This window comes from Aestuariibaculum lutulentum (genome assembly GCF_032926325.1).
In the GTDB taxonomy this organism is placed as follows: domain Bacteria; phylum Bacteroidota; class Bacteroidia; order Flavobacteriales; family Flavobacteriaceae; genus Aestuariibaculum; species Aestuariibaculum lutulentum.
Genome location: NZ_CP136709.1, coordinates 1932843 through 2048185, shown reverse-complemented (window position 1 = coordinate 2048185; position 115343 = coordinate 1932843). Strand labels below are relative to the sequence as shown.

Annotated in this window: 98 protein-coding genes, 1 tRNA gene and 2 riboswitches (2 of these 101 cut by a window edge); of the genes, 33 read left to right on the top strand and 66 right to left on the bottom strand. The window is 34.4% G+C overall.

Annotated features, from left to right (window positions below; translation table 11 throughout):
• A protein-coding gene (locus tag R1X58_RS08770) for a FecR family protein (protein WP_240573556.1) crosses the window boundary here: on the bottom strand, positions 1-652 show its 5' portion. The gene continues 512 nt to the left of window position 1, outside the view; the window shows 652 of its 1164 coding nt (coding positions 1-652); its start codon is at positions 650-652; its stop codon lies beyond the left edge, outside the window.
• Between the two features lie 126 nt (positions 653-778).
• Here R1X58_RS08770 and R1X58_RS08765 point away from each other — a divergent pair, with 126 nt between their 5' ends.
• Both R1X58_RS08765 and R1X58_RS08760 read left to right on the top strand, forming a co-directional pair.
• Positions 779-1372, top strand: a complete 594-nt coding sequence (locus R1X58_RS08765; protein WP_240573557.1) for an RNA polymerase sigma-70 factor — start codon at positions 779-781, stop codon at positions 1370-1372.
• Positions 1373-1567: 195 nt separating this feature from the next.
• Positions 1568-2554 (top strand): phosphotransferase, encoded by a 987-nt coding sequence (locus tag R1X58_RS08760; protein ID WP_240573558.1) that lies wholly within the window; start codon positions 1568-1570, stop codon positions 2552-2554.
• A gap of 171 nt (positions 2555-2725) precedes the next feature.
• Here the strand turns inward: R1X58_RS08760 and R1X58_RS08755 are convergent, their stop codons facing one another.
• The 5 genes from R1X58_RS08755 to R1X58_RS08735 form a co-directional block, all read right to left on the bottom strand.
• Complete coding sequence (locus R1X58_RS08755; protein WP_240573559.1) at positions 2726-4741, bottom strand: DUF2264 domain-containing protein; 2016 nt, start codon at positions 4739-4741, stop codon at positions 2726-2728.
• 62 nt (positions 4742-4803) lie between these two features.
• Positions 4804-6102 carry a BNR repeat-containing protein gene (locus R1X58_RS08750; protein WP_240573560.1) on the bottom strand — a complete coding sequence of 433 codons (1299 nt, stop codon included), beginning with the start codon at positions 6100-6102 and terminating at the stop codon, positions 4804-4806.
• Positions 6103-6305: 203 nt separating this feature from the next.
• The gene (locus R1X58_RS08745) at positions 6306-7982 is read right to left on the bottom strand and encodes a RagB/SusD family nutrient uptake outer membrane protein (RefSeq protein ID WP_240573561.1); all 1677 of its coding nucleotides are present in this window, start codon (positions 7980-7982) and stop codon (positions 6306-6308) included.
• A gap of 17 nt (positions 7983-7999) precedes the next feature.
• Positions 8000-11026: a SusC/RagA family TonB-linked outer membrane protein gene (locus tag R1X58_RS08740; RefSeq protein WP_317292965.1), complete on the bottom strand. Its 3027-nt coding sequence runs from the start codon at positions 11024-11026 to the stop codon at positions 8000-8002.
• Between the two features lie 100 nt (positions 11027-11126).
• Entirely contained in the window at positions 11127-12323 is a 1197-nt protein-coding gene (locus R1X58_RS08735) for a glycoside hydrolase family 88 protein (protein ID WP_240573563.1), read from the bottom strand.
• Positions 12324-12588: 265 nt separating this feature from the next.
• On the opposite strand from R1X58_RS08735, the gene R1X58_RS08730 reads away from it, so the two are divergent.
• Positions 12589-16701, top strand: a complete 4113-nt coding sequence (locus R1X58_RS08730) for a two-component regulator propeller domain-containing protein (RefSeq protein WP_240573564.1) — start codon at positions 12589-12591, stop codon at positions 16699-16701.
• A gap of 286 nt (positions 16702-16987) precedes the next feature.
• Here the strand turns inward: R1X58_RS08730 and R1X58_RS08725 are convergent, their stop codons facing one another.
• The 7 genes from R1X58_RS08725 to R1X58_RS08695 all read right to left on the bottom strand — a co-directional run bounded on the left by R1X58_RS08725 (position 16988) and on the right by R1X58_RS08695 (position 22840).
• Positions 16988-17524: a hypothetical protein gene (locus R1X58_RS08725; protein WP_240573565.1), complete on the bottom strand. Its 537-nt coding sequence runs from the start codon at positions 17522-17524 to the stop codon at positions 16988-16990.
• 27 nt (positions 17525-17551) lie between these two features.
• A complete protein-coding gene (locus R1X58_RS08720; RefSeq protein ID WP_240573566.1) occupies positions 17552-18229 on the bottom strand; it encodes a hypothetical protein in 678 nt (225 codons plus the stop codon).
• A complete protein-coding gene (locus tag R1X58_RS08715; protein WP_240573567.1) occupies positions 18226-19566 on the bottom strand; it encodes a tyrosine-type recombinase/integrase in 1341 nt (446 codons plus the stop codon). Before R1X58_RS08715 ends, R1X58_RS08720 begins: the two co-directional genes overlap by 4 nt.
• 55 nt (positions 19567-19621) lie before the next feature.
• Positions 19622-19694, bottom strand: a tRNA-Met gene (locus tag R1X58_RS08710).
• 65 nt (positions 19695-19759) lie between these two features.
• Positions 19760-19936 carry a CPXCG motif-containing cysteine-rich protein gene (locus R1X58_RS08705; protein WP_240573568.1) on the bottom strand — a complete coding sequence of 59 codons (177 nt, stop codon included), beginning with the start codon at positions 19934-19936 and terminating at the stop codon, positions 19760-19762.
• Between the two features lie 72 nt (positions 19937-20008).
• Complete coding sequence (locus R1X58_RS08700; protein ID WP_240573569.1) at positions 20009-20833, bottom strand: leucine-rich repeat domain-containing protein; 825 nt, start codon at positions 20831-20833, stop codon at positions 20009-20011.
• Between the two features lie 99 nt (positions 20834-20932).
• Positions 20933-22840 carry an ABC-F family ATP-binding cassette domain-containing protein gene (locus R1X58_RS08695; protein WP_240573570.1) on the bottom strand — a complete coding sequence of 636 codons (1908 nt, stop codon included), beginning with the start codon at positions 22838-22840 and terminating at the stop codon, positions 20933-20935.
• An 88-nt stretch (positions 22841-22928) separates the two neighbouring features.
• Between R1X58_RS08695 and R1X58_RS08690 the strand changes: the two genes are divergently transcribed.
• Positions 22929-23318, top strand: a complete 390-nt coding sequence (locus tag R1X58_RS08690) for a DUF983 domain-containing protein (RefSeq protein ID WP_240573571.1) — start codon at positions 22929-22931, stop codon at positions 23316-23318.
• Here R1X58_RS08690 and R1X58_RS08685 read toward each other — a convergent pair whose 3' ends face one another.
• The 10 genes from R1X58_RS08685 to R1X58_RS08640 all read right to left on the bottom strand — a co-directional run bounded on the left by R1X58_RS08685 (position 23319) and on the right by R1X58_RS08640 (position 35410).
• Entirely contained in the window at positions 23319-24362 is a 1044-nt protein-coding gene (locus tag R1X58_RS08685) for an NAD(P)/FAD-dependent oxidoreductase (protein WP_240573572.1), read from the bottom strand.
• A 70-nt stretch (positions 24363-24432) separates the two neighbouring features.
• Positions 24433-25323 (bottom strand): type IX secretion system ring subunit PorN/GldN, encoded by an 891-nt coding sequence (gene porN, locus R1X58_RS08680; protein WP_240573573.1) that lies wholly within the window; start codon positions 25321-25323, stop codon positions 24433-24435.
• A 101-nt stretch (positions 25324-25424) separates the two neighbouring features.
• Positions 25425-26987: a type IX secretion system motor protein PorM/GldM gene (gene porM, locus R1X58_RS08675; protein ID WP_240573574.1), complete on the bottom strand. Its 1563-nt coding sequence runs from the start codon at positions 26985-26987 to the stop codon at positions 25425-25427.
• 42 nt (positions 26988-27029) lie between these two features.
• Positions 27030-27674: a type IX secretion system motor protein PorL/GldL gene (gene porL / locus R1X58_RS08670; protein WP_240573575.1), complete on the bottom strand. Its 645-nt coding sequence runs from the start codon at positions 27672-27674 to the stop codon at positions 27030-27032.
• Positions 27675-27778: 104 nt separating this feature from the next.
• Positions 27779-29131, bottom strand: a complete 1353-nt coding sequence (gene porK, locus R1X58_RS08665; protein ID WP_240573576.1) for a T9SS ring complex lipoprotein PorK/GldK — start codon at positions 29129-29131, stop codon at positions 27779-27781.
• A gap of 162 nt (positions 29132-29293) precedes the next feature.
• Positions 29294-30460 carry a formimidoylglutamase gene (locus R1X58_RS08660; protein WP_240573577.1) on the bottom strand — a complete coding sequence of 389 codons (1167 nt, stop codon included), beginning with the start codon at positions 30458-30460 and terminating at the stop codon, positions 29294-29296.
• Positions 30461-30607: 147 nt separating this feature from the next.
• Positions 30608-33109, bottom strand: a complete 2502-nt coding sequence (gene topA, locus R1X58_RS08655) for a type I DNA topoisomerase (protein WP_240573578.1) — start codon at positions 33107-33109, stop codon at positions 30608-30610.
• A 137-nt stretch (positions 33110-33246) separates the two neighbouring features.
• Positions 33247-34029 carry a hypothetical protein gene (locus R1X58_RS08650; protein WP_240573579.1) on the bottom strand — a complete coding sequence of 261 codons (783 nt, stop codon included), beginning with the start codon at positions 34027-34029 and terminating at the stop codon, positions 33247-33249.
• A gap of 146 nt (positions 34030-34175) precedes the next feature.
• A complete protein-coding gene (locus R1X58_RS08645; protein ID WP_240573580.1) occupies positions 34176-35045 on the bottom strand; it encodes an LVIVD repeat-containing protein in 870 nt (289 codons plus the stop codon).
• A gap of 98 nt (positions 35046-35143) precedes the next feature.
• Positions 35144-35410: a hypothetical protein gene (locus R1X58_RS08640; RefSeq protein WP_240573581.1), complete on the bottom strand. Its 267-nt coding sequence runs from the start codon at positions 35408-35410 to the stop codon at positions 35144-35146.
• A gap of 167 nt (positions 35411-35577) precedes the next feature.
• Here R1X58_RS08640 and miaB point away from each other — a divergent pair, with 167 nt between their 5' ends.
• The 7 genes from miaB (at position 35578) to groL (ending at position 42329) form a co-directional block, all read left to right on the top strand.
• Complete coding sequence (gene miaB / locus R1X58_RS08635) at positions 35578-37026, top strand: tRNA (N6-isopentenyl adenosine(37)-C2)-methylthiotransferase MiaB (RefSeq protein WP_240573582.1); 1449 nt, start codon at positions 35578-35580, stop codon at positions 37024-37026.
• Between the two features lie 8 nt (positions 37027-37034).
• On the top strand, positions 37035-38309 hold the full coding sequence (locus R1X58_RS08630) for a sigma-54 interaction domain-containing protein (RefSeq protein WP_240573583.1): 1275 nt from the start codon (positions 37035-37037) through the stop codon (positions 38307-38309).
• A 69-nt stretch (positions 38310-38378) separates the two neighbouring features.
• Positions 38379-38888 carry an LptE family protein gene (locus R1X58_RS08625; RefSeq protein ID WP_240573584.1) on the top strand — a complete coding sequence of 170 codons (510 nt, stop codon included), beginning with the start codon at positions 38379-38381 and terminating at the stop codon, positions 38886-38888.
• 39 nt (positions 38889-38927) lie between these two features.
• Positions 38928-39896: a hypothetical protein gene (locus tag R1X58_RS08620; protein WP_240573585.1), complete on the top strand. Its 969-nt coding sequence runs from the start codon at positions 38928-38930 to the stop codon at positions 39894-39896.
• Positions 39896-40246 (top strand): preprotein translocase subunit SecG, encoded by a 351-nt coding sequence (gene secG / locus R1X58_RS08615; RefSeq protein ID WP_240573586.1) that lies wholly within the window; start codon positions 39896-39898, stop codon positions 40244-40246. Before R1X58_RS08620 ends, secG begins: the two co-directional genes overlap by 1 nt.
• 150 nt (positions 40247-40396) lie before the next feature.
• Positions 40397-40672: a co-chaperone GroES gene (locus R1X58_RS08610; RefSeq protein WP_188216614.1), complete on the top strand. Its 276-nt coding sequence runs from the start codon at positions 40397-40399 to the stop codon at positions 40670-40672.
• Positions 40673-40703: 31 nt separating this feature from the next.
• On the top strand, positions 40704-42329 hold the full coding sequence (gene groL / locus R1X58_RS08605) for a chaperonin GroEL (RefSeq protein WP_240573587.1): 1626 nt from the start codon (positions 40704-40706) through the stop codon (positions 42327-42329).
• Between the two features lie 72 nt (positions 42330-42401).
• Here the strand turns inward: groL and R1X58_RS08600 are convergent, their stop codons facing one another.
• Positions 42402-42830, bottom strand: a complete 429-nt coding sequence (locus R1X58_RS08600) for an exosortase F system-associated membrane protein (RefSeq protein WP_240573588.1) — start codon at positions 42828-42830, stop codon at positions 42402-42404.
• Complete coding sequence (gene xrtF, locus R1X58_RS08595) at positions 42823-43374, bottom strand: exosortase family protein XrtF (RefSeq protein WP_255802908.1); 552 nt, start codon at positions 43372-43374, stop codon at positions 42823-42825. The genes R1X58_RS08600 and xrtF overlap by 8 nt, the downstream gene beginning before the upstream one ends.
• 77 nt (positions 43375-43451) lie before the next feature.
• Here xrtF and R1X58_RS08590 point away from each other — a divergent pair, with 77 nt between their 5' ends.
• The 8 genes from R1X58_RS08590 to def all read left to right on the top strand — a co-directional run bounded on the left by R1X58_RS08590 (position 43452) and on the right by def (position 52001).
• On the top strand, positions 43452-43907 hold the full coding sequence (locus R1X58_RS08590; protein WP_240573590.1) for a GAF domain-containing protein: 456 nt from the start codon (positions 43452-43454) through the stop codon (positions 43905-43907).
• Between the two features lie 157 nt (positions 43908-44064).
• Entirely contained in the window at positions 44065-45597 is a 1533-nt protein-coding gene (gene purH, locus R1X58_RS08585; protein ID WP_240573591.1) for a bifunctional phosphoribosylaminoimidazolecarboxamide formyltransferase/IMP cyclohydrolase, read from the top strand.
• A gap of 168 nt (positions 45598-45765) precedes the next feature.
• Positions 45766-46794: a rod shape-determining protein gene (locus R1X58_RS08580; RefSeq protein ID WP_240573592.1), complete on the top strand. Its 1029-nt coding sequence runs from the start codon at positions 45766-45768 to the stop codon at positions 46792-46794.
• Between the two features lie 11 nt (positions 46795-46805).
• Positions 46806-47630: a rod shape-determining protein MreC gene (mreC, locus tag R1X58_RS08575; protein WP_240573593.1), complete on the top strand. Its 825-nt coding sequence runs from the start codon at positions 46806-46808 to the stop codon at positions 47628-47630.
• Entirely contained in the window at positions 47623-48126 is a 504-nt protein-coding gene (locus R1X58_RS08570; RefSeq protein WP_240573594.1) for a rod shape-determining protein MreD, read from the top strand. The genes mreC and R1X58_RS08570 overlap by 8 nt, the downstream gene beginning before the upstream one ends.
• Complete coding sequence (gene mrdA / locus R1X58_RS08565; protein WP_240573595.1) at positions 48127-50070, top strand: penicillin-binding protein 2; 1944 nt, start codon at positions 48127-48129, stop codon at positions 50068-50070.
• Positions 50063-51340 (top strand): rod shape-determining protein RodA, encoded by a 1278-nt coding sequence (rodA, locus tag R1X58_RS08560; protein ID WP_240573596.1) that lies wholly within the window; start codon positions 50063-50065, stop codon positions 51338-51340. Before mrdA ends, rodA begins: the two co-directional genes overlap by 8 nt.
• A gap of 31 nt (positions 51341-51371) precedes the next feature.
• A complete protein-coding gene (gene def, locus R1X58_RS08555) occupies positions 51372-52001 on the top strand; it encodes a peptide deformylase (RefSeq protein WP_240573597.1) in 630 nt (209 codons plus the stop codon).
• 1 nt (position 52002) lies between these two features.
• Here def and gldC read toward each other — a convergent pair whose 3' ends face one another.
• On the bottom strand, positions 52003-52341 hold the full coding sequence (gene gldC, locus R1X58_RS08550; RefSeq protein WP_240573598.1) for a gliding motility protein GldC: 339 nt from the start codon (positions 52339-52341) through the stop codon (positions 52003-52005).
• Positions 52342-53304 carry a gliding motility lipoprotein GldB gene (gldB, locus tag R1X58_RS08545; protein WP_240573599.1) on the bottom strand — a complete coding sequence of 321 codons (963 nt, stop codon included), beginning with the start codon at positions 53302-53304 and terminating at the stop codon, positions 52342-52344.
• 92 nt (positions 53305-53396) lie between these two features.
• Here gldB and nadE point away from each other — a divergent pair, with 92 nt between their 5' ends.
• Both nadE and R1X58_RS08535 read left to right on the top strand, forming a co-directional pair.
• Entirely contained in the window at positions 53397-54185 is a 789-nt protein-coding gene (gene nadE, locus R1X58_RS08540; protein WP_240573600.1) for an NAD(+) synthase, read from the top strand.
• Between the two features lie 97 nt (positions 54186-54282).
• Positions 54283-54912: a response regulator gene (locus tag R1X58_RS08535; RefSeq protein WP_240573601.1), complete on the top strand. Its 630-nt coding sequence runs from the start codon at positions 54283-54285 to the stop codon at positions 54910-54912.
• On the opposite strand, the gene dnaG is transcribed toward R1X58_RS08535, so the two are convergent.
• The gene (gene dnaG, locus R1X58_RS08530) at positions 54907-56874 is read right to left on the bottom strand and encodes a DNA primase (RefSeq protein ID WP_240573602.1); all 1968 of its coding nucleotides are present in this window, start codon (positions 56872-56874) and stop codon (positions 54907-54909) included. The two genes, R1X58_RS08535 and dnaG, sit on opposite strands and share 6 nt — an antisense overlap.
• Before the next feature lie 192 nt (positions 56875-57066).
• On the opposite strand from dnaG, the gene R1X58_RS08525 reads away from it, so the two are divergent.
• Positions 57067-57684, top strand: a complete 618-nt coding sequence (locus R1X58_RS08525) for a DUF4386 domain-containing protein (protein WP_240573603.1) — start codon at positions 57067-57069, stop codon at positions 57682-57684.
• Positions 57685-57718: 34 nt separating this feature from the next.
• Here R1X58_RS08525 and R1X58_RS08520 read toward each other — a convergent pair whose 3' ends face one another.
• From R1X58_RS08520 to R1X58_RS08510, 3 genes are read right to left on the bottom strand one after another with little or no spacing between them, the layout of a single operon-like run.
• A complete protein-coding gene (locus tag R1X58_RS08520) occupies positions 57719-58801 on the bottom strand; it encodes a hypothetical protein (protein ID WP_240573604.1) in 1083 nt (360 codons plus the stop codon).
• Between the two features lie 60 nt (positions 58802-58861).
• Positions 58862-59602, bottom strand: a complete 741-nt coding sequence (locus R1X58_RS08515; protein WP_240573605.1) for a hypothetical protein — start codon at positions 59600-59602, stop codon at positions 58862-58864.
• Positions 59589-60164, bottom strand: a complete 576-nt coding sequence (locus R1X58_RS08510) for an RNA polymerase sigma factor (protein ID WP_240573606.1) — start codon at positions 60162-60164, stop codon at positions 59589-59591. Before R1X58_RS08510 ends, R1X58_RS08515 begins: the two co-directional genes overlap by 14 nt.
• Before the next feature lie 383 nt (positions 60165-60547).
• Here R1X58_RS08510 and R1X58_RS08505 point away from each other — a divergent pair, with 383 nt between their 5' ends.
• Genes R1X58_RS08505 through R1X58_RS08495 form a run of 3 tightly spaced genes read left to right on the top strand, consistent with a single transcriptional unit; the run spans position 60548 to position 63940 of the window.
• Complete coding sequence (locus R1X58_RS08505; protein WP_240573607.1) at positions 60548-61990, top strand: circularly permuted type 2 ATP-grasp protein; 1443 nt, start codon at positions 60548-60550, stop codon at positions 61988-61990.
• Between the two features lie 22 nt (positions 61991-62012).
• A complete protein-coding gene (locus tag R1X58_RS08500; protein WP_240573608.1) occupies positions 62013-62939 on the top strand; it encodes an alpha-E domain-containing protein in 927 nt (308 codons plus the stop codon).
• 8 nt (positions 62940-62947) lie between these two features.
• Positions 62948-63940 (top strand): transglutaminase family protein, encoded by a 993-nt coding sequence (locus R1X58_RS08495; RefSeq protein ID WP_240573609.1) that lies wholly within the window; start codon positions 62948-62950, stop codon positions 63938-63940.
• A gap of 6 nt (positions 63941-63946) precedes the next feature.
• Here R1X58_RS08495 and R1X58_RS08490 read toward each other — a convergent pair whose 3' ends face one another.
• The 9 genes from R1X58_RS08490 to rsgA all read right to left on the bottom strand — a co-directional run bounded on the left by R1X58_RS08490 (position 63947) and on the right by rsgA (position 74541).
• The gene (locus R1X58_RS08490; RefSeq protein WP_240573610.1) at positions 63947-64924 is read right to left on the bottom strand and encodes a polyprenyl synthetase family protein; all 978 of its coding nucleotides are present in this window, start codon (positions 64922-64924) and stop codon (positions 63947-63949) included.
• A gap of 47 nt (positions 64925-64971) precedes the next feature.
• Positions 64972-66012 carry a 23S rRNA (adenine(2503)-C(2))-methyltransferase RlmN gene (gene rlmN / locus R1X58_RS08485; RefSeq protein WP_240573611.1) on the bottom strand — a complete coding sequence of 347 codons (1041 nt, stop codon included), beginning with the start codon at positions 66010-66012 and terminating at the stop codon, positions 64972-64974.
• A 272-nt stretch (positions 66013-66284) separates the two neighbouring features.
• A complete protein-coding gene (gene queA, locus R1X58_RS08480) occupies positions 66285-67334 on the bottom strand; it encodes a tRNA preQ1(34) S-adenosylmethionine ribosyltransferase-isomerase QueA (protein ID WP_240573612.1) in 1050 nt (349 codons plus the stop codon).
• 95 nt (positions 67335-67429) lie between these two features.
• Positions 67430-68653: a 3-phosphoshikimate 1-carboxyvinyltransferase gene (locus R1X58_RS08475; protein WP_240573613.1), complete on the bottom strand. Its 1224-nt coding sequence runs from the start codon at positions 68651-68653 to the stop codon at positions 67430-67432.
• Between the two features lie 34 nt (positions 68654-68687).
• A complete protein-coding gene (locus R1X58_RS08470) occupies positions 68688-69014 on the bottom strand; it encodes a nucleotide pyrophosphohydrolase (RefSeq protein WP_240573614.1) in 327 nt (108 codons plus the stop codon).
• Positions 69015-70964, bottom strand: a complete 1950-nt coding sequence (locus R1X58_RS08465) for a DUF3857 domain-containing protein (protein ID WP_240573615.1) — start codon at positions 70962-70964, stop codon at positions 69015-69017.
• Positions 70965-70969: 5 nt separating this feature from the next.
• Positions 70970-72886 (bottom strand): DUF3857 domain-containing protein, encoded by a 1917-nt coding sequence (locus R1X58_RS08460; RefSeq protein WP_240573616.1) that lies wholly within the window; start codon positions 72884-72886, stop codon positions 70970-70972.
• 248 nt (positions 72887-73134) lie between these two features.
• The gene (gene dtd / locus R1X58_RS08455; RefSeq protein WP_240573617.1) at positions 73135-73587 is read right to left on the bottom strand and encodes a D-aminoacyl-tRNA deacylase; all 453 of its coding nucleotides are present in this window, start codon (positions 73585-73587) and stop codon (positions 73135-73137) included.
• A gap of 3 nt (positions 73588-73590) precedes the next feature.
• Positions 73591-74541 carry a ribosome small subunit-dependent GTPase A gene (rsgA, locus tag R1X58_RS08450; RefSeq protein WP_240573618.1) on the bottom strand — a complete coding sequence of 317 codons (951 nt, stop codon included), beginning with the start codon at positions 74539-74541 and terminating at the stop codon, positions 73591-73593.
• 88 nt (positions 74542-74629) lie between these two features.
• On the opposite strand from rsgA, the gene R1X58_RS08445 reads away from it, so the two are divergent.
• Together R1X58_RS08445 and R1X58_RS08440 are read left to right on the top strand one after the other, a co-directional pair.
• The gene (locus tag R1X58_RS08445) at positions 74630-75079 is read left to right on the top strand and encodes a hypothetical protein (RefSeq protein WP_240573619.1); all 450 of its coding nucleotides are present in this window, start codon (positions 74630-74632) and stop codon (positions 75077-75079) included.
• A 61-nt stretch (positions 75080-75140) separates the two neighbouring features.
• The gene (locus R1X58_RS08440; RefSeq protein WP_240573620.1) at positions 75141-75812 is read left to right on the top strand and encodes a hypothetical protein; all 672 of its coding nucleotides are present in this window, start codon (positions 75141-75143) and stop codon (positions 75810-75812) included.
• Between the two features lie 61 nt (positions 75813-75873).
• On the opposite strand, the gene R1X58_RS08435 is transcribed toward R1X58_RS08440, so the two are convergent.
• From R1X58_RS08435 to R1X58_RS08410, 6 genes are all read right to left on the bottom strand, one after another.
• Entirely contained in the window at positions 75874-77409 is a 1536-nt protein-coding gene (locus tag R1X58_RS08435; protein ID WP_240573621.1) for a DUF6770 family protein, read from the bottom strand.
• Positions 77406-78758 (bottom strand): M48 family metalloprotease, encoded by a 1353-nt coding sequence (locus tag R1X58_RS08430; protein ID WP_240573622.1) that lies wholly within the window; start codon positions 78756-78758, stop codon positions 77406-77408. Before R1X58_RS08430 ends, R1X58_RS08435 begins: the two co-directional genes overlap by 4 nt.
• A 125-nt stretch (positions 78759-78883) precedes the next feature.
• The gene (locus tag R1X58_RS08425; protein WP_240573623.1) at positions 78884-79966 is read right to left on the bottom strand and encodes a bifunctional 3-deoxy-7-phosphoheptulonate synthase/chorismate mutase type II; all 1083 of its coding nucleotides are present in this window, start codon (positions 79964-79966) and stop codon (positions 78884-78886) included.
• Positions 79967-80054: 88 nt separating this feature from the next.
• On the bottom strand, positions 80055-80906 hold the full coding sequence (locus R1X58_RS08420) for a prephenate dehydrogenase (RefSeq protein WP_240573624.1): 852 nt from the start codon (positions 80904-80906) through the stop codon (positions 80055-80057).
• 3 nt (positions 80907-80909) lie between these two features.
• Entirely contained in the window at positions 80910-82055 is a 1146-nt protein-coding gene (locus tag R1X58_RS08415; RefSeq protein WP_240573625.1) for a pyridoxal phosphate-dependent aminotransferase, read from the bottom strand.
• Entirely contained in the window at positions 82052-82879 is an 828-nt protein-coding gene (locus tag R1X58_RS08410) for a prephenate dehydratase (protein WP_240573626.1), read from the bottom strand. The genes R1X58_RS08415 and R1X58_RS08410 overlap by 4 nt, the downstream gene beginning before the upstream one ends.
• A 286-nt stretch (positions 82880-83165) precedes the next feature.
• Between R1X58_RS08410 and gldA the strand changes: the two genes are divergently transcribed.
• From gldA to R1X58_RS08395, 3 genes are all read left to right on the top strand, one after another.
• On the top strand, positions 83166-84059 hold the full coding sequence (gldA, locus tag R1X58_RS08405; protein WP_240573627.1) for a gliding motility-associated ABC transporter ATP-binding subunit GldA: 894 nt from the start codon (positions 83166-83168) through the stop codon (positions 84057-84059).
• A gap of 170 nt (positions 84060-84229) precedes the next feature.
• Positions 84230-86320, top strand: coding sequence for a phosphate acetyltransferase (gene pta / locus R1X58_RS08400; RefSeq protein WP_240573628.1), 2091 nt, complete (start codon positions 84230-84232; stop codon positions 86318-86320).
• A 4-nt stretch (positions 86321-86324) separates the two neighbouring features.
• Positions 86325-87512, top strand: a complete 1188-nt coding sequence (locus tag R1X58_RS08395; protein ID WP_240573629.1) for an acetate/propionate family kinase — start codon at positions 86325-86327, stop codon at positions 87510-87512.
• On the opposite strand, the gene R1X58_RS08390 is transcribed toward R1X58_RS08395, so the two are convergent.
• The 17 genes from R1X58_RS08390 to R1X58_RS08310 form a co-directional block, all read right to left on the bottom strand.
• On the bottom strand, positions 87498-88244 hold the full coding sequence (locus R1X58_RS08390) for a head GIN domain-containing protein (protein ID WP_240573630.1): 747 nt from the start codon (positions 88242-88244) through the stop codon (positions 87498-87500). The genes R1X58_RS08395 and R1X58_RS08390 overlap by 15 nt on opposite strands.
• 3 nt (positions 88245-88247) lie before the next feature.
• Positions 88248-89345: an acyloxyacyl hydrolase gene (locus R1X58_RS08385; protein ID WP_240573631.1), complete on the bottom strand. Its 1098-nt coding sequence runs from the start codon at positions 89343-89345 to the stop codon at positions 88248-88250.
• Positions 89346-89472: 127 nt separating this feature from the next.
• Complete coding sequence (gene metF / locus R1X58_RS08380) at positions 89473-90429, bottom strand: methylenetetrahydrofolate reductase [NAD(P)H] (protein ID WP_240573632.1); 957 nt, start codon at positions 90427-90429, stop codon at positions 89473-89475.
• Positions 90430-90718: 289 nt separating this feature from the next.
• Positions 90719-90967, bottom strand: a complete 249-nt coding sequence (locus tag R1X58_RS08375) for a hypothetical protein (RefSeq protein ID WP_240573633.1) — start codon at positions 90965-90967, stop codon at positions 90719-90721.
• Positions 90968-90980: 13 nt separating this feature from the next.
• Positions 90981-93653 (bottom strand): methionine synthase, encoded by a 2673-nt coding sequence (metH, locus tag R1X58_RS08370; protein WP_240573634.1) that lies wholly within the window; start codon positions 93651-93653, stop codon positions 90981-90983.
• 3 nt (positions 93654-93656) lie between these two features.
• On the bottom strand, positions 93657-94664 hold the full coding sequence (locus R1X58_RS08365; RefSeq protein ID WP_240573635.1) for a homocysteine S-methyltransferase family protein: 1008 nt from the start codon (positions 94662-94664) through the stop codon (positions 93657-93659).
• 47 nt (positions 94665-94711) lie between these two features.
• A riboswitch (SAM riboswitch) is annotated at positions 94712-94839 on the bottom strand.
• Positions 94840-94927: 88 nt separating this feature from the next.
• Positions 94928-95818: a cysteine synthase CysM gene (cysM, locus tag R1X58_RS08360; protein WP_240573636.1), complete on the bottom strand. Its 891-nt coding sequence runs from the start codon at positions 95816-95818 to the stop codon at positions 94928-94930.
• Positions 95805-96575, bottom strand: coding sequence for a serine O-acetyltransferase EpsC (gene epsC, locus R1X58_RS08355; RefSeq protein WP_240573637.1), 771 nt, complete (start codon positions 96573-96575; stop codon positions 95805-95807). Before epsC ends, cysM begins: the two co-directional genes overlap by 14 nt.
• Positions 96576-96734: 159 nt before the next feature.
• Positions 96735-97787: an NAD(P)/FAD-dependent oxidoreductase gene (locus R1X58_RS08350; RefSeq protein WP_240573638.1), complete on the bottom strand. Its 1053-nt coding sequence runs from the start codon at positions 97785-97787 to the stop codon at positions 96735-96737.
• Positions 97788-97857: 70 nt separating this feature from the next.
• Positions 97858-98460: a precorrin-2 dehydrogenase/sirohydrochlorin ferrochelatase family protein gene (locus R1X58_RS08345; protein ID WP_240573639.1), complete on the bottom strand. Its 603-nt coding sequence runs from the start codon at positions 98458-98460 to the stop codon at positions 97858-97860.
• A gap of 9 nt (positions 98461-98469) precedes the next feature.
• Entirely contained in the window at positions 98470-99234 is a 765-nt protein-coding gene (cobA, locus tag R1X58_RS08340) for a uroporphyrinogen-III C-methyltransferase (RefSeq protein ID WP_240573640.1), read from the bottom strand.
• Between the two features lie 20 nt (positions 99235-99254).
• The gene (locus tag R1X58_RS08335) at positions 99255-101348 is read right to left on the bottom strand and encodes a HEPN domain-containing protein (protein ID WP_240573641.1); all 2094 of its coding nucleotides are present in this window, start codon (positions 101346-101348) and stop codon (positions 99255-99257) included.
• Between the two features lie 67 nt (positions 101349-101415).
• Positions 101416-102663 (bottom strand): sulfate adenylyltransferase subunit 1, encoded by a 1248-nt coding sequence (locus tag R1X58_RS08330; protein WP_240573642.1) that lies wholly within the window; start codon positions 102661-102663, stop codon positions 101416-101418.
• Positions 102664-102754: 91 nt separating this feature from the next.
• The gene (gene cysD / locus R1X58_RS08325; protein WP_240573643.1) at positions 102755-103660 is read right to left on the bottom strand and encodes a sulfate adenylyltransferase subunit CysD; all 906 of its coding nucleotides are present in this window, start codon (positions 103658-103660) and stop codon (positions 102755-102757) included.
• 21 nt (positions 103661-103681) lie between these two features.
• The gene (locus R1X58_RS08320; protein WP_240573644.1) at positions 103682-104302 is read right to left on the bottom strand and encodes a phosphoadenosine phosphosulfate reductase domain-containing protein; all 621 of its coding nucleotides are present in this window, start codon (positions 104300-104302) and stop codon (positions 103682-103684) included.
• An 8-nt stretch (positions 104303-104310) separates the two neighbouring features.
• Complete coding sequence (locus R1X58_RS08315) at positions 104311-104574, bottom strand: DUF2061 domain-containing protein (protein WP_240573645.1); 264 nt, start codon at positions 104572-104574, stop codon at positions 104311-104313.
• A 166-nt stretch (positions 104575-104740) separates the two neighbouring features.
• Positions 104741-105157: an RrF2 family transcriptional regulator gene (locus R1X58_RS08310; protein ID WP_240573646.1), complete on the bottom strand. Its 417-nt coding sequence runs from the start codon at positions 105155-105157 to the stop codon at positions 104741-104743.
• A 151-nt stretch (positions 105158-105308) separates the two neighbouring features.
• On the opposite strand from R1X58_RS08310, the gene R1X58_RS08305 reads away from it, so the two are divergent.
• Both R1X58_RS08305 and R1X58_RS08300 read left to right on the top strand, forming a co-directional pair.
• Positions 105309-106511 (top strand): glycoside hydrolase family 88 protein, encoded by a 1203-nt coding sequence (locus R1X58_RS08305; protein ID WP_240573647.1) that lies wholly within the window; start codon positions 105309-105311, stop codon positions 106509-106511.
• Positions 106512-106514: 3 nt separating this feature from the next.
• Positions 106515-107723 carry a DUF2264 domain-containing protein gene (locus tag R1X58_RS08300; protein WP_240573648.1) on the top strand — a complete coding sequence of 403 codons (1209 nt, stop codon included), beginning with the start codon at positions 106515-106517 and terminating at the stop codon, positions 107721-107723.
• 76 nt (positions 107724-107799) lie between these two features.
• Here R1X58_RS08300 and R1X58_RS08295 read toward each other — a convergent pair whose 3' ends face one another.
• The 3 genes from R1X58_RS08295 to R1X58_RS08285 all read right to left on the bottom strand — a co-directional run bounded on the left by R1X58_RS08295 (position 107800) and on the right by R1X58_RS08285 (position 114361).
• The gene (locus R1X58_RS08295; RefSeq protein ID WP_240573649.1) at positions 107800-108969 is read right to left on the bottom strand and encodes a trans-sulfuration enzyme family protein; all 1170 of its coding nucleotides are present in this window, start codon (positions 108967-108969) and stop codon (positions 107800-107802) included.
• 92 nt (positions 108970-109061) lie between these two features.
• Positions 109062-112463, bottom strand: coding sequence for a bifunctional aspartate kinase/homoserine dehydrogenase I (gene thrA / locus R1X58_RS08290; protein WP_240573650.1), 3402 nt, complete (start codon positions 112461-112463; stop codon positions 109062-109064).
• A 107-nt stretch (positions 112464-112570) separates the two neighbouring features.
• Positions 112571-112695, bottom strand: a riboswitch (SAM riboswitch).
• Between the two features lie 106 nt (positions 112696-112801).
• Positions 112802-114361, bottom strand: a complete 1560-nt coding sequence (locus R1X58_RS08285; protein WP_240573651.1) for a hypothetical protein — start codon at positions 114359-114361, stop codon at positions 112802-112804.
• Positions 114362-114509: 148 nt separating this feature from the next.
• Between R1X58_RS08285 and R1X58_RS08280 the strand changes: the two genes are divergently transcribed.
• Positions 114510-115343: the 5' portion of a 2-isopropylmalate synthase gene (locus tag R1X58_RS08280; protein ID WP_240573652.1), read on the top strand. The gene runs 342 nt beyond the window's last position; the window shows 834 of its 1176 coding nt (coding positions 1-834); its start codon is at positions 114510-114512; its stop codon lies off the right edge, out of view.

The following is a 115343-nucleotide window of genomic DNA, read 5'->3' as shown; positions in this document are numbered from 1 at the left end:
CCAATTCAACCTTACGAGACTCTCCTTCAGTAAAATTTACAGGATATTTTAATTGGGATTCAGAATTTAACCAAACTTGAGTTCCATCAGAAAGTTTCACAAAAAACTGACCGCCTCTAGGTATAGTTAATGTATTATAGGCTAATGCTTGCCCCTTATGAGCTTCGTAAATTATTTTTTCACCATTACTGGTTGCATTATTGGTTTGCAAACTTGCTCCTTTTTCAAAAACGATTTCTTTACCATCTTCTAGTGTTAAAATAGCTTTGTTAGCTCCTGGCTTAATAGCATTATTAACAATTACAGGAGTTACCATATCATCACTACCGAAAATTGAATCTTGTTTAAAAAGGTACGCAGTTAACAAAACACCAACTAAAACAGCCGCCGCTGCATATTTATAGATATTTAATCTGAATACTTTACTCCTGTTTTGCTTTGCATTGATTATTGCTTCAGTTTTTCTATAAGCCTGCATAGCATCGAAAACCTGTCTTTTATCCAGTGTGTGATAAATATTCAAATACTCTTTAAAAGCCACATCATTGGAAGGGTTCTCTTCAATCCAATGTGACAACTGATTTAACTCAGCTACAGAGGCTTCATTATTTAAAAACTTAACTGTAATTATTCTGGCTTCTTTCGGACTCATTCTTTAGAATATGATATTAATTCTTTGTGTTATATTTATTAGACGAACACATATTAAAAAACCATTATTTTTTTTTTAAATTATTTTATCTTTTTTTTGCGTTCTTTTGTTAACCAACTGTTTTCTTTGAAAAATATTCCAATAAATAGCGAACTTTTAAACGATTTGAAAAAAGACTCTAAAGAAGCCTTTAGAGAAATCTATATGCTATTTTATGAAGATTTATGTGTTTTTACTTTTGCATACACCAAAGACCACGAATTAAGTGAAGACCTGGTACAGAGTGCTTTTTTAAAACTTTGGGAACAAAGAAAATCTCTGGAAATAAAAGATAATATTAAAGGCTATCTCTACCGAGTCATCTATAATTCGTTTTTAGATAAAGTACGGCGAGATCAAACTTTTAACAAAAAAATTGAAGACCTAAGATACAATCAAATTATTGAAGCTATTGAAGAAGATACCGAATTGAAATCAAAACGTATTAAAATTCTTCAAGAAGCGATTGAAACCTTACCTAAAAAATGCAAAGAGATATTTATTTTAAGTAAATATGAAGGTCTTAAATACCAGCAAATTGCAGATCAACTAGGAATTTCTAAAAACACTGTTGAAGTTCAGGTAGGAAAGGCGTATAAAATCCTAAGAAAAAGCCTAATCAGTAAAGATAAACTAAACCTCTTTATTAGCTTAATATATAAAAAACTACAGTTTAAATAGATTTGTAATCTATCTATTCTAATAATTCCTTTTGATTAGCAAGGTAATTTGGTATTTCTATTGTTTTGCAATCCAAAAACATCCATATTATTGATAATTCAATATAGTCTAATTTTAATTGACATAGAGACAATCTACCAAAAGTTAAGTATTTAAAATTTAATATATTTGAATTACTTAATTAAATTTCATTAAATGTCACATTTCCCTGTTTTATCTTCAATCCTATCAGACAATAAATTAGGTGAATTCATGGCAGCTAAGTATGGCCTGAACGGACCATTTGAATGTGATTTATTCAGAACTGGGGTAAATCATACCTATTTTTTTCATAATTCAAAAAGTAAATATATTGTTCGAGTTTATTCACACAGTTGGAGGACTAAAATTGAAATCGAAGAGGAATTAAAATTATTACAATTCCTAAAAGAAAATAATCTACCTGTTTCTTATCCCATTTTGGATAAACAAAACAAAATGATTCATGAAATAAATGCACCTGAAGGCCTTCGTTATATTGTTCTTTTCTCTTTTGCGGAAGGGAAAAAAATGAGATTTTTAAACATTGAAATGTGTTTTAAAATTGGATCTACCATCGCTAATCTCCATAAAACAACTGTAAATAAAACCATTAATAGAATAACCTACGATTCAGAAATTCTTTTAAATCGTTCCTATAATAAATTAAAACATTTTTTTTCTGAGGATTTATTAGAAATGAAATATTTAAAAAAACTTGGCATAGAAATATCTAAAAGATTTGAAAATGTGAATCAAACCGAATTTCAACAAGGAATTGTTCATCTTGATATTTGGTATGATAACTTTAGTGTAAATAGTAATGATGAAATAACAATCTTTGATTTTGACAATTGTGGGAATGGCTTACTAATTTATGACATTGGGTATTTTTGTATGCAACTTTTTTTTATCGAATCTGATAAAAAGATTTACGAATCAAAAATTGAGACATTTTTTAAAGGCTACAGCAATATTCGAAACCTTACACAAAATGAAATCCGCCTTATACCTGAAGCAGGGGCATCCATTTATATATTTTATCTTGGGGTTCAAGCACAACGATTTGATTGGTCTAATATTTTCCTGACAGAAAATTATTTAAAAATGATGATTGAAAGAATAAAATTATGGTTGGAATATCATAATTTCAATAATAAATAATGTGATATATTAAACCTATATAAGCCTTATTTTTTTTAACACTTCATTTACAAAAAAACATATTATCTATCAAACATCTATAAATGGATTTTTTGAAATCCTGGATGTATTCTTTTTATTGTTTATTGAAAACATTAAACCAATCAGAATTTATATTATCAAAACCACTGATTAAAAACGAACCTTTTTTGCCCCCTGTTGTTTAATCTCAAGATAAACAACTCCATTTTCTATGACTTTAATTTTCTTAACCGGTGTTAGCTCATTTTCAGTCCATTGCTCTCCAGATCGCTTCCAAAGCATCAGAGTGACAAATTCCTTAGAATCTTTACCCGTTATTTGTTCCGTTTCAACCACATTAATAATTGTACTTTTTTGGCTTTCAGGATGTAAATCAGTTGTAAAAAGCACCTCCGTTTTATCCCACCCCATTAGCGGAATTAACGCTAATTGATACATTCCGTTATCTATAATGGTAGCTTCCTTCCCCTCTATTTTCTTCCTTGTTACTATAATTTCTGAATTCAATCGAGGTAATGCATAGTGACCTAAACGCATGTTTATAGGTTGGTTGCCTTGGTATTTATCGACCCTTAAAATACCATTAGCTAAAGGAATATCGGCCAAATTGAATTTTATATTTTCATCACTTTCTAAAACAACATCACGGTAATAAACACCGTCTTCAAACTTCTTAAAAGTATACAATCTGAATGGTTCCCAATCCTTATTCTTATTTTTTATTACATAATTCATTGCTACCTCTCCCTGCTTACCATCTGCTTGCCAAGGAAATGCACTGTTATAGGACAGGCGGTTGTAATTTTCGGTAGAACGGAATTTTTGCCAATCGTCCTTTACCTTTTCATGACACCACGCACGAATTTCTGAAGCTCCAATATTTGGGTAATCGGTAATTAGAATTTCCGAAGCCTTCTGAAAGTTATTGTAAACCTCATCTTTTTTAAAGGTCTCATCCCATGCTCCATTATTTTCAGTCGCTGTCCAAAACGGATTGTCATCCGGTACTAACAATCCTAAAAAGGCCTTCCCCATCCAATACACACTTCCGCGACAGCTGTAAACCTGTACCGCTGGTTCAAAGGCACCATAAAACCCAAGTGTTGGTACTTGGTCTTTCATAAAATCGGGATGTGTAAAAAATTGTTTGATGACTCCAGACGAAATGCGACGCATCCACCCGAAATTAATATCCTGCATATTATCCTCTAAACCCATCAACGGAAACGGAATAATAGCTCCAATCCGATAACTAATACTTCTTCCGTACATAATCATTTTTCCATCTTCACTGAACAAATAGGGATAATTGTATTTTAAATCTTTAAAATTGGTAATGAATTTATCAGCTATTTCCGGGTAATGCTGCTTTCCGAAATATTCTGACCAGATCATGCCATACATCTGAAACGCCCACATGCTGTAATAATCGTACGCCGGACTATCGTTATACCAACCTTGCCCACGATAATGAGCTAGGGATTTCTCTAAGTATTCAACCAGTAATTTTTCATTAACGGAATAGCCTTGTTCTTTAAAAAAACTTAAAACAAAAATGTTGAAAAACTTCCAGTTCGAGTCTACCGTAGGTCCATCACCGTAACTCAACATGGTTTTTGCCAAAGCGTCTTTAGTTTCATAGGGTAATGGTTCCCAAAGCACATCCGGACTGATAAGCATCGATAATGCCAAGGCTCCAAATTCTACCAGATTCTGACTTGCCCCTCCATTTTTTGGTCTAGGTACAATATAGGATTCGCTGCTCGAATCTGTTAATTTACCTATTTGATAACGGTAGTAATCTGCTACATTTATGTTGTTAACCTTTAAATCGGGATTATCCTTAAGCAATGGTGCAGCCACAAATAAAGTTCTACATAAGCCCTCCAGTTTTTCGGTTGGCACACGATCTTCATCATGCGGATAACTTTTTCCAGGTTGTTTTGGAAATTTCATGGGGTCATCAAGAGTTTCTATATAACTGAAAGCACCTTCCAATAAATACAACGCTGCATCTTTCCAGTGCTGTTTAGTCATTCCAGTGTACGGGCTTAATTTATAATCAGGATTGTCAATCTCAAAAACATTGGTAGTGGTTTGTGAAAAACCTTTAAAAAAAAACGACAACACTAACAATATTCCTATTTGAATCTTATTTAATTTCATTCTACTTTATTTAAATTTTACAAGATTTATTAACTTGGCACTACCACTTATTATTTATTAGCTTAATTTAAATTCTTAACTTCTAATATTTTCACTGCAGAAGCACTGGTATTAGCAATACCCTCTCCATCAATTTGAGTTACATCTTGATAAAAGATATGCAGCTTCTGTTCGGTTTTCCATAAATTGATATCGTAATTGGGTTCCCATTGGCCAACAGAGGTGTTACTTAGATCTATAACTTCCCATGAGGTTTTACTTTCTAAATTATCAGAATAGGCCAATGACACTTTATTCCCTCTAGATTCATCTCTAAAAAGAACAGCGACTACATCATCTTTTATTAAAATATCGGGCCGAGAGATAGGAATACTTTTAGTACCTCCTCCTCCTAAAAGAAAGGATTCAGTTCTAAAACCTGTGTTTACTTTTTTCCAGCTATTATCCTTTAAATACACTATTTGATATTGAGGAATATTATTTGAATTCCAATACGATACCATATAGGGATTACACTCTTCATCTGCAGTCATTGCTGTTTGATTTATTAAATTACTATTTTGAGGAATTTTCCAGGCATACTCTGCTGATGCCTCTGTAATTGGCAGACTATAAGCTTTGGAAGTAGACTTCTGCCAGGTTTTACCTCCATCTAAAGAACGGGCATAACATAAATCGTGGTTGGTTTCAACATCCCAGGTTTCTCGCCAAACCCAAGATAAATGAATCACTCCTTTGGAATCTACTGTGCTCTGCCAATAGGCGCTACGCTGATCTTCCCCATCTATAAGATTACTTTGTATTTGTGACCAGGTCTTAGTTTTTAAATCATACGAATTGATCACTAAATTTCCACGTCCAGATTCCCCAGAGCGATAGAAAAAAAGCACATTCCCATTGGGCAAATTGTAAAATTCAGGATAGGTGACTTTGTCTTCCTGAATACCTGTCATGGATAGTTCTTCTCCTAAATCTAAACCTAAAGGAGCATTGCTTCTAGAATATCTCAATTTTGTATTATGATGGTCCCAACTTACGTGTAAATACCCATCTCCATCAACCACTATACTAATATCGTTATGAGCATCTTTAGTATTGCCTTGATATTGAGTTTGACTAATCTCCCAGATCGTGTTATTAACGCGTCGCTTACCTAAAACCAAATAACTTTCTTGGTTATAATAGGCAATAAACTGGTAACCTGAATGTGTAGTAATTGCATTTTTTCTAAACTTAACTGTATTTACCGAGTTTTTACTCCAGCCCTCTCCCACATAAGAATATGTTACATTTTGAGAACAGGATTCTAAAAAAATAGAACAGTAAATTATTAAGAAGTATTTAAAAAATTTTAAAAACATTTATTTCTATAAACATGGTTTCAATATTCACTACCGAGTATAAAATTATGTTGACAACTGGGTCTTTATAATATCTGGATTCATTTAAAATAATCTTAATAAATTTCTATTGTTTCTAAAAAAGTAAAGGAGATGTTTAACCTCCTTTACTTCAACCAAACTAAAACTCTGAACTAACCAATATTATTTTGTTTTAAATAATATTAATACCCTGGGTTTTGTTCCAAAACAGCATCTTTATTAAGATCAATTTCACTTTGCGGAATTGGTAACAACATATTATAATTCTGAATACCGTTAGTGGTTTCAATATTTCCACTTGCAATTGGACCAGTACCATTTAAATTTTGAGCTCTTTCTACCAATTTCCCTGTTCTAACCAATGTCATCCTTCTATTTTCCTCACCCAATAACTCTCTTACTCTTTCATCTAAAATAAAATCTAGAGTTATATCTCCTGCACTAACCAGAGGTGCATTAGCTCTATCTCTAAGCACATTTATATCACTGGCAGCTCCATCAAAATTATCTTGTTTTAATCTTGCTTCTGCCCTAAGTAAATATGTCTCTCCTAAGCGCATAATCATGAAATCTTTAACCATGTTATAACCAAACACGTTTCGACTATCAAACTGCCCCCATTTTAAAGTATAAGGAGCGTATTTATAAATAGTGTCAGCTGCAAATATTTTAACCTCACTTCCATCCGACAGTGTGAATGTTGCATCTTCTCCATATGGCACTTCTGTTCCTCGAATTGCATCATATTTAGCATCAGGATTATTGAAATAATGCTTACGATGGATAGAATATTTAGAATTACGCATATCATCATCTTCATAAAGATCATATAAAACCCAGTTGTTTAATCTAATTCTAGCCAACCCTCTACCTCCTAAAGTGTCTGTTGGTACCATACCTGGTAAATCATGGTATGATCCTCCCCATACTCTTCGAAATTGAGAATTACCAGTACTTCCTCCAGTCACATCTGTTGGGTTTTCTTGCTCTAACACCCAAATAGCTTCAGTGTTTCCTTGATTTCTACGTTGGTTACCATATAAAAACATATCTGAAAAAGCATCTCCATCACCTCCCGAGCGTACTCCATACCTATTTTTAACCAAAGTATACTTACCTCCACCAATAATATCATCACACTGATCTTCAGCCAAATCCGGCTTGCCATTTCTTAAATAAACTTCGGCCAAAAGCTGACGAGCCATATTTTTATTTGCACGCCCTTGACGAACAGCCTGATCAACTTCAGGTAAGTTAGACACAGCCATAATTAAATCTGCCTCAATAACATCATTAACTTCTTGTAAAGTAGCTCTAACAAAATCTGTCTTTGCATCATCAATGGGCTCTGTAACCAAAGGAACTCCTCCATAAAGTGTTGCTAGCATATTATAAGCATAAGCTCTAAAAAATCGCCCCTCAGCATTGTACGCGTCTATTTCATTTTGAGACATTCCAACGGCTGTACCTGATTCTGCATTAGATATTAGAATATTTGCATTATTAATAATTCTGTAAAGACTAGACCAAATCCTCCAGGAACCAAAATCATCAGAAATCAATTGAGTGTAATCAAAAAAGGGTCTTGCCGCACCATTTGATCGACCAGAAGGCGCCCAAACTATATCTGTCCCTAGATGAAAAATTCCTGGAAAAGTTTGATCCCAATCTGTTGTATAGAAATCTTGGCTTAAATTATGATAAAGTCCAATCGCTGCGGCCTCATAACCAAGCTTGTCATTCAAAGTTTCTGGAGCGAGCGCATCCAATACCTCTTCATCTAAAAAAGAATCTTGACAAGAATTTGCTCCTACAAACAACGCACAAATCCCCATTAAATATATTATATGTTTTTTCATTTTCGTAAGTTTTAATGTTAAAGTGACACGTTTAATCCAAAAGAAATAGTTCTTACTTGAGGATAATTATTGGTCCAATTTCCAGCTCCCCTAGAGTCATAACTAATTTCTGGGTCCCATCCATACCATTTGGTAAATGTGTGTAAATTTCTTCCTGCCGCATAAACTGTTAAAGAATTAACCCCTATTTTATCTAGTATTTCTGAAGGAAAAACATAACTTAGTCTTACGTCTTTAATTCTAACATAGCTAAAATCTTCAGGAAAACCGTAACCTTTATAATTTTTATAAGCAGATAACGACGGCCAGTAATTATCTTTATTTTCTGGGGTCCAATATCTAAAATCAGCAGGCAGATTCCTTCTTCCAGCCTCATCAGCATAGGTTAGATCTCTATTACTTCTCAGCCCTCCTTGTGACGTTTGAATAAAAATACTTAAATTAATGTTTTTGTATCTAAACGTATTTGTAAATCCTCCTGTCCATTCTGGAGTTGTTCTTCCCAAAATAATTTTATCATCTGAATCAATTTTTCCATCTCCATTTTGATCCTTAAATTTAATATCTCCTGGTTGAGCAATAGGATCTACTGAAGCTATATCCTCTCCTTCTTGCCAGATACCTTCCTTTTCATAATCAAAAAACACCCCTAAAGGTTCCCCTATAAACCATCTATTACCTATATCATCCTGGCCATCACCATATAATTCCAAAATTTCATTTCTAAAGGTTGAAAAGTTAATTGTTGATTTCCATGAAAAATCCTTTGTTTCAATATTTGTTGTATTTAAAGTAACCTCCAAACCTTCATTTTGCATGCTACCTAGGTTACTCCAAATATTTGCATACCCAGTAATATTAGGGATATTTCTTCTCAATAAAATATCTTCTGTTTTAGATTTATATACTTCAACTGTTCCAGAAATCCTATTGTTAAGGAATCCAAAGTCGACCCCTATGTTTGAAGATGTTGTTGATTCCCAATTTAAATTAGCATTTCCTATTGAGTTGTACCTTACACCTGTAAGTGCAGTCCCGTCAAAAGGAAACCTTACACTAGAAGCAATTGTTGCCGTTTGATTAACACCTATTGCCTGATTACCCGTTTTCCCATAGGAAAATCTCAATTTTAAAGCGTTAACAGCATCCGAATTTTCTAAAAAACTTTCATTTTTAATATTCCAACCTAAAGCAACTGAAGGAAAAACGCCATATTTATCGGTATTAGCTCCAAATGCAGAATAGCCATCCCTTCTAGCTGTAAATGTTAAAAGATAACGACTATCATAAGAATAATTAATTCTTCCCATTTGAGAAACCAAAGAATATGAGTTTCCTCTAGAATTTACAGACTGTGTTGTACCCGAAGCTAAATCATAATAGGATAATCCATCATTAACAAAACCCACAGCTCTGGATTCGGATTGAAAATAATCAACCTCTTGAGCACTATAAAGAGCGGTTAAATCAAAATGATGCTTATCAAAATCTTTTGAATAGGTTAATATATTTTCAATTACCCAGTTTCCTGTTTCTGCATTAGAAACGTAACCGGTTCCACTATTATCATCTGCAGCCCTACCTGAATAGCTTTTATAATTACCCCAATTAAAAGTATAAGAAGCATTTAGTCTATATTTTAATCCTTCAATTGGATTTATTTCTAAAAATCCTGTACCTGTTAAATTACGAGTAATATCTTTTCTATCTGTTGTTAATCCTATCAATGGGTTTCTAAAAAGTAATTCTGGACTCATTGGATAAATAATATAATCACCATTATCATCCTTAGGAACAGAATATGGACTCATTGCTGTAGCTTCAAGAAAATTCGCTCTACCTCCACTATAGTTATTTTCAGAAAAGAAAGCCGAGGTTCCAATTTTCAACCAATCTACTATTTCAGAATCTGCATTAAACCTAAACGTATTCTTTTTAAAGTTGTAGCCTTTCACTACACCTTTTTGATCAAGATGTGATGCAGAAAAATAATATTGAGATTTCTCATTTCCACTAGACAAGCTAATATTATGTTCTTGTATTAGCCCCGATTGAGTAGCCTCATCCAACCAATTTGTTGTAATTCCTGCATCGTAATTTTCTACCTCAGATGAATTTGGTAAAACAGCAGTTTGACTTAATCCATTAGCACTTAAAAAATCAGCATATTTTTGAACATAAGCATCAGGCCCCATTGGAGTAAGTGGATTTGCTATTTCTTCTACTCCCACATAGCCACTATATTTTACTGTTGGTTTTCCATCTGATTTTCTACCACGCTTAGTTGTAATAAGAATTACCCCATTACTACCTCTAGTTCCATAAATCGCTACAGCTGAGGCATCTTTAAGCACCTCAATAGACTCTATATCATTTGGATTTATGTCATTTGAAACTCCGAAAAAAGGAATTCCATCAAGAATAATTAAAGGTGAATTACCTGCGTTAATAGAGTTTACACCCCTTACCTGTACAGAGGCAGAACTACCCGGCACTGATGAGTTTTGAGTTATATTTAAACCTGCAGTAGTACCTTGTATTGCTTGTAACACATTTGAAACGGGCAAATTGGATAAACGCTCTTTGGGTACAGAAACCACAGACCCTGTAATATCAGATCTTTTTTGTGTTCCATAACCAACAACGACAACTTCATCCAATGCTGAGGCATCCTCCACTAAAGAGATGTTAATTGTAGACTGTCCATTTAACTGAACTTCTTGTGTTTTAAAACCTACATAGGAAACAATTAAAGTAGAATTTAAATCTGAAATCTCTAATTGAAAATTTCCATCAAAATCTGACTGAGTTCCATTTACTGTACCTTTTTCGATAATATTTGCACCCGGTAAAGGTTGGCCATTTGAGTCAAAGATAGTTCCTTTTAATTGGTTTTGTTGATCTTGTTTCACTTCATATAACAGGTTGGTTTCACTTGTCTCAAGTGCCTGCGTTTGAAAAATGAAGCTACAAACTAATAATATGGATAAATTACATTTAAACCCATAAAAACATAGTCTTCTGTTTCTAATCATTTCTTTCATTTTTTAGTTTAATTATTTAGAGTTTGTTGATAAATTGATTTCCTAAATAAGAAAATCATGAGTTGGTTTTGCTTTAATTGTCACATCATATTTATTTATTTTAAATGTTTTTTAATTTTTTATATCTCACCATAGCCTCTATAAAATAGTAATCACCATAGGTCAAGGGCACATCTATCTCTGTTTTATTAGGCATATTACCCAACCCATGTTTTAATAAAAACCCTCCTTGAGATTCATCCTGTACCAAATATTGGGGAGTTAGTAAACTGTTTAAAATTTTTGTGGCAGCTTTATAAAATTGCTTCTGTTTCTCTCCAGTAAAGAAAGTCGATAGTTCAAATAATGCAGAAGCGTTTATAGAAGCTGCTGAAGAATCTCTTAGTTCATTTGGAATATTCGGGGCATTAAAATCCCAATAAGGCACCATATCTAAAGGTAAATTAGGGTGATTCAGAATGTAATTAGCAATTTGTTCTGCTTGTTTTAAATATTTTGGATTTTTTGTTTCCCTATACATAACAGTAAAACCATACAAACCCCAAGATTGACCTCTAGCCCATGAAGAATTATCTGCCGCTCCTTGATTAGTAATTTGTTCTTTTACTTCTCCAGTAGATTCATCATATATAACTTCATGATATGAACTAAAATCATCTCTGAAATGATTTTTCATCGTTTTATTAGCATGCTCAACTGCTATATCATAGTATAAACTGTCCCCACTATGCTTGGTAGCCCAAAATAAAAGTTCTAAGTTCATCATATTATCTATGATAACTACAAGATCATTTTCATCTGCCTTATTCCAAGGAGCACTATCCCATGACCGAATACATTTTACATTTTTATCATACCTCGTAATCAAAGATTTCGCACTATTCATTAAAATTTGTTCATACTTTGGATTTGGATTCAAACGTTGTGCATTACCAAAACTGCAAAACATCATAAAACCAAGATCGTGCGTGGAAGTATTGTATTGCTCAACTTTCAAATCATTAAGCACCCTTTCTATTTCTGATTGAAAAGTTTTATTTTCATTAATTTCGTCTAAATACAACAGTATACCCGGGTAAAATCCACTACACCACCAACCAGAACCACTAGTTTCTAAAGCATTATTTTCAAATGTTTTGGGATACCTACCTTTTGGAAGGTTTTGGGACATAAATTTGTATTGCTTTGAGGAAAGCTCTAAAGTTTCATATATCTTAGTATCTATTGAAACATTACTTTTTCCACATGAATAGATTACAAATAATAAGACTAGATAAAAAGGAGTACTTTTTCTCATTTATTAGTTTTATGTATATTTAATTTGGTTTAATTGGTCAAAGCTATTTTTAAAAGTACTTTTAACACTTATAAAAGCTTTGGTTCAAAAATGTAACAACTATAACAAATAGAAGGTCCACGATTGATTAAAATTTGGGGTACAAATGATCCAATCCGGAAAACAACACAAACCCACACAAGTATAAATCACTAAAAAACAAACAAATAACCTATTAAACAAAACCTCCATTGAATAACCCATTTACTTTGAAGAAAAATAACAAATGATATCAAAAAACAACATTATTATATTAGTGTTTCTCATTATTGAAGTAGTTTGTTACTCTCAAAACTCCGTACACAATAATTTATTTTCTGAGAAGAAAAATTTAAAATTTGAACACTTTAATGTTGAGTCAGGACTTTCAAATAATCTTATTACGGATTTAGCCCAAGACTCTCTAGGATACATCTGGGTTTCAACTTTCGATGGTTTAAATAGGTATAATGGGAAAAATTTTTATCAGTACAAAAAGGAAAACAACACTGAAAACAGCCTAAATTATAATTTCATTCAACAATCAAAATTCGACGCAAAAGGCAATCTCTTTATTGCTACTGGAGAAGGTATAAACATATATAATCCTAAAGATGAATCTTTCAATTTAATCGATGAGAAAAACGGATTAATAAGAGAAAGTTTGAGTTGCATTGAATTTGGGAGAAATTCAGAAATTATTTTAGGTATTTATGGAGAAGGGGTTCAATTTTTCCCCCCTTATAATGCAGAAAACAGTGAAATTTTAACTCATGACCCTGATAAAGAAAACAGTCTTTCTTCAAACAACATTTCATGTTTACTACTTAACAAAAACACTCTATGGGTAGGCACTTTTAACAATGGTTTAAATAAAATTAACTATGACACCAAGTCGGTTCAACGTATCTCACTTGGAAATAATGAACTAAATAAAATAAACTGCTTATTCTTGGATAATGAAGAGAATTTATGGATTGGAACAAGAAACGGAATTATAATAATCACTGAAGACCAAGAAAGAATACATATTAATATTGGCGATTCGGAACATCAAGGCTTAAGCGACAAAGAAATTCTATCTTTCGAACAGGATTATCAAGGAAATATGTGGGTTGGCACCCAAAATGGTGGTATTAATATCATTAACTTAAATACTTATCAAAACGGTAATAAGTTTATAAAATGGTATTTACCCAACCAAAACGGTAATAATTTTCAAGGTAGAGGAATCTCTTCAATATTAAGAGACAAAGACGATTGTATGTGGATTGGAACTAGCTTTGGTTTATACTTTGTAAACCCCAAAGACACACCTATAGAACATTACAAAGAAAAATTCACAAATTCACCTATCTCTATAAATTGTAATTATATAAGAAACATCTTTGAAGGTTCCAATGGAGATATTTGGATTGCAACAGATGGAGGTGGTGTCAATTTACTTAATCCAAAAACAGGAAAATTTAAATACTTTACCCATGATACTTCCAACCCCAAAAGTCTATCGAGCAATTATATTTATTCTGTTTTAGAAGACAGTAAAAGAAGAATATGGATTGGAACTTACAGAGGAGGCCTTAATCTTCTTGATACCTTATCTGGCAATGCAAAAAAGTATCTTCAAGGATCCGTAGAAAATGGATATAAAGTAAATACAATCTATGAAGATCATCAAAAAAGTATTTGGATTGGCACGAACAGAGGCGGACTTTACTGGTACAACGAAGCCAAAGATGAATTTGATTATATTTCTGAATTAGGCAAAATTGATATTCGAGATTTTACCGAAGACAAAAATGGCAATATTTGGATGGCTACTTATGGAGATGGTGTTATAAAATTTAACCCTAAGACAAAATCTAAAGAAATTTTCAAAGCTGATAACACCGAGGGGCTCAATGGAAACATCATATTCTCTATTGAACTTTTACCTGATAATACAATTTTAATGGGTTCTGCTTACGAAGGGCTTTTTAAACTCTATCCGAAGAGCAGAAAAGTTAAAAATTATTCATTTAAGGATGGCTTAAGTAATAACACCATAAATAATATGGTCTACAGAAACGATAATGAAATATGGTTAGGTACTTTCAATGGACTAAGTTATTTCAATCTTTCTACAGAATCAATAAATAATTTAAACTCGTTTGACAACATTCCCCAAAGCGATTTTAATGTTGGTGCTGCCTGTAAAACTAAAAATGGTTTACTGTATTTTGGTAGTAATAACGGTCTATATATTATTAATCCTGACAAATTATTCAACTCAACAATAGAAACACCACTAATTTTTGAAACTATAAAAGTATTTAATGAAAAAATTGAAATATCTCCAAAAAAGATTAAAGATCAATTAAATCAATCCCTTCCATATTTAAAACACGTCATCTTCAACCACAAACAGACTTTGATTACCATTGATTTTAGTGTTCTTAAGTACCCACATTCTCAAAACATAAAATACTCCTACCTACTTAATGGCTATCAAAATCAATGGATTAATATTGAGAATAATAATTCTATTAATTTAAGTAAACTCCCTCCTGGGAATTATGATCTTATTGTAAAAGGAGAAATAAATCCAGAAAAAACTGTTACAAACAACCTGTTAATTACAATTACGCCTCCCTTTTGGCGCACCCCTACAGCATACTTTATGCTTTTAACTTTAATGATTATTTTAATTTGGTTTGGAACCAAATATTATGCAGAACGTATCAAATTAAAAAATTCATTAATTTTTGAAAAAAAGCAGCGTCAGTTAGAAAACGATTTAAATCAAGAACGCGCAAGATTTTTTACTAGTTTCTCACATGAATTAAAAACGCCCTTAAGTTTAATTATAGCTCCAATTGAAGATTTAATAGAGAAAGTTGAAAAAAAGAAACAAAAAGAACAACTTAAAATGGTTCTTTCAAACTCAAACTACCTCCTAAATAACATTCAAAAACTTTTAGAATTTAGAAAATCAGAAATTGGGCTTAATCAACTTTCCATCGATCAAGCTAATTTAACAAGTCATATCTCTGTAATTCTAAACAAATATAAATCGCTAGCGAAATCCAGGGGCATCATACTTAATTTTGAAAAACCTAAAGAAGATATTTATATCTGGTGTGATATAGAAAAAATAGAGATAATCCTATATAATTTACTCTCTAATGCCTTCAAATATTCGGAAAGGAACGGAACGGTCATTGTAATATTACGTTCAATTGATAAACATGTACAAATTTCCGTATCAGATTCTGGAAAAGGTATTTTAAAACAAGACCTACCACATATATTTGATTGGTACTATCAATCCAATTCTAACAATAGAAAAAAAGGGTCAGGCATTGGTTTAGCTTTATCAAAGCAATTTGCTGAATTACATTTAGGAACTTTAAAAGTTAATAGCAAATATAATCATGGAGCGACTTTTACTCTTGATATTCCATTCGATGCCTTTACCGAAAAAACCCAAAAGGATAGTTATAAACCAATATTAGAAGAAGAAAATACCAATGTATTAAATGAAACCTCAGAAATCTGGGCTATTAGAGATCAAGATTTAGAGGAAATATCATTAAAATCGAAAATAAATACAGATAAAAACAGAAGTTTAATACTTATTGTAGATGACAACAAGAATATTCTTTTGTTTTTGTCTAATATTTTAAACGATAATTATGATTTAATTTTTGCCGAGAACGGTGCTGAAGGAATAAAAAAAGCCATAAAATACGTTCCTGACCTAGTTATTTCAGATGTTATGATGCCTCTAAAAGATGGATTCGATTTATGCAAAACACTGAAAAAAGAACAAACAACATCCCACATCCCTATTGTGCTGTTAACAGCCATTGGAAACACTGAAGGAATTAACGAAGGTTATAAAGAAGGGGCTGATGACTACATAACCAAACCTTTCAATTCCAAAATTTTAAAAACACGAATAGAGAACCTAATCAAAAATCGATTAAAACTTAAAGATTATTTTAGCAACAACACAGATAAACCCATCTTAGGTTTAGAAAATGAGAGCCTCCTCGATACGGAAAAAGCTTTTTTAGATAGATTTAATCAAGTTATTTTAGAACATGTTATTCAAAACAAATCTAATATAAACGACATCTACCATGAAATTGGAATGAGTAAAACTTCTTTATATAGAAAAATAAAAGCCCTTACAGGAAAAACTGTAAATGAATTAATTCAAGACATTAAATTAGAAAAAGCTTATAATTTAATAAAACATAGTAATCTAAACGTTTCTCAAGCTTCTTTTGAAGTTGGATTTAATAGTGTAAAATATTTTAGAAAACTATTTAAGGAAAAGTATGGAATTCTACCGTCAAAAATTGATGAGTCCTAATATTTAATTTATATGACAGCATCCTATTCCTACTTCGAAATTTATAAAAATTTCTTCGAAACAAAATCCTAAATAAAAAAAACCATTTGTATCACACAAATAAAAAACACCCAATAATGGGTGCAACTACCTAATACCGCGTAAAACCTATTAAAAATAGTGTTTTTCGACTACAATTGTCATCAACACCAGACTACTTTTATTTTTGTGATAATTTTTTATCACAAATTTATCACATAAAATATCACAAGTTTTTTAGTTGTAATTTTGATTGGTTTTCGATGTTTTATCCCAATTTATTAGTCTCTGCTAACACAAATTCTCTTAATGCTTCGTCATCTAGAAGAAACTGTTCTAACAGCTTTAAATCAAACCTGTCCTTTTCTAAACTAGTTTCTAAAAACCGAAAACTTTGATATGAATATTCACTTTCTTCATACCTTACTTTCATAACATCTTGTAGTACTTTGTCAAACTCTCTAACAAGATAATCCGGAACATGAGTATGAACTTGTTTTAAGGTGGCGATATACCTATCAAGATCTTCATTGGATTCTGTTTTTTCTCTTTTATAGCGTTTGCTATAAATCCAGACAACAAGCTGTATGAAGTCTTTGGAAAACAAAAAGTTTTCAACCTTATCTTTTAGCGTTTCATATCTGCAATAATCACCACTATAAATATTCTCAAGTAATTCTCTTAAGTACTTTGAAACAGTTGTATTCCTTTTAGCTGCTTCCGCTTGTATGGTATCTTTTAATTCTTGCGACAGACGTAAATTTACTGATGGATCAGTATTTTTTACTGGGTATTTTTTGCTCATGATATCTCTGGGTTGCTATGTGGGATTTTATTCCTTGAAATTGACATTAAATACGGTTTCTAACAGATAAACATCAATATCTTGTTCACTAGGTAAATTTGCCTTTTTTGTCTTTTTTGCTTTGGAGGCTTTATCTTTCGATAAGTTCTCTATCTTTAAAATATTGTTATAGACTTTGTTATTGAAAACAGATGCAGGTAGTTCTGTTAATTCTTCTGGAGTTTCTTCTATTTGTTTTCTATCTAAACGGAAAACAGCCTGAACTTTATCAATATGAATACTAATCCAATCCAGTTGTAGTTTAAACAAGCTTAATTCTTCCTTTGTAACTTCGTTAATCGCTTCATTGGTATTGTTTAATAACCAATCATAAACATACTTGCAGGTAAGTATATGTTTTTGATATTCCCCAAGCAAATAATCAAATGTCTCTTTTGAAAGTTCGTCTCTTAGCTTCTGTAACTGATATACATTATTTTCAAGCTGGGTTGGCTTGCTTAACAGCTCAACCGTTGGTGAGCATTTATTAGCATAGGTGGTATCACCATTAGCTTTTAAAACCCCTACAGCATTTATTACTCTATAGTCGTTAAATTCCTTTTCCTGTTCCGGGGTTAAATCCGGAAATATATTATTTGGAATATAAAACAGGCTTGGTCGGTATATACCTAGTACCAACACTTCTAAATCATTGCCTTGGGTCATGCTTTAGTATTTAACAATTGTGAATAATCTTCTGGTAGTTCGGCATCAATATCTCGCAAATACTTTTCCAATGCGTTCATATTGGTGTGTCCTGTAATTTGCATCAGTTTACTCTTAGCTGCAAATGGTGACGACTCCTTTACGAGTGCTCTGTACACTTTAGTGATGTAGGTATGTCTAAAGCTATATAAACCATAATCCTGATTAAAGCCAAAATGATCTTTAACGACAGCTTTAAATCGTTTACTGAAATAATCTCGTCTAGCCTCTAAAGAAGCTTCCCATTTTCCTCCAAATGTTTTCGGTGTAAACAAATAGGTATCCTTATCTAATCCCTTTAAAACCTTCTCTAATTCCTTAAGCAATATTTCAGGAACAATTTTAGTTTTTAATGTTTTGGTTTTAACTTTTATCTTCAGAATATTTTCATCTAAATCAATATCACCAACTTTAAGTCTACAGACTTCTTTAGGTCTTAAAAAAACATAGGCTATAAACTTGATAAAAAGTAATAGCACTGGGTCCTTATCCTCTAAAAGCTCAAAAATGTCATTTTCCTGTTTTTGAGTAAAGGTTTTATGTCGCTCTGGATTGGACTGTAATTTCGGAATATTTTTAACGAAGTTCTTATCGATGATTTCATTCCCCTCTAAAGTTTGGAATATGGTACTTAAACAGGTTCTGTAATTGTTTCTATTCCGTGGAGAAGTATTGAGTTGCACGTCGTTTAGAAACGCTACAACCATCATTTTAGATACCTGATCAATTCCTTTAATATCTGCATGATGTTCGTTTACCCAAGTTTCAAAGAGTTTGCAACGGTTAGTGTAATCAACTAAAGTACGCTCACTCACCAAATTCTTTTTAAGCTTTAAAGCATAGTCTAAGGCCTCTTTTAAACTCATTGAAGGTTCTTGTACTTCCTTAGGTTCTTCTTCCTTTAAAACCGCTTTATTTTCGATTGGCTTTGCAGGAGCTTTAACTTTATTGACTTCTTGTTCCTTTTGCTGTTGGGCTTTATAATGTTCCGTATTATCAACAAAAGGATTATAGCCTTCCTTTAATAATTTTAATAAACGCTTTTTATAAAGTGCTAACAATGCATAACGTGCCTCCTTTGTTTTATGACGATTAACTTGACCATAGATGTTTTTCTGACGTTTCATCTTTCCTGTTTTAGGATCTAAATAGGAAAAATAAACATACCATCGTTTCGTTAAATCGCCATCGGCATCGTAAATTTTTGGGATTGAAAATGGGGCTTTGTGTTCCAAATCGTGTTCTAAATCGTGTTCAGTTTTAGAACCAAATGTAAGTAATTCATTAATTAAATGCATAAAAAAACGGTTTAGAGTGAACTAAACCGTTGATTTTGAAAGAATTTAATCTTAGTAGCGGGAACAGGACTCGAACCTGTGACCTTCGGGTTATGAGCCCGACGAGCTACCTACTGCTCTATCCCGCGATATTGTGGTGCAAATATACAATCCTTTTTAAGTTCTGCAAACTTATATTTGAAAAATATTTTAATTAAATTTTAGTAGCCTGAAAGTCAATTAAATCTGAATTAAAAAAATTTAATTTCACCTGTATTGGCTGGCAACAAACCTCGCAATCTTCAATATATTGCTGACTCGAAATACTACTATCAAGTAACATTGAGATATGTTCCCAGCAATACGGACAGGTGAAAAAGTATTCAATCATACTTTTAAGATACAAAAAAGTCAGCACCAAGGCTGACTTCTTAAAACTATAATTAATTTAAACAAAAACTTACTATTCTTTTTCAATATCCATTGTTGCGGTCGAATTTTGTAAATCTAAATACATAAGACCTGGAGGATTGTTTCCTGAAACTGTAACGTACTCTCTATTTAAATTGTTATCACTAACCATTAACGTAGTTAACTTTGGAAGATTCATAAACTCTAAAGGCAAATCTCCGGTTAATTTATTTGTTGATAACACTAACTCTTCTAAGTTTCTTAATTGAGCCATTTCTGCTGGAATTTCGCCTTCAAGCTTGTTATCCATTAAACTCAATTTTTCTAATTTCGTTAAAGCTGCAATTTCAGTTGGAATGGTTCCTATAATAAAGTTACTTCCCATTAGTAACTCTTTTAAATTGGTTAATCCCATAATGGCCTGCGGAATTGTTCCTGAAAACTTGTTGCTGTATATTTTTAAAGACTCTAACTTTTTTAATTGCCCTAATTCTTCAGGAATAGAACCTTCAAAACCATTCATAAACAATTCTAAAGATGTTAATTCCTGTAAATTTTTAATTGAAGAAGGCAGAGTTCCTGTTAATTTATTGAATCCTAAATTCAATTTTTTCAAATTCACCAAGTTTCCTATTTCGGCTGGTAATGACCCCTGAAGGTTGTTAAACTGTAAGTTTACTTCAACAACTTTATCATCTTGTACTTTTACACCATACCATTTTTCAACAGCTGTGTTTAAATCCCAAGTGGAATTCCATTGACTACCATTTGTAGCATTATAAATGGCCACTAAAGCCTCTTTTTCTCCTGGTGATACCTTTGCGAATGCAAAAACTGATACGAAAAGTGTTAGAACTAAAATGTAATGTTTTTTCATGGTCGAATTGATTTGGGATTAATTCTTACACGAATATACACAACAATTAGACTAAAAACATATTTATTCGATGAAATGCATTAAATTTTAACAAATAGTCTATTCAAAGGCTTCTATCTCAAAATGAATAGCTTCCCACTGCTCCATTAAGCTATCTAAATTGTTCTTTAGCTTTTCATAATCGTCAAAGAAATTAGGTTTAGATGTGACCTCTTCATAATTAATTAGAAGCTCTGCATCAATAACTTTAATCTTACGTTCTATATCGTTAATTTTGGCTTCAACGTTACTTAATTTATTGTTTAAGGATTTTAATTTTTTCTGATCTTCGTAAGATTGTTGCTTTGTTTCCTTAGGTGTTTCTTTTACAACTGTACGCTTTTCTACTTCACGAAGATTTTCAACATTACGTTGTTCAAGGTAAAAATCGATATCGCCTAAATATTCTTTTAATTTATGATCTTTAAATTCATAAACGCGATCTGTTAAACCCTGAAGAAAATCACGGTCGTGAGATACCAGAATTAAAGTTCCTTCAAAACGCTTTAACGCTTCTTTTAATACATTTTTCGATTTAATATCTAAGTGGTTGGTGGGCTCATCCATAACCAACACGTTAAACGGCTGTAACATTAATTTTGCCAAAGCTAAACGGTTACGCTCCCCACCTGAAAGTACACGAACATATTTATCAACTTCATCGCCTCTGAATAAAAACGATCCTAAAATATCGCGGACTTTACTGCGGTTGGTTTCATTAGCAGCATCAATCATCGTATCGTGAATGGTTTTATTGCCATCTAAATACTCCGCCTGATTTTGTGCAAAATATCCAATCTGTACATTATGCCCAAGTTTTAAACTTCCTTCGTGCTTAATATCGCCGACAATAATTTTAGCTAAAGTCGATTTCCCTTGTCCGTTTTGCCCAACAAAAGCCGTTTTGCTATCGCGCTCTATCATTAAATCTACTTCACGCAACACTTCATTATTCCCGTAACTTTTAGAAATCTTATCGGTCTCTACAACTACTTTTCCTGGTGTTACAGATACGGGGAAATTTAAGGTCATTACGCTGTTATCATCTTCATCAACCTCAATTCGCTCTATTTTATCCAGCTTTTTAATAAGCGATTGCGCCATAGTTGCCTTTGAAGCTTTGGCGCGGAATTTCTCAATAAGTTTCTCGGTTTGTTCGATTTGTTTCTGTTGATTTTTTTGAGAAGCCAATTGTTGTGTTCTTAGTTCCTCACGAAGCACCAAATATTTTGAATACGGTTTCGGATAATCGTAAATACGTCCCAATGAAATCTCAATAGTTCGATTCGTTACATTATCTAAAAACATTTTATCGTGCGAAACGATGGCCACAGCTCCAGAATACGATTTTAAAAACCCTTCTAACCAGATAATAGATTCGATATCCAAGTGGTTGGTAGGCTCATCGAGCAATAAAATATCATTACTTTGAAGCAATAACTTAGCCAATTCTATACGCATACGCCAACCTCCGGAAAAGGTATCGGTAAGTTTATTAAAGTCTTCGCGTTTAAATCCTAAGCCCTGAAGAATCTTTTCGGTTTCTCCCTGATAATTGTAACCTCCAAGTATTTCGTATTGATGCTGCAGATCGTTAATATCAATCATTAACTGATGATATGCATCACTCTCATAATCGGTACGTTCGGCTAATTCAGCATTCACCTGTTCCATTTGAGCTTCTAACTCCTTTATTTCGGTGAAAGCCTGATAAGACTCCTCTAAAACAGTACGACCAAGAATAAAATCGATATCCTGTTTCAAAAATCCTATTTTTAAATCTTTATCGGAAGCAATTTGCCCCGTATCTGGTTCTAATTCTCGAGCTAAAATTTTAAGCATGGTCGATTTACCTGCTCCATTTTTACCAATAAGTCCTACCCGATCACCTCCAACCAGTTTAAACGTTATATCCTCAAACAGGTATTCGCCTTGAAACGAAATCGATAAATTATGAATGTTTAGCATAGAATTGTAACTTATATCACAGAACCGTAAAGTTTAAAAAATTATATTTGTTCTGAAAGATTAAGAATGCAAAAGTACATTAAATAATATGTTTTCAAAAGGCTCAAAACTATATAGTATATTCACCGGAACTTGCCCGAAGTGCCATGAAGAATCGATGTTTAAAAACAAAAACCCTTATGTACTTTCTGAAGCTTTAGATATGCATGAAACCTGCAGTAATTGCGGTACGAAATATAAAATAGAACCGTCATTCTTTTACGGCTCCATGTACGTAAGTTATGCTGTTGGTATCGCTTTTGCCGTTGCGGCTTTTGTAATTTCTTATTTTGTATTTAATGCAGGCTTAAACGCCATGTTTATTTCTATTGTAGCAACTCTTATTGTTTTTATGCCTGTTATTTTACGACTTTCAAGAAATATCTGGATTAACTTTTTCATCCATTACGATAAGTCATTTGCCAAACCTAAGAAGTAATTACTGAAAGCGTTTTATATCAATTTCATCCTCTAATGGTATTCCATTTTCAATAAAATGGTATAACTGCCTGGCTACATACGGCCCAATCATTACACCTCGCGTACCTAATCCATTAAGTACGTACATGTTTCTGTAATCTGAATGACGTCCTACTAATGGTCTGCGGTCCTTAACTGTTGGGCGCACGCCTGCCACCTGATTTACTATTGTAAATGGGCAATTAATTATTTTCTGAAGTTTTGCTGAAAGTTCTTCCTTCGCTACTTCTGAAGGTTGATTTGTTAAGTCCTTCCATTCGTAAGTAGCGCCAACAATATAATCATCGTCACCTAAGGGTATTAAAAATGCTCCTGCCTTTAATACATAATCAATTTTAAGTTCTGGTGCATTTATTATTAGCAACTCTCCTTTAGCCGGATTTAACGGTAAATTATTGAAAAACGGATTATCCTTAATACCGAAACCTTCTGCAAATACTAAATGTTTAGCTTTAATATCACGATATTCTATACCAATATTTTCAAATTTCAATTCATCATAATCAAACAGAGTGTCATTGAGTTGATTATTTTTATGTAATTTGTTTTTATAAGCCTCTATCAAGGTTTTTACATCAATACGACCAGTTTCTAACACCTCCCCAAAACCAAAAGGTGCCTCTACGGCTTCATTGGTGTTTTTAACTATTTTTGTCGATAAATATTTTGATAGTATTGGTTTATCTGACGCTGTAAACCAATCGTTCTGTTCTTCAAGCGAGGCAAATTTTCGGTAAACGGGCAGTTTATAATCCAATTTTACGCCTAATTCCTGTTCCAAACGTTCGTACATAGGTAAGGCTTGTTCCAACTGTTCCTGACATTTCCAAACGGGTGTAAAACGTTTTAACACCACCGGATTATATAATCCACCGGCCACAGTTGACGATAACTGTGAGGCATTATCGAACACCACAAAACTTTTATTATTCGCTCTTAATTGCTCGCAAAAACTAATACCTGCGAGCCCAATACCTACAACTATATAATCAACTTGAATCATACTGCGAAGATAAAAAATAAAAAAGCCAGCTTAATTAGGCTGGCTTTTTTATTTTTTATGAAAATCGGAATTAGTATGTCCACATATCTAACTCGAAATCACGAATTTTTTCTTTAATCCTTTCAGATTCCAATAGCTGCATCAATGCATTATCGGTTACATAATCTGTAATTGCTCTATCCTGCTGTACGTTTTCTTCTTTATAAATCATGGCATTGAAACGTCGGGAGTTTAACACGTGATCGAAAGAGAATGGCATTGAGCTATTCTTGTTATTAAACGATTTTGCTTCGTGTAGTACTTCGCGAGCATCCGGGAAAAATACCCAGAATAACTCTACCAAATCTGGTGTTTCAGAGTCTATAAAGTTTACGTCCGGAGCTACAGGAGCAATACCTAATAAACGGTATTTTAACTCAGCCTGACGCTTATCGAAATACCAAAGACCTTTAATACGGTACTCTACAATATCGGCAGCAGTAAGATCGCGTCTGTCGATATATTCTGCAGATAATTGTTCTCCGGCATTAATTTGCTCGATACCTAACTCTGTAGTATCAACTTTTGCTAATGCCGCTTGAATATCATCAAGGGTACGTTTGGTTTTAAAGTATGAATCGTCGTAGATGTTTTTTATCTTCCCATTTTTAATGTTCTTCATAAGCACATCATACAATGAACGTCTGTCGCTACCAATATTATTAGTATCTATCGGGTAATATAAAGGAAAGTTAGCACGCTCGTCAAGAACGATTCTCTCCCAAACCATTTTAGAATACAAAATATCTCTGTCGTCTACATAACCATACTCTAACGGTTTGTCATTATCAATAGCTATTTGAGCTTCTGTTCTCACACCAATCTCATCAGGGCTCTTTGCATTAAGAATGTTAGCCTGAGCAAACACACCTGATACAGTAAAAACAGTTGTAACGGTTAATAAAAAACTTTTTAAATTCATGTGCTTTGGTTTTATTTTTCTGTAGTTGAACTTCAACTAGGCTCTCTGTAATTTATATCATATCCATATTTCGATATGGATATGATATGATATTTTAACTATTAGTTAGTAAGCTCAATAATAACTGGCGATACTTTCTTAAGAATCACGCTAACACCACTAGCCTGAGCCTCGATGTCAAAGATTTGAACATCTGAACCACGTTTCGCTTTTAATAAAGCAGACTTAGCTCGGCTATCTAGTTTATTTCCACTTACATTAATTGTAGGTTGTCCTGGAACTTTAAATTTAAATCCTGTTACACGTAATGGTAATTCGAAATCGAAATCGTCGAATTTAGCACCAACAGTAGAAATCTCTAAAGACTGACGTTGCATTTTAATAGCTCCATCTTCACCTCTAACTGTACCGGTTGGCTTAGGTAAATCTTTAATTCTGAAGGTTGCTCTGTCTCCTACTTTTTGTCCGTCAGGTAATGTACCAGATACGTTAATAGTAACTTCTCTACCTTGAATTCTAGTCGCATCCATAACATACTTACTTCCACTTACACGGCTTAAACCTTGAGCTGAAGCATTTACATTATTATCGGCGATACCAGCGAATGAAATAGTCATTGGGTTTTTAACACCACGGTAAACAACATTCATTTTGTCTGCTGAAATAGTAGCCGAATTTGGTTTAGATACTGTAGCGAATGTTTGAGATACAGGCACCTCAATTTCTTCACCATCCTGAGCGAAGATTAATTTACCTTCAATTTTGTGCTCTCCTGGTCTACCAGTTCCTACGTTTAATTTTACACGACCATCTTCAATTGTGTATTGGTTCTCTGCTAACTTCACACCATCTAAAGTTAATTCAACTCTATTTGGTTTAGTAGTAGCATCTTTACGACCTAAAACGATAGCTCCATCAAAAGTCTCACCGTTAAAGTAAGCCGATTTAGAAGTTTCCATTAAGGTTGTATAGTTTGTCATAGATACTTCAGAAGTTAACGTTCCTTGCATCATTTTAGCTAAAATCTCTGACCCTACAGTTTTAACATCAGATTGTAACTGTGTCATTTTAGTTAAAGATGCCACTAAAGGGAATCCTTTGTAGTGGTAATCTAACCAATCTACTTTCTGATTTGAACGGTTGATTACAGGCTCTGTGCTGAATTTTTCGTTAACATCTGCAACAACTGAAGCCATTGCCGGATTATCTCCTAAAATTTCAACTACACCACTACGGAAAGTTTCCAATTGCTTTAAGAACTCTTCGCCTTCTGGTTTTAATTTATCGCCTTTAAAGAAATTATTGTCAAGGTAATCACCTTTGTCCATAATTTCATAATCTGTTGGATCATCAACTGTAGATGACATTTTAGATTTTAAATCAGCTAAATAATCATTAAGATTTTTAGATAACACTCGAATTTGCTCAGCTTTATCTAATAAAGGCTTGTATTTCTCTGTTTGTTCTTCAGCTTTTAACTTTAATCCGTCAAAAAACGCCAGGTTTCTTTCATCGGCTGCACTGTTTGACTCTGTTAAACGCTCGTTCATTAATCCGAAGGCTGAAAGCACTTCTTTCGACATATTTAATGCTAACATCGCAATGAAGATTAAATACATCAGATTAATCATTTTCTGTCTGGGTGATAAGTTTCCTCCTGCCATAACTAATTAGGTTTTTGGTTAATAATAATTAGATGACCCTAATTAGTTTTTGTTCATAGCAGATAACATACCGCCATATACTCCATTTAATGAAGATAAGTTTGAAGCTAAAGACTGCATTTGCTCTTTTAACTTCACAGCATTTTCAACTTGCTCTTGGTTGATTGAAGCTTGTTTGCTTGCGCTTTCTAATTGTACTTTATATAAGCTGTTTAAAGACTCCATTTGAGCAGCAGCTAAAGATAACTCTTCACTGTATTTTTTAGAAGCTTCGATACCGTTTGCTCCAGATGACATAGATTTAGCTGCACCTTCGAAATTTTTGATGCTTTCTCCTAAGCTTGTCATTAATTCACCATCAATTTTAGCTTCTTTCAATAATTCGTCTAATTTTTTAGATAATAAACCTGATGGTTCTGTTTCTTCTTTACGATCTCTTTTCACAGCCTTACCTCCAGCTAATTCTGGGTAAACTAAAGACCAATCTAAATCACTTTCTACTGGTTCGAAAGCTGATAACGCGAAAATAATTGCTTCGGTAACAAGACCTAATGTTAACATTAAGTTACCTGTAAGTGGACCAAACTCCATGTGAGTAATTTTGAATAGTGCCCCAATAATTACAATTGCTGCTCCTAATCCGTAAGCCATATTCATGAACTTTTTACTTGCTTTTGACTGTGCCATAATTCTGATTTTTTAGTTAAGTAATAAATTACTTAAGTAGGTTAATTAATAGGTTGTTATTTTGTTTATGATTTAGTTAATTAAGATTTTCTGGTTATAGCGTCTTACTTTCCGGTTACTTGTGTCCCCATGTAATCCTGAACAGTTCTGAAACCAATATAACTTCTTGCAGAATCTGCATATTCGAAATCTCTTGAACTTACTTGTAAATAGTATGCAACATCTTTCCAAGAACCACCACGTACAACTTTACGCTGGTTGTTATAATCGTTAACGTTAGGGTTGATTGTAGATGTGTATTCGTAAGACGAAGGATCGTAAGATGCATTTACCCATTCCGCTACGTTACCTGCCATATTATATAAGTTATAATCGTTAGGCTCATAAGATTTTGCCTCTACAGTATATAATGCCTGATCTGCAGCATAATCTCCCCGTACTGGCTTAAAGTTTGCCATAAAACATCCTCTATCACTCTTAGTGTAAGGACCTCCCCATGGATACGTTGCAGCTTGCAGACCACCACGAGCAGCGTATTCCCACTCAGCTTCAGAAGGTAATCTAAAACGGTTTACCATTTGTGCTCCTCTATCTTTTTGATATCCATTCTTATTGATTGTTCTCCACTCACAAAAAGCTTTAGCCTGTTTCCAAGTTACACCTACTACAGGATATTCACTATAAGCATCGTGCCAGAAATAATCGTTATGCATTGGCTCATTATAAGAGTAAGCGAAATCTCTAATCCAAACAGTTGTATCTGGATATACTTCAATTTCTTCCTTTTTAATAACATCGCTACGTTTTACTCCTCTGGCTTTAGCAGCTTCCTGGATATCCATATAATTGTATTGGAATTTAAATTTCTTAACATTCCAGGTACGCTGACCATTATACGACTCTTCCATTGGCAAATACATAGTATCCATAACCTCAGCGTAGAATTCGTCTGGATATTCAGCAGTATCATAAACTAAATCGATGTCTTTGTTTAATTTACGACCTTCATATCCTGTTGGCCCTAATCCGGTATAGTTTTCGAACATGTATTTTTCGTAAACTGTCATATTAGCAGTATCTGCATCTTTAAACGCATACTCACCAATACCACCATCGCCAGGTACTTTACCAACCTCGTCAGCCAGAATAGCAAGTTTAGTTCTTACTATCGAATCTCTAACCCAATTTACAAATTGGCGATATTCGCTGTTAGTAATTTCAGTAGCGTCCATATAGAAAGCACGTACTGTAACGGTTTTAGCAGGAGCATCCTGTACACCAGCCAAATCATCGTCGGCTTTACCCATAATAAATGAACCACCCGGTATTAATTCCATTCCATATGGCTTTTCCGGATGCCATTTTTTCCCTTGTACACCTACTAGCTCACCCTTATCGTTAGAGCCACAACTAGCAAGCAAAGTCATTACTGCGGTTAATAATATAAACTTCTTCATATCCATAGAAAACTCGAGGTTAATTATTTAAGCTTTGTTATTGAGAGCGTAAACATATTTATATATTTTTTAAAAAACAACTTTTTAAAGGAAAAAAATACGTTTCATCGTGAAAAAAAGGCATTTTATCGATAAAACACAACCTTTAAGCGGTAACAAATGTTAAATACTATTCTTTTGGAACGCCTTATACCAACGTTCAGGTACTTTATTTTGGCAGGCATCTATATAATCTTGGTGCATGCAAGGTAATAACGTATGTCTTTTTAATTTATTATTAACATTTGATAAAAAAGGAATCTCAATCCACCATCTACCGGTCTTTATACTTTTATAAAACACCAATTCCTGATCTTCTACCAAGGAAATAAATTTTTGATAAGAGGCATCATCTGAAAAATCTTCATCATTCACACGACAATTTACTCCTTCAATAAAATACCAAAGCATTTGAGACATAAGCATAGAAGTCATGTCATCATCTTTAGATGGTTTATATTCATAAATACCAAATGAAGATACTTTATTACTTATACCCGCATATCTGGCCATAGCACAAATCTCCTTGCCATCTAATCCGTTTGGTGAAAATTTTTGTTTTAAACTCACTTCAGAGCCACGTACAGAAGTTAAATCTACACTAACCATATTAGCATCCCGCATTACAGGCTCGACAATAGTTACATTATTAGATACCTCACCTAACCTGTATGCCTCAAAATACAGATTATCCATTAAATCTTTTTCTTCCTGAGAATTAAAATAGGTTTGATAGCCTATTGTTGCGTAGTTAAATAAATTATAGGGTTCATCTAATATTATTTTCCCCATAAAACTATTATTCTTGATAGGTTTTGATGAATCTCCCAAATCGAACCTACAATCGACATTTACCAGATTAACCATGGGCTGAATGTTATCGTAAGCACGATAGACTGCGTATGTTAAATCCTGTGTCCCACCTATAATAACCGGAATTATATTCTGTTTGATAAGCTCACTAACGGTAGATTTTAAAGCAAAGTAGGTATCTTCAACCGTCTCACCGCGTTGAATATCTCCTAAATCGGCCACCGTTGTACTCCAACTTCCTGGAAATAGACTGTAAAACGTTTTTCGAACTTCGTTAAGCTGAAACGTTTCACCTATATAATTGATATCATTTCTATTTTCTAAAACACCGAAAACAGCAATATCTACATCTTCTAAATCAGGAAAGCCCTTTTTAACGGAATGAATTTTAATTTTTTTTCCTAAAGCTTGAGCCGAAAGCAACTCGTTATGAGCTAAAACCAAATCTGAAACAGGCGAGAAAAAATTAAAGGTCATAAGGGGCTGATAGTTTATTGATTAGTTTACTTACAAATATCATTAGAATAAATGAGTTATTATACGTTGTAAACATAAAAATAAACTAGCAATAATTATAATTTCCTAATTTAAGAAATCAATAATTACCATTTACGCAACCTTAAACTACTTCTTTTTAGCTGTTGTTTTCTTTGTTGTGGCTTTCTTAGCGGTCTTTTTCTTAGGTGTTTTGGCTTCAATTAACGCTTTTGCTTCTTCTAAAGTCATTTTAGCTGCATCAACCGTTTTATCCAGCTCAACCTTAATTTTACCTTTTATAACATTATGTCTTCCCCAACGTGCTTTTTCAACTTTAATTCCTTCTTCTTCCCAGTTATGCACCACCTTATCAATATCTTTCTGAATTTTAGTTTCGATAAGTTCTACAATGTCTGAATCGGATAAGTTATCCCAGTCGTATTTTTTATTCACATTGATAAACATATTGTTCCACTTAATAAATGGCCCAAAACGTCCTTTACCTTTTTGTACCGGTAATTCTTTGTAGTGATATATAGGAGCGTCGGCTTCCTGCTTTTCTTTAATTAACGCGATAGCATCTTCCAGCTCGACACTTAACGGATCCTGACCTTTTGGAAGTGAAACAAACTCTGAACCAAATTTCACATAAGGACCAAAACGCCCGTTGTTAACTTCAATCGTTTCTCCTTCATAAGTTCCTAAAGCTTTTGGAAGTTGAAATAAATCCATCGCCTCTTCAAATGTGATGGTATTCAATTGCTGATCCGGACTTAAACTTGCGAATTGTGGTTTTTCTTCGTCTTCAGGCGTTCCTATTTGAACCATTGGTCCAAACTTACCTAAACGCACACTCACCTGTTTACCCGTTGCAGGATCTACACCAAGAATACGTTCTCCTGATTCTCTATCGGCATTTTCCTGAACATCCTGAACCTGCGGATGAAAATCTTTATAGAAGTCTTTCATCATTTTAGACCAGTCTACTTTACCCTCAGCGATTTCATCGAAATCTTCCTCAACCTTAGCCGTGAAGTTATAATCTAATATCGATTCAAAATGATTCACCAAAAAGTCGGTTACAATCATACCAATATCGGTTGGCACTAACTTTCCTTTATCTGAACCTACTTTCTCTGATAATATTTTCGATTTTACAGCACCTCCTTTTAAAGTTAACTGCGTATAATCGCGCTCGGCACCATCAACCGTTCCTTTTTCAACATAATTACGATTTTGGATGGTTGAAATAGTCGGTGCATAGGTAGACGGACGACCAATACCTAACTCTTCCAGTTTCTTAACGAGAGAGGCCTCTGTATATCTTGCTGGCGGACGCGAGTAACGTTCGGTGGCAGTTATATAATTATTCAGCAATGTTTCATTTACTTTCATTGCTGGTAACATACCTTCTTGTTCTACATCTTCGTCATCAGTTCCTTCTAAATATACTTTTAAGAAACCATCAAAAGTAATAACCTCTCCACTAGCTGTGAATAATTCCTTATGTGTAGATGCGCTTACTTTTACATTAGTACGTTCTAACTCTGCTTCACTCATTTGTGATGCAATAGCACGCTTCCAGATTAAATCATACAAACGAGCCTGATCGCGATCTAAATCAACTGAATGCGTAGCAAAACTTGTTGGCCTGATCGCCTCGTGCGCTTCTTGAGCTCCTTTGGTTTTTCCAACATAATTTCTTGGCTTACTATATTTAGAACCGTAAGCTTTCTCGATCTCAGCTTGTGCTCCCTGACGTGCTTCATCAGATAAGTTAACACTATCTGTTCTCATATAAGTAATTAACCCCGACTCATACAAGCGCTGAGCCAAAGTCATGGTTTTACTTACCGAAAAATATAATTTACGTGATGCTTCCTGTTGTAATGTAGAGGTTGTAAATGGCGCTGCCGGCGATTTTTTAGCAGGTTTTTTATCTAATTCAGCAACTTTAAAATCGGCAGTGGCATTAGATTCTAAAAAAGCATAAGCTTCTTCTTTGGTCTCAAAATTCTTTGGAAGTTTAGCTTTGAATACTTGTCCGTTTTCATTTGAAAACTCAGCATCAATTCTGTAAGACGCCTCAGGAGTGAAACCTTGAATTTCACGCTCGCGCTCAACAATTAAACGTACCGAAACCGACTGCACACGACCTGCCGACAACCCGCCTTTAACTTTGCGCCAAAGTACCGGAGACAATTCGTAACCTACAATACGATCTAATATACGACGCGCCTGTTGCGCATCAACCAAATCATAATCAATACCTCTTGGATTTTCAATTGCTTTTTGAATTGCTGTTTTAGTAATCTCATGAAAAACAATACGTTTTGTTTTTTCTTTATCCAATTTCAAAGTTTCCGCCAAGTGCCATGCAATAGCCTCTCCCTCGCGGTCCTCATCACTTGCCAACCAAACCATTTCGGCATTCTTAGCTAAGTCCTTCAGTTTTTTTACGACCGCTTTCTTATCTTTAGAAACTTCATATTTTGGTTTAAAATCACCTTCAACATCTACCCCTAATTCCTTTGAAGGAAGATCGGAGATATGCCCAAAGCTCGACTCTACTTTAAATTCTTTTCCTAGAAATTTTTCAATAGTTTTCGCCTTAGCAGGTGACTCTACGATTACTAAATTCTTCGCCATACTTCGATTTTTTGAGGGTACAAATGTATATGAAAAAAAGTTTATCTGCCTAATTTCACGTAATATCTACCCTAATATATATAAAAAAAGCCCGTTTTCAGCAAGCAAAAAACGGGCTTTTTGTTTCATATTATAATTTATTCTACCGACGTTCCAATTTCATCGATAACATGTGCTTCGTTAAAACCTACAACATGCTTATAGATTAAATAGGTTGGATGATATACAAACGGAGCAGTAATTAACAACCCTATTCCACACAATAAAAAACCGACAATTTGAGACAACAATGACGCTACTAAAATTAAACCAAAGGTGATTAACCATTTCTTATTACCTAGTTTAAAACTCGTTTTCACAATATCACCCACACTAAATTCTGGGTTAAATGCAAAAACTAAAGTGAAATACGACAAAGGCACCATAACATATATTATAGGTAAATAACATAAAACTGCCGCCAATATTGAAATTCCTAAAGTTGCTAGAAGAAGCAGGAACAACTTTGTTAAATAGTTCATTTTAAAAAAATAGAAAAAATCTGAAGTTGTTGTTACCTCACCATAGTCCAGTTTTTTCATTATTCTAAAAAACCCGGCATTTATAGCTATCGATAAAGTTCCTAACAAAACGCCTCCAATCGAAACCAACAATACATACACAACTGTAATTCCTGCCATAAAATTATCAATAGCCTCTGTATTTCCATACCCACTATTTTGCTGAGCAATCATCATAGTTATAAACGGAATGTAAAATACAATAAGAATTGGCATCAAAACTATTAACGTAAACAGTTGCATTAAAAAGCCCTGCACCCAGGTTTTCTTAAACAATTCGATAGATTCACTAAGAATATTTCCAAAGTCTAAATCTTTAGCTTGAGCTATTTTTTCTAAGAATGTATTAATTGTATTCATGAAGTTATTTTGATTAGTATATAACCAAAGTAACTATTTTCTGTATTATTAAACAAAAATTAAAGCGGATTTAAAATTTTGTAAACCACTGAAAACGAAAAAGACTTGTTTAAAACAAGTCTTTTATAATTCTTATACTCTCATCTCTAATTCAAAGAAAAAGCACTTATCAATTTGACACCATTTTCTAAATATTCATATTGATACAAAGTATTACCCCCAATCATTAACAGTGAATTTTCCAAAGGAATTACATCTTTTGATTGAATATCTTTTAAATTTCCTAGCATATTCAAATTTAAAGGATCTGATTTATCAAACAACTTTAAACCGGAAGTCCCATCACAAACATAAAGCACATCGTCTTTTATTCCTAAACCATAGGGATTATCTAAACTGTACCGTGCCGCTAATTCAGGATAAGATTTATCGCTTACATCAATAACTTCAAGTACACTTTCTAACTGCCCACAAAAATTACCTCCTCGCAGAGTTAAATAGGCATAATTTCCATCTACAACAACAGGATCACAACCTTGCCAATGAATAAATTCTGAAACGTATTCAGGTCTTACCAGCTCATTCAAACTATATATATACATGCCGTTTGTACTACCTAAGTACAGATAATTATCGACATGAAACATAGTTTCAATATTCCAGCCCACAGACTGTATAACTTCCAAAGTTGGCGCACTTAATTCTTGAATATTAAAAATCGACATTTCAAACCGCCCAACCGCGTATAAATAATTATCAACAATTTGAAAACGTGCCAAAGAACCTCCAACTCCAGCAGTACTTTTGGTACCACCTGAAAAGGCATCATTCATAAGCCCTCCCGTTGCTTCCCAATATATTTTCTCTCTCCATTTACTACTAACCTTCCACCCAACAATAACATCTGTTTCATAGTTAAAGTTAGCATACTCTATGCGCTGAGCCTCTAAAGGAACATCGTAATTATAAATATCAAAAACATCTTCTAATCTTTCAATTAATTTAATGTTGTACAAATCAGAAATATCAAACGCCAATAAATCACTGGCACTATCAGCATAAAGAATATCATCTTTTACAGAAACATCCTCGTTTTTCGGAATTTTAATAAACTTTATTTTTTTGGAAAAACAGGGTTCGAGTTATCTATTACATGAATTCCTTCATCAACTTCACCAATAAAAATGTAATTTTTATAAGCATAAATCTTACCTATCTCTTCCATAGCACATGGTTTTGTTACTTCAACCATTTTTCTAAATTCCGCCTTACTCATAATTTCCGGAGTGGCTACTTGAACGAGTTCCATGCCTACCTTATCACTATCACATGTAAATACAAGAACAGCAACTAATACAGGAAATAAATATTTTAGTCTCATAATGTTGGATGTTTGTTTTTAGATGCAGAAAATAAAAAATGGTTACGTAATAAAATTCAACATTTTTCATAATTTGAATATAAATTTTAAACTGTCACTTTGTCAGAAACAATAAATTAATTGTATCTTTGCATGCTTATTGAGATACACGCGTGATTGAGATAGTTATGGAGAAAATTATAGACGAAAACAAACAAGGAGAAACATTGGTTTTAAACCAAAAGGACGGCAATACCCGTAAACTTTTTATTGAAAGTTATGGTTGCCAAATGAATTTTAGCGATAGTGAGATTGTAGCATCTATTCTTACCGAACAAGGTTATAATACGACACAAAACTTAGAAGATGCCGATTTGGTTCTTGTTAACACCTGTTCTATTCGTGATAAAGCCGAGCAAACCGTTCGTAAACGTTTGGAAAAATACAACGCAGTAAAAAAATCGCACAACCCAGGCATGAAGGTCGGTGTCTTAGGATGTATGGCCGAACGTTTAAAAACAAAATTCTTAGAAGAAGAAAAAATCGTGGATCTTGTTGTAGGTCCTGATGCTTATAAAGATTTACCAAACTTATTAGCAGAAGTTGAAGAAGGACGAGATGCCATTAACGTGATTCTTTCCAAAGAAGAAACCTATGGTGATATCGCTCCAGTACGTTTAAATACTAATGGCGTAACGGCTTTTGTATCTATTACACGTGGTTGCGACAATATGTGTACCTTCTGTGTGGTACCGTTTACCCGTGGTCGTGAGCGTAGTAGAGATCCGCAAAGTATCATGGAAGAAATTACCGATTTATGGAACAGAGGCTTTAAAGAAGTGACGCTTCTTGGACAAAATGTTGATAGTTTCCTTTGGTATGGTGGCGGACTTAAAAAAGACTTTGAAAAAGCCAGCGATATTCAAAAAGCAACAGCCGTAAACTTCGCGCAGTTGTTAGACATGTGTGCTACATCATTCCCTAAAATGCGTTTCCGTTTCTCGACATCAAATCCTCAGGATATGACGTTAGATGTTATTGAATCTATGGCGAAACACAGAAATATTTGTAAATACATTCACCTTCCTGTGCAAAGTGGTAGCAACCGTATTTTACAGGAAATGAACCGCCAACACACCCGCGAAGAGTATTTTGAATTAATTGATAATATTAAACGTCTTATTCCAGATTGTGCTATTTCTCAGGATATGATTTCTGGTTTTCCAACCGAAACTGAAGAAGATCACCAGGATACACTTAGCCTAATGGAATATGTAAAATACGATTTCGGTTTTATGTTTGCTTATTCTGAAAGACCAGGTACTTTAGCTGAAAGAAAAATGGAAGATGATATTCCTGAAGACACCAAAAAACGTCGCTTACAGGAAATAATCGAGTTACAACAGGAACACAGCTTTTACCGTACAAAAGAGCATTTAGGAAAAGTTGAAGAAGTACTTGTTGAAAAACTTTCAAAACGTTCTAACGAGCATTGGTCAGGGCGTAATAGCCAAAATACAGTAGTGGTTTTCCCTAAAGGCGATTATAAACCAGGTGATTTTGTTAATGTAAAAATTACCGACTGTACAAGCACCACTTTAATTGGTGAAGCTGTAGGCTATTCAGAAAACAACTAATAATATTTATGGAATCTGTTCAAGCTATAAAACAACGATTTGGCATTATAGGTAATACCCCCGCGCTAAATCGTGCCATCGAAAAAGCCATCCAGGTAGCACCAACCGATATTTCGGTTTTGGTTACCGGCGAAAGTGGTGTTGGTAAAGAGAGTATTCCAAAAATTATACACCAGCTTTCCCACCGAAAACACAATAAATATATCGCAGTTAACTGTGGTGCCATTCCTGAAGGCACTATTGACAGTGAACTTTTTGGACACGAAAAAGGCGCCTTTACCGGAGCCACACAAACCCGTGAGGGATATTTTGAAGTGGCCGATGGCGGAACCATTTTTTTAGATGAAGTTGGTGAATTACCATTAACCACACAGGTACGTTTACTTCGTGTTTTAGAAAATGGTGAGTTTTTAAAAGTAGGATCGAGTAAAGTTCAAAAAACCAACGTTCGCATCGTGGCTGCAACAAACGTGAATATGTTTGAAGCCATCGAAAAAGAAAAATTCCGTGAAGATTTATACTACCGTTTAAGTACAGTGGAAATTCATCTGCCTCCATTACGCGAACGTCAGGAGGACATTCATTTGTTGTTCAGGAAATTTGCCAGCGATTTTGCCTTAAAATACAAAATGCCAACCATCAAATTAACCGATGCCGCCGTGCAAACGTTAACCAATTACAGATGGAGCGGAAACATCAGACAGTTACGTAATATCGCAGAACAATTATCGGTTTTAGAACAGGAAAGAACCATTTCGGCTGAAACTTTAGTAAGTTATCTTCCTAATAGTTCTTCAAATTTACCGGCAGTTATTAAAACATCTAAATCGGAAAGCGATTTTAGTAGTGAGCGTGAAATTTTATACAAAGTCCTTTTCGATATGAAAAGCGACCTTAACGATTTAAAGAAATTAACGCTCGAATTAATGAAGAGTGGCAACACCAAAGACGTGGAGAAAAGTCACGAAGGATTAATTCAGAAAATCTACGGTAACGATACAGAGGATGATGAAGCTGAATACGAAGAAGACCCTATTCAAACCAGCGAAATGCTTTCCATTCCTGAGCATACCATTCAACGTGATATTCCAGAAGCTGTTAGTGATAAATACCATTTTGCTGAAGAAATTGAAGAGGAAGAAACTTTATCGTTACAAGACAAAGAATTAGAATTAATTAAAAAATCGCTTGAGCGTCACGCTGGAAAACGTAAATTAGCTGCAGCCGAGTTGGGTATTAGCGAACGTACCTTATACCGAAAAATTAAACAATACAATTTGTAAAGCCATCAACCGTTGAAAGATTAATCCTTTATGATTTAAATATCGATTATCGAACAGCGTTTATACAACATGAAAAAACACTTTATTTACTTATCATTTCTAGCATTAAGCTTTACATTATTAAACTGTGGTATTTACTCTTTTACAGGGGCTTCGGTTCCAGCAAACGTAAAAACATTTCAGGTGAATCGTTTTGAAAACACCGCTTTATTATTCGAACCTGGTTTAGATTTAGAATTTCAAAACACATTGCAGGATTTAATCCAAAATCAAACTAATTTGAGTTTGGTAACCACTAATGGAGACTTATTGTACGAAGGCGAAATTACCGATTATCGTATTTCTCCAACCACTGCAACTTCTCAAAACACTGCAGCTCAAAACCGTTTAACTATTTCTGTAAAAGTTAGATTCTTTAATAAGAAAAAAGAGGAAGACGATTTAGAACAAAGTTTCTCTTTCTTCTACGATTATCCAGGATCATCTTTACTTACCGGATCTCAAAAAGCAACAGCTCACGAAGAAATATTTCAGCGTTTAACACAAGACATCTTTAATGCTACACTTGCTAAGTGGTAGTTTTTTGATTGTAAAAAATTATTAAATTTGGCTAAGCCAATGAACCCAACAGATTTTACATATATCCTTCAGCATCCGCAGTCTATAACACACGAGCAGACTGAAGCGGTAAAATCTATCATTGACGAATTTCCATATTTTCAACCGGCACGCGCCATTTATTTAAAAGGCTTAAAAGACCAGAGTAGTTTCAAATACAATCAGGAACTTAAAACCACTGCAGCTTACACAACCGATCGCAGCATTCTGTTTGACTTTATCACTTCTGAAGAATTTCTTCAAAATGAAATTTCAGAATCTATAAAACAAAATATTTCTAATGTTTGGGATATTGAAGTTGATTATGAAGATATTTCGGTAAACCGTCGTGTTGAAATTGACGATAATTTACAACAACAGGTAAAAGATACCACAGGGGTTTTAGATCCTGCACTGTTTGAACCTAAGGAAGCTCGTCTACCAAAAACAATAGAAGTTGCTCCCGAACCTTCTGAAATTAAACCAGAAGACAGTGAATCGCCAGCTATAATATTAAACATTGGTAAGCCTTTCGAATTTGAAAAAAACGAAACGCATTCGTTTAACGAATGGCTGCAACTTACTCGTTTTAAACCCATAGAACGCAACGAACCTGTTGAAGAAAAAACTCAACCAGAACCAGAAGTTGCAAAAGAATCAACAACAGAACCCATAAGTAAACCTGAAACAAACGACAGTTTAGAACGGGAAAAAAAGTTTGATTTAATAGAGAAATTCATTCAGGAAAACCCAAAAATTAACCCGACAAAATCTTCGGCTTCAAAAGGGAATTTAGCCGAAGCACAAATGATACAGCCAGAAGCCTTAATGACAGAGACTTTGGCCAGAATTTACGTAGAACAAAAGAACTATAAAAAAGCAATTCAATCTTATAAAATTTTAAGTTTGAAATATCCAGAAAAAAATAGTTTCTTTGCAAACCAAATTAAAGCAGTACAACAATTACAAGAACAAAATAAATTAGAATAATGAGCACGTTTACAATATTTTTAGCATTAATCGTTATAGTAGCATTTTTACTAATCGTAGTTATCATGGTACAAAACCCAAAAGGAGGCGGGTTATCTTCTTCTTTCGGTGGTGGTGGAACACAACAATTAGGTGGTGTTAAAAAAACAACCGACTTTTTAGACAAAAGTACATGGACGTTAGCAACGCTTTTATTAGTATTAATCTTACTATCTAATATGGCGATTAACAGAGGTGGAGACACTGTAGATTCTAAAGCTTTAGACGCTGAAACTACTGCTCAACCATTACCAAATCCAGTACAATCTGCAGACGACACTGCAACACCTGCTAACGAAGCTGCTGAGTAAAACATGCGACAATCATATATAAAAAATGCCAACTTTTCAAGTTGGCATTTTTTGTTGCTGCAAGTTTGTCAGTTATACACTATTGGCACACTTTTAGAATAAAGCATTCGCGATAAACTTTAATTTTTATAAACTTAAAAATATATACAAATGGCATTGAACATTAAACCATTAGCAGACCGTGTTCTTATTGAACCAGCTGCAGCTGAAACTAAAACCGCTTCAGGAATTATTATTCCAGATAACGCTAAAGAAAAGCCACAAAGAGGAACTGTTATAGCTGCTGGAAAAGGTACTAAAGACGAGCCTATTACAGTACAAGTTGGCGACACTGTTTTATATGGTAAATATGCTGGAACAGAATTAAAATTAGAAGGTAAAGATTATTTAATTATGCGTGAAAGCGACATTTTAGCAATCATTTAATTTCTTAACAACACAAAACAATACATAAAAAATGGCAAAAGATATAAAATTTGATATTGAAGCACGCGATGGTTTAAAACGTGGTGTTGATGCATTAGCAAACGCTGTAAAAGTAACTTTAGGTCCTAAAGGACGTAACGTAATCATCGGAAAAAGTTTTGGTGCACCTCATGTAACTAAAGATGGTGTTTCAGTAGCTAAAGAAATTGAATTAGACGACGCTCTTGAAAACATGGGAGCACAAATGGTAAAAGAAGTAGCTTCAAAAACTAACGATTTGGCAGGTGACGGTACAACAACCGCAACTGTTTTAGCTCAGGCTATCGTGAAAGAAGGATTAAAGAACGTTGCTGCCGGTGCTAATCCAATGGATTTAAAACGTGGTATCGATAAAGCTGTTGAAGCTATCACAAAAGATCTTGAAGCACAATCTCAGGAAGTAGGAAACTCTTCAGAAAAAATCAAACAAGTTGCTGCAATCTCTGCTAACAACGATGACACTATTGGAGAATTAATTGCACAGGCATTCTCTAAAGTTGGTAAAGAAGGCGTGATTACTGTTGAGGAAGCTAAAGGTATGGATACTTATGTTGATGTTGTTGAAGGTATGCAATTCGACCGCGGTTACCTATCGCCTTACTTCGTTACAAATACAGATAAAATGATTGCTGAATTAGACAATCCTTATATCTTATTATTCGATAAAAAGATTTCTAACTTACAGGAAATCCTTCCAATATTAGAACCAGTTGCTCAATCTGGCCGTCCTTTATTAATCATCGCTGAAGATGTAGACGGACAAGCATTAGCTACTTTAGTAGTAAACAAATTACGAGGTGGATTAAAAATCGCTGCCGTTAAAGCTCCTGGTTTTGGTGACAGACGTAAAGCCATGTTAGAAGATATCGCTATCTTAACTGGTGGTGTCGTTATTTCTGAAGAAAGAGGTTTTACTTTAGAAAATGCAGATTTAAGCATGTTAGGTACTGCTGAAACTGTAACGATTGATAAAGACAATACAACTATTGTTAACGGTTCTGGTGATGCGGACAACATTAAAGCTCGCGTAAACCAAATTAAAGCGCAAATTGAAACAACTACTAGCGATTACGACAAAGAAAAATTACAGGAGCGCTTAGCTAAATTAGCTGGTGGTGTTGCTGTTCTTTACGTTGGTGCTGCTTCTGAAGTTGAAATGAAAGAGAAAAAAGACCGTGTTGATGATGCTTTACATGCAACAAGAGCTGCTGTAGAAGAAGGTATCGTTGCAGGTGGTGGTGTCGCTTTAGTGAGAGCAAAAGCTGTTTTAGAAGGACTTACTACTGAAAACTTAGACGAAGTTACAGGTATTCAAATCGTAGCTCGTGCTATCGAAGCGCCTTTACGCACTATCGTAGAAAATGCAGGTGGTGAGGGTAGCGTTGTTGTAAACAAAGTATTAGAAGGTGATGCTAACTTTGGTTACGATGCTAAATCTGAAGCTTATGTTGATATGCTTAAAGCAGGTATTATCGATCCTAAGAAAGTAACACGTGTAGCATTAGAAAATGCAGCATCTGTTTCTGGAATGATCTTAACTACTGAGTGTGCTCTAGTTGATATTAAAGAAGATGCGCCAGCTATGCCAATGGGTGGTGGTATGCCAGGTATGATGTAATCGAGAACCTCGATACGCAAATAATAAATTCAAAAAACGCTCCAACAAATGTTGGAGCGTTTTTTTATGACTTTATTTATTCAGCTTATAATAGTAAAACGCTGGTAACAACAGTAATAATATTAAAGGCTGAATAAGAAATCTTCTAAAATTGAAAAACAAGTAATAATCTTCCTGTCTCGGATTAACAACAAAATACAGGAATATTAAAATTAATACAATATATGCAACGGCATAAAAGAACACCGAAAACTTAACAATCGACAAATCTTTAAAAAACAAATAGAGAATACCTAACGACACCAAAGTATTCAACCAAAAGCGCAAACTGGTATAAAACACAAGCTTTGCCAACTCACGCCTTGGGCTATCGATGTATAAATAGTCATTTTTAAAAAACGTAAGATACGGGTCATAAAACAAATTACCTTCGTAAGCGCGGATTAGAATCAACAATCCAAATAAAACAGCAAGCAATATGTAAGTTAAAGCTTTAGGCATTTACATGTTCTATTTTTGAAAACCGATTCACCCAAAATACCCAAAGTAAAAACATCATACCATAAATAATCACGGGAAATATAACTTCATGTAATACAGCTTCATACTTTGGATAGTAATACAACCCTAAATTAATGATAACAATTCGAACAAGATTCACCACATAAATTAAAACACTTCCAAATAACATGTAGATAAAAGTGGTTTTTAAATCTGATGCAAAGGCAGCAATAAATGATACGAACAGAATAATCACACTAAAGGCATTACAACCTTCAATAATTCTCGAAATATAACTGCCATTCAACAAAACTTTAATAGAAGGTTCGTTTGGATGTGGAATCATTTCTACATGATACCCTAAAACCTGTAACAAATCCTGACATTGCAAAGCCACTAAATGCGTTATATAATCCGGATAATACAAGGAACCGTCTGAAAATTGTAAGTAAAACTTATACCCTAACGACAACATCAAATAAACTGACAAAAAGGTCAGTATAAATTTAATAACGAGTTTGTATTTTACTAGAAGTGCTTTCAAATGATAACGTTAAAATTCCTTTTAACTGAATTTCGAAATTACAGCTTTTTAAATACTTTTGCTAAAACTTTTGAATTATGATTTTTGAAACCCTAAAACCTCAAGTAGAAACTATAATCGCAAATACGTCTAAATCGGTAGACGAGCGTCTTTTAAATATTTGCGAAATTTTAGAAGCAAATGTTAGTTATTACAATTGGGTTGGATTTTATTTTAGAAACGGTGATAAAGAAGAATTAAAACTTGGTCCTTATGTTGGCGAACCAACCGACCACACAATTATTCCGTTTGGAAAAGGCATTTGCGGACAAGTAGCTGTAAGCAACCAAAATTTTGTAGTTCCAGATGTTACGGCTCAAGACAACTACATAGCTTGTAGCATTACTGTAAAGGCTGAAATCGTAATCCCTGTTTTTGTTAATGGTGAAAATATTGGGCAAATCGACATTGACTCTAACACCCCTGACCCGTTTACCGAAGCCGACGAACGCTTTTTAGAATTTGTTTGCGCTCAGGTGGCATCCATTTTATAGTCAAATTTCAGCTTCAAAAGCTTGCATTTTTAGCTTAATTAACAAGTGTTTTTCACCCAATTTTAAAGCAAAAAATTCTCCGTGTTTTTTCAACATTTCTAAGTCTGTTTTTGAGCAAAAAATAACTACTTTTGCACTTTATAACTAGTTTAGAAAAATGAGCAACGAAAAAACAGTAAAATCAGCATTAATTTCAGTATTTAGTAAAGACGGTTTAGAGCCAATCGTAAAAAAACTAAACGAACAAGGTGTAACCATCTACTCTACTGGAGGAACTCAAACATTCATTAACGACTTAGGTATCGACGTCGTTCCTGTTGAAGAAATTACATCTTACCCATCTATTCTTGGTGGTCGTGTAAAAACATTACACCCAAAAGTATTTGGTGGTATTTTAAACAGACAAAATAATGAAAGTGACGTTAAAGAATTGGCGGATTTCGAAATCCCTCAAATCGATGTCGTTATTGTTGATTTATACCCGTTTGAAAAAACAGTTGCTTCAGGCGCTAGCGAACAAGATATTATTGAAAAAATCGATATAGGTGGAATTTCGTTAATTCGTGCGGCTGCTAAAAACTTTGCAGATGTTACCTGTGTAGCTTCAGTTGATGATTATGCTGAATTCTTAGAAATCATTTCTAAAAACAACGGAAGCATTTCATTAGAAGACAGAAAACGTTTTGCTACAAAAGCCTTCAACGTATCATCGCACTACGATTCTGCTATCTTCAACTACTTCAACCAAAACAATGAAGAAGTAGTTTTAAAAATTAGCGAAACTAACGGTAAAGCTTTACGTTACGGAGAAAACCCACACCAAAAAGGATCGTTCTTCGGAGATTTCGACGCGATGTTTACCAAACTTAACGGAAAAGAATTAAGCTACAACAACCTATTAGATGTTGATGCTGCCGTTAACTTAATTAACGAATTTAAAGGTGAAGCACCTACATTCGCTATCTTAAAACACAACAATGCTTGTGGTTTTGCTCAAAGCGAAACGATTCACCAGGCTTACGTTGATGCTTTAGCCGGAGATCCTGTTTCTGCCTTTGGTGGAGTTTTAATCAGCAACACGGCTATTGATAAAGCAACTGCTGAAGAAATCAACAGTTTATTCTGTGAAGTAATTATCGCCCCAGCTTACGAAGACGAAGCTGTAGAAATCTTAAAAAGCAAAAAGAACAGAATTATCCTTGTTTTAAATGATGTAGAATTACCTCAAACAAACGTTAGAAGTTGTTTAAACGGAATTCTTGTTCAAGACAGAAACAATGTAACAGATACTATTGAAGGTTTAACTTACGTGACTAACAACAAGCCTTCTCAAGCCGAGTTAGAAGATTTAATCTTTGCTTCAAAAATTTGTAAGCACACAAAATCTAACACCATCATTTTAGTTAAAAACAAACAATTATGTGCTGGTGGAACTGGACAAACAAGCCGTGTTGACGCTCTAGAGCAAGCAATTCACAAAGCAAACTCATTTAACTTTGATTTAAATGGTGCGGTAATGGCAAGTGATGCATTTTTCCCATTCCCTGATTGTGTAGAGATTGCAAACAAAGCAGGTATTAAAGCGGTTATTCAACCAGGTGGTTCTATTAAAGACCAATTAAGCATCGATTACTGTAACGATAACGATGTGGCTATGGTATTTACAGGAACACGTCACTTTAAACACTAAAAACACACAAATATTAAGGTTTAAATAGTCTAAAGCTTGATAAATCTCGTATAACTACACTAAGTACGAATTTATTAAAATTTGTAGGCATTTAAACCTTAATATATTTATTAACTTTTACTACATTTACGAGAAACGTTTTAAACCTCAAAAATTATTTAATTGCCCATGGGATTTTTTGACTTCCTAACCGAAGAAATCGCAATAGATTTAGGTACTGCCAACACCTTAATTATTCACAACGACAAAGTTGTTGTTGATGCTCCTTCTATCGTTGCTCGCGATAGAGTATCAGGTAAAATTATTGCCGTCGGACAGGAAGCCAGTTTAATGCAGGGAAAAACCCATGAGAACATTAAAACCATTCGTCCGTTAAAAGACGGGGTTATTGCAGATTTCGACGCTTCAGAACAAATGATTAGTATGTTTATTAGAAACATACCGGCATTAAAAAAGAAGTTCTTCACGCCTGCTTTACGTATGGTGGTTTGTATTCCTTCAGGAATTACAGAGGTTGAGATGCGTGCCGTTAAAGAAAGTGCCGAGCGCGTAAATGGTAAAGAGGTTTACTTAATTCACGAACCAATGGCTGCGGCAATTGGTATTGGTGTAGATATTATGCAACCTAAAGGAAATATGATTGTAGATATAGGTGGTGGTACTACCGAAATCGCCGTTATTGCCTTAGGAGGTATTGTATGTGACAAATCGGTAAAAATTGCGGGAGACGTATTTACAAACGATATTGTTTACTACATGCGTACACAACACAACTTATATGTTGGTGAGCGTACTGCTGAAAAAATTAAAATTCAAATTGGTGCAGCAACCGAAGATTTAGAGTTGCCACCAGACGATATGAGCGTTCAGGGTCGTGATTTATTAACAGGAAAACCTAAACAGGTTTCTATATCACACCGTGAAATTGCTAAAGCCCTTGATAAATCTATTTTACGAATTGAAGATGCGGTTATGGAAACCTTATCGCAAACCCCGCCCGAATTAGCTGCCGATATTTACAATACTGGTATTTATCTTGCCGGTGGTGGTTCTATGCTTAGAGGTTTAGACAAACGTTTATCTTTAAAAACAGATTTACCGGTTTATATCGCAGAAGATCCTTTAAGAGCCGTAGTAAGAGGTACAGGCATTACACTTAAAAATTTACCTAAATACAAAAGTGTACTGATTAAATAGGCGTATAAAACATGCAACAGATTATTAATTTCATAATAAGAAACAAAAACTTCTTGTTGTTCTTGTTGCTGTTTGGTATTTCCTTGTTTTTTACAATTCAGTCGCATTCGTATCACAAAAGTAAGTTTATAAATTCGGCAAACTTTTTAACAGGTGGCGTTTACAATTCGGTAAGTAATATTAATGGCTATTTCAATTTAAAATCGCAAAACGAGATTTTAGCTGAAGAAAACAACTATCTAAAAAACTTACTATATAATTCAAATACCAAAGCTGATTCTGTTTTTATAGACACTTTAGACACGCAGGATATTTATAAATTTAGAACTGCTAATATTATTAGAAACAATTATTCGTCAACCGACAATATGCTTCTAATCAACAAAGGCTCTAAAGATAGTATTCATGAAGATTTTGGTGTTATTTCATCGAAAGGTATAATAGGTGTGGTTAACAAAACCAGCCGAAATTATGCTACAGTAATTTCAGTATTAAATACCACAATAAAAATTAGTGCGCAATTAAAGAAAACAAATCACTATGGCTCATTAACCTGGAATGGTAAAAATCCTGCTTTTGCACAGCTAATCGACATTCAAAAAATAGCGCCTGTTAAAAAAGGCGACACTATTGTAACAACTGGAATGTCTTCTATTTTCCCTAAAGGAATTCCTGTGGGTGTTGTTGATAATTTTAAGTTAGATGCTGCTGAAAACTTTTATGAAATTAACGTGAAGTTATTCAACGATATGACCAATATCGAACATGTTTATATTATAGAAAACACCGATAAAGAAGAAATAAACAATTTAATAAGCGGAAGAGGAAATGAATAATACCGCTTACTCAAATATTGCCCGCTTTATTGTTCTAGTACTGGTTCAGGTACTTATATGTAACCACATCAATTTCTTAGGTTATATTAATCCGTACCCATACATTTTATTCATTTTATTATTTCCGGTAAAAAACAATCGTTTATTAATTATCTTTTTAAGTTTTTTAATAGGATTAGCTATCGATTTGTTTCAGGATTCCGGAGGTATTCACGCAGCAGCAAGTGTTTTTATTGCTTACGCAAGACCATTAATTTTAAAGTTCTCCTTTGGGATGATGTACGAGCACCAAACCATTAAATTTGATAATGTGGAGTTTGGATCTAAATTCACCTATATTTCCATACTTACGCTATTGCATCAATTTGTATTGTTTTCTTTAGAAATATTTAATGCTTCAAAAGTAATTTTAGTGCTTCAGAAAACGTTATTCTCAAGTATATTTACTATTTTATTGTGCATTCTTGCAACCATTATTTTTAGCAGAAAAAAATAGATGAGACAGTTTTTGCTTTACATTATTATAGTTCTAGCAGGATTATTGTTTATTTCTAGGCTATTTTATCTCCAAATCTATAATCCGAGTAGTGATAATTTATTTGAAGACAATGCCATTAGAAAAGTTTACGATTATCCGAAGCGCGGTTTTGTTTTCGACAGAAACGGTGAACTATTAGTATCTAACCAGCCATCGTACGATGTGATGGTGATTCCTCGTGAAGTAAAACCACTGGACACTTTAGAGTTTTGTTCGTTATTGAAAATAGACAAACAACGCTTTAAAGATATTTACGACAAAGCATACCACTACTCGCCTCGCTTACCTTCAGTGTTTATTCCGCAGTTATCAAAAGCCGATTATGCTGTTTTACAGGAAAAAATGCGGAAGTTCGAAGGTTTTTATATTCAGAAACGTTCGCTCAGACATTATCAGACTTCTATCGGTGCTAACGTTCTAGGAGATATTGGTGAGGTGAACTACGGAGATATGAAAAATGATCCGTATTATAAATCTGGAGATTTAAAAGGAAAACAAGGTATCGAAGCTTCTTACGAAAATATTCTACGCGGTGTAAAAGGGATCAAGTTCATTCAAAAAGATCGATTTAATAGAAATATTGGCCCCTATAAAGAAGGGATTTATGACACCCTTCCTGTTCAGGGAAAAGACATTACTATTACCATTGATGCCAATTTACAGGCTTACGGAGAATTATTAATGCGTAATAAACGTGGTGGAGTCATAGCCATTGAACCTTCATCTGGTGAGATTCTTGCCATGATTGCTGCCCCAACCTATAACCCCAACTTATTAGTCGGTCGAGATCGTTCTAAAAACTTCACTAAACTGTTTAACGATTCTATTGCTAAACCGCTTTTCAACAGAAGTTTACAAGGTGTTTATGAACCTGGTTCCCCTTTCAAATTGATGAATGCTTTAATAGCACTTCAGGAGGGCGTTATGACACCTAATGAAACAGTAACCTGTTCAGGAGGCTACCATTATGGTGGTCGTGTTATGAAATGCCACTGTGCCTATGGCACCAGAAACAATATGATTGGTGGCATTCAGCATTCCTGTAACGCATACTTTGCTACGGCCTATCGAAAAATATTAGATAAAAACGGAAGCGCTTCAGATGGCATTGACAAATGGAGTGCACATGCCAAGAGTTTTGGTTTAGGAAACTTTTTAAACAACGATTTGTTCGTGGGGCAAAAAGGAAGAATTCCTGATAGAGATTATTACAAATACATTTATCCGAATACCTTCTACTCTACTTATACCATATCAAACGCTATTGGTCAGGGTGAGGTGGCTACCACGCCTATTCAATTAGCCAATATGATAGCAGCTATAGCTAATCGTGGTTATTATTACACACCGCATATCATTAAGCACATTGAAGGTGAAGAAATCCCGGAAGATTTTACAACGCCTAAATACACAACCATAGATAAACAAAATTTCGAACCGGTTATTGAAGGCATGTTACAAGTATATCGCCAAGGAACTGCATCTGCCTTACAGGTAAAAGATATTGACATTTGCGGAAAAACGGGTACGGTGGAAAACTTTGCAATTATAGACAGTGTAAAAACGCAGCTTACCGACCACTCTATATTTGTGGCTTTCGCACCTAAAGAAAACCCAAAAATTGCCTTAGCTGTTTTTGTTGAAAATGGATATTGGGGAAGCCGCTTTGCTGGTCGTGTAGCAAGTTTACTTATAGAAAAACATCTAAAAGGAGAAATTACACGTACAGATTTAGAAGACTGGTTATTAAGACATACCTTAGAACATGAATATGAAAAGCCATATTCAGGAAAACCATTTGGGATAAACAGAGCAACAACATTAGAACAAGTATCGCCGGAAGAATACAAAGAACTAAAAGAAGAATTAGCCAAACTTAACAACCAAAATATTAATGGTTAGAGACACACATCGACATTTTAAATTTGACTGGATTACCATTTTTCTTTTTCTACTGTTAGCTGGCTTTGGTTGGATTAATATTATATCGGCGTCTCATGTTGGCGAAGGCATTGATTATTTTGACTTTTCGCAACCCTACGGCAAGCAGCTTATCTTTATCTTCTTAACGTTTATACTTATTGTATTGTTACTCGCCATAGACGCGAAATTTTACGAACGGTTCTCCAGTGTTATTTATATTATATCCATGCTCTCCCTTATGGGATTATTTGTATTTGGTAAAAATGTAAACGGAGCGACCTCCTGGTATGGCATTGGAGGCATGACGATTCAGCCCAGTGAGTTTGCCAAGACCGCAACGGCACTGGCTGTTGCCAAATACGTAAGTGACCTAAATACCAATATAAAAACCTTTAAAGACCAAATACAGGTTTTTATAATCATTATCATTCCTGCCCTATTAGTATTACTACAAAACGATACTGGTAGTACTATTGTTTACGGTGCGTTTTTCTTTGTTTTATATCGCGAAGGATTACCAAAATTCTATTTAAATATTGGAGTTTCCCTCATCCTAATATCCATTTTATCACTAAAATTTGGAGGATTAATAGCAACAATTGTTGCAGGCATTTTAATCTTCGGATATTATTTTTTAAATAAACGAAGATCTAATCTTTTAGCATTCGTTGCTGTTTTTTTATTATCAGCTGGTGTCGCCTTCGGAATAAAATTCTTTTACAATTCGGTATTACAACCTCACCAAAAAGACCGTATTAGTTTATGGCTTCGCTTAGAAAAAGACCCGGAAAAGTTAGAGCAAATGAAAAGAACTTTTGCATATAATTTAAACGAGTCTGAAAAAGCCATTGGTTCCGGTGGTTTTACAGGAAGAGGTTTTATGGAAGGTACTCGAACGACTGGTAAATTTGTACCTGAACAGCACACCGATTATATTTTCAGTACTGTTGGCGAAGAATGGGGATTTCTTGGAAGTTCTCTTGTTGTTATTGTATTCATTCTGTTATTGCTTAGAATTCTTCATTTAGCCGAATTACAAAAATCGCAGTTTAGCCGGGTTTACGGTTACAGTGTTGCGGCCATTATTTTTGTGCATTTCTTTATAAATATTGGGATGGTTATGGGTTTAATACCTACCATTGGTATTCCTCTTCCGTTATTTAGTTATGGTGGTTCCGGACTTTGGGCATTTACCATTTTAATCTTTATCTTTATAAAATTAGATTCGAACAGAATCAATGAATGGTAGTCTAAAACAGACTTTTATCAATCCTCATTTTATGAAAGTATATAGAATTCTTTTCTTAGGAATAGTTATGGCTATGTTCTCTTGTCACGGACCAAAAAATCTTTTTCGAAATGGATTTTCAACAGAACAAACTGCCTTAATAATGGATTCAGACTCTTTCGCTCCTATGCGTGTTTATAATATCACAAACAAAAAAGATTCTCTTTTACTCCGCTCTAAAAGTTCAAAAATAAAGGCCAATCCCGATGATGTCATTTTACAGCAGTTTGTAAAACGTTTATACGCGACTGTAAGAGACAGTATGTCTATGGGTGTGGGCATTGCTGCGCCTCAGGTTGGAATTTTAAAAAATATTATTTGGGTACAGCGCTTCGATAAAGAAAACCTTCCTTTTGAAGTATACCTAAATCCGGTTATCAAGGAGTATTCTAAAAAGAAACAGGTTTGCAAAGAAGGCTGTTTATCAATCCCTAACAGAAGCGACACTTTAAGCACGAGAGCTTTTAGTATAAAAATTGCTTACGATACTATGGACGCTAAATATAAAACGGAAACGGTTGAAGGTTTTACTTCAGTAATCTTTCAACACGAAATAGACCATTTAAATGGCATCTTGTACCTCGATCATTTATCGAAAGAAATACAAGACGCCACTAAATAATTTACTGTTTTTTGATTTCTAACTTTTCTGCAAAGTAATCACAGAAATCTTTCATGGTTGCAGTCATTTTCTCATCCTGTGTCGCTCGGTGAAACGTGTCACTCATAGCTACAAGAGTTTGATGGAAAAACACTTTCATTTCATCTACAGGCATATCTTTCGTCCATAAGTCGATACGTAACGTTTCCTGTGCATTAGAATCCCAAACCGAAAGCAACATGGCTTTAGCTTCTTCCTGAGCAATACCGCCATCTTCAGCAGTCCAAAATAATTTCTCTGGAATTCTATTCTCGTCAAGTTCTACTTGAAGTTCTATTTTTGAAGTATGATTTTTTGACATTTATTTTCTTGGTTTAAACTTTGAGTTATTAAAAATTTCTTCGGCATTTGCAGTAAGCATATCTTTTAAAGACACCTCATTATTTTTCATATATGCTCTTACAATTTGCCATCCTATATATTGTCCCAGTTGTCCTGGTGATTCTGAATCGATACCTTCCAAATAAAATTTAGAAAACGGTGCATCGGCTATAAATCGTCCTGATAATTTAGAATCGGTGCTGAACAGCATTTCACGCTCTACAAAATAACGCCAGATATAACTTTCATTGGTTTGTGCCCATTTTAATTCGTCTTCTGTATACCCTATTCGAGACGCTTCGCTTTTAAATGGCACCATAATATCCTTAAAATACATTTGTTTTCCGAAATATATCATTTCATCCAAAAAGGTTCTGTTATGAACCGGATAGATATATCTTTTGGCGTATTCTCCTGCCAGATCAACCACAATGTTTTCCTTGTTAAATCCTTCTCGCAAATACACTGGAATACTTTGATAAAACTCATGATCTGCCCCTAAATAATTATCTAAAGCCACAATATCGATGGTATCGGTAACGATAACCCGATTCCTGTAATCGACATCACTGGTAACCGTAATAATTCTTGGTACATGAAATTCCGGGAAATAATATTTTAAGTGATTGAAAAGCGATTCAATGTCCAATTCGGTCTGCGCAAAATTATTGAAGGTTTTATCGACCTCTTTAAATAATACCTTTTGTAAACTATCTGAAGCCTTATCTATCCAAAATGAATCGGTAAATTTTTCATTAAACATAAAAGGGTATGCCGTTTTTAAATCTTTTAATTTAGAAGGCGTTAACTTTGAAAACAACTGGTCGAATCGCTCAACCTTGGCATCAACATTAATTTTTGCAATTTCGCTCTCTAATTTATCTTCTTTTTGACAAGAAATAACACTTGCTAAAAAAATTAAAAACAATAATCCCTGTTTCATATAAAACTTAAACGCTATAAATTTTTATTAATTGGCCGATTCGTTTATTTTTGTTTACAAAGGTACTATTCTTAGAATTAAATTCATTTAATATGCAAACAGAAAAAGTTGTAGATTATATAGTTAATTGGCTAAAAGATTACGCTACAAAAGCAGGCGTAAAAGGATTTGTAATTGGTATATCTGGCGGAATCGATTCTGCCGTAACCTCAACACTTTGTGCCAAAACAGGTTTACCTCTTTTATGTTTAGAAATGCCTATTCACCAGGCACCTAATCAAGTGAGTCGGGCTTTAAACCATATTGAATGGTTACAAGCCAATTTTAAAGATGTTACTATGACACAGGTAAACTTAACACCAGTGTTCGATAGTTTAATTGCTTCTTTACCATCTGTAGAAAGCGAAGAAGAACGGTTTATGTCGTTAGCCAATACCAGAGCCAGACTTAGAATGACTTCCCTTTATTACTTTGCTGCATTAGACAGACTTTTAGTTGCAGGAACTGGTAATAAAGTTGAAGATTTTGGTGTTGGGTTCTATACAAAATATGGTGATGGCGGTGTAGATTTAAGCCCTATTGCCGATTTATACAAAACACAGGTTTACGAAATCGCTAAATTCTTAGGCGTTAATCAGGAAATTATTGATGCAGCACCTACAGACGGATTGTGGGGAGACGATCGTACAGACGAAGACCAAATAGGCGCTTCGTACCCGGAATTGGAATGGGCTATGGAAAGAGATGCCGAAGGTAAGACTGCCGAAGACTTCACTGGACGTGAGCAAGAAGTGTTTAAAATCTACAAACGACTTAATACAGCTAACAAACATAAGATGATTCCTATACCTGTTTGCGAAATTCCAAACAATTTGCTTTAATTATTGCAAATCACATAATAATTACCTACTTTTGTATTAAGCTTATTCTCTCAATTATAATAACCTCTCTAACTAATTATAATAAAGCTTTAAAATTATGGTAAAAGTATTAATAGCAGACAATCACCCTATTACCAGGAAAGGGCTTGAGGTTCTATTTTCTGCATCTTCAAACATTAAAATTGTAGGAAGTGTTGACAACGGCGAAGCCGCAATGGAATTCATCAAAAATAATCCTGTAGACATCCTTTTAACAGAAGCAGATCTTCCAAAATTAAACGGGTTAACCATTTTGCGTTATCTTAAAAAAGATTATCCAGACGTAAAAACCATTATTTTTAGTGGTGAACCAGAAGAAGTATATGCGATTAACGCCATTAAAGCCGGCGCTAATGGGTATTTACATAAATCTGTAAACGTTATCACCATTAACGAGGCTATCTTAAAAGTAGCTGAAGGTGGTATTTATTTAAGTAATGAGTTAACACAACAGTTAGCATTTGGAAGCCGAGCAAACAAATCTGGAACTTTCTATAAAAAACTTTCTACTAGAGAAGCCGAAGTTTTAAAACTTCTTACAATCGGTAAAAAGAATAAAGAAATTTCTAAGGAGCTTGATATTAACGAAAAAACCGTTAGTACTTATAAAGCACGTTTAATGCGTAAATTAAAAGTGACTAACTTGGTAGATTTAGTTAATCAAGCCAAACTTAAAGAATCGTTATAGAACACGATTAAGTTTTCTAGACAGTAACATTTTCAAACCAGAATAGTCTTTAACTTCTTCAAGTACATTTCTATTTACATCGGCTTTATTAGCCAATGTTTCTTGTTGAAATTCCTTGACTTTTTGGTCTATTAAAAAACAACGGAGGTTAAGTATAGTTTCACTAACTAATTGTGCAACGCTGTGCTGTTTTTCTTTAGGAAAGATATCCATGCGTTGCCAATTATCTAGTGTATAGCGTTCGTCTTCCATCAAGATATTGGAAATCTCATAACCCATATCGGGGTCTACCGAATTGATAAAACTCTTCAATTCAAAATTCTCATTCTGATTTAAAGCTTCAATAAGGGTATAATAAATGGTTTTAAACTGCGGATTCCCAAACTGCATTTCATCATCCTGTAAGTCTAAATAAATTTTCTCAAATACTTTAGCAGTATGAATAACGGGTTCCAGCTCCAATTCGCCTTTATCATTTTCCTTTAAAACCAAATCTTCAAACTCTTCAGACTTATTTCCGTAAAGCAATAAGATTTCAATAATTTTGCGCTCCAACAAATACTGAACATCAACCTTTTTAACCGTTGCAGGTTGTTGCTGATTTTTAATAACGTCGAAAGCTTTGTAATCGCCTCTACCCGACTTTTTATCATCGCCTGCATCCTTATTTGTAATTTGAGCCAAAGTACTAAAAAGAACATCTTCACTTATATCCATAATTCGGGCACACTCCTGGATATAAATTTCCTTTTTTATCTGATCCGGAATTTTTGATATACTATTAACTATATCTCTAACCGTTTCAGCCTTTTTTATTGGGTCGTTTTTAGATTCTTCAAAAAGTATGGAGGCTTTAAACTGAATAAAATCTTTGGAATTTTCGTTTAAATATTCAGTTAACTCCTCTAAAGTATTTTGCCTGGCAAAACTATCTGGGTCTTCACCTTCCGGAAACGAACACACTTTAACATTCATGCCCTGCTCCAAAATTAAATCGATACCACGAAGCGATGCACGCATACCCGCTGCATCACCATCAAAAAGCACAGTAATGTTTTTAGTAAGACGATTAATTAAACGAATCTGCTCTGATGTTAATGCCGTTCCAGATGATGACACCACGTTGGTGACCCCGGTTTGGACAAACTGAATCACATCGGTATAACCTTCAACTAAATAACAATTATCTTCTTTGGCAATGCTTTGTTTGGCATCATAAATTCCGTAAAGCACATTACTTTTATGGTAAATATCACTTTCCGGTGAATTCAGGTATTTCGCAGCCTTTTTATCATTAATCAGAATTCGCCCCCCAAAACCAAGCACGCGACCACTCATACTTTTAATAGGGAACATAACCCGCCCTTTAAAACGGTCGAAACGCTTTTCGTCCTTTACAATGGTTAATCCAGTTTTTTCAAGATAATCTAAATTGTATCCTTGCTTTAAGGCTTCATCGGTAAAGGCCTGCCATTCATCAAGCGAATATCCTAAATCGAATCGTTTTATAGTCTCTTCGGTAAATCCACGTTCTTTAAAATAGCTCAAACCAATAGACTTACCCTGATCGGTTTTATGAAGTATTTTTTGAAAATAAGAACTTGCAAATTCACTTACCAAGTACAGACTCTCGCGTTCATTGGCCTTCTCCTTTTGCTCGTTACTTACTTCAGTTTCTTCAATTTCAATATTGTATTTTTTTGCCAAATACTTTATGGCCTCTGGATAAGTAAAGTGCTCGTGCTCCATTAAAAACGACACCACTGTACCTCCTTTTCCAGTGGAGAAATCTTTCCAGATTTGTTTTACCGGTGATACCATAAAACTTGGGGAACGCTCATCGCTAAACGGACTTAAGCCTTTAAAGTTGCTACCTGCTTTTTTAAGCTGAACAAAATCGCCGATAACCTCCTCGACACGGGCGGTTTCAAAAACTAAATCTATAGAAGCAGGAGAAATCAAATGGTTTGGTTTTTAATTTTAAAAGATTGCTTTGTAACGCTTTTTACTGATTGCAAAAATATACTTAAACTCCAAAATACTAAAAATTCAAACAAAATTAATTCTCTTTTAATCGAAATGAAGATTATCTTGTTGTTGTAACATTTTAATTACAAGTTCGTCAACAAATTAAACACCCTTAAAACATAGAAAATGAACCTTCGAAAACTATCTATTATTACAGGTTTAAGCTACTTTATAATCTTCTTTGCTGCCATATTTGCAAATTTTTTCGCCATTGAAGCCTTAATGAAAAATCCCTTAGAAACCATTCAACAAAATCATCTCTTGGTTAGATTTGGAATATTAGCCTTTTTAGTCACTGTTGTTTTTGATGTTGTGGTGGCTTGGGCCCTTTACTTACTTTATAAATCCAATTATTTATCTTCATTAAGTACCCTTTTTAGAATGATGCATGCCGCTATAATGGGCGTTGCGATTTTTGCTTTACCTTTAACTTTTAAAGTTTCTACGAGCAACGACATTTTAAATCATGTACATACATTTAATACAATATGGCTCATTGGACTTTTCTTTTTTGGAATTCATTTAATTCTTTTAGGAAGAATAATTAACACGCCAAAATTTATCACATTATTTGTAATACTTGCCGGAGTCATGTATATGATTGATACATGTGCTCATTTTTTGCTTCCAGATTATGATGCGTACAGCTCAATATTCTTGGCTTTAGTTGCCATACCAAGCATAATTGGTGAGATGTCTCTAGCAATATGGCTTCTGCTTAAAGGATTTAAAAATAACGCATAAAAAAAGCGACACTTAACGGTGTCGCTTTTTTTTTCTAATCAACATCGAATCTAAGTCCGACAGATATATTGTTTTGTCTGATATCCTGACTTTTAAATAGTGGTGACAAATCGTATTTTACATATAAAGCTACATCGTCGATAGCCAAATATCCACTTAATCCGTAAACCAGATTACTAGTATTAAAACTACGTTTTTGTTTTTCTTTAGAACGATCTCCATCGGCCGTATATTTCAACTTCTGACGTGTTCCTACATTGAAACCGCCATAACCACCAAGACCTATTTTAAACTGATTTTTGGTTGAATACCTAAAATAATTTTCGCGTTCTATTTTTTTTGAAGGCCCGAACTCAAAATGCACCGGAAATACTAAATTAGAAACCGATAATTTGGCCTTTTTAAGTTCATGAGGAAAAAGCTCCAGAGACGTTTGATCTCCATCCTGAACAAAATATTGATTATCGTTGGCTTTTAATCCATTAATTTGAAGTGACCATCCGTATTTTAATCTCATAAAATTAGACTCTTTAAACACTCTGGTTTTCCATGCCCAACCCATTTCAAAGAAACGAGAACCACCAAATTTATAAGGTGAATCATCCAATTTCTCGCCTTCAATTATGGCATTATTAAACCCGAAAGCTAGAACAAAATCACTTGTTGTACGTCTATCGTATTTTCTTGGCTTGTCATTTTTTTTATCGCCAACAAACACAATACTTTCACTTGTTTCGTCTCCCTTTCCAATTCTTATTATAATATTTTCATTGTTATCTTCAATATCATAATCGGTTTCATTACGTTTAAGTAATTCTATTTTATTATCTATTATAGCTACTCGATTTTCAATATTCAAAGCACGTTTTTTAGCTGCTTCTTTCTTTAAAATATCGGCTTCCAGATTGGTTAATTCACCTTTTTCAAGTCTTACATTTATAGCCTCCACTTCTTGTTTCAGCATCTCGCGTTCCTGACTTTGAATGGTTTCCTTCTCTTTTAATAAAAGTTCAATTTTCTCCTTATTATTAACATTTTGAATGGTGTCTTGCGCATTGATGAATTGCACACTTAAACACAGTGCCGTGAGCACTAAAATTTTAGTAATTGTTTGCATAACTGTTCGTTTTTTGTCCCGAAACGGGTTTTGATTAATATGATTTGATTGAATGATGATTTACTGATTACGTTGTGCTACGGCTGTTTTTACAGTTCCAAAACTGGTTTTTATAGCATCGAAGACCTTACTTCTAAACGACTGGTCTAATTCGGTTTCTACATCTTGAAGCAACAAATCGGCATCGACAACGCCCGTAGACTGGTCTAAAATTCTTTGTTTATTAATGCTTCGCTGCGCATCTAGAAGCAAAGCTTCAATTTCGTTATCTGTCACTTCTATATTCCGTGTCATTAAATCGCTAACCTTAGCTATAACTTCTTCAACCTTTTGGTCTTCAAAACTTAATTCCTTTTTAAGTTGATTATTGGCATTTTGTAATTCTTCAGACGTATCTGATTGCTCCTGAGCTATTACAATTCGCTGCTCTTGTTTAGAAATAATGTCATGTTGTTTTTTAAGTATTGATTCTTCAATAACTTTATTCGTAGTATTTTCTTCAACCTTTGAAGTATCCTTAACATTTTGAGAAACAACTTCCATAGGAATTGTCTCTTCAACAACTTTAGGATTATTAACAATAACAGGTACAGTTTCTTCAGTTTTTGTAAATACAGTTACCAAAAACAAAACACCAATAAAACTCGCCGCAATACCTAACCATAAATACCTTTTGTTGCTCGACTTATTTTCATTAGCATCTAATCGTTTTGAAAGTGTATTCCACGCATCGGCCGAAGGTTTCATAGTTCTTCCTTCAAGCTTTTCCTTTATCTGTTTTTCAAAATTATTTCGTGCCATAGCTTGTTGTGTTTCTGTTCGTAATTTTATCCTGTAAAAGCTTTCTCGCTTTGAATAACTGAGATTTTGAAGTGTTTTCAGCAATATCAAGTAAACTCGCAATCTCCTGATGCTTGTAGCCTTGAATGGCATACATAATAAATACTATTTTATAACCTTCAGGTAATTCGTCGATAAGTTGCTGTATCTCTTCTACTTCAATTTCGGTTTCTATATTATTGGTAAATTCATTTTTAATATCGACTTCTTCAACCGGAAATTCCACATGTTTTTGTTGCCTTAAGTAACTTATGGATTCCCGAACCATAATTCTTCTTATCCAACCTTCAAAACTACCTTCACCTCTAAAACTCTTCAAATTTGTAAACACCTTAAAAAAACCATTCATCATAACTTCTTCGGCATGATACACATCTTTTAAATAGTATCGACACACGCTTAACATTTTAGGCGCATGCATTTCGAATAACATGTGCTGCGCCTCGCGATTATTTTTTACCGCTCGCTTAATAAGTGCCGATTCGTTTTTATGAAGTTGTATAACTTTCAATAAGGTGTTCATTTGGTCTTCTATTTAAATAGACGAGAATTTTTAAGTAATGGTTGCCTGAGCTTTTATTTTTTTTGAAAAATTAATCAAACTACTACATACCAACAATTTAATTTACAACTAACATTAATTTAAACTCTCTTTATTAAGATTTTTAATAAATCTCTTATTGCAGACTACTAAAACACAATAAAATTAACTTCAATTCAAGAGTAAATTAGACCGTAACCGATTGATAAGTATATAATTTTATAAGAAACAAATTATGAAGCAAGTATATTTTTAGAAATATTTTTAACAAAAATGAATAAACGTTAATTTTAATTTACATATAACCTTAAATCTCTATCTATTCTTCAATTTTTAAGTATATTTAAGAACATACTTATTAATATATGAACAATAACAATCTTTTTTCTTCCTATGATAAGTTACCCAACACTTGGGATGAAATGTACAATGACGATGTGGAGTTTAGAACTCAGTATGAACAATTTATTGAATATTTAAAAAACACTTCACCCGAAAAACTATCGACCAAAGAAGAACTTGCCAAGCAGTTATTTATGAGTCAAGGCGTCACCTTTACCGTATACAATAACAATGAAGGTATTGAAAAAATATTCCCTTTCGATATTGTTCCCAGAATAATCACAGCTGATGAATGGGACAAAATAGAACGAGGCATTAAACAACGACTTAAAGCTTTAAACCTCTTTATTAAGGATATTTATCATGAACAGTTCATTATTAAGGACGGTATTATACCTAGTGAATTAATATTTTCCTGTCCTTATTATTTAAGAGAAATGAAAGGCGTTAATGTGCCTCACGATATCTATGTACATATTTCGGGAGTCGATTTAATTCGTAATGAAGATGGCGAGTTTTACGTTCTTGAAGACAATTTAAGAACCCCTTCCGGCGTAAGTTATATGTTAGAAAACAGAGAAATATCGAAACGTTTATTTCCTGGCGTATTACCCAAAAACGGCGTTCGATCGGTATCAAATTACCCCAATTATTTATATCGAAAACTAAAAGAACTTTCTTCTATTGCTAATCCCAATGTGGTGTTATTAACACCCGGAATATATAACTCTGCTTATTACGAGCACACCACTTTGGCTAGACTTATGGGTATTGAACTTGTTGAAGGTAGCGACCTAGTCGTTAAAGATCATTTTGTTTACATGAAAACAACTAATGGTCTAAAACAAGTTGATGTGATTTACAGACGTGTTGATGATGATTATCTAGACCCTTTAGAATTTAAAGCCGAAAGTGTTTTAGGTGTTGCCGGAATTATGGCTGCCTACCGAAAAGGCAATGTTATAATTGTAAATGCACCAGGAACTGGAATTGCTGACGATAAAGCCATTTACATTTATGTTCCGGACATGATTAGATATTACTTAGGGGAAGAACCAATTTTAAAAAATATTAAGACCTATCAGCTTAGTAAACCAGAGGAACTTGAATATGTCACCGAGCACATTCGAGAAATGGTTATTAAAAAAACAGACGGTAGTGGCGGTTACGGCATGCTTATGGGACACGAAGCAAGCGAAGAAGAAATCAAAGATTATTTAGATACCGTTAAAAAGAAACCTGATGGCTTTATTGCACAACCCATTTTAAAACTATCTACAGCGCCCTGCTTTATAGATGGAAAACTATCCCCTCGCTGTATAGACTTGCGACCATTTGCCCTAACAGGTGCTGACGGCATTGATATTTGTCCAGGTGGTTTAACAAGAGTTGCCCTTAAAAAAGGATCCTTAGTTGTTAATAGCTCACAAGGCGGAGGCAGTAAAGACACATGGGTTTTAAAATAATTTAAAAAGAAAGAACGAATATATGTTAAGTAGAGTAGCAAATAACCTTATCTGGATGAACAGATATATGGCGCGTGGTAATGGCATTTTAGCTTTATTGAAAGTAAATTTTTATGCCAATCAAGATTCACCTGAACTTTTTTCCTGGACTCCTGTCATTAAAAATTTCGCTTCATCTGAAACGGAATTTTATACCGAAGATCCCATAGAATGTATTGATTATATGATTTTTGATGTTAGCAATGACAACTCTATTGTTAATATCGTTACCAGAGCCAGAGAAAATGCAAGAAGCGTTCAGGAACATATTTCAAGAGAATCCTGGTTATGCATAAACAACTACTACTTATTCGTAACAAATAATAATCTTAGGCAACGCCTTAAAGAAGAAGACCCTATCCGTCTATTAGAAGAATTATTGGGGCATCATTTAATGTTTTATGGTACCAACGACATTATGCAAGAACGTGGTCCTGCTTATTATTTTATGAATGTTGGGCGCTATTTAGAACGCGTTATTTTAATTTCAGATTTCACTACATTAAAACTTGAAGAAATTCGGCATGCAACAGACGACTTAGAAAAGGGATTATATTGGAGAAACCTACTATTAGTTGTTGGTGGTTATCAAAAATATTTGAAAACCTATAAATCTTCATTTAATGAAGACCAAATCGTAGATCTTATTTTCAGAGATAAACTCTTTCCGCGATCGGTTTATTATTGCATTAATAAATTAAACAGACACATTACGGAGCTTATTGATGCCGGAGAACTTGGCAACAATAATTTACAATTTCTGTTAGGTAAATTAGAAAGCAGTATTAAATACACCACCATTGAAAATATAAATGAACAGGGACTCCTTAATTTCGTAGAAGGCATTAAACAAGACATTCGAGACATCTCTGAAGACATCAATTCTGTTTACTACATCCCAATTAATTAAGTATTACTATGGCAAATTATTTCATAAAACATCTTACTAAATACAGTTATGACTCACCAGTTATTGATGCCGCAAACCAATTGCGTTTGCATCCAATTAATGACGATTTTCAACAAGTCAATTCCCACTATTTGGTAATTACAAACAATGCCCATGTGCAAACCTATACCGATTATTACAAAAATATGGTTGGTTCTTTTATGATTACTGATGCCATTACCGAATTATACATTGAATCTAATATTGAAGTAACCACATTCCCAAAAATATTACCAGAAGACACTGTAGATGTAGAAACCCAATGGATGGAGTTAACAAAAATAAAATACGACGATCCGTTTGTTGATTTTCTAATTCACAAACCATTTGTTGGCTCAAACGAATTAATTCAATTAATTGAAGAAAAAGGCATAAAGCAAAAAACAGTTTATCAGGCGCTTCAGGCACTTTGCACCTATGTTTATAGCCAAATAAAATACACTAAAGGGGTTACCAAAGTAGATTCTTCTATAGATGAAGTTTGGGAAATAAAAGCCGGAGTATGTCAGGATTTCACGAATATCATGCTTCAAGCCGTTAGAATGTGTGGTATTCCTGCACGATATGTTAGCGGTTATATTTGTCCTAATAGCGATATTACCCGTGGTGAAGGTGCTACCCATGCTTGGATAGAAGCATACATTCCTTTTTATGGCTGGCTTGGTTTCGACCCAACAAATAACATCATAGCAAACGATTGCCATGTTCGTCTTGCTGTTGGACGAGATTATAACGACTGTGCCCCGGTTAAAGGCGTTTATAAAGGTAACGCCAATGCCGATTTATTTGTAAAAGTAAACGTAAGTACAGCTAAAAACGATGAAGATATAACTTTACCAGAAACGCCAATGTCCTCCATTAATAATAACAGTTACAAAAGACACATAGAACGTATTCAACAACAGCAGCAACAACAGCAACAGGATTTACAACAACAACAACAAAGACAGCAGCAGCAATAACAAAAATTACTTTTTCCTATCAATCACGTAAGTCACCATAAGCTCTAAAGAATTTTTATAATCGGAGTCTGGATAGGTATTGAGTATTTCCTGAGCCTCAATTTGAAATTGCTTCATTTTACTTATGGCGTATTCTAACCCTCCGTTAGCCTTTACAAAAGCAATAACTTCTTTAACGCGCTTTTTATCCTTGTTATGATTTTTTATAGAATTAATCAGCCACTTTTTATCCTTTTTATCGGCATTGTTAAGCACATAAATTAAAGGCAATGTCATTTTCTGCTCTTTAATATCGATGCCGGTAGGCTTACCAATTTGGTCTTCGCTATAATCAAATAAATCATCTTTTATTTGAAATGCCATACCTATAAGTTCACCAAACTTACGCATCTTTTCAACATGCTCTGATTCTGGCTTTACCGAAGCTGCTCCCAAACTGCAACACGCAGCAATAAGCGTTGCCGTTTTTTGACGGATGATTTCGTAGTACACATCCTCGGTGATATCTAACTTACGAGCTTTTTCAATTTGAAGCAACTCCCCTTCGCTCATTTCACGAACGGCAACCGATATAATTTTAAGTAAATCGAAATCATTGTTATCGATACTTAACAACAATCCTTTCGACAATAGATAATCACCAATAAGAACAGCGATTTTATTTTTCCAAAGGGCATTAACTGAAAAGAAACCACGACGTCGGTTACTATCATCAACCACGTCGTCGTGTACTAAAGTTGCGGTATGAATTAACTCTATTACTGAAGCTCCTCGATAGGTACGTTCAATAGCCTCACCATTAGAGACCATTTTAGCAACCAGAAACACAAACATTGGTCGCATTTGCTTTCCTTTTCGGTTGACTATGTATGTGGTAATTCGGTTTAACAAAGCCACCTTGCTCGACATTGAAAGAAGGAACTTTTGCTCGAAAAGATCCATTTCAAAGGCGATGGGTTGTTTTATTTGCTCTACTATTTTCAAATGCTTTAGCTAAGGAGATTCAAATATAAGTTTTAGCAGCTAAATTTCTAACTTTTATTTGCTAATTGTCCGCAAGCCGCATCAATATCTTTACCACGACTTCGTCGTACATTAACCACGATGCCATTTTTCTCTAAGGAAGAAATATAATTTTCTAAAGCCTGATTAGAAGCTTGCTGAAACTCGCCATCATCGATTGGATTATATTCTATAATATTAACCTTACACGGCACGTATTTACAGAACTTCACAAAAGCATCAATATCGTTTTGAGTATCATTAATACCATCCCAAACCACATATTCGTAAGTAATTCTGCGCTTGGTTTTTGCATACCAGTATTCTAAGGCTTCACGTAAATCGGTAAGCGGAAAAGTTTCATTAAACGGCATAATCTTGGTTCGCACCTCATCTACTGCCGAATGTAATGACACGGCAAGATTAAATTTAACCTCATCATCAGCCATTTTTTTAATCATTTTAGGCACACCTGAAGTTGATAAGGTAATACGTTTTGGAGACATCCCTAAACCTTCATCAGAGGTTATTTTATCAATGGCTTTAATAACATTATTGTAATTCATAAGTGGTTCGCCCATTCCCATAAATACAATATTACTTAACGGTCTGTCGTGATATAAACGGCTTTCATTATCGATAGCCACCACCTGATCGTAGATTTCATCAGGGTTTAAGTTACGCATACGTTTTAAACGTGCTGTCGCACAAAAACGACAATCCAAACTACACCCAACCTGACTAGATACACATGCTGTTGTTCGTGTTGGTGTTGGAATTAACACCGACTCAACCACTAAACCATCATGTAAACGCACCGCATTTTTAACCGTACCATCACTACTACGTTGCATGGTATCGACTTTAATATTGTTAATCACAAAATTATCTTCAAGCATTTGGCGGGTTTCCTTCGAAATATTAGTCATATCGTCGAAAGAATAGGCGGCCTTTTGCCATAACCATTCATAAACCTGGTTACCACGAAATGCCTTATCGCCTTGCTTTTCGAAAAATGCTCTTAACTGCTCTTTGGTTAGTGCACGTATGTCTTTTTTTGTTGTTGCCATAGATGATGCAAAAGTAATGATTTTGGGGTTAAGATTAGACTTAATTAGAAAGGTTAGATTTTTAGACTAACGACGGATGACCAGTGATGGACGAAAGCAAAGTGAAATTGGAAGCTTGAGACTGGAATTTAACTAACAGTAACTTTCAATTTCTATCTTTTTGCGTTAGGGATTGAAGCAAGATACCGTGTAGCGCGGAAAGCGCGACCCGCAGGGTAACGCCCTAATTTAAAGAAAGAAAAAAGCCTTGTAAAAACAAGGCTTTAAATTTTTTATAAGATTAACATGGCATCACCGTAACTGTAGAACTTGTAGCCTTCTTTTACAGCTTCGTCATATGCTTTTTTCATGAAATCATGACCAGCAAACGCAGAAATCATCATTAATAATGTTGATTTTGGTGTATGGAAGTTAGTAATCATACAGTTTGCGATACTGAAATCGTAAGGAGGGAAAATGAATTTATTAGTCCAACCTTCGTACTCGTTTAATTCTCCATTTGAAGATACCGAACTCTCAATAGCACGCATAACGGTTGTACCAACAGCACATACACGTTTTTTACTACGAATACCTTTGTTAACCGTTTCTACAGCTTTTTCATCAATTTTAAGCTCTTCGCTATCCATTTTGTGCTTCGATAAATCTTCTACCTCAACTGGGTTAAAAGTACCTAAACCAACATGTAAAGTGACCTCAGCAAAGTTTACACCTTTAATTTCTAAACGCTTTAACAAGTGCTTAGAGAAGTGAAGACCTGCAGTTGGTGCTGCAACAGCTCCTTCGTTCTTAGCATAAATAGTCTGGTAACGCTCTTCGTCTTCCGGCTCTACTTGTCTTTTTATGTATTTAGGAAGTGGTGTTTCTCCTAATTCGTTTAATTTTCTACGGAATTCTGCATAAGAACCATCGTATAAGAAACGTAAAGTACGACCTCTAGATGTTGTGTTATCGATAACCTCTGCTACTAAAGTATCGTCGTCTCCAAAATATAATTTGTTTCCAATTCTAATTTTACGAGCCGGATCTACAAGAACATCCCAAAGACGTTGTTCGTCATTCAGCTCTCTTAATAAGAATACTTCAATTCTTGCTCCGGTTTTTTCTTTATTTCCGTAAAGACGGGCAGGAAATACTTTGGTATTGTTCAGGATTAAAACATCATCTTCATCAAAATAATCAACAATATCCTTAAACATTTTGTGCTCAATAGTTTGCTTTTTTCTGTCTAAAACCATTAAACGCGCCTCATCTCTGTTTTCCGCCGGATATTCCGCTAATAATTCATCTGGTAAGTTAAAACCAAAGTTTGATAATTTCATCTGTTTACTTTTATTGTTTTTTAATTTACTTCAATACGTCGAAGGCTGCAAATATACAATCTGCAGATAGGCCTTGTCAAGTAAATATGTGATTATTATTTAGTTATTTTAAAACCAATGGATTCTAAGTCGTCCCAGAATGTAGGATATGACTTTGAAACCACCATAGCATCTTCAATAATAACCGAGGTTTTAAGGGCGATTGGAGCAAAAGCCATAGCCATTCTGTGATCGTGATACGTAGCGATTGCCACACCTCTGTTAATGGTAGTAGCTTCAGCTAAATGAAGGGATTCGTTAGTAATTTCTACTACCCCTCCTAACTTTTCAATTTCAGTTTTTAGAGCAACCAAACGATCGGTTTCTTTAATTTTAAGGGTATGCAACCCTGTTAAATCGCATTTTATTCCCAAAGCAAAACAGGTTACTGCTATAGTTTGAGCGATATCAGGAGCATTGGTTAAATCGTATGAAAACGCCAAAACCTCCTTGTCTGTTTTTGTTAATGTAACCGAGTTATTTTTGAAAGCCGTTTCAACTCCGAAATGTTTATAAATTTCCACTAAAGCCGAATCGCCTTGAAGTGAATTTTCTTTATATGATGATAAGGTAATTTCTGTTCCTACTGCACTTAAGGCTGCCAAACTAAAATAATACGATGCCGAAGACCAATCCGACTCCACCACCAAGGTTTTCTGTTCTAAGTCCTTTGGCGCTGGTTTAACCACAATAGTGTTCCCTTCAAAAGAATTTTCAACCCCTATTTCTGTTAACAAACTTAGGGTCATATTAATGTAAGGCACTGAAGTAATTTTTCCTTCCAACGTTAACTCCAATCCGTTTTCTAAACGCGAGGCAATTAACAATAAAGCAGAAATGTACTGACTACTTACATTAGCCTGTAACGACACTTTATTTTTAGTTAGCTTTTTGCCCTTTATTTTAATTGGCGGGTATCCAGCATTTTCCACATATTCTATGTCTGCACCAAGTTCCTGAAGCGCCTCTACCAAAATTTGAATTGGGCGTTCCTTCATACGTTGCGAACCCGTAAGGGTTACTTCTCTTCCTTCCTGAACCGCAAAAAAGGCAGTTAAAAATCGCATGGCAGTACCTGCATGATGAATATCTACAACCTCTGAAGACGAACTTAATGCTTTGGTCATTAAATTACTATCGTCGGAATTCGAGATATTTTCAAGATTAAACTGCGGATATAAGGCCTTTAAAAGCAATAATCTGTTTGATTCACTTTTCGAACCTGTAATTTGAATAGACGATTGCTTTGCTATTTCAGATTTTTGAAGAGTAATTTGCATAAATAGTTGGTTTGTTTTTAACAAAGCCGCTAATTTACTTTAATTTTTCGTTATTATGGTGCCTATCGTGGTCACGTTTTCCCTTCTTATCCATTCTTTTATCGAAAGCTGCCTGCAAATCGACTCCTGTCTGGTTAGCTAAACACAAAACAACAAATAATACATCGGCCAGTTCTTCACCTAAATCTTTATCCTTATCGCTTTCTTTTTCGCTTTGTTCACCATAACGACGAGCTATTATACGAGCAACTTCTCCAACTTCTTCGGTTAGTTGCGCCATATTGGTTAACTCGTTAAAATAACGAACCCCGTGATTTTTAATCCACTCGTCTACTTCCTGTTGTGCGTTTTGAATATTCATTTATACTTTAATTAAAACGATTTGCTCTGATTGTTTTTCAATGAGTTTGCTAAAATACGCTTTTAATTGCTCATAATATGCAGGAACAATAATGGATTGGTTAATGTCTGTATCGAAAGTAATATGTACCGTTTTACCATCCGGACTTGCTTTAACGATATATTTAAATGCTCCCAAATTATCTGGCAACAGCATCTGAACTGATTCCGGTGTGCTTTCAACTTTATAATTCTCTGGCACTTTAACCACAAATTTGTACTTATTACTCTTTGGATAACTAAAATCTACAGGGAATTCTCTTTTCTCCAGCTTAAATGGATTTTCAGTAGTCTTCAAGAAGAACAGTGGAGAAAAATAAATCTTATTATTAATTACATCTGCCTGACTTTCTAATGAAAACTTGAAGGATTCAATAACTGGCTTAGATATATCTTTTTCATTCTGAACATTAAACTCTGAAATTTCTATATTTCCAAATTTACTTTCAAGCTTCTCTAAATATTTATCTTGTCCTTCTTCAAAAAAATCATCTCGGTAATTCATGGCAAAATAATTACTTCTTAAAAATCGCACATTACCCTCAAGATCTCCTGATTCATTTAAACTTGCTAACAAAGACACCTGATTTACCGACTTTTCTTTAGGATATAAATTTACCGTGCTTGATGTCTTGTTTTCTCTTACAATTCTGCCTTCCCAATTTAAAGCTCTCACGGGCAATACATTTGGCAACCCATGGCTTGTAGTTGCATCTAGAAGCACTATTCCGTCTGGTGACTCTATAGCAGCAATAACATAATTATAGCCATCTAAGGTTGGAAATAAAGGAATACCGTTATCACGGGTACTGACTAAGACCGGGTTAGCCGTTAGTCCGGCATAACGGAGCATCGATGTTAACATAAGATTGATATCAGCTACATTTCCTTCCTTTCTTAAATAAGCTTTTTTAACGCCTTCCTGAGCATACTTACTGGTATAACCATTCCATTTAATCGACGATTTTACATAGTTAAAAATTTTAGCCGCTTTTGCCAAGGGTTGAGATTCACCTGCTATTAAAGCCTCTATATCTTCCTTATAATAAGAATTCCTGTTTAACTCATCGCCAAAACCAGGGCTATCATAAATGGTTTTCACCACATCTTCCCATGTTGTTGCATAATATTTAATTGGAGTCAAAGGCCAATTAACAAACGATAACTCATAACTTATAGACGATCTATAATTATTGATATTGTTTACGTAAGGTTCATCTTTTAAAGCTGGTACATTTGTTAAATTAAAACTATTACAATCTCTCAAACAATCAAAAGTTCTATCAGACTTACGTGATGTTTCAGGAATAACAGGTAAATAGCCTTTAGACATCGTTTTAAAATTAAAGTATTCAGGAGAATCAAACCGAGCTTCTACAATTTTTACAGGAATAGCATGTTGAAAGTAAAAATCATCTACCATCCAGAAAAAAGGTGAAACAACGGTATATTTATACTCAATAATACTACCTTCCTTTATATTAGGCATTGTGAAGGTTACCTGATTTAAATATTTATGTTTTTCGGTTTCAAAAACACCATCTTTATCAAGTTTCACTTCTTCTGCCTTGCCCCCTTCCAAATTATAAGTATAAGCCTTTAATCCTTGAAATTCTTCCTCCTTATTATTTCCTACACGAAGATTAATAACTTTTGTAGCATAATTAAATCCTTCCTTATTATATATTTTTATGCGCTCCTGAACCTCAGTTTTCATATAAAATTCACCTAGTTGTTCTTCATATTCTATGTGTGACCATCTATACTTATATAAATAAGTCGCATTAGCAGAAGAATCCAACGGATTCATTTTTTCCTCTAATTCTTCGGTTGATATTTTTCCAAATTTGACTTCTTGAGAAAATGCCTTTATTGAAAGACAAATACAAAGTAAAAAGGTTGTTAATTTCATATGGTTTAGTTTTTAGTAGTATTCTTAACAAGGGCTATTTTTGCATTATCAGATTTAGAAATATCTATTCTGAAATTTCGAAAATCATCATAATCTTCTTTAGGAAATACACCGTCATTTATAACGAGTTTACGTTTATAAATAACATTTTCATCTTCGAGTATAAACTCTGCCCTATAACTCCCGAACTTATTTTCGATTTCGATTTTTTCTGGCAGTGATTCAACTTTATAATTTTCAGGTAAGGTTATTTTCACCTCATCTTCATCTATAAAGCCTCGTTTAACTTTAATTGGATATTTTCTGTCTTTATATTTATCAGGGATATTAATATTTCTATTTAAGGCATTAACTGTTAACAACATGATATTACCAGCCTTTTTAGTGTAATTCGGCACATAAAAACCAATATGCTCTGCAAATGAAACATCAGATTTGTTATTATCTATTTCAATCTTATCAATAGATATGGTGTTTAGATAATCCCATCGATCCTTATAATACACATCTAAATCACGAGCACTTTGTGACTCCAACCTATACTTATCATCATACTGAATTCCTTTTGATATAATATTTACATCAACATTAATTGATCCTTCTGGATTGATTGTATAGTTTCCTTTTAAATACTGGGTGTTTTCTTCCGTTTTATACTTTTTGGTATGTTTTATTTCACCTCCTTCAGGTGTAACAACCAATACATCTCTATCATCGGTAAAATCACCTATAAACCCAAATGGCACATCTTGACTTGTGCATTCTAACCATACAGGTTCTTCATTAGTTGGGATTGATAAAATAACATGATTTCCTTGCATTAAAGCAAAATCTTGCTCCATGCTTCTTTGAGAATTACCGGCATAAATAACACAATAATTAGACTTAACTCCAACGGCTTTTAGTAATGCCATTGTATAATTAGTCAATCCTTTACAATCCCCATAACCTAATTCATCTACTTTAGATGCTTTAAAAGGTTTCCAGCCACCAATCCCTACCTGAACACTTATATATCTAACTTTATTTTGAACGTATTCATATATTTTTTTGGCCTTTTCTATATCAGACGTGTCATCTTTTACAAGATTTCGAACATAGTCAACTGTACTTTGAGGTAAATCTAAAGTGTCAAATAGCAAATCATTATACATCCATTTTCCAAAACCATTCCAGTCTTCTACTTCTGCCTGAACGCCTTCTAAACTAAACTGCTTAGAGGCTATTAAAACTCGAGGCGCAATTTCCAACAGATTAGGACAATAATCTTCAGGTTTATAAGCTTCGAGATTTTTGACAAAATAACTTATTAATCCTAATTCTTCTTTCTTTTCTAAATCCAGGCCCTCTAAATACTTTTCCTTTTTTCTAATCTGAATATCTTCAGGGTAAGTTATACTATAATTACTTTCTTCTACACTAACATAACGCTCATTGATTGGCATAAATGAAGGAATAAAGGCTGTATTACCTGTAGATATTTCACAAATAAATTCAACCGTATAAGGATAAGCTGAAGGTGTATAATCTAAATATTTTACTCTGGAATCGGAATACAAGGTAGCACCATCTACAGCACTGACATCCTTAAAATTTTTCTCTTTTATTTTCTTAATTACCGCTCCAAACTTGTTAAATATAGTCGCTTCCAGATTCTTAATCTTCACATTATTATCATAATGCACATAAGCATTAAGATTGTCATCTCCACTTTTATTTAGAATTGTAATAATTCGTCTTTCTGAAACCAGCATTTCATCGATTTTCAGCAAATCAATACGGGTTTCATCTAAACGAACAACGGCATTAGCCCCATCACTCAGCACTTCAGGGATATTAGAACTTGTGAATACCTTGTCTTGTGAAAAAAGGATGAAAGAGATAAAAAAGAATGATAACTGTAAATAGTTTTTAAACGCCATAAACCTTAGTTTATAATTTCTCAATTAATTATTTATTATTAATCCTCTGTTAAGAGGATAGTTTAAGAATTAATTAGGTTGAGAGAATTAGCTAAGGCTAGGGTTAATTATAATTCTTACTTTCAAAAATAAAAAAAGTATGCAAAAATCCTAATCCAATTCATACAAACGAATTATAAATTCACGAGAACTTGTATATCATCCTCAGTAAAATCAAGGAATTAAAACGAAAAAAAATTAAGAAAAGATTATTCTTTATTCTTTGAATCTATAATAATGGTTACCGGTCCGTCGTTAAGAAGTTCGACTTTCATATCGGCACCAAATTCTCCGGTTTGTATTTTTTTACCTAAATCGGTTTCTATTTGTTTCACAAAGGCTTCGTAAAGCGGAATCGCTATATCGGGTTTTGCCGCCTTTATATAACTCGGTCGATTTCCTTTTTTTGTAGCAGCATGAAGTGTAAACTGACTTACTACAATAACATCGCCATTAACATCAATTAATGATTTATTCATCACCTGATTGTCGTCTTCAAAGATGCGAAGGTTTACTATTTTATTAGACAACCAATTAATATCTTCCTGATTATCTTCATTAACAATACCTAATAAAACCAAAACACCATTTGAAATCGACGCTACTTTTTCTCCTTCTATTGTTACACTTGCTTTAGTAACACGCTGAATAACTACCTTCATATTTTATTCTTTTTCCCAGTTATCAGTTCGGTAGTGTTCCTCGTCTCCTTCAATAATTTGCAAGTAACTACGGTAACGGGAAAAGGCTATTTCATCGTTATCTAAAGCTTCCTTTACGGCACATTTTGGCTCCTTAATATGTAAACAGTTATTAAACTTACAGTCTTGTTTTAAAGCAAAGATCTCCGGAAAATAATCACCTACTTCTTCCTTTTCCATATCAACTACTCCGAAACCTTTAATTCCTGGTGTATCGATAATTTGTCCTCCAAAACTTAAATCGAACATTTCAGCAAACGTAGTGGTATGCTGCCCCTGACTGTGGAGTGCTGATATTTCTTTAGTTTTTATATTCAATCCCGGCTCAATAGCATTTACCAAAGTTGATTTCCCAACTCCCGAATGTCCTGAAAACATGCTTATTTTATCTTGCATTAAGGCTTTTACCTTATCTACATTTTTTCCAGACTTTGCCGAAACGCCAATGCATTCGTAACCTATTTTTCGGTATACATGAGCCAAATATCTAACTTCATCTAAAGTTTCTTCGTCGTAAGCATCAATTTTATTGAAAAGCAAAACCGTTTTAACTGAATAGGCTTCGGCGGTTACTAAAAACCGATCGATAAAACTAGTTAAGGTTGGCGGATTATTAATGGTAATCATCAAAAATACCTGATCGATATTTGATGCGATAATATGAGTTTGCTTCGACAGGTTCACTGACTTACGAACAATATAGTTTTTACGATCGTGAATTTTATGAATAACCCCCGATACCTGATTGTTTTTTGTCTCCAGTTCGAAATCTACATAATCGCCCACAGCAATCGGGTTTGTACTTTTAATTCCCTTAATACGGAATTTACCTTTTATACGGCAATCGTAAGTTTCACCTAATTGTGTTTTAACGGTGTACCAGCTTCCTGTAGATTTATAAACGAGTCCTGTCATATCGGCTTCAAAAGTACTCTAAAAAAATTATTTTCTCAGTAAGAATATATTTATATTTAACCGTTTAACACCAATACACCTAACTATTATGAAACGTATTTTATTTGTCTTTCTTTTAGGAGTTCTATTTTTTAATGAGGCTCAAGCTCAAATTGAATATAAAGTTATTACCTCGGTAGAATCGATTGTTCCCAATGGACTAGGGCGTTCTCGATTAATTTCTTCTGTTGAAGAAAAAAACTATAAAGATTTTACAACTGAACAAACCGAAGATGATAATACCAGAAACAAATCGGACCGAGGGGATATTCGCGTGAAAGATTTTGAAGAAACCAAACTTTTAAACTTTTACAACATAGGAGGCATTCGTTTTCAAAATATTGCAGCTAACGATGCCGTTTTAAGTTCCAAAATAAACACTATGGTTCAAGAAGGCTGGGAACTGGCTTTTGTTACTAGTGCCGTTGAAAGTGATAGTGGCAAAGACGATGGACAAGGTATTTTTATAACGCGCTACATTTTTAAAAGAAATAAATAAATCTATTATATTTAAGGAGTTAACTAATAATTTGTTCCTTTTAAAATTAAATTAACAACCTATGAAAAAGCACTTTTTAAAGTTTACTTGCATCACCTTACTATTAATATCAGCGATGTCATGCTCTAGTGTAGACGTATTAAATTCCTGGAAAGGCGACAATATCAATTCTGTTAAAGAGAAAAACATATTAGTTATTGCTCGTACAGACAACACAACAGCTCGAATAACCTTCGAGAATAGCATTGTTGAAGAACTGGAAAAACGAGGCATTAAAGCTACCCCAAGTTTTAATAAGTCTCCTGAATTTAATCCTGATAAAAAGATTACTCAGGAAGATGAAAAGAAAATTAAATCCATTATCGAAGCTAATGGTTATGAAGGAGTCATTTTAACCATTGTTAAAGACACTCAAGAATTAACTAAAACCGTAACCGATGGTGGTTACTATGCGGGGAGTACCTACTATGGCTATTACCCAAGATATTATCATGGGTTTTATGGGTATTACTACCATCCCATGGCATACTCGACTTTAGGGAATTATGTTCCGGAAACCTCAACCACATACACTTCTAAAAACTACATTTTAGAAACGGTAATTTATAATTTAGATGAACCAGAAGACAAACAACTCATTGGTGTTGTCACTTCAAAAATTGAAGATCCATCAGATCTTTCATCAGCTTCTAAGCAATACGTAAAAGCCATTGTAAAAAGTTTTAATAAGTAGCCTCTATTTATTTAATATAAAAAAGGCTCGCCATTGGCGAGCCTTTTTTATATGCTACTTTCTACATATTAAGTTTCTCTAAATGAATTTGCAATGTTTTCTCCTTCTTATTAAATTCCATTAACATTACATTTCCCAGTTTAGCCGGCAACACTCTAAACTGAATCTTCCCTCTTGATTTACTTAAATAAATTTTATCTTCAAAAAATTTACCGTCATTATAAATAATTGTTTTAAACGCTAATTTATTTTCTTCTCCTTTTAATCGCTCATAGTCAATAAAATTGGCATAAAATCTATCTCTATCTGTATCTATCTGTACAAATTCATAATCAAAAGCCCCTGATGCCTTTAACAAATGAGCATTTAGTTGTGGACTTCCAAAATCAGTTAAACTTGGAGCACGCGATTTACCTTTTTCAAACACCTTTATATCCTTCAAACTAAAATCACTTCCAAACTCAAAAATTACAGCATCAGTGATAGTTAATTGGGTCATAGTTGTTGCCCCATAAGGATTTACTGTCATTCCAAGTACACCTGATAAACTTACCGTTTTTCTGTATTTCTCCCCAATACAATAATAATTTCCTTTCTTTGTTCTTACAATATCATGAAAGTAAACATAAGTATTTGTTCGCTTTTTACCATCAGAATCCGGAGGCATCATTTCATCTATTTTTTCTTCCCAACTCACCTTAAAATCTGATATATCTTCTCCATTTAACTCTAGAATTTGAGCAAACAAACCTTTACTATCATCTTTTATAATATTCTCCCCTTTATCAAAATACTCACCTAATAAAACAACCTTTTTATTCTGTGTTAAAAAAGCATTGGTTACTAATCTTGGATTATTTTCTCTGTCATATTCTTTTTCAAAGAGTAATTTTCCTGTATGGATATCTAAGACAATTACTTTTAAATCTACACTTTGAGCCGTAGCTGACTTTTTAGCACTTTGCAAAGCTACCACTACCTCTTCGTTTGCTTCGATGGGATTTATAGACATTAATTCATTAACATCTTCAGCTGAATTAAATCCCCAAGAATTTCCTCCATCTGTAGGTATATATTTTAAGCTATAGCCCATTTTCTTATTTTCTTTCATACTATTAAAAAGAAACCCCTTATCATCAACTGGAAACAACAAATTAAACGCACCAGTTCTTTCCATATTTGTAATACTTTTTATTTCTTTTTTACTTATTGGAATTATGATATCTTCAGCCTGATTTCCTTTCTTATCAAAAGTCACCAACTTATACTGTTCTTCCTTTTTATTCACCATGGCAAACATTAATGCATGGTTATTAAATTTGCTATCGGCCAAATAAGTATTCTTTTGGTCTACGTAAGACTTTGTTCCAATCTCATTTAAATTATTATCTAACATTTTAATAGCATACTCTCTCTCATCTTTTGATAATTTATCCACTTCATAATAAAAATAGTATCCATCCACATCTTTATTCTTATCGATAAAGGCTCCTGAATTTTTAATTTCAAATAAAGCAATTTCGTTTAGTGTTTTCTCTTGTGCATTACCCAACACACAAATAAAACTCAAGGCGATTAAAGGAATTATTTTTTTCATCTATTAAGTATTTTAAAAAATTCACAAATTGATTCAAAATCTTTACTACCGGATATTTGACTTCTATTCTCATTACAAAAAGCAAAACCTATTTGTTCTATTTCTTGAAGTTCTAAATTATGCAGTAAAAGCCTAATGGCATTTAATTGCTTTTCGGCAGAAAATTTATCCTTGAAAGGCACATACTTTCCTAATACATGATTTTTTTTCGCTTCATATAGCTTTTTAATAGCCTCTGCCATTTTATAATTATAGTAATCGGATGTTATTTTTTTATTTTTCCTTTTTTCAATTAACTGATAAATACTCATATCAAGAAAGTTTAAATCCAAGGTAAACTGAATACTTTGATATTGTGCTATTTCCTTTAAATCTTGAAAAGTTGGATTTGTATAAATTAATTTAGCATCACTGTTATCTACATCAAATTCTTTAATTAATTTGTTTATTCTAAATTCAATTTCTGGATGTGTTTTTAAAGTATCTGAAACCAAAGCAAATTCGTCGATAGGCTTTTCAACATCAAAAATAGAGGTGTTTTCTTTTAGCCAATACGATTGAAACTTATAGGTTTTAAAATTAAACACACTATCTACATCAACATTATGATGCAGAATCATATCATCAATTTTCCTTAATCTTTCTAATGATGAAATTGCATGAGTTGGTTGATATCTTGTTTTTGAATACAAAACAAAACCCAATGAATCAGCTTGAGCTTCCACCTCTTTTGAATAATCTAAAAAATCAATATTAAGTTCATCAATAACAGAAAGTGCAGACCTTACTTGTCCATACTTTTCTCTCTTAATCCTTTTTACTCTCTCTTTGGTTTCCTTTGAATTAACTGAATCCATTCGATTATTAATACTTTTTAACGAATGGTCTAACAATTTATGAGCTATCTCATGACATAGTGTAAAAGCTAATTCATCTTCCGATTCTAACACTGTAATTAAGCCTAAATTAATCTCAAACATACCATCGCCATAACAAGCGGCATTAGGCATAATAGAATTCTTTATAAAAAAATAATAGTTACTAAAATCTATTTGAGAATTAGAAACATAAATCTCTTTTAAAATTTCATCTATTCCCTTTTTTAATTCCGGGTTAAAATAATAAGTACTATCTTTTATTACCTCTAAAACAAATTCATTTCTATCCTTAAATATTTTTTTAATTTTCGAAGCGTACTCCCCGTCAATATTTTGAATTTGAATTGTGTTAATTTTCTTTAAATAAATTTCTAAAGAATCGATATTTCCAGGAATATAATGATTAGATTGACCTTGTACGACAAGAACTCTAAATACTAGAAAACAGATAAAAAAAGTTCTTAACACCATAAATATATATTTTCAGTAGAGAAAACAGAAAACACTGTCATCCTACCAAATATAATTTTTTACGCTTAATTCACCTACTACTTTTATAAATTAAAAAGGCTCGCAAATTGCGAGCCTTTTTTGTTTTATCCGTTAAGGATTTTTTCCTGGTGATTAATAGATTCCTGGTGAATCGCTTTAAACATTTTAAGAACAAACTCTTCACTTAATCCATGAGCTTCTCCTTCCAATACCATTTTCCCTAAAATTTCATTCCAACGCTTAGATTGTAACACGGCAACATTCTTTTGTTTTTTAAGTGCTCCAATGCCATCTGCTGTTTTCATACGCTTTCCAAGTAATTCGATAATTTGATTATCAATTACATCAATTTGTGCTCTTAAATTATCAAGAGATTTATTGTATTCTGCTTCAGAATCGCTCTCTTTTCTAATTTTTAAATCTTTCATAATCTGCACTAAGGTTTTTGGTGTTACCTGTTGTGCTGCATCACTCCACGCATTTTCCGGATCGTAATGTGTTTCAATCATTAATCCATCGAAATTTAAATCTAATGCCGATTGAGATACATCAAAAATCATATCACGTTTTCCTGTAATGTGAGACGGATCGTTAATTAATGGAATATCCGGATATTTGTTTTGGAAATCGATAGCCAATTGCCATTCCGGGTTGTTTCTGTACTTTGTTTTTTCGTAAGTCGAGAATCCTCGGTGAATAGCTCCAATATTTTTAACCCCTGCATTGTAAATACGTTCGATTCCTCCTAACCATAAAGCTAAATCCGGATTTACTGGATTTTTAACTAATACCGGTTTATCTGTTCCTTCTAAAGCATCGGCTATTTCCTGCATAATGAATGGACTAACTGTAGAACGAGCACCAATCCATAGTAAATCGATATCGTGCTCTAAAGCTAATTTTACATGGGCAGCGTTAGCAACTTCGGTACATACTTTCATACCGGTTTCTTCTTTCACTTTTTGCAACCATTTTAAACCTAAAGCTCCTACTCCTTCAAACATACCTGGACGTGTTCTTGGTTTCCAAATACCTGCTCTAAAATAACTCACATCAGTATCTTTTAGCTCATGAGCTATTTTTAATACTTGCTCTTCTGTTTCAGCACTACATGGTCCTGCGATTACTAACGGATGACTTAATTGTAAGTCATCTAACCAGGTTCTCATTTCTTTTTTGTTTTCCATTTTTGTTTAATTTACCTAAAATCTACTAGATGTGATGGCTCACACGGGTTCAATTTACTTTACTAATATTATTCTTAATTCGTCTTAGTTAATTAATACCGTTAAGTATTTCTTTTATATGATTGGTTTGTTTCATTTCGTTAAAAATAGCCTCAAAATCATCATCTTTCATAAGGTCTTTAAAATGTGTGAGGTTATTTATGTATTCTTCTAATGTTTCAATAACATTGTCTTTATTTTGCTTAAAAATAGGTGTCCACATTTCTGGTGAACTTTTTGCCAGACGTACCGTTGAAGCGAATCCACTGCCTGCCATATCGAAAATATCGCGTTCATTTTTTTCCTTTTCAATAACCGTTTTTCCTAACATGAATGAACTAATGTGCGACAAATGCGATACGTAAGCAATGTGTTTATCGTGGGCTTCAGGATTCATATAGCGAATACGCATCCCGATATCTGTAAACAATTTTAAGGCTTTCTCCTGAAGTTTGAAGGTTGTTTTTTCAACTTCACAAACAATATTTGTTTTACCAACAAAAAGCCCTTCTATAGCTGCACTTGGCCCCGAATATTCGGTACCTGCAATAGGATGCATCGCTAAAAAATTGCGGCGCTTTGGATGGTTTTCAACAACTTTACAGATATCTAATTTCGTCGAGCCTACATCAACTACAAGACCTGTGTCTGAAATGTTATCAAGTACCGTTGGTAATATTTTTACCGTTGCATCTACAGGTATAGATACGATAACCAAATCGGCTTGATTTAAATCTTCAAGCGTTGCTTTTTTATCTATGAGTTTTAAGGATAAGGCTTCATCTAAAGTATTATCATTTCTACCAATACCGTGAATAACCGCATTTGGATTATTCTTTTTAATATCGATAGCCAGACTACCTCCAATTAAACCTACACCTATTACGAATATACTGTTCATCTTTTATTTAAATCTTGCAATGGCTTCTTCTAAATCTTCTGTCGATCCACATAAAGAAAACCTGATGTATCCTTCGCCTTTTGTTCCGAAAATGGTTCCCGGTGTTATAAACAAATGATTTTCTTTTAACACTTTATCAATAAATGGCTCTGCCTCTATACCTTCAGGTAATTTCGCCCAAACAAATAATCCCACCGCATTTTTATCGTAAGTACATTTTAATGCATCGGCTAATTGCCAAACCAAATCGCGTCGTTTTTTATACACACTATTAAGTGTACTAAACCACATATTTGAACAGTTTAAAGCCTCAATAGCTCCTTTTTGAATGCCGTAAAACATACCTGAATCCATGTTACTTTTAACTTTAAGCACATTACTGATGTGTTTACCATCACCAACAACCATTCCTACACGCCACCCGGCCATATTAAACGTTTTACTTAAAGAATTCAATTCCAGGCAAACCTCTTTAGCTCCTTCAACACTTAAAATACTTTTTGGATCGTCGTTTAAGATGAAGGTATACGGATTATCGTTAACAATTAAAATATTGTGTTTTTTACCGAAAGCTACCAAATCTTTATAAACCGAAGCACTTGGCACGGCTCCCGTTGGCATATGTGGATAATTAACCCACATAATTTTTACTTTACTTAAATCTTGCTTCTCTAAAGCTTCAAAATCAGGTTGCCAGTTATTGGCTGCATCCAACTCATAAAAAACAGGTTCTGCACCTACTAATTTGGTTACCGACTGGTACGTTGGGTATCCTGGGTTTGGAATTAACGCCGCATCTCCTTCATTTAAATAAGCCATAGAGATATGCATGATGCCCTCCTTACTTCCCATTAACGGTAATACTTCGGTTAACGGACTTAAGCTTACTGAAAAATGATTTTTATAAAAACCACAAATAGCTTCTCTTAATTCAGGTAATCCCTGATAACTCTGATACTTGTGTGCAACAGGACTTGAAAATCCTTCAACCAATGCTTCAATTACCTTTTGCGGTGGTTGTAAATCCGGACTTCCAATACCTAAATTAATTATTGGTTTTCCACTTGCAATAAGTGCGCTAACTTCTCTTAATTTTTTTGAGAAGTAGTATTCTTCTACCGTTTGCAGTCTGTTAGCTACTTCAATCATACTTTTCCTTTTTTATATTCCCCAAGCACTTTAAAATTATGTGCCATAATATCCATCAGAGACTTTGCCTTTTTAAAATCTTCATAAGTGTCAAATGTAACATCTACGAAGAAAGCATATTTCCATGGTGTTTCAACAATTGGCAAGGATTGAATTTTTGTTAAATTCAACTTACAATCGCTCATTACATTTAATATTGCTGCCAGACTTCCGCGTTTATGATCGGCTTCAAACTTTACCGAAGCTTTACTAATGTTAGCTTCATCAACTTCCGAATTATTTCGTTTTACAATTACGAAACGTGTTTCATTATGTTGAATGGTTTGAATACTTTTCGCCAAGATATCTAACTCAAACAATTCAGCTGCCATAACGCTAGCAATAGCTGCAACACCTTTTAACTGGTGCTTTTGAATACGTTGCGCAACCTCAGCAGTATCCTTATCTTCAACCAATTTAATATGCGGATGTAGTTTAAAAAACTCCTTACACTGCAATAAGGCCATAGGATGCGAATACACTTCTTTAATTTCCTTGATATTCTGCCCCGGCAAAGCCAGTAAATTGTGCTGAATATCTAAATAATGTTCTCCTACAATGTGTAACCCATATTTATCGATTAACGCATAGTTAGGTATAATAGAACCCGCTATAGAATTTTCTAAAGCCATAATTGCGGCATCGCATTCTCTTGTAATTAGAGAATCTACTACCTGATCGAATGTTAAACATTCAATCACTTCAACTGGTTTTTCAAAAAATTGTTGTGACACAATATGATGAAAAGAACCAAGCACACCTTGTATTGCAACTGTATTTATCATGTATAAAAAAAGTCCCGATTTTCACCGAGACTTATATTTAAATTTATTTTATAAATTATACATACTATGCCTCGTTCCTTTTACTAAAAAAGAAATAAAACCAAAAGTTAATGTATGTATAATATCCTGTTGTTCTCATAATTACATTGCTAATGTAAATAATATTTTAAAATATCAAAATACTAAAAAACCTTTTTTTGAGATATAAATAAAAGTTTTAAAGAATTTACAGGAAATCTCACTTTATGTTAGATAATCATTATTTTTGAACAAATATTTTCTTAATATGTCTATAGAGGTTTCGGGTATTACAAAGCTTTACGGCAACCAAAAAGCGTTAAACAACATATCGTTTAAAATAGAAAAACCAGAAGTAGTTGGTTTCCTGGGGCCTAATGGCGCGGGTAAATCGACCATGATGAAAATATTAACGACTTACTTAAACCCTACCGAGGGATTAGCCAAAGTAAACGGATTTGACGTAAACCTGAACAAACAAGACGTACAGCAAAGTGTTGGATATTTGCCAGAACACAACCCACTATACTTAGATTTATATATTAAAGAGTATTTAGCTTTTAATGCCAATATATACAAAGTAGGTAAACAACGTATTAATGAAGTTATAGAGCTTACAGGCTTAACTCCTGAAGCGCATAAAAAAATCGGACAACTATCTAAAGGGTATCGTCAGCGCGTTGGTCTGGCTAATGCTCTTTTACATGATCCGGATGTTTTAATTTTAGATGAACCTACTACAGGACTTGACCCAAACCAGTTAATTGATATTAGAAACCTGATTAAAACTATTGGTAAAACAAAAACAATTTTCCTTTCTACTCATATTATGCAGGAAGTTGAAGCTATGTGCGACCGGGTCATTATTATTAATAAAGGTGAAATTGTTGCCAATAAAAAATTGAAAGATCTTCGCGACGAAAAACAACAAGTGGTGATAGTCGAGTTCGATTACCGTGTTGAAGATGCTTTTCTACTAAAACTTCCAAAAGTTGAACAGGTTGTTAACACCCACGATTTTGTTTACGAAATTACATTTGCCACATCCCAGGATATGCGCTCTCATGTTTTTGACTTTGCTCACGACAACCAATTAAAGATTTTACAACTCAATCAAAAAAATAGCAGCCTGGAAAATTTATTTATAGACCTTACAAAGTAAACCTTAGAATTTGATTTTTAGTTAAAAAATCATAAATTACTGATGTTTATTAACACATTACTTAAAAGCATGACAAATGTCATTTGTGTTAATATTATTGGTTTTAATTTTGCATAAGCTTTCAATAATGACAAGCTACAACTCGATTTTATAAACAAAATACATATACCATGAGTAAAGGAATTTATGTTGCAACCATAGAACCTAATAGTGGAAAATCTGTAGTGGTTTTAGGCTTAATGCGTATGCTTTTAGGTAAAACTGCAAAAGTGGGATACTTCCGTCCTATTATTGATAATCCAAAATCTGATGAAACAGATATCCATATCCATACCGTACTTTCTCATTTCGAGATTGACATCAATTATAAAAATGCCTATGCCTTTACTCGTAATGAGGTTTTAGATCTATATAACCAAGGTAAGTCTGGAGATGTTATCGATCAAATTATTACCAAATACAAATATTTAGAAGAACGTTTCGATTATATATTAGTTGAAGGCACCGACTTTTCAAGTGAAAACTCAACTTTAGAGTTGGACCTTAACATGCTAATCTCTAAAAACCTGAGTTTACCAGTAATTATAGTTTCACAAGGGGATAACAAAAGTGTAAAGGAAATTATAGATAATGTGCAATTAGCTCACGACACTTTTAAACAAGAAGTCGATGTACTTTCTATTATTGCCAATAAAGTAAACCCTATTGATGTAGAACCTTTAAAAGAATTACTGCAATCGCGTATACCACAAAATACCGATATAACAGTAATTCCTAGAATAGCAAGTTTAGCAAGCCCAACCGTAAAAGAAATTGTAAAACTTCTTGATGGAACAGTGCTTTTTGGAAAAGACCATTTAAACAACCTGATTGAAAATTACAGTGTGGGAGCTATGCAATTGCGTAACTATTTAACACATTTAAAAGATAACGCTCTGGTAATTACTCCTGGAGATCGCGCCGATATTATTTTAGGAGCTTTACAAGCGAACATTTCTAAAAATTACCCAAAAATTTCGGGTATTGTTTTAACAGGTGGTTTAATTCCTGAAGATCCTATTTTACAACTAATCGAAGGACTTTCGAGTATTGTGCCAATTATCAGCTTAAAAGAAGGCACCTATTATGCTACAAACCGCATTGGCAAAACAAAATCTAAAATCTACGCTGAAAACACTGAAAAAATTAATTCAGCAATTTCGGTTTTTGAAAAATATACCAATACAGATCATCTGGCAGATAAATTAATCACTTTCGAATCTGAAATATTCACGCCAAGAATGTTTCAGTACAACTTATTACAACGCGCTTTAAAAAACAAAAAACACATCGTTCTACCTGAAGGTTACGACGAACGTGTATTACGTGCAACCGCAAAATTAATTGCTGCGCAAGTTGTCGACATCACCTTAATTGGTGACAAAGACAAAATTAAAGAACGTGTTGAAAAATTAGACATTCCATTAAATATTGAAGATGTTAACATAGTATCTCCAACAACGTCACCATATTACGACGATTATGTTAATACCTTCTACGAATTAAGAAAACATAAAAATGTAAATCTTGAAATGGCTCGAGATGCTATGACAGATGTATCTTACTTTGGAACCATGATGATTTACAAAGGACATGCCGACGGTATGGTTTCTGGTGCGGTACATACCACACAACACACCTTACGTCCTGCCCTACAATTTATTAAAACAAAACCTGGGGTAAACATTGTATCTTCAATATTCTTTATGTGTTTAGAAGATCGTGTTTCTGTATTTGGTGATTGCGCCATTAACCCGAACCCAAATGCGGCAGAACTTGCTGAAATAGCAATCCAATCGGCCGAAAGTGCTAAAAACTTTGGTATCGAACCTAAAGTAGCTATGTTATCGTACTCATCTGGTGCTTCAGGAAAAGGTGCCGATGTAGATAAAGTACGTGAAGCTGCCGAAATTGTAAAACAAAAAGATCCACAATTAAAAATTGAAGGTCCAATTCAATATGATGCTGCCGTAGACATGAAAATTGGTAAAAGCAAATTACCAGAATCTGAAGTTGCCGGACAAGCAAGCGTATTAATATTCCCAGATTTAAACACCGGAAACAACACCTATAAAGCCGTTCAACGAGAGACTGGTGCTCTTGCTATTGGCCCAATGTTACAAGGACTTAACAAACCTGTAAACGATTTAAGTAGAGGCTGTACAGTAGAAGATATATACAGTACAGTTATAATAACCGCAATTCAAGCTCAAGAAGAATAATAACATGCAAGTATTAGTTTTAAACTCGGGAAGTTCATCCCTTAAATTTCAATTATTTTCCATGCCGGAAGAAACCATTATCTGTTCAGGAGTTGTTGAACGTATTGGTTTTAATGATGCCATTTTTAAATATGACAATAAGAAAAAAGCGATTGAAATTGAAACTTCAATCTTAAATCATCGAAGTGCTTTAAAACTTGTATCTCAACATTTATTAAGTAAAGAGGTTGGCGTTATTAAATCTCCAGACGACATTGCCATAGTTGGACATCGCGTGGTACATGGAGGCAAATCGTTTAGTGACACAACCGAAATCACTAAAGTGGTTAAAGATAAAATTAAAGACCTGATTGCTTTAGCACCGCTTCATAACCCTGCCAATTTAGAAGGCATCGAAGTTGCTGAAGATATTTTCCCTAATGCAAAACAGGTAGCTGTTTTCGATACGGCGTTTCATCAAACCATTCCGGAAAAGGCCTATAAATTTGCTATTCCAAACGAATTGTTAACAGAACATCGCATTCGCTTATACGGTTTCCATGGTACCAGTCATAAATACGTTTCGGAAAAAGCCATTGAATATTTGGGTAAAAAAGAATCTAAAATCATTACTATTCACTTAGGAAATGGCTGTAGTATGACGGCTATCAAGAATGGCGAAAGCATAGACCACTCCCTTGGTTTCTCTCCTATCTCAGGGTTAATTATGGGAACAAGATCGGGAGATATTGATGCCTCAGTAATTTTTCATTTAAAAGATAAATTAGGCTACGATTTAAAGCAAATCAACACCCTTTTAAATAAGCAAAGTGGTATGCTTGGGTTAACTGGTTACAGTGATTTAAGAGATATTGAAACCATGGCAGAAAAAGGCAATAAAGATTGTCAGTTAGCTTTAGAGATGAATGCTTACCGTATTAAAAAATATATAGGTGCTTATGCAGCTGTTTTAAATGGATTAGATGCTATTGTATTTACTGCCGGAATCGGCGAGAACTCACAAACTATTCGTCAATTGGTTTGTCAGGATATGGATTTCTTTGGTCTGGATTTAGATAAAACCAAAAATAGTGTCAGATCTAAAGACATTAGAGAAATAAATACAGAGGATTCTAAAACAAAAATTTTAGTGATTCCTACTAATGAAGAATTAGAAATTGCTAAGCAGGCGGTTGAATTATTTGAAAATTAATCGGCCTTTATATTCTTCAACAACATCAATAATATCTGGTTTGGTTACGGCAATAACGTCTCCAACACCAGATATTTTTCCTTTTATAGATTGCTGCGGATTCACAATCATATCATTAGAACTACGATTCCAAATCGTTACATTCTGAGCAATAAGATTCTCCCCTTCAAAACGCGAAGTTCCAGAGGCAAACGTAAGATCTAAATTATTGGTTCCTCCAGAAATATAACAATTCGACGCATTGTTAAATACTGCACGTAATGTATTATTATTAACTTGAAGTTTAAAATTAGCACTGGTAAAGCTATCGGGCGCATTAAAACTTTCAGATAACAATGTTAAACTCGGATAAGTCAACATACCATCGGAACTAATATCATATTGCGTTGAACTTCTAATTTCAGTAATATTTGGAGATGTTACTAAAACCTTTGTAACCCCATAATCTCGAACATAGTTACAGGTGTTATTATCAGTTAAAATTAGTTGTCCATTATCTACAACAGCTTCAACATCATTTATTAAATTTTCACCGGTTTCAACAAGTACCTTTTGCTCTGTTCCTTGTTTTACAATTAACTCGATGTCGCGATTTACCAATATTTTTGTAAATGCTTCAACCGTAAATTCCTGCTGAACAATAACCCCTGTTTTTTGAAAACAATCGCCAGCATTTTCACTGTCACAAGCGAAAAAGAAAACTAAGCTTAAAATGTAAATTAAATTCTTCATAATCTATAATCTTACCCCAATTCCAAATTCAACAGCCTCTGCTTTAGCCCCGTGTGATTTTAAGGTCATGGCACCAAAAAATTTGTTTCCAAAATAACGTTTTAAACCAATACGCATATACGTTCTCCCCTCAAAATCGAACGGATAATACACATAATAACCAAATTGAGTGACTAACGATATGCGGTTAACAAATAATTCGTGACCTGCAAAAATCCCTACACGTTTATAATCTTCGTCACCGGAAACATTCTCTTCAGGATAAGACACACTTTGATAATATATCAATTCATCCAAAAACTTCGAAAAAAACACGTCGGTTCCTAATTGGATCGCACTTTTCACATTAATACGTTTATCGGCATAAGCTGAAGCGATATAAAACGGAAACTGCCCAGAACCAACCACGTCACTTTCATTAATTCCGGTTCTAAATGCAAGATTATATTTTACAGGTTCGGTAAATTTTTCCTTGACACCTTGAAGAGTAGTTGAATATTCGGGCTCTTCTTCATCAATATTATAAGTGACACCAACATTTAATGCCATGGAATTGGTACTTAAGTTTGGAGCCTTTACATTCGCATTCGAATAATGAATTAAAGACAAACCCGCTTGCACACCAAAACGCCCGAAAATGCGTTCCTTTTTATAGTTAAGCATCGCGAACGTACTACTTAATATATGCGATCCGAAAGCAATATTTCGGTAATTATCCACCTTATCGTAAGGACGATCGGTGTAAGCGATTCCCTGAGCCACACGGAACATTAAATTTCTATTTAAAAAATAAAAATTGTAATGCGCATAAGCTGAAGCTACTGTACCTAAAGCATCACTTTTTAAATTTTGATAAACATAAGTCACCCCATAATCCGGGTAATTATAACGCTGTTCCCAATCGTTATAACCGTAAGTTTTTTTATTCCAGCTTAAAATATAACCTTCAGGATGTCCTTCAATTAAATGTAGAATATCATTGTTATGCAGAGCGATATTCCCTCTAAAGTAACTTAAATCAATATAAGAAGAATGTGTTTTTTGCTGCCCGAACACAACTAAAGAACACAATAAAAAGGTGTAGGTTAAAAACGATTTCATTAAAACTTGTTACTTTTCAAATCTTTGGTTCTGTACTGTTTCTCCAATTTTATACAAGAAGAAACAGCACAAATACCCTCGATTTATTTTTTACTCACCATGTGAGTAAGCAAAAGTAACAGAATTATTAAAACAATTCCGATGCAATCGCTTTTATATTATCGCTTTTACCCATCGAATAGTAATGTAAAAATGGTACGCCAGCTTCTTTCAACTCTTTCGACTGCTGAATGGCAAACTCGATTCCTACCTGTCTAACCGCATTATTATCTTTACATGCTTCAACAGCATCAATTAAGTCCTCAGGTAAATCGATTTTAAATACCTGTGGTAAAATTTGCAAATGACGTTTAACAGCAATAGGCTTAATTCCTGGAATAATAGGCACAGTAATTCCAATTTCGCGTGCTTTTTCAACAAAATCAAAATACTTTTTATTATCGAAAAACATTTGAGTTACCACATAATCAGCACCGGCATCAACCTTTTCTTTTAAGCGTTTTAAATCGGTGTTAAGCGATGGCGCTTCCATGTGTTTTTCAGGGTAACCCGCTACACCAACACAAAAATCGTAGTTGTGTTCCACCTCGATTTCGTCATGTAAATACTTTCCGTTATTTAAATTTGAAATCTGCTGAACTAAACCAGTAGCATAAGCATGTCCACCTTTAGTTGGCACAAAATAGGGCTCGTCTTTTCTTGAATCACCACGTAAAGCCACTACATTATCAATACCTAAATAATGGCAATCTACTAATACGTATTCCGTTTCTTCTTTGGTAAATCCACCACATAATAAATGCGGAATAGCATCTACGTTGTACTTATGCATAATAGAAGCACAAATCCCTACGGTTCCAGGACGCATTCGGGTAATACGTTTATCTAAAAGTCCATTACCTTTATCGACATACACATACTCTTCTCGCGAAGTTGTGACATCAATAAACGGCGGATTAAATTCCATTAACGGATCGATATTATTATATAAATCCTGAATATTTTTACCCTTTTGCGGCGGGATCACTTCAAAAGAAAATAAAGTCTTTCCGTTCGCTTTTTTAATGTGATCTGTTACTTTCATGCTGAATTTCTATCAGTTTTTATCTTAGATAAAATAAGCCACCGTTAACGCAGCAAACCCTAAAACAAAAAGCTGAAAGAAAAACACTAATGCCTCGCTTTGTATCTTTTTCATGGTTTCAATTTTGCTGCAAATGTCTTATTTACATCGTTTTTATTTGTTACGGAAAAAGAAACAAATTGTTAACTCTTCCACTTATATTTTTGGCGTTACCCTTTGTATTCACTAAGGGTCGCGCTTTCTGCTTTATCTTTTTATCGTTCCTCTAAAAAGGATACCACGGCAATCGCTAACGCAAGCTTACCAACAACTTCTTTACGTAGTCGTAATCTTCTTCATACTCCCAGTAAATCCATCGCCCGTTGGTATAATCGGTTAAAATATACTTTTCACTAACCGATTTTATTCTTGAAATAGCAACCACTTTTTTAGAAAAACTTTCAACAACCACATGCTCTAAAACTTCATTGTTTTCAGCATCATAACCATGAGAAATCATGTGGCTTCCTAACGATAATTCTATAAAATCGACTGTCATAATTCTTTAACTATTAGTCAGCGATATTTGGATGTAACCATTTATCGGCTTTCGATTTATCTATGCCTTTACGATTTGCATAATCGGTTACCTGATCGTCGGTAATTTTTCCTAAACCAAAGTACTTCGCTTCCGGATTTGCAAAATAATACCCCGAAACCGCCGCCGCTGGCCACATTGCTAAACTTTCTGTTAATTTAACACCGATAATCTTTTCAACATCTAAAAGCTCCCAAATGGTTTCCTTTTCTAAATGGTCCGGACACGCCGGATAACCTGGTGCCGGGCGAATACCTTTGTAACTTTCTTTAATTAAATCGTCGTTGGTTAAATCTTCATCAGCAGCATAACCCCAATGCTTGGTTCTTACTTGCTTATGTAAATATTCGGCAAAGGCTTCAGCAAAACGATCGGCGATAGCCTGAGCCATAATACCGTTGTAATCGTCACCTTTTGCCCGATAATCATCGGCTAATTCCTGAGCTCCGAAAATTCCAACGCAAAACGCCCCGATATAATCGGTTTTTCCACTCTCTTTAGGCGCAATAAAATCCGCCAAGGCATGATTAGGAATCCCTTCACGCTTGCTTAATTGCTGACGTAACGTTCTGAACACGGCTACTTCTTTTCCTTTCTTCTGAACAGAAATATCATCATCATTGATGCTATTTGCTTCAAACAATCCGAAAACCGCTTTTGGTTTTAAAAGTTGCTTCGCAATGATTTCTTCAATCATCTCCTGAGCCTCTTTATACATAATAGAAGCCTGCTCACCAACAACCTTATCCGTTAAAATATCCGGGAATTTACCATGTAAATCCCAGCTTCTAAAAAACGGACTCCAATCAATGTAAGGCACTAATTCTTTCAAGCTTAATTGCTTCAACATCTGAACACCTAATTCCTTAGGCTTTATAATTTCAGTCTGTTCCCAATCAATTTTATATTTACGTTTACGTGCTTCTTCAATAGATATAAACGATTTCTCTTTTCCGCGTTTTAAAAACTTCTCACGGAATTCATCGTAGTCTTTTTTAAGTTTAGCAACGTATTCATTTGATGTTTTCTTGTTTAACAAATCACCTACAACGGTAACTGCACGCGATGCATCGTTAACATGAACCACAGCGTTTTCATACTGCGGATCAATTTTTACAGCTGTATGTGCTTTTGAAGTGGTTGCTCCACCAATTAACAACGGCACACTAAAATTCTCGCGCTGCATTTCCTTTGCTAAATACACCATTTCATCAAGCGATGGTGTAATTAATCCTGAAAGACCAATAGCATCAACACGCTCTTTAATGGCTGTTTCAATAATTTTTTCCGGCGGCACCATAACCCCTAAATCGATAATCTCGTAGTTGTTACATGCCAGAACCACACTTACAATATTTTTACCAATATCGTGAACATCACCTTTTACGGTTGCCATTAATACTTTTCCAACAGGCTCTGATTCTTCAGACTTTTCAGCTTCTATAAACGGATTTAAATAGGCTACGGCTTTCTTCATAACACGCGCCGATTTTACCACCTGTGGCAAGAACATTTTACCTGCACCAAACAAATCACCAACCACATTCATACCAATCATTAAATGACCTTCAATCACATCAATTGGCTTTTCAGATTCCAGTCTTGCGGCTTCAACATCTTCAATAATAAAAGCGTCAATTCCTTTTACCAAAGCATGGGTAATACGATCTTGTACCGGATTTTCACGCCAAGATAAATCGACTGTTTTTTCGGCTTTTGTCCCTTTTACAGTTTCGGCAAACTCAAGTAAACGCTCGGTAGCATCATCACGACGATCTAAAACAACGTCTTCAACATGCTCTAATAAATCCTTCGGAATATCGTCGTAAACCTCCAACATGGTCGGATTTACAATACCCATATTCATTCCGGCCTGAATGGCATGGTATAAAAACACCGAGTGCATCGCTTCACGAACCGTATCATTTCCTCTAAACGAAAACGACACATTACTCACACCTCCACTTACACTTACATTCTCCAAATTCTGACGAACCCAACGTGTAGCTTCAATAAAATCGATAGCATTTTTTCGGTGTTCGTCCATTCCGGTAGCAACCGGAAATATATTTAAGTCGAAAATGATATCTTCTGAAGGAAAACCTACTTTATCAACAAGAATACGATAAGAACGTTCTGCAATCTCTATTCTTCTTTCATAATTATCGGCCTGCCCAACTTCATCAAACGCCATAACGATAACCGCGGCACCGTAACGTTTAATTTGTTTTGCTTCCCAGATAAATTTCTCTTCACCTTCTTTTAAGGAAATGGAATTTACCACACATTTCCCCTGTACCACCTGTAAACCAGCTTCAATAATTTCCCATTTCGAGCTATCAATCATGATAGGTACTCGAGAAATATCTGGTTCGGCAGCAATTAAATTAAGAAAACGTACCATAGACTCTTTTCCGTCTATCAATCCGTCGTCCATATTTATATCAATAATCTGTGCACCACCATCTACCTGATGACGTGCTATATCTAAGGCTTCATCGAATTGTTCGTCTTTAATTAAACGTAAAAACTTTCGTGATCCTGCTACATTTGTTCGCTCTCCTACATTTATGAAATTACTGTTCTCATTTAAAACCAAAGGCTCTAAACCAGACAATTTCATGTATTTTGTTTGCTTTACTTTCATTGATTAAAGTGTCGCTGTTTCAACTGCTTTTCTTGGTTTGTATTTTGCAGCTAAATCTGCAATAACTTTAATATGCTCCGGTGTTGTTCCGCAGCATCCACCAATTATATTTATTAAATTCTTCTTTAAATACTCTTCAATTTGTTCACCCATTTCTTCAGGAGATTCATCGTATTCTCCAAAGGCATTTGGTAAACCGGCATTTGGGTGGGCTGAAATGGCAAAATCAGTTTTATTAGCAATCGCCTCTAAATGCGGCTGTAATAAATTCGCTCCTAAAGCACAGTTAAATCCAATAGATAATAACGGAATATGTGATACTGAAATTAAAAAGGCTTCAGCCGTTTGTCCAGATAAAGTTCTTCCCGAAGCATCAGTAATCGTTCCGCTTAACATAACCGGAACATCAATATTACGCTCATCTTTCACCTCTTCAATAGCAAATAATGCTGCTTTAGCATTCAGCGTATCGAATACGGTTTCTACCAATAATAAATCGGCACCACCATCTAATAGAGCTTCAACTTGTTGTTTATAAGCAATACGTAACTCATCAAAAGTCACTGCACGATATCCCGGATCGTTAACATCTGGAGACATACTTGCCGTACGGTTTGTTGGTCCGATAGAACCTGCTACAAATCGCGGTTTATGTGGTTCCTTAGCGGTAAACTCATCGGCTACTTCCTTTGCTATTTTTGCTGATTGATAGTTTAACTCATACACCAAGTCTTCCATATGATAATCGGCCATAGCTATGGTAGTCCCTGAAAACGTATTGGTTTCCACGATATCGGCTCCGGCTTCAAAATATTTGGCATGAACTTCTTTTATAGCCTGCGGCTGGGTAATTGACAATAAGTCGTTATTCCCCTGTAATGGAGTTGGATAATCTTTAAAACGCTCACCTCGAAAATCTTCTTCGGTAAATTTATAGCGTTGCAACATAGTACCCATAGCACCGTCGAGCACTAAAATACGTTCCTTTAAGGCTTGTTGTATGTTTGACATTTTGATAATTTATATCTGTATGTCATCAAGAAAAGTAAAAAGACTTTCCGTTATCTTTCTGATTAGTTCCTTAAATAAATTCAGGACAAAGCAGTAGAACGTAGCACCTTCTTTAAAAGATAAAGGGTTGCCAAGGCTTCAACGGGTCTATTCCCTCTACCTTTCTTGATAACATTAATTATTAAGTTTATGAACTAGGGGTGCAAAAATACTATATATATTTTTTTTATCCTCATGAAATGAAGAAAAATAAAATATCCTGATTATTCGAACAGAGAAGATGACAAATATCGATCCCCACGATCGCAAATTATGGCAACTATTACACCTTTATCGATAGTCTTTGCAATTTCTAAGGCACAATACACCGCTCCGCCACTACTCATCCCAGCAAAAACACCAGCTTCTTTAGCCAGTCGTTTGGTTGTATTTTTTGCGTTTTCTTCACTCACATCGACTACAACATCTACTTTTGAGCGGTCGAAAAACTTGGGCACATATTCTTCCGGCCATTTTCTAATTCCCGGAATTTTAGCACCATCTTCGGGTTGAGCACCTACAATAGTAACGTCTTTATTTTGTTCTTTTAAAAACGTAGACACGCCCATAATAGTTCCTGTTGTACCCATAGCCGATACAAAATGTGTCACTTCGCCATCAGTATCTTTCCAAATTTCAGGACCTGTAGTTTTGTAATGTGCTTTCCAGTTATCGCTATTTTCGAACTGATTTAATAATACATAGCCTTTTTCATCACGGAGTTTAAAGGCTAAATCGCGAGAACCTTCAATACCAACATCGGCAGGTGTTAAAATCACTTCTGCGCCATAAGCACGCATGGTTTTCACCCGTTCTTCAGTGGAATTTTCAGGCATGATTAATACCATATTAACCCCGAACAAACTAGCTATAAGCGCTAAAGCAATACCGGTATTTCCGCTTGTTGCTTCAACTAAAGTTCCACCTGGTTTTATATCACCTCGCTTTAAAGCTTCATTAATCATATTAAAGGCAGCACGATCTTTCACACTTCCTCCAGGGTTATCGCCCTCAAGCTTTAGATATAACTTTACATTGTCTTTTCCCACCAAGTGACTCGCATCGATAAGTGGTGTGTTTCCTATATGATTTAAAATACCTTTAACGAATGCCATTCTTTTTGGGTCTGATTTTTATTTCGGTTTGATAGGTTACTAATGAATTTTCCGGAACGGATTGTGTAATCCAAACGTTTGCGCCAATGGTACTGTTTGCGCCTATTGAAATATCACCTCCAAGAATCGTTGCATTGGCGTAAATAGTCACATTATCTTCTATAGTTGGATGACGCTTGGTAGATTCCATGCTCTTTTTCACCTGAATACCCCCTAAGGTCACCCCTTGAAAAATCTTCACGTTATTTTTGATTATTGAAGTTTCCCCAATAACAATACCTGTTCCGTGATCTAAGAAAAAGGATTCCCCAATAGTCGCTCCAGGGTGAATATCGATACCGGTAATACCATGCACATATTCACTCATCATTCTCGGAATTATAGGTACTTGCTGTACATACAATTCGTGACTTAAACGATAAATAGAAATCGCGTAAAAACCAGGACAAGCCAGATAGACTTCCTCTAAACTTTTAGTTGCCGGGTCGAAATTAACAACTGCCACAGCATCGAGCTCCAGTTTTTCTTTTATTACAGGGAATTTAGCCTGAAATTCATTCCAAACGGCTTCACCATTATCAATCTGAAAGTTGCAGGAAATATCTAAAAATGTTTTTCTGAGACACTCTAATTCGTCATCATGAGCGTCGAACAAATAATAAAACAGGTTCTTAGTAAAGCTTTCTACAACATCCTTGAGACGGACATTGTATTTTTTATTAACCAACTTATCGTTTAACTCTTTGCTCAGTTTCATTAGTTTACAGATTTTAACGCTAAGATGCAATTCTTATAATTAATCGATTCTTTTCATTTTGAATGTCTTAACTATATGAATTGCATCTTAAAAAATTAAAGTATACAGTTATGGTCGGTATTCCTACTTAAAGTTTACACCTTATAAAGATACACTATCTTATTGAATAGACTGTACAACTGCTTTTGGTGCTTCTTTACGAGTTCCGTCGAAACCATCAATTCCACTTACTGTTGTATATTTCAATACATATTTTTTACCTGGATTGATAATACGGTATGCCGCCTGACACATTAATGTCGCTTCGTGGAAACCACAAAGAATTAATTTTAATTTCTCTGGGTAGGTATTAACGTCACCAATAGCGAAGATTCCATCTATATTGGTTTGGTAGTTTCTTGAGTTATCTACTTTAATCGCATTTTTCTCAATTTCTAATCCCCAATCTCCAATAGGGCCTAATTTTGGTGATAATCCGAATAAAGGAATAAAGTGATCTGTTTCAATCTTGAATTCTTCACCATCTTTATTTACAGTAACCGATTCTATTTTACCATCACCATTTAATCCGGTAACCTCAGCTGGAGTAATTAAATTGATTTTACCTAAAAGTTTTAATTCACTTACCTTTTCAACTGAATCTAAAGCGCCTCTAAACTCATTTCTTCTGTGAATTAAGGTAACTTCTGAAGCCACGTCGGCAAGAAAAATACTCCAGTCTAAAGCAGAATCTCCTCCACCAGAAATAACCACTTTTTTATTTCTATAAACTTCAGGATCTTTAATGAAGTATTCTACGCCTTTATCTTCGTAATTCTCAATACCGTCAATTGCAGGCTTTCTTGGCTCGAAAGACCCTAAACCTCCAGCGATAGCCACTACAGGTGCCTGATGCTTTGTTCCTTTATTGGTTGTTACAATGAATGATCCGTCTTCTTGTTTTTCAATGGTTTCAGCTCGCTCACCTAAAGTGAATCCCGGCTCGAATTGTTTTCCTTGCTCTAACAAGTTTTTTGTTAAATCGCCAGCTAATACTTCCGGGAACCCAGGAATATCATAAATTGGCTTTTTAGGATAAATTTCTGAACACTGTCCGCCAGGTTGTGGCAACGCGTCAATTAAATGACATTTAAGTTTTAACAATCCTGCTTCGAAAACTGTAAATAACCCTGTTGGTCCTGCCCCTATTATTAGTATATCTGTCTTAATCATTTTTACGATTCTTTTTTATCATGCGACTTCCTTCAACTTTTTTATGATCACATGAAACATTAATTACATTTTATTCTTCTTGATTCGACTTAATTGCGGATGTTTCAATCAATCCTTTGGTAAATTCGTTTAGTGTTTCCACCTTTTGTTCGAAATCACCTTTTATAGTTTTTCTATATTCGTTTAAATTCTTCACCAAATCGTCAACATTTTCAGGAATCACATCCTCGAAAAACTGACGTAATCGTTTGGCTGTTGTTGGCGATTTTCCGTTTGTTGAAATCGCCACTTTCACGTTTCCTTTTGTAACAATACCTCCCATATAAAAATCACAATACGGTGGATTATCGGCAACGTTTATTAAAATACTACGTTTGCGGCAATGTTTATGTACTTTAATATTAACTTCAGGCACATCAGTAGTTGCAATAACTATATGATGTCCTTTTAAAAACCGCTTTTTATATTTCGATTCTATTAATTTCACTTGTCCTTTTTCGGCCAGTGTCAGTGTACCTGCTCTAAACATTGGCGACACCATAGTAACATTCGCGTCTGGACTTGATTTTAATAGAAATCCTAATTTTTCTTCAGCAACATTTCCCCCTCCTACTATGAGTACGTTTAACTGGCTTGTCTTTAAAAAAATAGGATATAAATTATTCCTTTCCATACTTTAAGACTAAACCATTTTATTTATTTCTTCACAAATCGTTGATAACTCTACACGTTTTTCAACAACATCTCCAATAACAATAATTGCAGGCGAACCTAATTGCTTTTCAGCAACTATAGCTTCAATCGTACTAACGGTCCCAATACCAACATTTTCATCTGCTCTAGTACCATTTTGAATGATAGCCATAGGTGTATCTGCTTTGCCTTCAGCTTTGAAAATTTCAACAATTTCAGCCAATTTATGCATCCCCATAAGGATAACAACTGTTGCTGTTGATTTTGCTGCTAAAGGCACATCGGTTGACAAACTATGGTTTTTAGTAGTCGCAGTAATCACCCAAAAACTTTCGGAAGATCCACGTTTGGTTAACGGAATACCCTGATAAGCCGGCACCGCAATCGCCGATGTAATTCCAGGAACTACAAAGGTTTCTAAACCAAAACCTCTGGCATAATCTATTTCTTCGGCTCCACGACCAAAAATAAAAGGGTCGCCACCTTTTAATCGTACAACATGACCTTTTTCTTTGGCCTTAGCAACAATTAACTCGTTGATTTGTTCCTGCTGAAAAGCATAGCACCCTTTACGTTTACCCACAAAAATCAACTCGATATCTGCTGAAGCATACTTTAAAAGTTCTTCATTAATCAATGCATCATAAAGAATCACATTAGCAGCCTCAATAGCTTTAATGGCTTTTAATGTAATTAACTCGACATCGCCTGGCCCTGCGCCTACAACTGTTAATTTCGGGGTTATTTTACTCATAGCTCTGCTTTTTATGGCTATTAGGCTACTACACTCTTATCTGCTTCTCTAAAAGCTCTCACTTTATCTAAAAACTGATTTGCTTCTGCAATATACCTTACAGCAAACTCCTCTGTAGGAGCAAATTTATTAATTTGATAGATGATATCAGAGAAAGAAGCTCCTAAATCTAATTTACCACTTGCCACAAACTCAGTATCAAAATCACTAATGATTCCCGCATGTGTGTTTGTCTTTTTGTTTTCAGCTAACAAAATGGCTTTCGCCGAATTAACCAAAGAGCTATATGCATGGTAAATAGCACTTGAATACACTTTATTATTTAAGGATTCCTGCGCATTTTCAATTTTCTCTTCACTTTCTAAGAACAGGGTTGCTACTAGATCAATTACAACACCTGCACACTCTCCAACACCAATCTCTTTTTCGTACTTTTCTTCGTTACCCCAGTCGATAAAATCTTCCGGAGTTAAATTAGTCACATCCTGAAGATCGTTTAATAAATCGTAAAAATAACGATCTCCTGTGGCTTTATAATACTCAATAAACGATTTTCCGTTGGAATTTGCTTCAAAATCATCTAAAATTCGACGTAATGCCTCAGGTCCTCTACGACTTGGCACTTTCACCACCTTGTCGGCAAATAATCCGTTACCATCACCTAAGTTACCACCTCCTAACAAGACTTGCAAGGCCGGCGCTACTAATTTATCCGGTGTACGAACGGACATCCCCTGAAAACCAATGTTAGCCATGTTGTGCTGTCCGCAGGCATTCATACATCCACTAATTTTAATTACAACATCGTCGTTGTTTAAATATTGTGGATATTCAGCTTTAATAACGCGCTCTAACTCATCGGCAATACCTGTACTACTTGCAATACCTAAATTACAGGTATCAGTTCCCGGACACGCTGTAATATCAACCGCTTTATTATAACCTACTTCTACGAAACCTAATTTTTCCAATTCCGTATAGAAAAACGGCACTAATTCTTCCTTAACAAAAGGAATCACAATATTCTGACGCAATGTTAAACGAATTTCTCCTGCGGCGTATTTATCTACCAAATCGGCTAATAAACGGGCTTTATCGGTATAAAAATCACCTAAAAGCACTTTTATTCCTATAGCCACATAACCTTCCTGCTTTTGAGGAATTAAGTTTGTTGATTTCCAGATTTCAAAAGCCTTTTGATCTTTAATCTCAACCTGTGGTGCTTCAACCGAAACGGGCACCGAAACTTCGTAAGCATCAGCATCAATAGCTACCGTTTTAAATTCAATCGCATTTTGCTCTTCTTCAACTAAAGCTTTGAAAGCCTCTAAACCAATATCCTTGATTAAGAATTTCATACGTGCTTTGGCGCGGCTTTTACGCTCACCGTAACGATCAAAAATCCTTAATACACCTTCCATAGTCGGGATGATTTTATCGCTTGGAAGAAAATCATAAAGCACATCGGCATGACGTGGCTGTGACCCAAGTCCACCACCAATCATCACTTTAAATCCACGAACCCCATTTTCACTTTTAGCAATAAAACCTAAATCGTGCATGTAAGCTAATCCTGTATCGGCATCGGTTGACGAAAACGACACTTTAAACTTACGCCCCATTTCCTGACAGATTGGATTTCTTAAAAAGAACTTATACAAGGCATCTGCATATGGCGACACATCGAATGGTTCGTTAACATCGATACCTGCGGTTTCACTGGCTGTTACGTTTCGTACCGTGTTTCCACAGGCTTCCCTTAACGTAACATCGTCTTTTTCAAGTTCAGCCCAAAGTTCCGGCGTTCTATTTAAATCGACATAGTGAATCTGGATATCCTGACGCGTGGTAATATGCAAACGTCCACGAGAATACTCATCACTTACATCAGAAATTCTTCTTAACTGGTTGCTCTTTACTTTTCCGTAAGGTAATTTAATACGAATCATTTGCACGCCTTCCTGACGTTGACCGTAAACACCACGAGCTAAACGCAGACTTCTGAATTTCTCTTCATCAATATTTCCATTATTAAACAACTCGATCTTTCGAGCTAATTCAATAATATCCTTTTCTACAATTGGATTCTCTATTTCTGTTCTAAAACTTTGCATAATTCAGCCTGTCTAGCCTCCAAAACGGAGGAAGATTTCATTGGTTTTATTGGTTAAAATTTAATTTTTACTGGATAAACCCTGCTCCTACCGTATTGTTGGATTGCGTATCAATTAAAATGAAAGAACCGTTTGTTCTGTGATTTTTAAATTGATCGTAAAAAATAGGTTTATTTAATTTAAACGTTACCGAAGCAATATCGTTTACTTTTAACTCGGTAACATCTTTCTCTATCCCCGAGTAATCTGGATGTATCTTATGATTGATTCGATCTACTTTTGCTAACACCTTATTAACACCATGCTGAACGACGTACTTTGTTCCTGGTGTTAAATGCTCTGCATCCATCCAACATACATTTGCTGTAAACTGTTTGTCGATAGTTGGTATATCGTTTTCTTTAACAATCATATCGCCACGACTTACATTAATATCATCTTCTAAAGTGATGGTAACCGAAGATCGTCTTGAAGCGGTTTCATACTTTTCATTATAAAAGTAGATGTCTTTAATTTTCGATCTGGTTTTAGATGGCAATACAATCACCTCATCTCCAACACTTAAATTACCACCATACACTTTTCCGGCGTAGCCTCTAAAATCGTGAAACTCTTCAGTTTTAGGACGAATAACATACTGAACCGGGAAACGAGGCGTTCCTACATTATAAATATCGGCTTTGTTTAATTGCTCTAAATGCTCTAATAAAGCCTGCCCTTTATACCAAGACATCTTATCTGACTTATGAACAACATTATCTCCTTTTAAAGCACTTACAGGAATAAAAGTGATTTTTTGATCCTGATAATCACGCTTACTCATCAGCTCTTCAAAATCTGCTTTGATTTTGTTATAAACTTCTTCAGAATAATCTACCAAATCCATTTTGTTAATAGCAACAACAATATCTTTAATTCGTAATAAATTATTGATAAAGAAGTGACGGTTGGTTTGTTCGATAACCCCTTTTCTTGCATCGATTAAAATGATAGAAGCCTGCGACGTTGATGCTCCCGTTACCATGTTTCGTGTATACTCCACATGACCAGGTGTATCTGCAATAATGTAGCTTTTCTTTTTTGTTGAAAAATAAATATGAGCCACATCGATAGTAATCCCTTGTTCTCTTTCTGCCACTAAACCATCGGTAGCCAACGAGAAATCCAAATAATCATAACCGCGTTGTTTACTTGTTTTTTTTATAGCCTCTAACTTGTCGGTAGTTAATGATTTTGTATCGTAAAGAATACGACCTATTAACGTACTTTTTCCGTCATCTACACTTCCTGCTGTTGCTATTTTTAATACTTCCATAAGTTTTTATGCTGTAACTAATAGTCTGAACCATTAGTTTAATTTTTAATTCGTTTTAAAAGTTTCTGTAGTTATGGGTAATTGTTAATTTTTAGAAATACCCTTGTTGCTTACGTTTTTCCATCGCAGCCTCTGAACGCTTATCATCAATACGCGCTCCACGCTCTGAAATGGTGCTTTCGCGAATTTCTTCAACTACTTTGGTAATGGTTGTTGCATCTGACAATACAGCTGCCGTACAACTCATATCTCCTACTGTTCTAAAACGCACTAATTCTTCAATTACTTCTTCATGATCATCTCTGTAAACCACTTCATCATCTGCAGACCAAATCATACCATCTCTTAAAAACACTTTACGTTTGTGTGCAAAATAGATGGAAGGAATTTCAATATTTTCTTCTTCTATATAAGACCAAACATCTAACTCTGTCCAGTTAGAAATTGGGAACACACGAACGTTCTGACCTAAATCGATCTGACCATTTAACATATCGAATAATTCCGGACGCTGGTTTTTCTCATCCCACTGACCAAAATCGTCTCGCACAGAGAAAATACGTTCTTTAGCTCTTGCTTTTTCCTCATCGCGACGTGCACCTCCAATACAGGCATCAAACTTAAATTCTTCAATAGCATCTAAAAGCGTTGTGGTTTGCAACTGGTTTCTACTTGCATAACGCCCTGTTTCTTCTTTTACTTTTCCTTCATCAATAGAATCCTGAACATTTCTAACAATAAGTTCAAGTCCTAATTCTTCAACCAAACGATCTCTAAATTCAATAGTCTCCGGGAAATTATGTCCGGTATCGATATGCATTAAAGGGAAAGGTACTTTTGCCGGATAAAAGGCTTTAACAGCCAGTCTTACCAATGTGATAGAATCTTTTCCTCCTGAAAATAACAGTACAGGTCTTTCAAATTGTGCTGCTACTTCTCTAATAATGTAAATGGCTTCGTTTTCTAATGAATTGATATGTGATGTGTCTTTGTTCATCGTAATTTTTTAATTGTTTTCTTAAGCATGTAAACCACACTCTCGGTTTGCTAATGCTTTAGTTGGATCGAAATATTTAAACTCATTCGGCAAATTGTGGTCTTGCAAATAAGTATCTAAATCGGCGTCAGACCAATAATAGAACGGACTTACTTTTAAAACCCCATCTTTACTCACACTAAATATACCAATACTATCTCTAAAAGCAGTTTGTCCCTGACGTAAATTTGTAAACCAAACTTTTGGTTTATGCTCTTCCATTGCACGTCTGAAAGGCTCTAACTTCACTTGCTCTGTAAATAAAGCGTGTTCCGGTGCATCGACACCTGGAATTCCCATAACTGCATCGCGATGTGCAGCAGTTTGTTTTGGCACATATAAAAACACATTTAAATCCAAATCTTTTATAACTTGCTCGGCGTGTCTGTAGGTTTGTGGTGTATTGTATCCGGTATCGCACCATACCACCGGAATAGATGACGCTTCCTGTTTCACAGCATGTAAAATAGCTGCTTCATAAGGTCTGAAATTTGTGGTTACCACGGCTTCTTCATTCAACTCCAAAGCTTTTTTAATAATTTCAGACGGTTTCGCGTCTTTATATATCTTATTTAGTTCCTGTAATGTATCTTCTGTAATCATAACTCAATTTATTTTCCCCATTTAATGGAATTCCAAATGCGCTCGTGAAAAAAGTAAAGCACCATTTTTGTTACTAACTCTATAGAGCCTATAGAAAAGGCTAATGTTAATTCTCCGGTTACAATCCAGGAGATTAAAATAGTATCCAGAGTTCCTATAGTTCTCCAGCTTAAAGACTTAACTACACTCCTAATCGGCTTCTCTGAAGCTGCATCGGTTTTATAGGTCGTTTTTTCTTTCTGACTTGAATTTGTTAATACTTGCTCAATCATTTTTTTACTATTTACATTATTCCTATAGAATTAATAGGAATTACAAATGTAAAACAATATTTCACATGACCAAGCAAGTTATTCAACTTTTTCGGATAATGGAAAATTTTATCAGTTTAACTGAAAATTATTTCTTAAAAGAATATGATTTTTTGAGAATTATTAGCTATTCTGAAAAAGACAAGTCAGCTAATGTTGTGTTTTTAAACACGTTAAGATTACTATCTCGCACCTGAATCATGAGTTTATGCACGCTACATTGCGCTTCGTTAACACAATCGTCGCATTTTTCGTAGAAATTTAAACTCACACATGGCACCATAGCAATGGGACCTTCTAAGACACGCATCACATCGGCCATATTAATTTGAGAAGGTTCATGACGTAAATAATAACCGCCGTGTTTCCCTTTTTTAGATCCTAAAACGCCCGCTTTTCTTAAAGTAAGTAGAATGCTTTCTAAGAATTTCTGCGGAATCTGCTCGCCTTTGGCAATTTCACCAACTTGCACAGGCACATCACCTTCTTGTCTCGCAATAAAAGTAAGGGCCTTTAATCCGTATTTTGTTTTCTTAGATAACATGGTGTAAATATAGTTAATTAATTAAAACCTTATAAACATCATTAAAAATTGAAAAATTCGCAATATAAAAATAATTGTTATCGAACACACTTAGCCAATTTAATAGATTTTTATACTTTTAGGAACTTTGAAAACAAACTATCACTAAAACATGATTAAAAACATTTTTAAGTCCTTAACCCTACTTTCTGTTATTCTAATACTTCTAGGTTATAATAACAGCGATGTTAAACCCATTAAATCCTTCAATAAAATTGTAAAAGCCAGTACTGAGCAATACACCTTTTTAAGTAACAGCATTTACGATAAACTAAATTCAAAACGTATGATGCCGAGATCCATTAGAAAAAATGGAGAAACCGGATTGACCGGTATTTACGACTGGACCAGTGGTTTCTATCCGGGTTCATTATGGTATTTAAATCTTTTAACCAACGATTCGAAGTGGGAAACACTTGCTACACAATACACAGAAAGATTAGATAGTGTACAATACTGGAAGGAAAATCATGATATCGGTTTTATGATGGAATGCAGCTATGGAAATGCCCTTAAAAAATCACCTTCAAAAGCATACGATGACGTTATTGTTCAAACCGCAAAGTCTTTAGTAACACGTTTTCGCCCTAAAGCGGGCATTATTCAATCCTGGAATGCCAGCAAACAATGGAATTGCCCTGTAATTGTCGATAACATGATGAATCTTGAATTACTATTCCATGCTACCAAAATTTCAGGAGACTCAACTTATTACAATGTGGCTGTTTCACATGCTAACACCACTATGAAAAATCACTTCAGAACAGATTATTCATCTTACCATGTATTGAACTACGATACAGAAACGGGAGAAATATTAGCTAAAAAAACACATCAGGGTTATGCCGATGATTCATCGTGGGCTCGTGGTCAGGCCTGGGGACTTTACGGTTTTACGCTTTGCTATAGAGAAACCAAAGACCCGAAATATTTAGAACAAGCGTTACATATTGCCGATTACATTAAAAATCATCCGAATTTACCAAAAGACAACATTCCGTACTGGGATTATAATGTCCCTCTAAACAACGACACACCTCGTGATGCTTCGGCAGCAGCCATTACAGCTTCAGCTTTATACGAATTATGTACGTTTTTAGATAAAAAAGAAAGCAAGTCTTATAAAAATTTCGCAAACAGCATTATCAACTCTTTAAGCAGCCCTGATTATTTTGCTGAACCAACAACAAATAACGGGTTCTTATTAAAACATTCCGTTGGAAGTCTTCCTCACAATTCTGAAATCGATGTACCATTAAATTACGCCGATTACTATTTCTTAGAAGCCCTTTACAGACAAAAAACTTTAAAATAAACCATGAAAAAAAACATATTATCCTTATTAATTCTCCTAATCTCAATTCAACTTATTACAGCTCAAAGCGATCGTGAACTTTGGGTAGAAGAATTAATAAAAATGTCCGATCCTGTTTTATCAGCATTAGCTAAGGATAAACTTAAAGCGACTATGCCTACTGAGCAAAGTAGTTTTGATTACGGCGACCGAAGTAATTTCGCTGGTCTTGAAGCTTTCGGAAGACTTATGGCAGGTATTGCACCTTGGTTAGAATTAGGACCAGACAACACAAAGGAGGGAGAACTACGTAAAAAATATATTGAGCTAACTCAAAAGGCCATCCGCAATGCGGTAAACCCAAAATCTAAAGATTATTTAAATTTTGATAAGGGAAGCCAACCATTAGTTGATGCCGCTTTTCTTGCTCAAGGATTTTTAAGAGCTCCAAAACAACTATGGGAGCCACTTTCAGCGGAAACTAAACAAATGGTAATTGATGCGTTTAAAAAATCGAGAACCATAAAAAATGTCCCATATAATAACTGGTTACTGTTTGCTGCAACTGTTGAAGCTTTCTTCGTAAAATTTACCGATGAAGCCGACTATCTACGTATTGAATACGCTTTAAACAAACACATGGAATGGTATGTTGGCGACGGTTTGTATTCTGATGGAAAATATTACCACTGGGATTATTACAATTCATTTGTTATTCATCCGATGCTAATTGATGTGGTTACAACTATTAAGGAGTCTAATCATCCTTATAAAAGATTAGAAGAAGATGTTATAAAACGTGCACAACGCTACGCCGAAATTTTAGAGCGCCAAATTTCACCTGAAGGCACTTACCCTGTTATTGGTCGCTCTTCGGTATACAGATTTGGAAGTTTTCAATTACTATCCCAAATGGCACTTTTAGAGCAATTACCTGTTGAATTATCTGAAGCACAAGTTCGCTCTGCTTTAACGGCAGTTTTAAAACGTGTATTAAAAGCCGACGGTACTTACGACAAAAAAGGGTGGTTACAACTTGGTGTTGTAGGATACCAACCTAAAATGGCAGAACCTTACATTAACACCGGAAGTTTATATTTAACCTCTTTAGGATTTTTACCATTAGGACTTCCTGAAAATCATTCGTTCTGGACATCAAAACGAGAACCATGGACAAGTGTTAAGGTTTGGGGCAGCAATCCGGATGTTGCAAGAGATAAGTATAAAAACTAATTTATATTGTCGCATAAAAAAAGGCGTTACTTTTAAAAGAGTAACGCCTTTTTATTTTGATTTAAATATCTGTATGTTATCCTAACGCTTGTTTTAAATCGGCAATAATATCATCGATATGCTCTAAACCTGCCGATATACGTACCGAACCATCGGTAATACCAACAGCTGCCTTTACTTCAGGTTCTACTTTTGCATGTGTTGTACTTGCTGGATGCGTTACAATGGTTCTTGTATCGCCTAAATTAGCCGATAGGGAACACATTTTAATATTATCAAAAAATGAACGTCCACCTTCAACTCCACCTTCAACTTCAAAAGCGACTATACTTCCTCCTAAACGCATTTGCTTTTTAGCAATTTCGTATTGAGGATGCGATTTTAAAAACGGATATTTTACCCATTTTACTTTCGGGTGACTTTCTAAAAACTCAGCAATTTTAAGTGCGTTTTCACAATGCTTTTCTGTTCTTACTGCCAAAGTTTCTAAAGATTTTGATAAAACCCAGGCATTAAACGGACTCATAGCAGGACCCGTAAGACGTGAGAATAAATAAATTTCTCTTATCAATTCCTTTTTACCAACAGCAACTCCTCCTAAAACACGGCCTTGACCATCCATTAACTTCGTCGCTGAATGAATAACGATATCGGCTCCATGTTTAATCGGGTTTTGTAAATACGGTGTCGCAAAGCAATTGTCGATAATTAAAAGAATGTTATGCTTTTTACAAATAGCACTTAAAAATTCTAAATCTATAACATCGACACCAGGATTGGTTGGTGTTTCAGCATATAAAAACTTTGTATTCGGTTTTATTAAACTTTCAATCGTTTCAGTTTCATTAATATTGAAATAAGAACATTCAATATTCCATTTCGGAAAATACTTGGTAAACAACCCGTGAGTTGCTCCAAAAACAGAGCTACAAGACACCACATGATCTCCAGCATCTAATAATGTCGCAAAGGTTGAAAACACAGCTGCCATACCGCTAGCAAAAGCATAGCCACTTTCTGCACCCTCCATTAAACATACTTTTTCTACAAATTCGTTTACATTCGGGTTGCTATATCGACTATATAAATCGCGTTGCTTTTCTTCAGCAAACGACGCTCTCATTTCTTCGGCATCATCAAAAACAAATCCCGATGTTAAATACAAAGGCACGGAATGTTCTGAAAACTGTGTTGTTTCCGACTGCGTTCTAACTGCTAATGTTTCAAAATGTTTTTCTTGACTCATTTTATATATTTTTTCTTGTCATGAATACATTAAAATGTATCTAATCAGACTAATTTACTTTTATAAATTCCTGTATTCACAGGAATAACAAATTAATTTACGTGTTTCGACAATCTTAAAATATCACCAAATACACCTCGTGCTGTTACCTCTGCTCCGGCTCCGGCTCCTTGAATAACGATAGGTTGCTCACCATAAGATTCGGTGAAAATTTCAAAAATAGCATCACTTCCTTTAACGTGACCTAGCGTACTGTCTTCTGGAATAGATACTAATTTCACTTCTAAAACGCCCTTATCCTGAGATAAATCACCAGACAAATCACCTACATAACGCAATACATGATTTGGTTCTTGGTTTTCTTTTATCTTCTGAAATTCATCATTTAAAACATCTAACTGACCTAAAAATTCCTGAACAGAAATTTCACGATAAGCTTCAGGAATTAAATTCTGAACAGCGACATCTTCAAATTCATTTTTCAAATCTAATTCTCTGGCTAAAATTAATAATTTTCTTGCCACATCGTTTCCTGAAAAATCCTCACGCGGATCTGGCTCCGTAAATCCTTTATCAATTGTTTCCTGAACAATTTCACTAAATGGTTTATCCTGAACAGAGAAATTATTAAATAAATAACTTAGTGTCCCTGAGAATACCCCACGAATTCTGGTAATATTTTCACCTGATTCATGTAACAATTTAATGGTATCAATTAATGGTAAACCAGCACCAACAGTGGTTTCATATAAATACTCTTTGTTATGAGCTTTTAACTGCTCACGTAAATCAGTGTAGAATTTATGCGAAATAGTATTTGCAATTTTATTAGACGAAACTAAATCGAAACCAGCTTCTACAAATGGCACATAATTATCATGGAAACTCGGACTTGCAGTATTATCAACAGCAATTAAATTTTCAAGATGATTGTTTTTTGCAAAGGTAATGACATCCTGAATTGAACTTTCTAATGGTGAATTAGCAATCGCTTCTTTCCAGTTTTCGCTAACACCTTTCTTATCTAAAAGTAACTTTTTAGAATTCGCAATAGCAAACACATTTAAAAGTACACCTTTACGTTTTTCAATGTCTTCTTTCGATTTTAAAATCTGGTTAATTAATGCGCCACCAACACCACCGTGACCAAAAATAGCAATGTTGATTTTCTTAGAAATTCCGAAGATTTCACCGTGAATGACATTCATGGCTTTATGCAGTTGATTCTTTTTAACAACCAAACTCACATTCTTCCCAGTTACCGTATTATTGAATAATAACGGGGTAATTTGATTTCTAATTAAAGCGTTAAATGGTTTATGGAACGAGCTCAACTCAATACCAATAATCGAAATTACCGAAACATCGTCAACAACACCAATCTTATTAACATCCTGTGAATAAAAGTCGTTTTCAAACTCACGCTCTAAAGCCAGTACCGCATTGGTTGCCTGATCTGCATTAATAATTAACCCAATACCACGCTCTGATGAGCCTTGAGAAATGATACTCACGCTAATATCTTTTTTAGCTAAAGCTCCAAAAATACGAGCATCGACACCACTTTTTCCCAATAAACCACGCCCTTCTAAATTAATTAAAGCGACATTGTCTAACACAGATAACGAGGTTACTTCTTTAGAATTTGGTTTTGCTGTAATTAAAGTCCCTGCATCATCAGCATTAAACGTATTTAAAATACGTAAGTTGATGTTTTTCTCAACTAATGGAATAATTGTTTTGGCGTGTAAAACGGTAGCTCCAAAATTGGCTAACTCGTTGGCTTCACTAAACGATAATTCTCTAATAATTTTAGCATCCTCAACCAAATCCGGATTCGCCGTATAAATTCCGTTTACGTGGGTGTAGTTTTGTAACTCTTCGGCATCTAAGAAATTAGCTAGCAATGCAGCCGAATAATTACTTCCGTTTCTTCCTAAAGTGGTTGTTTCATTGCTTTTATTTGAAGCGATAAATCCAGTTACAATATTTACTGTATCACTTGGAGTTGCTTTATAAAAGTTCTTAACATTGTCTTTCGATACCTGCGAAATTGGCTGTGCATTTCCAAACACATTATCGGTTTTAATCAGCGTTCTGGAGTCTACTGCATTGGCTTTAATGTTACGTTCGTTTAATACACTTGAAATTAATTTCACTGAAAGTAATTCGCCTTGTGCCAGAATTTCGTCTTTGGTTTTTTTACTGTAATCGCCAAGTAAACTTACGCCTTCAAATAATTTATCAAGTATTGCAAATTCCTTTGAAAAATCGATGTTTGGTAAAGGCGCTACCTGATAATCTTTAAACGCCTGTAAATCGGCTTGATAATCTTTTCCTTTAACTGCCTTCTCTAAAATAGACTCTAAATCGTCGGTAGCCGAACCACGTGCCGACACCACAACAGTAATCTTTTCGCCGTTATTAATTTTATTTTCTATAATTGAAATAACGGTATTTAATCCGTTACCATTTGCTAAAGATTTCCCTCCAAATTTTAATACTTTCATTCTTCTGTTTTTAGAGTTTGGCACAAAAATGCCTTCTACTATTTTTTCTAATTGCTCATATTCCATTAAAAAGGCATCATGCCCGTGAACGGAATGAATTTCGTTATACGTTACGTTCGGATTCGATACCGCAAGTTGTTTGTGTGTTTGTCTGTTTTCTTCAGCCGTAAAAAACAAATCTGAATCTACACCTACAATATGAATATTACCGTGAATATTTTCCAACACATTAAAATCGGTTGGTCTGTTTTTAGTAACATCAATGGTTTTCAATAATTGATTCATTAATTTATAGGCAGACAGCTGAAAACGTTCTTGCAATTTTTTACCGTGATGTAACAACCAGCTTTCTACATTAAAAATTTCCAACTCTTCATTTTTTGAACGTTGAAAACGCTCATTAAAAGATTCTGGTGTTCGGTAACACAACATGGCATGCATTCGGGCATCGTGAACCGGATTTTTCGAATTGATTAAAAACTGCTCCTGAATCTGGCAGTTCGCAATTAACCAGTCGGTCGATTTCCAGTCGGTAGCTACAGGAATTAAATGCTCGGCCAAATCCGGACTTAATACCGCCATCTCCCATGCGATACCGCCACCTAAAGAACCTCCAACAATAGCGAAAAGCTTATTGATGTTTAACTCTTTTAATCCGATTAAGAATATTTTAGCGATATCTCTGGCTACAAAATCTTTATAGTTTTCAATTACAAAACTATCGTAACCATTTCCTGGAATATTAAAAGCCAAAACCGTGTAAAGTTTGGTATCGATAACTTTATCGTCATCTACGAGATCTTTCCACCATCCATCTTTTCCCGAAACGTTACTATTGCCCGTTAAAGCATGGTTAATTAAAACCACAGGTGCTGTACCCAGAGCTTTACCAAACAGCTGATAACTTAATTTAATTTCAGTATTAAGAACTCCGCTTTCGGTAACGTAATCTTTTATAACAATATGATGCAACTTTGTACTCAAAATATGTTTTAATTTTTGTTAATGACAAAAAAGCCCAAAACATCATTACTTAGTAATGTGCTTAAAAAATGTTATAAAGAATTGATGTTTACCAACGGTAATACGCTTCGTTATCTATCCATAAGGTCCTAATAAGTAAGTATAGAACTGGGTAGAATTTAGCACCTTCTTTACAGGTAAAGGGTTGCTAAGGCTTCAAAGGGTCTAATCCCTCCACCTTTCTTGATAACATTTCAATAAGTGTTTGAACTTTGTGAATGCAAATATTCAATTAGAAAAAGTAAAAAACCTAATTTTTTTATATAAATTTTTCAAAAATTTTCAATTTACACTTAAAACTAACCCTCTTTACGATTAAAACGCATCTCGTAAAACTTATTCTTAATGACTAAATCGATTGGTCGGTTTTGAATTTTAGATTCCAGCCAGGAAATAATATCTAAATATAAAAACGCCCGACTTTGGTGAGGATCGTTTTCATACTGTTTCAGTTTTTTATGAAGTTTGATAAATTCGTTCTTCACTTCATGCGGATAAATATCGCCTAAACCACGTAAAAATTTAATGAACTCCTTTTGAACTTCATACAAATCTTCCATTTTAATAAGGAATTTATAGGTACTTCTTATTAGGGTGTCGAGATTATAATCCATTCCGGCTTCGTAATGTGCGACCAAATTCAAAATTCTTGAAAAACACAATAAATCTTCACGCATTTGAAGGGATTTATTACTTATGATTTTCTCCAAATAGTAAATACACTTTTTGGTTTCTCCGGCACCAAAATACATACTGGCTATCTTATAATAGAATACCATAACGTGATGCTCATCAATACGATCTCTAAAATCTTTAAGTTTTTCCAAAACTTCTTCAACCAAAGGCAAACCTTCTTTAAAAGTCCCTTCAATAAAATGAAGATTAAATTTATTGTTATAGATATATAGGAAGGTTAACCCATCAACGTTATCATCTCTCGTAAACCACTTTTCCTGAGTGACATTCTCTAAACGAATAAGTGTTTCTTTAAACTTCTCATAATGTCTCAGGTAAAACAAAGCTTCTAACAAATAATGATTTCCGCGTAAGAAGAACACCGGATTTAAAATCATCATATCCCTGTTCTCATAAAACAAATCGACCCACTTAGTCGCGTATTTATAACTCGCCAAAAAATCTAAGGTTAAAAAACTATACCAAAGGTTTGCTTTATATAACCAAAGTTTTTCTCTAAACCCAAGTTTATTAATATCATACTTAGGCATGCGGGCATTATAATATTTAATAATACGCGTGCTTTCCTTGGCATTTTTTACATAACCAGTTTTTAGAAATTGCCCATACAACTGAAGTGAAAGATTTGAAAGTTTACTAGCAATAACATTTTGCTGACTTAATTCCTTCGCCTGAATGGCCAACTCGTCGGCTCGGTTATTTAAACTTCGAGTGATGTATTGTGACTCAATGATTTTCTCAAACTCTACAATTTCGTAAGCCACATTCTTTTCCTCATTTGCAATCGCCAGATTCTTGGCCTTATCTAATATTTTCAAACTTTGTTTATAAAGTCCTTTATGATAGAGTATGGTTGCAAAATCTAACTGTTCCCGAATTTGAATTCTAATGGTTTGATGCGACGGGTTTAAACGAAGACTTATAAGAATCTGCTTATATAAATGGGCCTTTAAATTAGATAACTGTTCTTTTTTTACAACTCCCTTTTTTAAGATGGTTGCTTCGTCGTAAGCCGGTAACTTTTCAAGAATATTAAAAAGAGTTAAAAATTTTGAATCTTCATTCACACCTAACCTCCCTACATAGAGCTTAAACTGGCGCTTTTCTGACTTTGAAAGCGATTTTACCAATACAAACAAATTATCTTTTTGTTCTTTTGTCATAGTTCTAAAAACAGTTTTAAAATACTGATTTACAATATTTTAACTAAACAGCTACACAGTTAAACATCGTAAAAAAAAATCGACCAATTATCCATTTACAAAACCAAAGTATACATTCGTAAATCAAAATGAAAATTTATTTTACTAAATGACTAATACGAACGTCCAAATTTTTGACACAACGCTTCGCGATGGAGAGCAAGTCCCAGGCTGCAAATTAAATACCGAACAAAAATTAATCATAGCTGAACAGCTCGATAATTTAGGTGTTGATATTATTGAGGCTGGTTTTCCTGTATCAAGCCCTGGCGATTTCAAATCGGTAGAAGCCATTTCTAAAATTGTAAAAAACGCTACAGTTTGTGGTTTAACACGCTCGGTTGAAAACGATATTAAAGTAGCGGCCGATGCGCTAAAATATGCTAAAAAACCTAGAATTCATACTGGTATCGGAACTTCTGATTCACATATTAAATTTAAATTTAAATCGAATCAAGATGATATTATAGAACGCGCTGTTAAAGCCGTTAAATATGCTAAATCTTTTGTTGAAGATGTTGAGTTTTACGCTGAAGATGCAGGGAGAACAGACAACGCTTACTTAGCACGTGTGTGTGAGGAAGTGATAAAAGCAGGTGCTACGGTTTTAAATATTCCAGATACAACAGGATATTGTTTACCAAGCGAGTATGGTGCAAAAATTAAATATTTAAAAGAAAACGTAAAAGGTATCGATAAAGCCATTTTATCTTGTCACTGCCACAACGATTTAGGCTTAGCAACAGCTAACTCTATTGAAGGTGTTATAAACGGTGCAAGACAAATTGAATGTACTATTAATGGTATTGGTGAGCGTGCTGGAAATACAGCTTTAGAAGAAGTTGTTATGATATTAAAGCAACATCCTTATTTAAACCTTGATACGAATATTAAAACCGAAATGCTATACGGTTTAAGCCATTTAGTTTCAGATAATATGGGT

What these genes read in the sequence shown, in the direction of transcription:
- porM (WP_240573574.1), bottom strand. Translation starts at nt 26,987, where the DNA reads ATGGCAGGAGGAAACTTATCACCCAGACAGAAAATGATTAATCTGATG.
- R1X58_RS08500 (WP_240573608.1), top strand. Translation starts at nt 62,013, where the DNA reads ATGTTAAGTAGAGTAGCAAATAACCTTATCTGGATGAACAGATATATG.
- R1X58_RS08305 (WP_240573647.1), top strand. Translation starts at nt 105,309, where the DNA reads ATGATTAAAAACATTTTTAAGTCCTTAACCCTACTTTCTGTTATTCTA.
- R1X58_RS08425 (WP_240573623.1), bottom strand. Translation starts at nt 79,966, where the DNA reads ATGGAAAACAAAAAAGAAATGAGAACCTGGTTAGATGACTTACAATTA.
- secG (WP_240573586.1), top strand. Translation starts at nt 39,896, where the DNA reads ATGAGCACGTTTACAATATTTTTAGCATTAATCGTTATAGTAGCATTT.
- R1X58_RS08430 (WP_240573622.1), bottom strand. Translation starts at nt 78,758, where the DNA reads ATGGTGTTAAGAACTTTTTTTATCTGTTTTCTAGTATTTAGAGTTCTT.
- R1X58_RS08695 (WP_240573570.1), bottom strand. Translation starts at nt 22,840, where the DNA reads ATGCTAAACATTCATAATTTATCGATTTCGTTTCAAGGCGAATACCTG.
- mrdA (WP_240573595.1), top strand. Translation starts at nt 48,127, where the DNA reads ATGAGACAGTTTTTGCTTTACATTATTATAGTTCTAGCAGGATTATTG.
- R1X58_RS08445 (WP_240573619.1), top strand. Translation starts at nt 74,630, where the DNA reads ATGAAACGTATTTTATTTGTCTTTCTTTTAGGAGTTCTATTTTTTAAT.
- miaB (WP_240573582.1), top strand. Translation starts at nt 35,578, where the DNA reads ATGGAGAAAATTATAGACGAAAACAAACAAGGAGAAACATTGGTTTTA.
- R1X58_RS08685 (WP_240573572.1), bottom strand. Translation starts at nt 24,362, where the DNA reads ATGATTCAAGTTGATTATATAGTTGTAGGTATTGGGCTCGCAGGTATT.
- gldC (WP_240573598.1), bottom strand. Translation starts at nt 52,341, where the DNA reads ATGTCAAAAAATCATACTTCAAAAATAGAACTTCAAGTAGAACTTGAC.
- R1X58_RS08365 (WP_240573635.1), bottom strand. Translation starts at nt 94,664, where the DNA reads ATGTCAAACATACAACAAGCCTTAAAGGAACGTATTTTAGTGCTCGAC.
- epsC (WP_240573637.1), bottom strand. Translation starts at nt 96,575, where the DNA reads ATGAAACTGAGCAAAGAGTTAAACGATAAGTTGGTTAATAAAAAATAC.
- R1X58_RS08640 (WP_240573581.1), bottom strand. Translation starts at nt 35,410, where the DNA reads ATGAGACTAAAATATTTATTTCCTGTATTAGTTGCTGTTCTTGTATTT.
- topA (WP_240573578.1), bottom strand. Translation starts at nt 33,109, where the DNA reads ATGGCGAAGAATTTAGTAATCGTAGAGTCACCTGCTAAGGCGAAAACT.
- porL (WP_240573575.1), bottom strand. Translation starts at nt 27,674, where the DNA reads ATGGCACAGTCAAAAGCAAGTAAAAAGTTCATGAATATGGCTTACGGA.
- R1X58_RS08300 (WP_240573648.1), top strand. Translation starts at nt 106,515, where the DNA reads ATGAAAAAAAACATATTATCCTTATTAATTCTCCTAATCTCAATTCAA.
- rlmN (WP_240573611.1), bottom strand. Translation starts at nt 66,012, where the DNA reads ATGGCAACAACAAAAAAAGACATACGTGCACTAACCAAAGAGCAGTTA.
- R1X58_RS08395 (WP_240573629.1), top strand. Translation starts at nt 86,325, where the DNA reads ATGCAAGTATTAGTTTTAAACTCGGGAAGTTCATCCCTTAAATTTCAA.
- R1X58_RS08630 (WP_240573583.1), top strand. Translation starts at nt 37,035, where the DNA reads ATGGAATCTGTTCAAGCTATAAAACAACGATTTGGCATTATAGGTAAT.
- R1X58_RS08705 (WP_240573568.1), bottom strand. Translation starts at nt 19,936, where the DNA reads ATGATTGAATACTTTTTCACCTGTCCGTATTGCTGGGAACATATCTCA.
- R1X58_RS08285 (WP_240573651.1), bottom strand. Translation starts at nt 114,361, where the DNA reads ATGACAAAAGAACAAAAAGATAATTTGTTTGTATTGGTAAAATCGCTT.
- purH (WP_240573591.1), top strand. Translation starts at nt 44,065, where the DNA reads ATGAGCAACGAAAAAACAGTAAAATCAGCATTAATTTCAGTATTTAGT.
- def (WP_240573597.1), top strand. Translation starts at nt 51,372, where the DNA reads ATGAAAGTATATAGAATTCTTTTCTTAGGAATAGTTATGGCTATGTTC.
- R1X58_RS08525 (WP_240573603.1), top strand. Translation starts at nt 57,067, where the DNA reads ATGAACCTTCGAAAACTATCTATTATTACAGGTTTAAGCTACTTTATA.
- R1X58_RS08310 (WP_240573646.1), bottom strand. Translation starts at nt 105,157, where the DNA reads ATGTTATCTAAGAAAACAAAATACGGATTAAAGGCCCTTACTTTTATT.
- R1X58_RS08740 (WP_317292965.1), bottom strand. Translation starts at nt 11,026, where the DNA reads ATGAAAGAAATGATTAGAAACAGAAGACTATGTTTTTATGGGTTTAAA.
- R1X58_RS08660 (WP_240573577.1), bottom strand. Translation starts at nt 30,460, where the DNA reads ATGACCTTTAATTTTTTCTCGCCTGTTTCAGATTTGGTTTTAGCTCAT.
- metF (WP_240573632.1), bottom strand. Translation starts at nt 90,429, where the DNA reads ATGAAAGTAACAGATCACATTAAAAAAGCGAACGGAAAGACTTTATTT.
- R1X58_RS08590 (WP_240573590.1), top strand. Translation starts at nt 43,452, where the DNA reads ATGATTTTTGAAACCCTAAAACCTCAAGTAGAAACTATAATCGCAAAT.
- R1X58_RS08725 (WP_240573565.1), bottom strand. Translation starts at nt 17,524, where the DNA reads ATGAGCAAAAAATACCCAGTAAAAAATACTGATCCATCAGTAAATTTA.
- R1X58_RS08750 (WP_240573560.1), bottom strand. Translation starts at nt 6,102, where the DNA reads ATGTTTTTAAAATTTTTTAAATACTTCTTAATAATTTACTGTTCTATT.
- R1X58_RS08505 (WP_240573607.1), top strand. Translation starts at nt 60,548, where the DNA reads ATGAACAATAACAATCTTTTTTCTTCCTATGATAAGTTACCCAACACT.
- R1X58_RS08295 (WP_240573649.1), bottom strand. Translation starts at nt 108,969, where the DNA reads ATGAGTCAAGAAAAACATTTTGAAACATTAGCAGTTAGAACGCAGTCG.
- rodA (WP_240573596.1), top strand. Translation starts at nt 50,063, where the DNA reads ATGGTTAGAGACACACATCGACATTTTAAATTTGACTGGATTACCATT.
- R1X58_RS08650 (WP_240573579.1), bottom strand. Translation starts at nt 34,029, where the DNA reads ATGAATACAATTAATACATTCTTAGAAAAAATAGCTCAAGCTAAAGAT.
- porK (WP_240573576.1), bottom strand. Translation starts at nt 29,131, where the DNA reads ATGAAGAAGTTTATATTATTAACCGCAGTAATGACTTTGCTTGCTAGT.
- R1X58_RS08460 (WP_240573616.1), bottom strand. Translation starts at nt 72,886, where the DNA reads ATGGCGTTTAAAAACTATTTACAGTTATCATTCTTTTTTATCTCTTTC.
- R1X58_RS08420 (WP_240573624.1), bottom strand. Translation starts at nt 80,906, where the DNA reads ATGAACAGTATATTCGTAATAGGTGTAGGTTTAATTGGAGGTAGTCTG.
- R1X58_RS08495 (WP_240573609.1), top strand. Translation starts at nt 62,948, where the DNA reads ATGGCAAATTATTTCATAAAACATCTTACTAAATACAGTTATGACTCA.
- R1X58_RS08520 (WP_240573604.1), bottom strand. Translation starts at nt 58,801, where the DNA reads ATGCAAACAATTACTAAAATTTTAGTGCTCACGGCACTGTGTTTAAGT.
- dtd (WP_240573617.1), bottom strand. Translation starts at nt 73,587, where the DNA reads ATGAAGGTAGTTATTCAGCGTGTTACTAAAGCAAGTGTAACAATAGAA.
- R1X58_RS08755 (WP_240573559.1), bottom strand. Translation starts at nt 4,741, where the DNA reads ATGAAATTAAATAAGATTCAAATAGGAATATTGTTAGTGTTGTCGTTT.
- R1X58_RS08385 (WP_240573631.1), bottom strand. Translation starts at nt 89,345, where the DNA reads ATGAAATCGTTTTTAACCTACACCTTTTTATTGTGTTCTTTAGTTGTG.
- queA (WP_240573612.1), bottom strand. Translation starts at nt 67,334, where the DNA reads ATGAAATTATCAAACTTTGGTTTTAACTTACCAGATGAATTATTAGCG.
- rsgA (WP_240573618.1), bottom strand. Translation starts at nt 74,541, where the DNA reads ATGACAGGACTCGTTTATAAATCTACAGGAAGCTGGTACACCGTTAAA.
- gldA (WP_240573627.1), top strand. Translation starts at nt 83,166, where the DNA reads ATGTCTATAGAGGTTTCGGGTATTACAAAGCTTTACGGCAACCAAAAA.
- R1X58_RS08715 (WP_240573567.1), bottom strand. Translation starts at nt 19,566, where the DNA reads ATGCATTTAATTAATGAATTACTTACATTTGGTTCTAAAACTGAACAC.
- R1X58_RS08610 (WP_188216614.1), top strand. Translation starts at nt 40,397, where the DNA reads ATGGCATTGAACATTAAACCATTAGCAGACCGTGTTCTTATTGAACCA.
- R1X58_RS08720 (WP_240573566.1), bottom strand. Translation starts at nt 18,229, where the DNA reads ATGACCCAAGGCAATGATTTAGAAGTGTTGGTACTAGGTATATACCGA.
- groL (WP_240573587.1), top strand. Translation starts at nt 40,704, where the DNA reads ATGGCAAAAGATATAAAATTTGATATTGAAGCACGCGATGGTTTAAAA.
- R1X58_RS08350 (WP_240573638.1), bottom strand. Translation starts at nt 97,787, where the DNA reads ATGATTAAGACAGATATACTAATAATAGGGGCAGGACCAACAGGGTTA.
- R1X58_RS08470 (WP_240573614.1), bottom strand. Translation starts at nt 69,014, where the DNA reads ATGAATATTCAAAACGCACAACAGGAAGTAGACGAGTGGATTAAAAAT.
- R1X58_RS08760 (WP_240573558.1), top strand. Translation starts at nt 1,568, where the DNA reads ATGTCACATTTCCCTGTTTTATCTTCAATCCTATCAGACAATAAATTA.
- R1X58_RS08580 (WP_240573592.1), top strand. Translation starts at nt 45,766, where the DNA reads ATGGGATTTTTTGACTTCCTAACCGAAGAAATCGCAATAGATTTAGGT.
- R1X58_RS08690 (WP_240573571.1), top strand. Translation starts at nt 22,929, where the DNA reads ATGTTTTCAAAAGGCTCAAAACTATATAGTATATTCACCGGAACTTGC.
- pta (WP_240573628.1), top strand. Translation starts at nt 84,230, where the DNA reads ATGAGTAAAGGAATTTATGTTGCAACCATAGAACCTAATAGTGGAAAA.
- R1X58_RS08515 (WP_240573605.1), bottom strand. Translation starts at nt 59,602, where the DNA reads ATGGCACGAAATAATTTTGAAAAACAGATAAAGGAAAAGCTTGAAGGA.
- metH (WP_240573634.1), bottom strand. Translation starts at nt 93,653, where the DNA reads ATGAAAGTAAAGCAAACAAAATACATGAAATTGTCTGGTTTAGAGCCT.
- R1X58_RS08375 (WP_240573633.1), bottom strand. Translation starts at nt 90,967, where the DNA reads ATGACAGTCGATTTTATAGAATTATCGTTAGGAAGCCACATGATTTCT.
- R1X58_RS08330 (WP_240573642.1), bottom strand. Translation starts at nt 102,663, where the DNA reads ATGGAAGTATTAAAAATAGCAACAGCAGGAAGTGTAGATGACGGAAAA.
- R1X58_RS08465 (WP_240573615.1), bottom strand. Translation starts at nt 70,964, where the DNA reads ATGAAATTAACAACCTTTTTACTTTGTATTTGTCTTTCAATAAAGGCA.
- R1X58_RS08745 (WP_240573561.1), bottom strand. Translation starts at nt 7,982, where the DNA reads ATGAAAAAACATATAATATATTTAATGGGGATTTGTGCGTTGTTTGTA.
- R1X58_RS08620 (WP_240573585.1), top strand. Translation starts at nt 38,928, where the DNA reads ATGAACCCAACAGATTTTACATATATCCTTCAGCATCCGCAGTCTATA.
- R1X58_RS08320 (WP_240573644.1), bottom strand. Translation starts at nt 104,302, where the DNA reads ATGATTACAGAAGATACATTACAGGAACTAAATAAGATATATAAAGAC.
- R1X58_RS08410 (WP_240573626.1), bottom strand. Translation starts at nt 82,879, where the DNA reads ATGATAAATACAGTTGCAATACAAGGTGTGCTTGGTTCTTTTCATCAT.
- cobA (WP_240573640.1), bottom strand. Translation starts at nt 99,234, where the DNA reads ATGAGTAAAATAACCCCGAAATTAACAGTTGTAGGCGCAGGGCCAGGC.
- nadE (WP_240573600.1), top strand. Translation starts at nt 53,397, where the DNA reads ATGCAAACAGAAAAAGTTGTAGATTATATAGTTAATTGGCTAAAAGAT.
- R1X58_RS08535 (WP_240573601.1), top strand. Translation starts at nt 54,283, where the DNA reads ATGGTAAAAGTATTAATAGCAGACAATCACCCTATTACCAGGAAAGGG.
- R1X58_RS08700 (WP_240573569.1), bottom strand. Translation starts at nt 20,833, where the DNA reads ATGAAAAAACATTACATTTTAGTTCTAACACTTTTCGTATCAGTTTTT.
- R1X58_RS08510 (WP_240573606.1), bottom strand. Translation starts at nt 60,164, where the DNA reads ATGAACACCTTATTGAAAGTTATACAACTTCATAAAAACGAATCGGCA.
- gldB (WP_240573599.1), bottom strand. Translation starts at nt 53,304, where the DNA reads ATGAAACAGGGATTATTGTTTTTAATTTTTTTAGCAAGTGTTATTTCT.
- R1X58_RS08735 (WP_240573563.1), bottom strand. Translation starts at nt 12,323, where the DNA reads ATGAGAAAAAGTACTCCTTTTTATCTAGTCTTATTATTTGTAATCTAT.
- R1X58_RS08335 (WP_240573641.1), bottom strand. Translation starts at nt 101,348, where the DNA reads ATGCAAAGTTTTAGAACAGAAATAGAGAATCCAATTGTAGAAAAGGAT.
- porN (WP_240573573.1), bottom strand. Translation starts at nt 25,323, where the DNA reads ATGAATTTAAAAAGTTTTTTATTAACCGTTACAACTGTTTTTACTGTA.
- R1X58_RS08345 (WP_240573639.1), bottom strand. Translation starts at nt 98,460, where the DNA reads ATGGAAAGGAATAATTTATATCCTATTTTTTTAAAGACAAGCCAGTTA.
- R1X58_RS08390 (WP_240573630.1), bottom strand. Translation starts at nt 88,244, where the DNA reads ATGAAGAATTTAATTTACATTTTAAGCTTAGTTTTCTTTTTCGCTTGT.
- cysM (WP_240573636.1), bottom strand. Translation starts at nt 95,818, where the DNA reads ATGGCATTCGTTAAAGGTATTTTAAATCATATAGGAAACACACCACTT.
- R1X58_RS08570 (WP_240573594.1), top strand. Translation starts at nt 47,623, where the DNA reads ATGAATAATACCGCTTACTCAAATATTGCCCGCTTTATTGTTCTAGTA.
- R1X58_RS08435 (WP_240573621.1), bottom strand. Translation starts at nt 77,409, where the DNA reads ATGAAAAAAATAATTCCTTTAATCGCCTTGAGTTTTATTTGTGTGTTG.
- R1X58_RS08315 (WP_240573645.1), bottom strand. Translation starts at nt 104,574, where the DNA reads ATGATTGAGCAAGTATTAACAAATTCAAGTCAGAAAGAAAAAACGACC.
- R1X58_RS08415 (WP_240573625.1), bottom strand. Translation starts at nt 82,055, where the DNA reads ATGATTGAAGTAGCTAACAGACTGCAAACGGTAGAAGAATACTACTTC.
- mreC (WP_240573593.1), top strand. Translation starts at nt 46,806, where the DNA reads ATGCAACAGATTATTAATTTCATAATAAGAAACAAAAACTTCTTGTTG.
- R1X58_RS08625 (WP_240573584.1), top strand. Translation starts at nt 38,379, where the DNA reads ATGAAAAAACACTTTATTTACTTATCATTTCTAGCATTAAGCTTTACA.
- R1X58_RS08475 (WP_240573613.1), bottom strand. Translation starts at nt 68,653, where the DNA reads ATGCAAATTACTCTTCAAAAATCTGAAATAGCAAAGCAATCGTCTATT.
- R1X58_RS08730 (WP_240573564.1), top strand. Translation starts at nt 12,589, where the DNA reads ATGATATCAAAAAACAACATTATTATATTAGTGTTTCTCATTATTGAA.
- cysD (WP_240573643.1), bottom strand. Translation starts at nt 103,660, where the DNA reads ATGAACAAAGACACATCACATATCAATTCATTAGAAAACGAAGCCATT.
- R1X58_RS08600 (WP_240573588.1), bottom strand. Translation starts at nt 42,830, where the DNA reads ATGCCTAAAGCTTTAACTTACATATTGCTTGCTGTTTTATTTGGATTG.
- R1X58_RS08440 (WP_240573620.1), top strand. Translation starts at nt 75,141, where the DNA reads ATGAAAAAGCACTTTTTAAAGTTTACTTGCATCACCTTACTATTAATA.